This window comes from Streptomyces sp. NPDC088261 (genome assembly GCF_044740805.1).
Classification (GTDB): Bacteria; Actinomycetota; Actinomycetes; order Streptomycetales; family Streptomycetaceae; genus Streptomyces.
In genome coordinates, this window is the sequence record NZ_JBIURL010000026.1 from 1 (window position 1) to 81,441 (window position 81,441).

The 81,441-nt window shown below is 70.0% G+C and carries 92 protein-coding genes and 1 pseudogene; 57 read left to right on the forward strand and 36 right to left on the reverse strand.

Annotation, left to right across the window (positions count from 1 at the left end; genetic code table 11):
* Positions 1–1,082: 1,082 nt before the first annotated feature.
* The 4 genes from ACIODU_RS31735 (at position 1,083) to ACIODU_RS31750 (ending at position 3,477) form a co-directional block, all read left to right on the forward strand.
* Complete coding sequence (locus ACIODU_RS31735) at positions 1,083–1,841, forward strand: hypothetical protein (RefSeq protein WP_401772197.1); 759 nt, start codon at positions 1,083–1,085, stop codon at positions 1,839–1,841.
* Positions 1,838–2,311, forward strand: coding sequence for a helix-turn-helix domain-containing protein (locus ACIODU_RS31740; RefSeq protein ID WP_356430598.1), 474 nt, complete (start codon positions 1,838–1,840; stop codon positions 2,309–2,311). Before ACIODU_RS31735 ends, ACIODU_RS31740 begins: the two co-directional genes overlap by 4 nt.
* Positions 2,312–2,506: 195 nt before the next feature.
* Complete coding sequence (locus ACIODU_RS31745; RefSeq protein ID WP_401772200.1) at positions 2,507–2,656, forward strand: hypothetical protein; 150 nt, start codon at positions 2,507–2,509, stop codon at positions 2,654–2,656.
* A 335-nt stretch (positions 2,657–2,991) separates the two neighbouring features.
* Positions 2,992–3,477, forward strand: coding sequence for an ATPase (locus ACIODU_RS31750; protein WP_401772203.1), 486 nt, complete (start codon positions 2,992–2,994; stop codon positions 3,475–3,477).
* A gap of 569 nt (positions 3,478–4,046) precedes the next feature.
* Here ACIODU_RS31750 and ACIODU_RS31755 read toward each other — a convergent pair.
* The 6 genes and pseudogenes from ACIODU_RS31755 to tpg (ACIODU_RS31780) all read right to left on the reverse strand — a co-directional run bounded on the left by ACIODU_RS31755 (position 4,047) and on the right by tpg (ACIODU_RS31780) (position 7,281).
* Positions 4,047–4,304 carry a hypothetical protein gene (locus ACIODU_RS31755; protein ID WP_356430587.1) on the reverse strand — a complete coding sequence of 86 codons (258 nt, stop codon included), beginning with the start codon at positions 4,302–4,304 and terminating at the stop codon, positions 4,047–4,049.
* Positions 4,294–4,524 (reverse strand): hypothetical protein, encoded by a 231-nt coding sequence (locus ACIODU_RS31760; RefSeq protein ID WP_356430585.1) that lies wholly within the window; start codon positions 4,522–4,524, stop codon positions 4,294–4,296. The genes ACIODU_RS31755 and ACIODU_RS31760 overlap by 11 nt, the downstream gene beginning before the upstream one ends.
* Positions 4,525–4,634: 110 nt before the next feature.
* Positions 4,635–5,201, reverse strand: coding sequence for a hypothetical protein (locus ACIODU_RS31765; protein ID WP_401772207.1), 567 nt, complete (start codon positions 5,199–5,201; stop codon positions 4,635–4,637).
* A gap of 356 nt (positions 5,202–5,557) precedes the next feature.
* Positions 5,558–5,824, reverse strand: a complete 267-nt coding sequence (locus tag ACIODU_RS31770; protein ID WP_401772210.1) for a hypothetical protein — start codon at positions 5,822–5,824, stop codon at positions 5,558–5,560.
* Complete coding sequence (locus tag ACIODU_RS31775; protein ID WP_401772212.1) at positions 5,821–6,585, reverse strand: hypothetical protein; 765 nt, start codon at positions 6,583–6,585, stop codon at positions 5,821–5,823. Before ACIODU_RS31775 ends, ACIODU_RS31770 begins: the two co-directional genes overlap by 4 nt.
* Positions 6,586–6,688: 103 nt before the next feature.
* Positions 6,689–7,281, reverse strand: a pseudogene (gene tpg, locus ACIODU_RS31780) (telomere-protecting terminal protein Tpg).
* Between the two features lie 130 nt (positions 7,282–7,411).
* Between tpg (ACIODU_RS31780) and ACIODU_RS31785 the strand changes: the two are divergent.
* Entirely contained in the window at positions 7,412–8,074 is a 663-nt protein-coding gene (locus ACIODU_RS31785) for a hypothetical protein (RefSeq protein WP_401772214.1), read from the forward strand.
* A 140-nt stretch (positions 8,075–8,214) separates the two neighbouring features.
* On the opposite strand, the gene ACIODU_RS31790 is transcribed toward ACIODU_RS31785, so the two are convergent.
* The 5 genes from ACIODU_RS31790 to ACIODU_RS31810 form a co-directional block, all read right to left on the reverse strand.
* Positions 8,215–8,916, reverse strand: a complete 702-nt coding sequence (locus tag ACIODU_RS31790; protein WP_401772217.1) for a hypothetical protein — start codon at positions 8,914–8,916, stop codon at positions 8,215–8,217.
* Between the two features lie 1,194 nt (positions 8,917–10,110).
* Positions 10,111–10,668, reverse strand: coding sequence for a telomere-protecting terminal protein Tpg (tpg, locus tag ACIODU_RS31795; RefSeq protein ID WP_401772220.1), 558 nt, complete (start codon positions 10,666–10,668; stop codon positions 10,111–10,113).
* 6 nt (positions 10,669–10,674) lie between these two features.
* Positions 10,675–12,864, reverse strand: coding sequence for a telomere-associated protein Tap (gene tap, locus ACIODU_RS31800; protein WP_401772222.1), 2,190 nt, complete (start codon positions 12,862–12,864; stop codon positions 10,675–10,677).
* An 83-nt stretch (positions 12,865–12,947) separates the two neighbouring features.
* Positions 12,948–14,024 (reverse strand): hypothetical protein, encoded by a 1,077-nt coding sequence (locus ACIODU_RS31805; protein ID WP_401772224.1) that lies wholly within the window; start codon positions 14,022–14,024, stop codon positions 12,948–12,950.
* 74 nt (positions 14,025–14,098) lie between these two features.
* Complete coding sequence (locus ACIODU_RS31810) at positions 14,099–14,326, reverse strand: hypothetical protein (protein WP_401772226.1); 228 nt, start codon at positions 14,324–14,326, stop codon at positions 14,099–14,101.
* A gap of 1,007 nt (positions 14,327–15,333) precedes the next feature.
* Here ACIODU_RS31810 and ACIODU_RS31815 point away from each other — a divergent pair.
* Positions 15,334–15,681 (forward strand): hypothetical protein, encoded by a 348-nt coding sequence (locus tag ACIODU_RS31815; protein WP_401772420.1) that lies wholly within the window; start codon positions 15,334–15,336, stop codon positions 15,679–15,681.
* Positions 15,682–15,690: 9 nt separating this feature from the next.
* Here ACIODU_RS31815 and ACIODU_RS31820 read toward each other — a convergent pair whose 3' ends face one another.
* From ACIODU_RS31820 to ACIODU_RS31840, 5 genes are all read right to left on the reverse strand, one after another.
* Positions 15,691–15,975 (reverse strand): hypothetical protein, encoded by a 285-nt coding sequence (locus ACIODU_RS31820; protein WP_401772228.1) that lies wholly within the window; start codon positions 15,973–15,975, stop codon positions 15,691–15,693.
* Positions 15,972–16,250, reverse strand: a complete 279-nt coding sequence (locus ACIODU_RS31825; protein WP_401772231.1) for a hypothetical protein — start codon at positions 16,248–16,250, stop codon at positions 15,972–15,974. The genes ACIODU_RS31820 and ACIODU_RS31825 overlap by 4 nt, the downstream gene beginning before the upstream one ends.
* Positions 16,247–16,651 (reverse strand): hypothetical protein, encoded by a 405-nt coding sequence (locus ACIODU_RS31830; RefSeq protein WP_401772234.1) that lies wholly within the window; start codon positions 16,649–16,651, stop codon positions 16,247–16,249. The genes ACIODU_RS31825 and ACIODU_RS31830 overlap by 4 nt, the downstream gene beginning before the upstream one ends.
* A gap of 18 nt (positions 16,652–16,669) precedes the next feature.
* On the reverse strand, positions 16,670–17,614 hold the full coding sequence (locus ACIODU_RS31835) for a helix-turn-helix domain-containing protein (RefSeq protein WP_401772236.1): 945 nt from the start codon (positions 17,612–17,614) through the stop codon (positions 16,670–16,672).
* A 155-nt stretch (positions 17,615–17,769) separates the two neighbouring features.
* On the reverse strand, positions 17,770–17,931 hold the full coding sequence (locus ACIODU_RS31840) for a hypothetical protein (protein ID WP_401772239.1): 162 nt from the start codon (positions 17,929–17,931) through the stop codon (positions 17,770–17,772).
* Between the two features lie 1,013 nt (positions 17,932–18,944).
* Here ACIODU_RS31840 and ACIODU_RS31845 point away from each other — a divergent pair.
* Positions 18,945–19,661, forward strand: coding sequence for an HNH endonuclease family protein (locus ACIODU_RS31845; protein WP_401772421.1), 717 nt, complete (start codon positions 18,945–18,947; stop codon positions 19,659–19,661).
* Between the two features lie 26 nt (positions 19,662–19,687).
* Here ACIODU_RS31845 and ACIODU_RS31850 read toward each other — a convergent pair whose 3' ends face one another.
* The 6 genes from ACIODU_RS31850 to ACIODU_RS31875 form a co-directional block, all read right to left on the reverse strand.
* Positions 19,688–20,401, reverse strand: a complete 714-nt coding sequence (locus ACIODU_RS31850; protein ID WP_401772241.1) for a restriction endonuclease — start codon at positions 20,399–20,401, stop codon at positions 19,688–19,690.
* 22 nt (positions 20,402–20,423) lie between these two features.
* Complete coding sequence (locus ACIODU_RS31855; protein ID WP_401772243.1) at positions 20,424–20,633, reverse strand: hypothetical protein; 210 nt, start codon at positions 20,631–20,633, stop codon at positions 20,424–20,426.
* 268 nt (positions 20,634–20,901) lie between these two features.
* Positions 20,902–22,068 carry a protein kinase gene (locus tag ACIODU_RS31860; RefSeq protein ID WP_401772246.1) on the reverse strand — a complete coding sequence of 389 codons (1,167 nt, stop codon included), beginning with the start codon at positions 22,066–22,068 and terminating at the stop codon, positions 20,902–20,904.
* A 215-nt stretch (positions 22,069–22,283) separates the two neighbouring features.
* A complete protein-coding gene (locus ACIODU_RS31865; protein ID WP_401772424.1) occupies positions 22,284–22,805 on the reverse strand; it encodes a DUF721 domain-containing protein in 522 nt (173 codons plus the stop codon).
* A 190-nt stretch (positions 22,806–22,995) separates the two neighbouring features.
* Positions 22,996–25,167, reverse strand: a complete 2,172-nt coding sequence (locus tag ACIODU_RS31870) for a hypothetical protein (protein WP_401772249.1) — start codon at positions 25,165–25,167, stop codon at positions 22,996–22,998.
* A gap of 942 nt (positions 25,168–26,109) precedes the next feature.
* Positions 26,110–26,418: a helix-turn-helix transcriptional regulator gene (locus ACIODU_RS31875; protein WP_401772252.1), complete on the reverse strand. Its 309-nt coding sequence runs from the start codon at positions 26,416–26,418 to the stop codon at positions 26,110–26,112.
* 111 nt (positions 26,419–26,529) lie between these two features.
* Here ACIODU_RS31875 and ACIODU_RS31880 point away from each other — a divergent pair, with 111 nt between their 5' ends.
* Positions 26,530–27,177 carry an HAD family hydrolase gene (locus tag ACIODU_RS31880; RefSeq protein ID WP_401772255.1) on the forward strand — a complete coding sequence of 216 codons (648 nt, stop codon included), beginning with the start codon at positions 26,530–26,532 and terminating at the stop codon, positions 27,175–27,177.
* Positions 27,178–27,181: 4 nt separating this feature from the next.
* On the forward strand, positions 27,182–28,021 hold the full coding sequence (locus ACIODU_RS31885) for a DUF1932 domain-containing protein (RefSeq protein ID WP_401772257.1): 840 nt from the start codon (positions 27,182–27,184) through the stop codon (positions 28,019–28,021).
* A gap of 7 nt (positions 28,022–28,028) precedes the next feature.
* On the opposite strand, the gene ACIODU_RS31890 is transcribed toward ACIODU_RS31885, so the two are convergent.
* From ACIODU_RS31890 to ACIODU_RS31900, 3 genes are all read right to left on the reverse strand, one after another.
* Entirely contained in the window at positions 28,029–28,598 is a 570-nt protein-coding gene (locus tag ACIODU_RS31890; RefSeq protein ID WP_401772260.1) for a guanylate kinase, read from the reverse strand.
* Positions 28,595–29,632 carry an AAA family ATPase gene (locus ACIODU_RS31895; protein WP_401772263.1) on the reverse strand — a complete coding sequence of 346 codons (1,038 nt, stop codon included), beginning with the start codon at positions 29,630–29,632 and terminating at the stop codon, positions 28,595–28,597. The genes ACIODU_RS31890 and ACIODU_RS31895 overlap by 4 nt, the downstream gene beginning before the upstream one ends.
* A 206-nt stretch (positions 29,633–29,838) precedes the next feature.
* Complete coding sequence (locus ACIODU_RS31900) at positions 29,839–30,627, reverse strand: GntR family transcriptional regulator (protein WP_401772266.1); 789 nt, start codon at positions 30,625–30,627, stop codon at positions 29,839–29,841.
* Positions 30,628–31,022: 395 nt separating this feature from the next.
* Here ACIODU_RS31900 and ACIODU_RS31905 point away from each other — a divergent pair, with 395 nt between their 5' ends.
* The 34 genes from ACIODU_RS31905 to ACIODU_RS32070 all read left to right on the forward strand — a co-directional run bounded on the left by ACIODU_RS31905 (position 31,023) and on the right by ACIODU_RS32070 (position 53,661).
* Entirely contained in the window at positions 31,023–31,877 is an 855-nt protein-coding gene (locus ACIODU_RS31905) for a hypothetical protein (RefSeq protein ID WP_401772267.1), read from the forward strand.
* Between the two features lie 104 nt (positions 31,878–31,981).
* Positions 31,982–32,317 (forward strand): hypothetical protein, encoded by a 336-nt coding sequence (locus ACIODU_RS31910; RefSeq protein WP_401772270.1) that lies wholly within the window; start codon positions 31,982–31,984, stop codon positions 32,315–32,317.
* Between the two features lie 149 nt (positions 32,318–32,466).
* A complete protein-coding gene (locus tag ACIODU_RS31915; protein WP_401772272.1) occupies positions 32,467–32,823 on the forward strand; it encodes a hypothetical protein in 357 nt (118 codons plus the stop codon).
* 110 nt (positions 32,824–32,933) lie between these two features.
* Positions 32,934–33,305 (forward strand): hypothetical protein, encoded by a 372-nt coding sequence (locus ACIODU_RS31920; RefSeq protein ID WP_401772274.1) that lies wholly within the window; start codon positions 32,934–32,936, stop codon positions 33,303–33,305.
* A gap of 39 nt (positions 33,306–33,344) precedes the next feature.
* Positions 33,345–33,854 carry a hypothetical protein gene (locus ACIODU_RS31925; protein WP_401772276.1) on the forward strand — a complete coding sequence of 170 codons (510 nt, stop codon included), beginning with the start codon at positions 33,345–33,347 and terminating at the stop codon, positions 33,852–33,854.
* 136 nt (positions 33,855–33,990) lie between these two features.
* On the forward strand, positions 33,991–34,248 hold the full coding sequence (locus ACIODU_RS31930; RefSeq protein WP_401772427.1) for a WhiB family transcriptional regulator: 258 nt from the start codon (positions 33,991–33,993) through the stop codon (positions 34,246–34,248).
* Between the two features lie 216 nt (positions 34,249–34,464).
* Positions 34,465–34,653 carry a DUF5999 family protein gene (locus tag ACIODU_RS31935; RefSeq protein WP_401772430.1) on the forward strand — a complete coding sequence of 63 codons (189 nt, stop codon included), beginning with the start codon at positions 34,465–34,467 and terminating at the stop codon, positions 34,651–34,653.
* 105 nt (positions 34,654–34,758) lie between these two features.
* Positions 34,759–35,130 carry a hypothetical protein gene (locus ACIODU_RS31940; protein ID WP_401772278.1) on the forward strand — a complete coding sequence of 124 codons (372 nt, stop codon included), beginning with the start codon at positions 34,759–34,761 and terminating at the stop codon, positions 35,128–35,130.
* A gap of 90 nt (positions 35,131–35,220) precedes the next feature.
* Entirely contained in the window at positions 35,221–37,263 is a 2,043-nt protein-coding gene (locus ACIODU_RS31945; protein ID WP_401772281.1) for a hypothetical protein, read from the forward strand.
* 201 nt (positions 37,264–37,464) lie between these two features.
* Positions 37,465–37,935, forward strand: coding sequence for a hypothetical protein (locus tag ACIODU_RS31950; RefSeq protein ID WP_401772284.1), 471 nt, complete (start codon positions 37,465–37,467; stop codon positions 37,933–37,935).
* The gene (locus ACIODU_RS31955) at positions 37,935–38,138 is read left to right on the forward strand and encodes a hypothetical protein (protein WP_401772287.1); all 204 of its coding nucleotides are present in this window, start codon (positions 37,935–37,937) and stop codon (positions 38,136–38,138) included. Before ACIODU_RS31950 ends, ACIODU_RS31955 begins: the two co-directional genes overlap by 1 nt.
* Positions 38,139–38,259: 121 nt before the next feature.
* Complete coding sequence (locus ACIODU_RS31960; protein ID WP_401772290.1) at positions 38,260–40,203, forward strand: hypothetical protein; 1,944 nt, start codon at positions 38,260–38,262, stop codon at positions 40,201–40,203.
* Between the two features lie 2 nt (positions 40,204–40,205).
* Positions 40,206–40,799 carry a hypothetical protein gene (locus tag ACIODU_RS31965; protein WP_401772293.1) on the forward strand — a complete coding sequence of 198 codons (594 nt, stop codon included), beginning with the start codon at positions 40,206–40,208 and terminating at the stop codon, positions 40,797–40,799.
* A gap of 75 nt (positions 40,800–40,874) precedes the next feature.
* Positions 40,875–41,741 (forward strand): hypothetical protein, encoded by an 867-nt coding sequence (locus ACIODU_RS31970; protein WP_401772296.1) that lies wholly within the window; start codon positions 40,875–40,877, stop codon positions 41,739–41,741.
* Positions 41,738–43,171 (forward strand): DNA/RNA helicase domain-containing protein, encoded by a 1,434-nt coding sequence (locus ACIODU_RS31975; protein ID WP_401772299.1) that lies wholly within the window; start codon positions 41,738–41,740, stop codon positions 43,169–43,171. The genes ACIODU_RS31970 and ACIODU_RS31975 overlap by 4 nt, the downstream gene beginning before the upstream one ends.
* A gap of 134 nt (positions 43,172–43,305) precedes the next feature.
* Positions 43,306–43,497 (forward strand): hypothetical protein, encoded by a 192-nt coding sequence (locus ACIODU_RS31980; protein WP_401772301.1) that lies wholly within the window; start codon positions 43,306–43,308, stop codon positions 43,495–43,497.
* A gap of 69 nt (positions 43,498–43,566) precedes the next feature.
* The gene (locus tag ACIODU_RS31985; protein WP_401772304.1) at positions 43,567–44,076 is read left to right on the forward strand and encodes a hypothetical protein; all 510 of its coding nucleotides are present in this window, start codon (positions 43,567–43,569) and stop codon (positions 44,074–44,076) included.
* Positions 44,077–44,208: 132 nt separating this feature from the next.
* Positions 44,209–44,979, forward strand: coding sequence for a hypothetical protein (locus ACIODU_RS31990; RefSeq protein ID WP_401772307.1), 771 nt, complete (start codon positions 44,209–44,211; stop codon positions 44,977–44,979).
* A gap of 261 nt (positions 44,980–45,240) precedes the next feature.
* Complete coding sequence (locus ACIODU_RS31995; protein WP_401772310.1) at positions 45,241–45,702, forward strand: RRQRL motif-containing zinc-binding protein; 462 nt, start codon at positions 45,241–45,243, stop codon at positions 45,700–45,702.
* A gap of 28 nt (positions 45,703–45,730) precedes the next feature.
* Positions 45,731–46,255 carry a hypothetical protein gene (locus ACIODU_RS32000; RefSeq protein ID WP_401772312.1) on the forward strand — a complete coding sequence of 175 codons (525 nt, stop codon included), beginning with the start codon at positions 45,731–45,733 and terminating at the stop codon, positions 46,253–46,255.
* Between the two features lie 332 nt (positions 46,256–46,587).
* On the forward strand, positions 46,588–47,049 hold the full coding sequence (locus tag ACIODU_RS32005) for a Pycsar system effector family protein (protein ID WP_401772315.1): 462 nt from the start codon (positions 46,588–46,590) through the stop codon (positions 47,047–47,049).
* The gene (locus ACIODU_RS32010) at positions 47,046–47,408 is read left to right on the forward strand and encodes a hypothetical protein (protein ID WP_401772318.1); all 363 of its coding nucleotides are present in this window, start codon (positions 47,046–47,048) and stop codon (positions 47,406–47,408) included. The genes ACIODU_RS32005 and ACIODU_RS32010 overlap by 4 nt, the downstream gene beginning before the upstream one ends.
* Positions 47,408–48,358 carry an AAA family ATPase gene (locus ACIODU_RS32015; RefSeq protein ID WP_401772433.1) on the forward strand — a complete coding sequence of 317 codons (951 nt, stop codon included), beginning with the start codon at positions 47,408–47,410 and terminating at the stop codon, positions 48,356–48,358. The genes ACIODU_RS32010 and ACIODU_RS32015 overlap by 1 nt, the downstream gene beginning before the upstream one ends.
* Positions 48,355–48,621, forward strand: coding sequence for a hypothetical protein (locus ACIODU_RS32020; RefSeq protein WP_401772320.1), 267 nt, complete (start codon positions 48,355–48,357; stop codon positions 48,619–48,621). Before ACIODU_RS32015 ends, ACIODU_RS32020 begins: the two co-directional genes overlap by 4 nt.
* The gene (locus ACIODU_RS32025) at positions 48,618–49,151 is read left to right on the forward strand and encodes a hypothetical protein (RefSeq protein WP_401772323.1); all 534 of its coding nucleotides are present in this window, start codon (positions 48,618–48,620) and stop codon (positions 49,149–49,151) included. The genes ACIODU_RS32020 and ACIODU_RS32025 overlap by 4 nt, the downstream gene beginning before the upstream one ends.
* Positions 49,152–49,251: 100 nt before the next feature.
* Positions 49,252–49,554, forward strand: coding sequence for a hypothetical protein (locus tag ACIODU_RS32030; protein WP_401772326.1), 303 nt, complete (start codon positions 49,252–49,254; stop codon positions 49,552–49,554).
* A gap of 87 nt (positions 49,555–49,641) precedes the next feature.
* On the forward strand, positions 49,642–50,319 hold the full coding sequence (locus ACIODU_RS32035; RefSeq protein ID WP_401772329.1) for a GGDEF domain-containing protein: 678 nt from the start codon (positions 49,642–49,644) through the stop codon (positions 50,317–50,319).
* Complete coding sequence (locus tag ACIODU_RS32040) at positions 50,316–50,756, forward strand: hypothetical protein (RefSeq protein ID WP_401772332.1); 441 nt, start codon at positions 50,316–50,318, stop codon at positions 50,754–50,756. The genes ACIODU_RS32035 and ACIODU_RS32040 overlap by 4 nt, the downstream gene beginning before the upstream one ends.
* Positions 50,757–50,855: 99 nt before the next feature.
* On the forward strand, positions 50,856–51,062 hold the full coding sequence (locus tag ACIODU_RS32045; protein WP_401772335.1) for a hypothetical protein: 207 nt from the start codon (positions 50,856–50,858) through the stop codon (positions 51,060–51,062).
* Positions 51,062–51,544 (forward strand): hypothetical protein, encoded by a 483-nt coding sequence (locus tag ACIODU_RS32050; protein WP_401772338.1) that lies wholly within the window; start codon positions 51,062–51,064, stop codon positions 51,542–51,544. The genes ACIODU_RS32045 and ACIODU_RS32050 overlap by 1 nt, the downstream gene beginning before the upstream one ends.
* Positions 51,544–51,726 carry a hypothetical protein gene (locus tag ACIODU_RS32055; RefSeq protein ID WP_401772341.1) on the forward strand — a complete coding sequence of 61 codons (183 nt, stop codon included), beginning with the start codon at positions 51,544–51,546 and terminating at the stop codon, positions 51,724–51,726. The genes ACIODU_RS32050 and ACIODU_RS32055 overlap by 1 nt, the downstream gene beginning before the upstream one ends.
* Before the next feature lie 89 nt (positions 51,727–51,815).
* Positions 51,816–52,598 (forward strand): HIT domain-containing protein, encoded by a 783-nt coding sequence (locus ACIODU_RS32060; protein ID WP_401772343.1) that lies wholly within the window; start codon positions 51,816–51,818, stop codon positions 52,596–52,598.
* The gene (locus tag ACIODU_RS32065; protein ID WP_401772346.1) at positions 52,595–53,284 is read left to right on the forward strand and encodes a hypothetical protein; all 690 of its coding nucleotides are present in this window, start codon (positions 52,595–52,597) and stop codon (positions 53,282–53,284) included. Before ACIODU_RS32060 ends, ACIODU_RS32065 begins: the two co-directional genes overlap by 4 nt.
* Entirely contained in the window at positions 53,281–53,661 is a 381-nt protein-coding gene (locus ACIODU_RS32070) for a hypothetical protein (protein ID WP_401772349.1), read from the forward strand. Before ACIODU_RS32065 ends, ACIODU_RS32070 begins: the two co-directional genes overlap by 4 nt.
* A gap of 702 nt (positions 53,662–54,363) precedes the next feature.
* Here the strand turns inward: ACIODU_RS32070 and ACIODU_RS32075 are convergent.
* A complete protein-coding gene (locus tag ACIODU_RS32075; RefSeq protein ID WP_401772352.1) occupies positions 54,364–55,383 on the reverse strand; it encodes a ParB/RepB/Spo0J family partition protein in 1,020 nt (339 codons plus the stop codon).
* Positions 55,380–56,528 (reverse strand): ParA family protein, encoded by a 1,149-nt coding sequence (locus ACIODU_RS32080; protein WP_401772355.1) that lies wholly within the window; start codon positions 56,526–56,528, stop codon positions 55,380–55,382. Before ACIODU_RS32080 ends, ACIODU_RS32075 begins: the two co-directional genes overlap by 4 nt.
* A 279-nt stretch (positions 56,529–56,807) precedes the next feature.
* Here ACIODU_RS32080 and ACIODU_RS32085 point away from each other — a divergent pair, with 279 nt between their 5' ends.
* The 5 genes from ACIODU_RS32085 (at position 56,808) to ACIODU_RS32105 (ending at position 58,560) form a co-directional block, all read left to right on the forward strand.
* Positions 56,808–57,068 carry a hypothetical protein gene (locus tag ACIODU_RS32085; protein WP_401772358.1) on the forward strand — a complete coding sequence of 87 codons (261 nt, stop codon included), beginning with the start codon at positions 56,808–56,810 and terminating at the stop codon, positions 57,066–57,068.
* Positions 57,061–57,243, forward strand: coding sequence for a hypothetical protein (locus ACIODU_RS32090; RefSeq protein ID WP_401772360.1), 183 nt, complete (start codon positions 57,061–57,063; stop codon positions 57,241–57,243). The genes ACIODU_RS32085 and ACIODU_RS32090 overlap by 8 nt, the downstream gene beginning before the upstream one ends.
* 144 nt (positions 57,244–57,387) lie before the next feature.
* A complete protein-coding gene (locus ACIODU_RS32095; protein ID WP_401772363.1) occupies positions 57,388–57,585 on the forward strand; it encodes a hypothetical protein in 198 nt (65 codons plus the stop codon).
* Positions 57,582–57,794, forward strand: coding sequence for a winged helix DNA-binding protein (locus tag ACIODU_RS32100; RefSeq protein ID WP_401772366.1), 213 nt, complete (start codon positions 57,582–57,584; stop codon positions 57,792–57,794). The genes ACIODU_RS32095 and ACIODU_RS32100 overlap by 4 nt, the downstream gene beginning before the upstream one ends.
* Positions 57,795–57,855: 61 nt before the next feature.
* Positions 57,856–58,560, forward strand: coding sequence for a hypothetical protein (locus ACIODU_RS32105; protein WP_401772369.1), 705 nt, complete (start codon positions 57,856–57,858; stop codon positions 58,558–58,560).
* Between the two features lie 140 nt (positions 58,561–58,700).
* Here the strand turns inward: ACIODU_RS32105 and ACIODU_RS32110 are convergent, their stop codons facing one another.
* From ACIODU_RS32110 to ACIODU_RS32120, 3 genes are all read right to left on the reverse strand, one after another.
* On the reverse strand, positions 58,701–59,645 hold the full coding sequence (locus ACIODU_RS32110; protein ID WP_401772372.1) for a S8 family serine peptidase: 945 nt from the start codon (positions 59,643–59,645) through the stop codon (positions 58,701–58,703).
* 240 nt (positions 59,646–59,885) lie between these two features.
* Complete coding sequence (locus ACIODU_RS32115; protein ID WP_401772374.1) at positions 59,886–60,275, reverse strand: hypothetical protein; 390 nt, start codon at positions 60,273–60,275, stop codon at positions 59,886–59,888.
* A gap of 390 nt (positions 60,276–60,665) precedes the next feature.
* A complete protein-coding gene (locus ACIODU_RS32120) occupies positions 60,666–60,977 on the reverse strand; it encodes a hypothetical protein (protein ID WP_401772377.1) in 312 nt (103 codons plus the stop codon).
* Between the two features lie 284 nt (positions 60,978–61,261).
* Between ACIODU_RS32120 and mobF the strand changes: the two genes are divergently transcribed.
* On the forward strand, positions 61,262–63,283 hold the full coding sequence (gene mobF / locus ACIODU_RS32125) for a MobF family relaxase (protein ID WP_401772380.1): 2,022 nt from the start codon (positions 61,262–61,264) through the stop codon (positions 63,281–63,283).
* 98 nt (positions 63,284–63,381) lie between these two features.
* Here the strand turns inward: mobF and ACIODU_RS32130 are convergent, their stop codons facing one another.
* The gene (locus tag ACIODU_RS32130; RefSeq protein ID WP_401772383.1) at positions 63,382–63,813 is read right to left on the reverse strand and encodes a hypothetical protein; all 432 of its coding nucleotides are present in this window, start codon (positions 63,811–63,813) and stop codon (positions 63,382–63,384) included.
* A 302-nt stretch (positions 63,814–64,115) separates the two neighbouring features.
* A complete protein-coding gene (locus ACIODU_RS32135; protein WP_401772385.1) occupies positions 64,116–64,538 on the reverse strand; it encodes a hypothetical protein in 423 nt (140 codons plus the stop codon).
* A gap of 147 nt (positions 64,539–64,685) precedes the next feature.
* Here ACIODU_RS32135 and ACIODU_RS32140 point away from each other — a divergent pair, with 147 nt between their 5' ends.
* Positions 64,686–66,161, forward strand: coding sequence for an NF041680 family putative transposase (locus tag ACIODU_RS32140; RefSeq protein WP_401772388.1), 1,476 nt, complete (start codon positions 64,686–64,688; stop codon positions 66,159–66,161).
* Positions 66,162–66,295: 134 nt separating this feature from the next.
* Here the strand turns inward: ACIODU_RS32140 and ACIODU_RS32145 are convergent, their stop codons facing one another.
* Positions 66,296–67,063, reverse strand: a complete 768-nt coding sequence (locus ACIODU_RS32145) for a hypothetical protein (protein ID WP_401772390.1) — start codon at positions 67,061–67,063, stop codon at positions 66,296–66,298.
* Positions 67,064–67,623: 560 nt separating this feature from the next.
* On the opposite strand from ACIODU_RS32145, the gene ACIODU_RS32150 reads away from it, so the two are divergent.
* From ACIODU_RS32150 to ACIODU_RS32180, 7 genes are all read left to right on the forward strand, one after another.
* A complete protein-coding gene (locus tag ACIODU_RS32150) occupies positions 67,624–69,195 on the forward strand; it encodes a replication-relaxation family protein (protein ID WP_401772393.1) in 1,572 nt (523 codons plus the stop codon).
* Between the two features lie 108 nt (positions 69,196–69,303).
* Complete coding sequence (locus ACIODU_RS32155) at positions 69,304–69,981, forward strand: DUF402 domain-containing protein (protein WP_401772396.1); 678 nt, start codon at positions 69,304–69,306, stop codon at positions 69,979–69,981.
* A 297-nt stretch (positions 69,982–70,278) separates the two neighbouring features.
* On the forward strand, positions 70,279–70,563 hold the full coding sequence (locus ACIODU_RS32160) for a hypothetical protein (protein WP_401772399.1): 285 nt from the start codon (positions 70,279–70,281) through the stop codon (positions 70,561–70,563).
* A 52-nt stretch (positions 70,564–70,615) separates the two neighbouring features.
* On the forward strand, positions 70,616–70,750 hold the full coding sequence (locus tag ACIODU_RS32165) for a hypothetical protein (RefSeq protein WP_401772401.1): 135 nt from the start codon (positions 70,616–70,618) through the stop codon (positions 70,748–70,750).
* A gap of 673 nt (positions 70,751–71,423) precedes the next feature.
* Complete coding sequence (locus ACIODU_RS32170; RefSeq protein ID WP_401772404.1) at positions 71,424–71,705, forward strand: hypothetical protein; 282 nt, start codon at positions 71,424–71,426, stop codon at positions 71,703–71,705.
* Between the two features lie 4 nt (positions 71,706–71,709).
* Positions 71,710–72,579, forward strand: a complete 870-nt coding sequence (locus tag ACIODU_RS32175; RefSeq protein ID WP_401772407.1) for a multiprotein-bridging factor 1 family protein — start codon at positions 71,710–71,712, stop codon at positions 72,577–72,579.
* A gap of 1,249 nt (positions 72,580–73,828) precedes the next feature.
* Positions 73,829–75,172 carry a helix-turn-helix domain-containing protein gene (locus ACIODU_RS32180; protein WP_401772410.1) on the forward strand — a complete coding sequence of 448 codons (1,344 nt, stop codon included), beginning with the start codon at positions 73,829–73,831 and terminating at the stop codon, positions 75,170–75,172.
* 170 nt (positions 75,173–75,342) lie between these two features.
* Here the strand turns inward: ACIODU_RS32180 and ACIODU_RS32185 are convergent, their stop codons facing one another.
* The 3 genes from ACIODU_RS32185 to ACIODU_RS32195 form a co-directional block, all read right to left on the reverse strand.
* Complete coding sequence (locus ACIODU_RS32185; protein WP_401772413.1) at positions 75,343–75,537, reverse strand: hypothetical protein; 195 nt, start codon at positions 75,535–75,537, stop codon at positions 75,343–75,345.
* Between the two features lie 222 nt (positions 75,538–75,759).
* On the reverse strand, positions 75,760–75,978 hold the full coding sequence (locus tag ACIODU_RS32190; protein ID WP_401772415.1) for a hypothetical protein: 219 nt from the start codon (positions 75,976–75,978) through the stop codon (positions 75,760–75,762).
* A 2,250-nt stretch (positions 75,979–78,228) separates the two neighbouring features.
* Positions 78,229–80,742 (reverse strand): Helicase associated domain protein, encoded by a 2,514-nt coding sequence (locus tag ACIODU_RS32195; RefSeq protein ID WP_401772418.1) that lies wholly within the window; start codon positions 80,740–80,742, stop codon positions 78,229–78,231.
* Between the last annotated feature and the right edge of the window lie 699 nt (positions 80,743–81,441).

Genomic DNA, 81,441 nt, shown 5'->3' on the forward strand with positions numbered 1-81,441 from the left:
CTCCCGCGGAGCGGGTCCCTCCGGGCTGCGCCCGTCACAGCGAGCCGGGTCGCTGCGCTCCCCGGCCGCTCCCGCTCCGCGTGAGCGGATGCGGCTCGCTTCGCTCACCGCCAGGCGGCACGCGCTCCGCGCCCACCGCCAACCGCAGGGCGCCCAGCCCGCGTTGCGGGCCGGGGCCGGCCTCCGGCCGCCCCGTGGCCTCCGCTGCGCTCCAGCCACACCAGGCGTACCCCCACTCCCCGTGCGGGCCAGGCGTGCCACGCTCCGCGCGGCCCACCCACGGGCCTGCGGCCCGAGCAGCAGCAAGAGGTGGGGTGCTGGCGGGTAGTCGGGCGGGCGACAGGTCGAACAGAGTTCAGAGGGGGGAGATTCGGAGAACCGAGGTCATGCTTCAAAGATAGGCCGCAGATTGAAACTGGAATGATGATGTGCCACATCGGGGTGTTCCTACACACATTCCAGATCAACCCTAAAGAAACGATAGAGGAGCCCTTTCTGGATAGCTCAATAAACGGAGCTGAGCATGGTTCGAGCCAAATCAAGCGACCATGGATGTGGTGTGGATTCAAGAAAGAAGTCACATCGATAGCGGCTGAAATGAAAAGTTGCGTCGCCTTGTCCTTCACGGACGGTCAGCGTCGGAGGCCAGGAGTCGCCTTACGAGTAGGTGTTCGTCGGCACGTGCGGCTCGGTGTTGGGTGGGTGGCTGTCGACAGGGAGGGCCAGCACCTTCAGTGACGGGAGGAGAAACTGCGCGTGTGCGCCGCCGGAGCTGCGGTTCACGTGGACCTCAGCCCACCTATATGGGAGATGTACGAAGAACGCGCTGGTCAGAAGCCTGGACTCTTCACGATCTGTCAGCTCAGTTGCTACATATCGTCGCCGGTATGTAGCAACTGGCCAGACACATCGACGCCGAGATGTCAGCCCGGCCGACAGGGTGAGGCTCGAAACGTCAGCGAGACCGACATTGTGCGGGCGTTCCGTCGAGCGGTCCGTCCAGGTGCTCGGGGGAGGAGATCTGTCCCCCCTGGGGGGACACAACACGCCGGAACGTCAGCGCGACCGACATATTTGTCGGCGTGGCTGACATACTGCTGGCGTCCATGATCAGCGAAGTGGAGAGCAGCCTCGTGTCATCCGAGCCACAGCGCCGCCGTTCCGCACCGAAGCGCGCGCCGCGCCGCCCGGAGCTGCCTCTCGATGATGAGATCCGAGCGTGGTCCAAGCCGGTTGAGCCGGTTGAGGATCTGGACTCCTTGGCCCGTCGCTACCCGCGGCGGACGGTCTCGCTCAGCGGCGAGCGCAAGTCGCTGGAGTTCTACGACACCAAGGAGCGCCCCAAGGCGTTCTCGATGGACTCCCTTGAGTTCTTCTTTCTGATCGCGCAGTACTTCCGCGAGGCCCTGCCGCTCCGGCTCATCCTGCTGATGATCGCCTGCCAGAAGGCCGGCGGGCAGATCCGGCTGACACAGGACGAGATGGCGACGGTCCTGGACGTGCACCGCGGGACGATCAACGAGGCGCTCCAGGAGATCATGGGCCATGGCATCGTCTTCAAGGTGCGCCGCGGGGTCTACCAGTTCAACCCGCCCTACTCGTACCGTGTAGCCGAGTTCATCCCGGGCACGGAGCTGGTCGAAGCCGAGTACGTGCAGGTCGACCAGGACAAGATGATCTCGAAGATCCGCAAGGATGAGAGCCTGCCGGATCTCGTGCGGTTCCCGTCGCTGGAGCACATGCGCGAGGCCATCGAGGAACTGCGGAAGACGCGGGCCGAAGAACGCGCTGCACGCCGACTTGCCCGTGCGCAGCGCCAGAAGGAGGGATCAGCCCAGTGAGCACCTTGAAGTGGGCGGCGACCAACGCCGACAGCCTGCTCGCGGACCTGGACCTGCCGCCCGCCGCGTATCGGGCGCTGCTCAAGCTGCGCGGGCGCAGCGAGGCCGGCGGACGCATCAGCATCGACCAGGCCACCCTCGGGAAGTTGCTCGGGCTCAGCCGCCCCAGTGTGAACGCGGCGCTGCGGGAGCTGGAGTTGGCCAAGCTCGTCAAGAAGGTCCGCAACGGCGTCTACCAGATCAACCCCATGCTGGCCGGCTACACCTCCCCCGAGGATGCTGAAGACGCCGTAAGGGCGATGCCCGCGGCGGACCGCCTGGACAGCAAGAACTACGTGGCGAGCTACCACAAGGCCGTCGCCGCCTACCAGGACCAGCTCGCCGAACAGCGAAAGAAGCGGGCCGCCCTCGCCGCCGCGAAGAAGGCGGCAGCGGGCAAGCGCCGCGGGGCGCTCCACGCCGTCGGCTGACCTGACACCTCGTACGGACATCGGCGCTGCACCTTCGGGTGCGGCGCCGATCGCGTGCCCGGTGTCGGCACCGACACCAGAGATCCCCGCCAAGGTGGACGAAGATCCACCCACGCGGGACCAACCGGCCCGTCACCGACCTCATTCGGCGTCGCACTCCCTCGGTAAGGGGTGCGACGCCGCTTTCGTGTGTGAGTGGGGTGTGTCAGATCCGTACGCACGGTTCCCGCTGACGGGAAACGCACAGGTCGCGTCGAGGAGCTCACCGCCGCGCGAGAGGCCGCGATGGTCGCCCACGACCAGTTCGTCGACACCGCCGCCCGCTACCTCTCCGAGGGCGCCTGACCCGCACCGGCGGGCCGCCGCGCGCAGTGTCATCGCTCTCCGGCGGCCCGACCACCACAGCCGGCCTTCCACCCCCGCCCCGATCGGAGTTCCCATGGAGCAGCAGTCGACGTCTCTCGCCCGGATCGGCACCGTCGAGACGTCGGCCCAGCGGACGCGTGGCACCGCCGGCGTCGAGGACCTGGCGGTGAGCGCCCCGACCGCGGCCGGGGCGCTCAACCTCCTCGCTGACGCCGTACGGCGCGGCGGCGCCGACCACGACGACATCGTCCAGGCGCTCGAGGCCGCCGGCGTGGACGAGGCGTTCGCCGGTGTCTTCGACGCTGCCTCCGAGCGTGTCATTGGGGCCGCGGGCGACGTCCGGCCGGGGCCGCGGGCGACGTCCGGCGCGCCTTATCACCTCGTTCGGTTACCTGCACGGCCCGCAGCCGCCCGCCCGGGCCTGCTTCGACCTGCGCCACCAGTTCAGGGACCCGCACCTGCGCCCCGAACTGCGCTACCTCACGGCCCGGGACGACGCGGTGCGCGAGGCGGTGATGAGTACCGACGGCATCATCCCGCTCGTGCACGCCATCGCCGCCACCGTCGACGCCTACCTCGCCGGGCCCTGCCAGGACGAGCCGCTGACCGTGGCCCTCGGGTGCGCTGGCGGCCGCCACCGTGCCGCGACCGTGGCGGCCGCGCTCGCCGCCGCCCTCGACGGCGACACCGCGGCCGCCGCCCCGTACCTGGTCGCCGACCTGGCCCAGCGGTACGAGGGGTGCGGCCTGGACATCGACCTCCACCACCGCGATCTCGACAAGGACGTCGTCGACCGCTGACCATCACCCCGTTCTGTCCGCCCCGCACACCACCAGGAGGAGCCCGGTGACCACCGAGCCCGAGCACACTGACCCCGTCCCCGTTCCCGACCTCACGATCCCGCTCGCCGACGCTGACGCCAGGGCGCTGGGCGACGACGTCGGACAGCTCGGAGGCCGCTGTACGCCAGCACGCCGCCCAGGGCGGCTCGTACGGCGCGCTGGCCCACTCCCTGGGCGTCGTACGGGCAACCGCGCAGTCCCGCCGCGACACCCTGCTGAAGAAGGACCCGAGCGAGATGGAGCGGTGGGCCACCGGCAGCACCAGCTGACCCGTACGGCGGCGCCGTGCAGCAGGCCGAACGACTGGTCGCGCTGCACGGCGCCGCTTCGTCACGGTACGAGGCGTGCTGCACGAGCAGCACGCCTGCGTCGCCTGGGCGTTGGCGTCGCGGCGTCAACCGCCCGGTTCCGCCGTGGCCACCCCCGGGCAGCACCGCCCTATGCCCTCCGCTGCCCGTGCAGCGGGAAGCACCAGCGCCCCGGACCGTCTGGTGGTCCGGGGCGCTGCACAGGTGCTCGGGAGGCCGCTACGCCTCCACGTACGCGACGATCGTGATCGTCCTCAGGGCGGTTACGTAGTAGATGACCCGGATCTCGTCGACCTCGTCCGTGTAGTCGCGCAGCAGGGTGCCGGTCACCTCGGTGCCGAGTTCCGGGTTGACGCTGATGGCGACGATCGCGCGATCCAGGCGGTGCGTCTCGCGCGCGCTGAGCTTCGCCAGCTGGCTGAGCGCGGGCTCCACCAGGACGACTTGGGAGCGGCGCGAGGCGTGCTCAGGCGACACGGGGCTCCTCACCGGCCAGGCGGTCCAGGTGGGCGTCGCGGGCTTCCTCCCACAGCACGCCCGTCTCCGCAGCCGGGTAGCCGTGTGCAGCAATGTCCTCCAGGACCGAAGCGAGGACGTCGACCCGGGCGCGCTGGTCGGCCGCGTAGGCGAGGACGGACGCGGCGGCGTGGTCGTCGAGGGGCTGGCGGGCGGGCGCGGGGGCCGGCTGCTGGCTCATCCGGGGCTCCTGGGCTTCTGTCTGGGGTGTGCCCCCACGGTATCGCCGGGGCGGCCCGGCGGACCCCCGTACGGACGAACCGAGGGCCCGGCGAGCAGCCCGGCCCGTGCTCAGGGCTTGATGCCCGCGGCGTGCCACGCGGTGGTCAGCTGTCCGTACGCGACGTCGAAGTCGAAGCACGGTGAGCGGTCGAGGGCGAACGCCATGGCCATGTCCCGTACGGCCGGGATGTCGAGCGCCAGGACGGCCAGCACCGTCTCCAGGTCGGCGGTATAGGTCGCGGGAGTCCGGGAGGGCGGTGAGCTTCCGTCGAAGCTGATCAGGTTCAGGACCTCCAGGAGCTCCGCAGCGTCCGGGTCGCCGTCCCGCGCGCTGCGCAGGGCCTCCAGGACTGCCCAGAGGGCATCCAGCTCGAAGGCCGGCACCACGACCAGGACGACGGCGGTCTTCCCGGCGTCCGGGTCCAGGACGTCGTCCTTGATGCGGCTGATGACGCGCTGCGCGATGCTGAAGGTGAGCGCGGGCAGGACGTACCGGTCGGCCTCTCCCTCGTCTTCGGCGACTTCGGCGGCCCTGCCGAGCAGCGCGAACACCTGCTCCAGATGGGCGGTGTCTTGGAGCCAGGACGGATCACCCGGCAGAACGCACACACGATCGGGATTCTGCTGCTGCGTCATGGCGCCAGCATGCCCACCCGAGCCCGCGCCCATCAGGAAACCCCGCACGCTGTCCGCATCGGTCAACTGTCATCGAACAGTGCGTGGTTCATGACGTGGAACGGTCAACCTCGAAGCGTTATGACCGAGAGTGAATCCGGTTGGGGGTTGTCACGCTGTCACGCTCGGGACGGGAAGGCGGGTCAGGCCCCTTCCGGCGCCAGAGAATCAACTCAAAACGGACGTTGGGGGATTGCTGTCGCGTGGCTTCACCGACGGGCGTGACAAGGAGCGTGACACCCCTGAGGTAACGCTCCGCGATCCCGTCGGCCCCGTTCGCCCGCCGGCTCGTCGAGGGAACGGGGACCCCTGGGCGGTCAGTCGCGGAGCGGCGGCCAGACGTGCGGGCTGGCGCAGTGCCCGCATACGGCGCAGCCGGCACACGCCATGCAGAACTGCCTCGGGAGGCGCGGGCACTCGCAGATCGGGTTGGAGTCCAGGTCGTCGTCACCGGGGTGCAGCGGCTCCCCTGCGGGCGGTTCGACCCAGACGCTGACCCGGCCGTCGGCGAGCAGGTGCTCGCTGATGGTGGCCGACCGCGAGTGCTCGGTCCAGACAGTCACCACCTCGTCCGGCGCGCTCACGCCCGGCCGCCCTTTACCGCGGCCGCGCTCTCGAGCCACGCCGCGAGCGCGACCGTGGCGTCCGGGTCGGCCTGCGCGAGGCGTCCGACGAAGGCGAGGTCCCCGTCGGCCGTCTCGCCGGTACGGGCGAGGGCGGTGAGCAGCGCGGCCTGGGCGCGGACTGGTACGGGCAGCACGTCGTCGGCGGCCGTACGGGCGGCCGGGTCGGCGTAGTGGCCGGAGTGGCCGGCGAGGGCCTGTGCCAGCCAGTCGTCGACCACGGGGTGGTAGTCCCCGTGGTGGACCAGGAGCTCGCGGACGGCCTCGTCCCCCGGCCGGGTCTCCACCGTCCGATCGAGTCGGCCGGCGTAGACGAGCGCGGACAGCTCGTCGGCGCGATCAGCGAGCTGCCGCTGCTCCTGGAGGCGCTGCCGTTCGGCTTCCTCGGCTCGCCGGTCGGCGGCGAGCTCCTCCTGGACGACGATGTCGCCGTCCGGGTCGTACGGGCCGCCGGCGGTGGCGAGCAGCTGCGTGACGCGCTCCCACTCCGCGACTTCGGCCGGCCCGCGCTCGTCACCGAACAGATCCTCACGGTCGCGGTCCATGTGCTGCTGGAGCTGTGCGTCCTCGAGGGCGGCCGCGGCCTCGGTGACGGTCATGCCGGTGGCGCGGCGGCGAACCGAGGAGCGGCCGGCCTTTGCCCGGTCGACCGGCGTCCGGGGAGCGCCGGCGTAACCGCGGGCCTCGGGGAGACGGCGACGCCACCTGTCGGAGGTGCTCATCAGGAACTCGCTTTCAGCTCGGAAACGCAGACACCGACCCGTCCGGCAATGCAGTCCAGCGGGCGGGCTATTCAGGTTTACAGGAGACGCGAATTGCGTGCTGCTAAAAGGCGAAGTCCAGCCGCTCCACGTCCGTGAATTTCACTCCAGGCCTGCACGGCCGCCACCGCCTTGACGGAAATAGGCGTCCGCGATGGCCTCCGCGACCAGCGAGTGCAGCTCGCTGTCCGTCGCTCCAGTCTCCTGGGCGGCGAGGATGGCGGCCGCATGGAAGGGAGCGACGGCGACGCTGACGTCCCGGACCCGGCCCGCGTCCGACGTGCCGTCGGGGCCCAGCCCGAAGTACGCCCGGCACGAGATCACGAGCCCCGCGGAAGAGGCCGCGCGCTGCCGCGCCTGTGCCCTGACCTGCGGCTGCCACTGTGATTCGGTCTCCTCCACCAGAGCGGCCTCAAGGCGCTTCCGCGGCTTCGTCGCGGCCCCGGAGCGGTAGCGCTCCACCGTGCGCCGCGAGACGCCCAGACGCTCCGCCACGGCCCGGGTGGACCCCTTGGCGCGCGTGAGAAGGAATTTCATCTGGGCCCGCGCGGATTTCGGTGCGGGGCGGGTGACCACGGCACGCTCCGCGCGCGCCAGGCCCTCCAGGATCCGTCCGGAGCGCTTCGGCTCCCCCTGCTGGATGTCGTGATCAGTCATGGGACAAGCCCACCGGGACCGTCCTGTGGACAAAGACCGGCGCCGACGGACGTCCGTACGGCCGATCTCCACCCCTACGGGTGACGGCGCCCTGGTGGGCGTCGACGAACGGCCGCTACGTTCCCGGGACTTGACGACCGATGGGGAGGACCAGGAGATGAGCGAGCGCGCCGCGTTACGGGGCTTGCGGGTCTTGATGTGGGTGGTGATCGCGGTGGAGGTGCCGGTGTACCTGGTGTGGCTGACCCGGGTGAGCTACCTCGCCGGGCAGCAGCTGCCGCCCGGCGACGTCGTACGGTGGGCGCCGCCCGTGCTCCTGCCGTCGGCCGCCGTGCTGTTCTGCGTAGGGGCGGGCTGGGTGTGGTGGGGCACGGTCGTGGCGCAGGACCGCCCGCCGCTCCGGGAGCGCTGGTTCCTCACGACCCTCGGGTTCGTCGCTGTCACCTCGGTGTACTGCGGGGTGACCGCGGTCGTCGACCCGTCCTTCTCCCTGGGCCTGCTGAGCACCGCCGTGACCGGACTCGGCATGATCGGGCTGTTCTTCATCCCGGCCGCCTCCTCCCGCCAGCTGCCCGACGTCATCCGCCGGCGCTCCCGTACGGCCTCTGGTAACACGGACTCGCAGTACGTCGCCTGGCCGGGGAAGTCTGGCGCGAGTCGGGAGTCGGCGCGCCCACCGATGTCGAAGCACTCCAGCGCACCACCATCCACCTTGAACGGCAAGCCGTCCACCTGGCCTCGGACCTCACCGACCGTACCGCCGAACTCGACGCCTCCGGGCGGCCAACCGTGAACTGACAAGGGCCATCAATCAGCGAGGGTGAACAGTCGGCAAGCCAGCGTCCCCTGTCGACCCGCGCCCCTCGCCAGGCGCGGGCCGGATCGGTGCAGTGACGCACATGGGACCAGGCGCGCGAGAGAAGGTACCCCGTACTACCTGTCGCCCAGGAGGACCGCGGGGAACCTCACTACCCCATCACTGTTGCGGGTGATCAGGCCGCTGGTGTCGTCGCCGGACAGATCCGGCAGTCCGCTGTTGGGCTTGTTGTGAGCGGTCACCCAGCTGTCAGGCCGTCCGTCGTTGCCCGCGTACCCCGTGGACGTGGTGTGCCAGCGCACCCCGGGAGTCACAAAGGTCTTCTGGAGGATGACGTCGGACTCGATGCTGGTGGTCATGCCCCGGCGAGTGAGCCAGCCGTACGAATTCGGCGGGACCGGCACCTTGATCTGGTCGGAGAAGGTGGATGACTTGGACAGATCCAGGCTCAGGGTCATGGTCACGGACGCCTTGACCAGGTCGAAGAAGCTGCCACCGGCCGTGATCGAGAGTGACGCACCGATCTTGAAGCCGATCGTGTCGCTCCACTGGATGGTGTGATCAACGGTCTGGTCGGTCTTGTTGATGACTCCGGCTCCGACGGGGTGCTCCGGACCGAAGTACATCGTCACCTTGCTCGGCCGGTAGATCAGGTAGGGCCTGATCCTCTCGTCGACCAGGAAGGCGCTCAACTGGGACTCGCTGCCTGTGGAGTAACTGGCCCAGTCGGAGGCCCCGACCTCCTTCAGCTTGGCGTCGATCTGAGTGTTGTCGGGGTGCAGATCTGTGATCTTGTCCAGGTCCACGTCGTTGGCCACGGCTCGTCGTCCTCCCGTGCACGGCCCGGTGCCGCCGATCGGCACTCACCACCGGAAGCCATTGGCTTCCCGCCCATACTCAGCCGCGCGCGCCACCCCGTAGCGCGGATCAACATCAATACACCCGTTTGCCGACGTACGGGCCGGAACCATCATCATGACGAAACCTCACAGCGGACTTTCATTCGAATCCTGAGCTTGTTCGCAACGTCCAGGTGGGGCACTCTCAGGGTGATCCGAGAGGGCCCAGCAGTGCGGCCTGGTGGGCTATGGGCGCGCGGCTGAACTGCTGAGCCGGGAAACAGATTGCCGCCAAGCAAACCGCGGCCGGTGTACCCGGTGTACGGGAGCCGTTCACCCGGGTCGCGACTGCGGTCGGTCCGCTCCTGCGCCGCTCCGACCCGGCTGTCGTCACCGCCACCGAGCGGCTGCTGAACACGCTGGCCGATGTAGAGGACACCGTGCGGCCGGGCCGTCAACGCGGCCACCGCCCGGCGGCGGCTGTTCTGGTGGGCGCGGCGGCGTGCCGTACGTGCAGGGTGATGTGGTGGCCGTCTACTCGAAGAGGAGGGCCCGCAGCCTGGCTGCGGGCCCCGAGGGATCAGCGGCGCGCTTCCCACCACACGATCAGTACGGTTACGGCGCCGCTGCCCAGCTTGTAGGCGACGCCCTGAAGGAAGTGGTGTTGGACACTCTGTTCACCGCTTCCGCGCCATTTCCGCAGGTGGCTGTGGATGGCGGCCACCCATCTGTTCAACGGGCGTGGATGTGTGTTTCGTGAATTCACGCTAGTCTCCGTAGTGGTGAAGTTGCATCTTTCTGCGTTACGGCACCACGCAAGGAGCCCTCCCAACTCAGTGGCCGTCAAACCCGTTGGGAAGCAGGGCTCCTTTCGCGTTCTCGGAGTCTATCGACGGATGTTCCGGGCGTTGTAACTCGCAGCTCTAGCACAGCGTTTGACGGGGCTTTGGATCTACGTTCCGACTACACCGTGGGTACGTTGTGGGGCGTAAAACCGCAGGTCAGAATCTACATGGTGTGATGCGCATCACTCTTTCCCGGGAGCACACCGCATGGCGCGGGAAACGTGCGCAAGACGGAAATACCTTGCGCAGCGGTACGCGCAGAAATACGGAACGCCTCACTCCCCCGCAGCTTCAATGCGAGGGAGTGAGGCGTTCGAACTGGTCGCGCCTACAGGTCGATGTCGATCCGTTCCACGTCGGTAAATTCCACGCCCAGCCCGTGGGCCCGCCGGTTGTTGTCGCGGAAGTACATCTGTGCGAGGCCGTCGGCCGTGATCTGCTGGAGCTGCTGTTCGTTGGCGCCCTGCTCCCGCGCGGTGAACAGCTGGTCCGCGAAGGCGGGCGGCAGGGCCTGGGTGATGTCGCGGATCCGGGCGTCGTCGGTCGTGCCGGCGGCGGCGGTGAACCCGAAGCGCGCGCGGGTGGAGACGACCAGGCCGTCCGTCGACGCCGCCTTCTTCCTCGCCTTCGCACGGATCTGCGGCTGCCACCGCTTCCTGACCTCACGCTCCAGGCGGCCGCGCAGCTCCTGGCGGGGCCTCTTGAGCTTGCCCGAGACGTACCGCTCCACGGTGCGCTGGGAGATCCCGAGGGCCTGGGCGGCTGCCTTGGTGCCCTTGAGCTGCTTGACGAGGTACTTCATCTGCGCCTGGGCGCTTTGCGGGATGCGGCGGGTGAACGCCCCCTCCAACGCGCGGTCCAGGCTGTCCCCGAGCGAGTCGGCCATCGTCAGCTACTCCCCTTCTCCAGCGCTCTGGTCGGTCTTGATGAGGTTGGAGATGTTGAAGACGCCGCCGCGTTCCTCGAACTGGGCTTCCGCCCACAGGACGGTCTGGGTGCCCTGGTGCTTGACCATCCCGGGCGAGACCCCGAGCCGGAAGCCGCCCGGTACCGGCTTGCCCTCGGGCGTGAGCGGCAGGACGTCCAGCGGCGACGGACCGGGCGAGGGGTAGACGATCGCGTCGGTACCGATCGCGACCGGGTACAGATCGGCGGCGGCCGCCGTCTTCATCAACTTGCGGTGCAGGCCGACCCTCTGGTTCGCCAGCACGGCGGCCCGGATGTCGGGGCGCCACGTCTCCCGCTTCAACGCCGGGTACTCCTCGTAGTACGGCACCTGGCCCCGGGAGCGCTGGCGGAGCTTGCCGATGCCGCCCTTCGCCGTCGCCTTGATCGCGGTCTCCAGCAGCGCCATCGTCGGGTCGGCCTGCTTGCGCCGCGCCATCGCCTCGAGGAACTCGCTCCCGGTGAGGTCGGTGGTGACGCCCATGTCGGCCATCGTCTGTACGTACGCGTCGCGCAGCCGCTTGTACCAGGAGTCCAGGTACCGGCCGCTCTGCGTACGGACGTACGCCTCGAGCGGCGAGACTGCGAAGCCGAGCTCCACCGCGTACGCGACGGTCGGCGTGGCGTACCACGCCGGCCCCGTCGGGCGGTCGCCCTTGGGGGTGAACGGGCTCGGGAGCAGCTCGCCGTTGACCGTACGGCCGGCGACGTCCACGCGGGACAGGTCGACGTGGCTCAGGTCGACCAGCCACGATCCGGGCAGGCCCGCGTCGAAGACCGGGTTCGTCAGGTGGGTCGGCCCGTTCAGCCCGACCGTGAGCCCGTTCGCGGCGGCGGCGAACGACATGTTGAGGTCGATCGTGACCAGGTACCGGTTGGCGTAATCCTCGTCGGTCAGCGGCCGACACCAGTCGTACGGCTCCTCCATCAGCATTTCTGCCGGGGTCCGCAGATGGTGGCGGGCGAACTTCCCCTTGAGGATCGGGTGTTCGTCGACTACCTCGCACTCCACCACGGGGTAGAGCTGGGTGAGTGCGTCGTCGTTGAGGGCCCGCTTGAATTCGCCGGTGACCGGGTCCTTCTCCGCGCGGGTGGGCGGGCGCAGCGCGACCATCAGCTCGAGGCCGGTCGTCGCGGTGGTGCCGCGTGGCGTCATCACCCGGGCCGCGTACAGACCGAGGTAGCGGGCGAGGTCGGCCGGATGCATCGTCAGCAGCAGCTGCGGGTCGTCCTTCCGGCCCCACTCCCGGGTGTCCAGCGCGTTCCAGGGCAGTACGCACAGCTGGACGCAGCGGCGCCGGGAGCCCTCCGGGTCGCGGTAGAGGCGGGCCCACGGCCCGAGGCCGCGCTGGGTGAGTTGAAGGCCGGCCTTCCCGATCTGCTTGAGCACCTTGTGGCTGTCCGCGAGCCGCCCCGTACGCCGCTCCTCCTCCGACAGGCCGGCGGGCAGCCCGTAGCGCTCCAGCGCGGACGCGGTCAGGATCAGGATCGGGTCGGCGTCGCGGCCGTTGCGGTGCAGCCGGCCCTGCCCGAGCCGGGCTTCGGCCAGCGTCCAGTCGACCAGCGCCGGGATCGTCTTGGCTGGCACGTCGAGGACGAGGCCGCCGACGCAGTACGCCGACACCTGCCCGTCCTCGTCGGCGTCGACGACCGCCAGCGGACCGTTCTCGAAACGCGGGTCTACGGCCGCCGGGGTGACCGGCCGCGCCGCCTTCTTCGCACCCGGGCGCCGCGACGACGCCGACGGCCTGGCGGTGCCGCTCGACTCCGCCGTACGGGACGGCTGCGCGGCGGCCGCCGCCGGGACCGGCTCCAGGGCGGGGCCGGTGAACGCCTCCGGGACCACCCGCACCGGGGCAGCAGCCGGCTCTTCCGGGACCGGGGCGGGGAAGCGGGCGGCGAGCCCCTCCAGCAGCCGGGCGTACGCGGCACGCTTCGGCGGCCGCGGCTCGGTCCGCCCCGCCTCCCAACTCCCCACCGCCTCCCGGCGCGCACCCAGCGCCGCCGCGATCTGCGCCTGACTCAGCCCCGACGCCTCCCGCAGACGCTTCCGCTCCGCAGGAGCAGGTAGGTCTTCGTGCGCGACCTGCCCCAGCAGCGCATCGACCGCGCCGAACAGCTCGTTCTCAGTGGACACAGAGGTCACCTCCACTAAGAATCATACCCCAATCGCGCTTCAATCGCTCACCATTCGCTCATGAGGAACGCATGAATCGCGCACTACGAGGCGGTCGGCGTGGTGCGCTGGAGGTGCAGAGGCGGCGTCAGCGGAAGCCGGAGCCCTGCCACCTCCCGAATGTTCAGCTCGCCGGCTTCTGCCCGGCGCAGTAGCTCGCCCGCGTTCTTCAGCGCCATGACGACCCGGGTGCGCAGGCGGGGGTGGAAGGGCATAGCGAGCGGCACGAGGGCCGTGATGGCGGCCAGGTTCGGGATCGATTTGTTGCGTAGCTCGTCGACGACCCGGTTGAGGGCGTAGCCGAGCTTGGGCGGCAGCTGGATGCGGGAGCGCTGGAGCGAGGACAGCAGGAGCGCGAGCATGTCCTCGTACGCGGTTCGCAGGGCCCTGATGCCGTCGTACGACACGATGTCGGCGGAGAACAGACCGCGGCCGCGTTCCAGGCGTTCGAGGATGGCCTTGAGCATCTTGAGGTCGAGGTCGCCGGCGTAACGCAGGGGCTGGTCCACCCGGGCCAGCAGTTTGCCGCCTTCGACGCCTTCCCTCCAGGAGAAGCTGCTCAGGAGGTGAAACCATGCTTCCTGGCTTCGCAGTGAGTAGACGCCGCAGCCGATGAGGATCTGGTAGAGGATCTTCGCCTTGAGCGGGCGCGCGCCGCGCAGGACGGCCCCGTACGTCACGTGGGAATAGCCGGGCGCTTGCCGGGCGAGGGTGCGATGGCTGAGTCCGTTGAAGTCCAGTAGCGCCTTCAGGAGTTCGCGCAGTTCTTCCTCGTCGACAGTGTGCGGCGGGGTGAGGTTGCCGGTGGCCTCCCAGCGGTTCATGGCCTGACGGCACAGGTCACCGGAGAACCCGGCGGCGGCCAGGCGCAGGCTTTCCCAGCGCGCACTCCAGCTCTCGGGGTTGCCGCCACAGGCCAGGATGTAGCCGTTGACGGTTGCCCAGGTGGGCAGTTTCTTGCCCGCGTGGGCGTTCGACAGCGTCGCGGTGGACAGCCCGCTGTGTTGGGCCATCAGCGCCAGCGGCGGGTCGCCGGCCCCCTTGCGCAGCGCCTGGAGGTCGCGGGCGAAGGCCACCAGTGGGTCGTTGGTGCTGGGCAGTTGCTTCATGGGACGGGCCACGGCGTCCATCTCCTTTCCGAGCCCGGAACAGGACCGGGGCCCATCGGTGAGACGGGCCCCGGCAGGGCATCGGGTCAGAGCAGACGCTGACGCAGTTCGGCGGCGAGCAGACCGCCGGCCCCCAGGATGGCGAGGGCCTCTTCCAGTTTCATCCCGCGGGCGAGCAGGACGAACAGCGCGGCCAGGAGTATGACCAGCAGGAGTAAGGAGACCAGCGGCGAGGACTTGGCAGTGCTCGCCGGGGAATCGGCGCACGGCCCGTTCTGCGCAGCAGAAACGGGCTCAGGAAGAAAGAAAGACAAGGAAGTTGACTCCCAACAGGAGGCGGATGGTCAGCTATCGGTCCGGAACTTGGTGCTCAAGTGCCTTGCAGGGCACAGGACTTCACGCCAGTGGTTGCAGCCACAGGCGCCAGCGAAGCCCACGCTACCCACGTTTACGCATGACAATGCCGATTCAGTTCCCATTGGAGGCAAGGTGTAAATAAAGAGCCGCCCTGTTATTTAGGAGCTGGAACGGAATTATTCACAGGATGGTTCACCGTCGGGTTGAATAACCTCTCGATCCGGCATCCTTGTTGCTATAAGTGCAGGTCGGATGGCAGAGGCAGACTTAGTTAGCATTTAGTTGGCATCTAATTGCCTACATCTCCTTGCCGGGACTCACTATCCCCCCCCATTCTTGAACTCGTTCACACGTGCGCGTGCACACGTGCGGCCCGCGGGTCGCGCACGTACGCGTACAAGAGAGGCGCAGGTCCAACGGTCCGGACACGCACCGCAGAACGCAGGAGGCCCCGTTGCAGCGGGGCACCTCCGCAAGGTGGCACGGCCAACAGGTCAGCCACTGGACTTCCTTCCACCCGACGATGACGACTCTCGCGGGCCGAAGGACGTACGACAAGATGCAGGGCCCGGCGGATCTCCGCTGGGCCCTGCTGCCATTTCACGCCTTGCAACGGCCGACCAGGCGAGCCGCACCCGTCATCACAGCGTCGGCTCATGCCACTTCGCCTTCAGCCTGCTGTGCGGGTGACAGGTCGGGAACGGTCTGTCAGCTCTCTCGGCGCGGGCCCGGCGCAGCGCGGGCGGCCTCGTTCACGGCGGCCTGGCGGCGGTGCAGGGCGGGGGCCTGCCCGATCGGGACAACGGCCGCCTACCCGACATCGTCCCGTGGTTGACCGGTATCGGTCTTGAAGGTCATGCATGTGCGCCAGAGAATTCGGAATGCGCCCACGAACTCCGGAAACGCCTTTGATGTGAAAGGGATCATCGTGAAGGTAATAGGACGTGTTCTGAGCAGCGTGGCAATGACGGTGGCGTTGGCTGGCGGTATGTCTGTCGCTGCCCAGACAACGGCGGTGGCTTCCAGTGAGCCCGTCACCACGCAGGCGGCGGACACCTGTGCCTACCCATATGTGTGTTTCTTCAAGAACGGCGTGAAGATCGGCCAGTTCCAGGATGTCACCACTACCTGGCAGGACCTGCCGTCCCGCCCGTCCGGGCCCGGGCTGGTGGTTCAGAACACCCGCAACGACGATGTCGCCTACATCCGCTGGTCCGGCGGTGCCACGGCATGCATTCCCCCGAAGAGTAGCTTCACCGTTTCCGGTGGAACACTGACAGGGGTACGGATCTCCAGCGCTGCCACCTGCTGACAGGTGCAGCTACGACGATGGGCCCGCCCCCGGGTAAATTCCAGGGGCCCATCGTCGTTGTGGTGAGCCCAATGCCGCCGCCCACTCCAGCCCGAGGCCGGCGAGCGCGAGCTTGTCCGCAGCGGCCGGGAGCTCCCAGGCCTGCTCGGTGACCAGCGCGCCGAGGCGCACCGTACGGACCGGCCGCGGCTTCTGCTTCGCCCTTTGGCTGCCGCCGTTCTTCCGGGGCGCCTCCATCGCGGCCCGCAGCGCCACCCGGGCCAGGTCGACGCCGGACGCCTCGCCGCCGCTCATGCCTGCACCCAGGTGGTGTAGCCCAGGTCCAGGTGCCCGAGTCGGTCAGGCGCTGCACCTGGGCGACGAACGCCCGGGGTGAACAGGCGCCGGGCCGAGGGCTCGCCGTACCGGTCGATGTGGTCGACCACCACCTGGTGGTCGGCGGCGGCACGGGTGCGCCAGTCCAGGACCTGCTCCCGGGTGAGCTCCTCGAGGACGAGCTCCTGGTCGTCACCGACATCGACGAACTCCGGCTCCGGAGCGGGGTCGATGATGCGGCTCGTGCCGTTCACGAGCTGTGGGTGGGGCGCTTCCTCCGTGCGGTGAGCGGTGTCCGTGCCGCGATCATGGCGGTGACTTTTCCGGTGTCCGTGCCGGTGAGGGTGGCGATCTTGTCGATGGTGAAGTCGAGGTTGTCGTACATGAATCCGGCGTCTTCCGTACGGCTGGGGTGTTCGCCGGCGCGCAGGGCGACGAAGGCGGTGAGCCGTTCCCATGCGTACGCGGCGGGGCTCGGCCGCCTCATGGTGGCCGCCCATTCGGTGGCGATGAGGCCGAGGACGTGGGTGACGGCTATCTCGGCTTCGGCGGTGGGCAGGCGTGCTTCGGCGTAGGCGAGGTACCCGGGCCGGTGGAGGTCGCAGAAGGCGCTGAACGCGGTGGACAGGGTGGCCAGGTGGTGGGGGCGTCTCATGGGTCCTTCCTGCGACGGTCAGCCGAACGCTTCGGCGCGGACGGTGGAGGCATGGGTGCGGGGGGCGGCGCGGGCCGCGTCCCACAGCGGTTTGATGTCCTCGGGGTGGCTGGTGAGCGCGGCGGCCAGCCTGCGGGTGACCGTCCATTCCGGCAGGGCCGGCCCGTGGAAGGCCGCGCGCAGATCGGTGTCGTGCATCGCGCCTCTGACGAGCGCCAGGAGCGCCTGGTCGTCGGGGTTCCCGCTCGCCAGGCGCAGTGCTTCGAGGTAGTGGCGGAAGTTGGTGGCGGCGTTCCCGGGGTTCAGGAGGGAGGGGTTCAGGCTTCCCATGGCCGTCTGGTAGAGCGGTTGGAGGGTGTCGGCGGTGATGCCGCTGTGGTCGCAGATCGCTTTGACGTGGTTCCAGGAGACGGGGCGCTGGCCGCGCAGGAGGCGTGAGACGTAGGAGGGGTCCACGCTCAGGGCCTTGGCCAGTGCCGCTTGTGTGTGGCCGCTGGTGGTGTGGAGGTGGGAGAGCGCGGCGATCAGGCGCCGGGGCGCGGAGCGCGGGTCGTCAGCGCCTGAGGCGGTTGGGTTCTTCCCCGCGGTGGCGCTGCGGGCGATGGCGTCGCAGGCCGGGGCGTGGTCGGCGAGACGGCGGTCGACCTCGGCGGTGGAGTACTTCTTGCGCAGGCGCTCCGGGCTGAGGTTCAGGTGGGAGTACAGGTATCCGTTCCTCGTGCCGATGGCGCGGCCGTAGCCGACGGCGGAGGCCGCCAGGTCCTCCCCCAGGTTCGCCAACTGCTGGCTGATGGTCAGGATTTCACCGGGGTCGAAGGTCGGTTGGGCGGCCAGCGCGGTGAGCCGGTCGCTGAAGTCGCTGATGTGGTCGGCGGCGTCCTGTACGGCGTGGTGGTAGCGGGCCGCGGCGTTCCGCGGCGGTCGAGGTGGCACAGGCGGTCCGATACGTACGGGTGTGTTCATGGATGCCTCTTTCGGGGGACGCGGGCCCGTGGGGGGTGGTCACATATGACCGAAGTCGCCGCGCACGGCCCGGCCGGGCGGGGAGCGGGGCCCGGTGGGGCGGCGCTCGCGCCCGGGCCGGAGCCGGACAGGCGGGGTGGGGCGGTGACCGGCGGTCAGTTCTTGCCGATGCGCCGGTAGACGGCATATGTGCCGCGTCCGGCCGCGGCGAGAGCGGCGGCGGTCGCGGCGGACCACTGGGTCGCGCCACCGGTGAGCAGGATGAAAGGCGCCGCGGCGGCGGCGATCACGAAGGTGCCGTGCACGGTCACCGTCATGGCATTGCGCCGCGCGGGAGTTTCATCCTCCCGAAGGGGCGGGATGATACTTTCGCAGTCCGGGTGGCCAGCCCGGCACCGCGGTCGGCGATGTAGTGGCATAGGGGTCTCCCTAGCTGGTCGCTGATGAGTGATCGAAGTGATCGACAGGCCCTGGCGGATCGGTTGGTAGCCCTATCGCCAGGGTCTCTGTCTTCCCGGCTCTCGCCGGTCAGCGGACATTAACCGTTTTACGCATCGTGGCGCCATCGGTGCACAGCGTGATGGTCAAGGACGACCGATCCCGCCGCCGCCTCCGTCACGATCACCGTTGCACGCCGCTCTGTCACGTACGGCCAAAACCTGTCGGAAACGTGGTCTTGTCGACCGTATTCAGGCTTCTGCATGCCGAGCGCCAGGAAACGCCACCCCGCGCACGGCTCGTCGGCCTTCCTCCACCCCCCACGCGCCCCTCCGGCGATGTGGTCCAACGAGCCCGGACCTTGTCACCGACAACCCGACAAAACGCCTATGCGCACACGATGTGACGGGGCGTCGGCAAGCGGTTCCGCGCGTCGGGGCCCTCGAGGAACGAACCTGCCCCCTCTCTGACCCGGAGGTACCAGGAGAGCGGCATCAACAGCCGGATTCCATCGCCAACCTGATGGGCCGCCTGCTCGTACCCCGCCCACGCCACGCCCCCCCGTTCCAAGGCGGTCGGCGAACTCGCTGATGCCGTCGAGCACCAGGTGGCCGAGAGGCAAGACCACTTCCGTCCTGTGGAGTATCGAACGGGAGCGGTCGTACGGGAGAAGCGGTGCCGGCCGGGTGCACTCGGGAGGAGCCGGGACGGGGCCGGGACGGGGCCGGGACGGCCGCCGTACAGCAGCTTCGAGGTGCAGCACCCTCTCGCGGTCGAAGCGGCTGATCGTTTCTCCGGTGAACCCCGCCACCCACACGGACGAACCCACCCCCGCGCCCCACCTGATTGATGCCGCGCGGGAGGTATCAACAGGGGCGTGATCAGCACCCTGATGCGGCGCGGCCTGCCCGCGCTCGCCCTCGCCACCCTGACCGCCCTCCCGGTCCTCGCCGCCGCGCCCGTCGGACACGCGGCCCCCACGCCAACAGCCGTATCCCAGACGCCCGGCGCCCCCGGCGTGCCCGCGCGCCGCGTCCAGCTGCGGCTGGACGCGGCGATCGAGCAGCTCCCGGTCGCCGTCGAGCACCGGGCCGGCTACAAGCGGAACCTGTACAAGCACTGGAACAAGGGTCTGAACGCGAGCGACGGCTGCGACACCCGCAAGGAGGTCATCCTGGCGGAGGCCGTCGTCGCCCCGCAGGTCGCGGCCGGCTGCAAGCTGACGGGCGGCTCCTGGCACAGCGCCTACGACGACCTCGTCGTCACCGACGCCGGTCGCCTCGATGTCGACCACTTCGTTCCGCTTGCCGAGGTCTACGACTCCGAACCCACCCCCTGGAGTGCGGCCCGGCGCGAGGCCTACGCCAACGACCAAGGCTCCCCGGACACGCTGATCGCGGTCTCCGCTGCCTCCAACCGGTCCAAGAGCGACAAGGACCCCGCGGACTGGCTGCCCTCGGACCGCTCGTACCACTGCACCTACGCCGCGACCTGGGTCGGCACCAAGCTGCGCTGGGACCTGGCCCTCGACGACGCCGAACGCCAAGCGCTTCTCGGCGTCGCGCAGGACTGCCCCGCCACCACCGTGTTCTACGAGAAGGCGCCGTAGGCGAACGGTTCGATGCGGCCGGTGGGTTACCGGCCTTTGCGGGGTGGCGGAATTTTCGGGAGGAGTTCCCACAGCGGGCGCCCGCCGCCGGCCCAGGTGGCGAGGGTGCGCCGGTCGACGAGGTGCATGTGCAGTTGCTGGGCCAGGGGCGCGCAGCGGGTGGAGAAGCGACCGTTGGTGACGATCAGGACGACGTCGGCGCCATAGAGCTGGCGGGCGGTGCCGTTGACCCGCTGGAGGTCGGGGGTGCCGACTGCGGAGCCCCGGTCGCCTGCGGCGCGGTGCTTGCACTGGATCACCCAGGTGCGGCCCACGGGGTCGGTGGCCAGGACGTCGGCGCCGTTGTCGCCGGCGCCGCCGATCTGCCGGGCATCGGTGCAGCCGTCGCGGCGCATCAGGTCGCGGACCGCGTACTCAAAGTCGCGGTGGTGCAGGGCGTCCAGCTGCGGGAGCCCGTACCGCAGCGCCTGCTGACGGACCTGGTCCCATGCCTGCTGCTCGCGGTACCGGTGAACCCATACCGTCCCGCCGACGGCCGCGAGGGCCCCGAGCACGATCAGGGCCCACCAGTTCACCAGCAGCCAGGAAATCACCGCCCAGACCAGAGCGAGGCCCGCGACGGCACCGAATCCGAGCAGGAGCACGGGGATGTCGCGGCGCTGCTGTCGGCGCGAGCGGCGGCGCGGCAGCGCGCTCCGACGTGCAGGCGAGCGGCGGGGTGGTGGGCGGCGGTTGGCCATCAGGGATTGCTCCGGGAGGGGTTCAGCGGGAGGCGCCGGTGATGCCGGAGGCGAGCTGGCCCAGAAGGTCGAAGATGCCCTCGCCGACCGGTGTCGGGGCGATCAGCACGCCCAGGGCGAGGACGATGACCACGGTGAACCGCTCGTCGCTCCGGCTCCGGGCCTCCGTACGCCGGCGGAGCCGGACGAGGACGATGACAGCGAGCAGGAACGCCACGTTGATCGTCAGCACCCGTCGTACCCCCGTCAGGCATCACCAGGTCCCCGCCCAGCTGGGCGGGGAATTCAACCCCCTGTGTAGCCCGAACCGGTTTGCCGTACCTGTGAGTTGCCGAAGTATGACGTGAAGTGACCATGTGGCTGGATCTTCAACCGTTCCCGGATGCCGACGACGGGGTGGCCCATGCGTTGTCGTTCCCCGGCGTGGGGTGCCGCGATCAGAGAGCGAGCCGAGCGGCCGGGAGCCGGGCGAGCCGACACGCGCCCCTGTGCGGTGACGATCAGTCGCCGACGTGCACAGTGACGTACAGGTCTCCAGGCGCGCCGCCGTGTGTCCCCTGAGCGCCGAGTTCCCTGATCCGGATCTTCTGTCCGGCCTTGACGCCGGCGGGGATGCGGACCTTGTAGGTGTGCTGCTTCGAGACGATCCTGCCCTCCCCGTTACAGGTGGTGCAGGCCAATACCCTCGTCTCGTCCCCCGTGGTGGCGCAGGCAGGGCAGTTCTCGCGGGCGGTCAAGCGCAAGGGGATGATCGCACCGTCGGTGGCCTCGCTCGGGGAGAGCCAGACCTCGGAAGTGATGTCGGCCCCGCGGCTGGGCGGCGGAGCGTCACCGAGGAAGCGGTCGTTGATCTCTTGGATGAGGTCGTACACCTCATCGGCAGTGTCCGGCCGATCGGCGGGGTCCTTGGCCAGGAGCCGGGCGACCAGCCGCTCCAGTTCCACAGGAGCCTTTGGGCGCAGGGTGCGCAGTGGGGCGGGCTGCTCGTTGAGGTGCTGGTTGATCAGGTGCCAGGACGTGCCGGTGAAGGGCCGGCGGCCGGTGACCATTTCGAAGAGTACGCAGCCGAGCGAGTATAGGTCGGAGCGGTGGTCGAAGGTGCCGGACAGTGCTTCGGGCGCCATGTAGGCCGGGGTGCCGATCAGGACGCCGGTTGTGGTGATGTCGTGGCCCGCGTCGCTTCCCTTGGTGATGCCGAAGTCGACGACCGTCGCCTCGCCGTAGTCCTCGACCATGATGTTGGACGGTTTGATGTCCCGGTGGGTGAGGCCCGCCTCGTGGGCGGCGTCCAGGGCGTCGGCAACGCAGGCTGCCGTGTACAGGGCCTTCCACAGGGGCAGTCGGCCAGCCTCGAGGACTGCGTTGAGGGACCTGCCGGGGAGCAGTTGCATCACCAGGTAGGCGTACGGCCGCCCGTGGTGGGTCGCGGAGCCGAAGTCGTGCACGGTGACGATGCGTGGATGGGAGAGGCCGCCGGCGACTGCGGCCTCGCGGGCGAAGCGGGCCACCTGCCGATCGTGGTCCGCGCTGCCGTCACCGGTGAGGACCTTGACCGCAACCAGCCGGTCGACCCTTGGGTCGTGTGCTTTCCAGACCTGTCCGAACCCGCCCGCACCGACTGGCTCGATCAGCCGATAGCGGCCATCCAGCACAGTCCCTGCCTGCACGACTCCCCCTTGAACGCGGCGCACGATCTGCCAGACGTGTATCCCGTCACGCTACGCCGGGACAACCACCAGTAACAGGGGGTGCTGATCAATGAGTTGGCTCAGGCTGTGGCCCGCCGTGCAGCCGACTCAGGGACGGCAGCCGCCGTCCCCGACGCCTGGGCGGCGCGTTCTTGTCGAGCCCGGCGCAGCGCGACGGCCTCAGTCACTGCGGCCTAACGACGGTGCTCGAAGCGGGCCTGCCCGATCGAGGCTGGCGCGTCGTCGAGGACGACGTCGGTGTCGGGGATCGCGCGGCGGCTGAGTTCGCGCATCGCCCTGGTCTGCCGTTCTACCGTTGTCGCAATCCCGGGGTCCGTCCGATGGACGGACGCGGCGGCCTGGTGGGCGGTGAGCGCTTGGTGGAAGCCGGGCGACGCCTTTTCGCGGGTCTTTACCGGACCGCTGGGCGCGGCCGGGGCCGGGTTGGGCGGGGTGATGTCGGCCGGGCTGGGCGAAGGTACGGTGCCGGGCGGCAGGATCCGCAGGGTGCGTACGACGGTGCGGCCCGCCGCCTTGTTCGCGGCCTCGATGACGTGGGCCTGTTCCAGGCGGGTCTTCGTCGCCCAGGCCGTCGACTCCGGGCACACGGTGAGCCAGCCGGAGTCGGGGTCGTACGCCACGGCGGCGACGTGCCCGGCGAGCTCGGGGGCGATGGCCGCCCACCGCTCCCGCAGCGTGGCGCCGGCGGCCGGGATCTCCCACGCCCGCTGACCAGCGCGCTGATCGCCGCGCCCAGGCCCAACGGCTCACGCCCGTCGCGCCGCACCGCCGCGTGGGCCCGCGGCTTCTTCTTCGCCTTCTGGCCGGCGCCGTTCTTCCGGGCCTGCTCCATCGCGGCCCGCAGCGCGACCCGGGCCAGGTCGACCCCGGACACCTCGCTCTCGCTCATGCCTGCCCCCAGGTCGCGTAACCGAGGTCCAGGTGCCTGAGCCGGGAATGGTGCTGCGCCTGGTTGACTACCTGGTTGCTGAACAGACGCCGGGCCGACGGTTCGCCGTACTGGTCGATGTGGTCGAGGACGACGCTGTGGTCCTTCAACCCCCGCACCCGCCAGTCGAGGACCTGCTCACGGGTCAGGTCCTCGAGGACGAGCTCCTGCTCCTGGTCGACGACGTCGACCAGGTCGGGCGCGGCGAGCGGACGCGGCGCGGGCAGGACGACCATCGGCACGGCCGGGATGTCGTCGGCCGGCTGCGCGGCCGCGGCTTCGGCACGGGCCTGAGCTACGGCGGCCTGCTGCTCGCGGACCTGTGCCCACCGGTGCTCGCGGATCCACGCCTGGGCGGTGACGTCCTGGTGCAGCTGCTGCGCGGTCGCCGCGCGGCGCTCGGTCTCGGAGGCGTGCGGCATCACGGCGTCGACGGCGGCCGCGACCGCACGGCGCTGGTCGCGGCGGTCGGCCTGCTTCTCCTCGCAGCGCGGGCAGTCCGTGCCGGAGTCGAGCAGCACCCGGTCGTCGCACCGCACGTCGCCGCACCGCTGCCGCTGGGGCAGGGCCAGGCCGATCAGCCAGCCCACCGGGTCCTTGATCGGCCCGGCCAGCCGCATCTGGTCCTCCAGGCGCCGGGCGACCCGGTCGGCCAGGATCTGCGGCGCGTCCGTACGGCCGACGAACCCGACCACCCGGGCCAGCTCGCCACGGGCTGCGGCCTCCACCAGCTTCCGGGCGGCCGGATGCTCCAGGCGCGCCCACACCAGGTCGACCGGAGCCAGGACGGCCCGCAGATCCTCCGGCGGCAGAGGCACCCTCCCCCGCTGCTGCCTGCCCTGGCCCGCACCGTCCACGACCCGCACCGGAGCTCCGGCCACCGGCCCGGTGCCGCCCTTCACGCCTTCGACGACCGGGGACTTCTCCTGCTGTTCCCCGCGGAGCGGGCCGCCGTCCTCGCGCACGCACGCGCGGTCCGGCAGACCGTGGTTCCCACCACGGCCTTCGCCGGAAAAACCACAAGAGAGCGAGAGAGACCCACCGGGAGTAACCACAGAAGCGTGAGAGGCGTGAAGGTGTGCAGCATCGGCGAGGTCTGCCGAACTGGCCCCCAGGCCCTCCCCAGCGTCCTGAACCTCAGTAACCACAGGGGGCACAGCCTCCACCAGGGTCTCAAGATCACCGGATGCAGTAACGGCGAGGTCTGAAGACACCGCGTCGGCGACCTCCCGGGCCTCCTCCCGGACGGCGATCCCGTGCGCCTTGGCGACCGGCAGCAGCCGGACCCGGCTGCGCGCGTTCAGCCCCGACCCTGTCTCCCGCCGGTCCACCGACAGCACGTCCTGCTCCTGGAGCCGGGACAGCACCTTCGCCCCGCCCGCCGGCGAACAGCCCAGCAACCGCGCAACGGTTGCCGCCGGACGGCCCCGCTCGCTGTCCACGCTGCCCGAGCACAGCTGCAGCCAGCCCTTCGCGTTCGAGGACAGCACCATCAGCAGCAGCCCGAGCCGGTCCGTCGCCGCCCCGCGCCCCGTACGGTTCGCGAGCATCCCGGCCGGGGTCACCCGCCCGTCCTTGTGATACCAGCCCGGCGCGAACAGCGCTTCGATCAGCGCCAGGAGCACGACCAGCTCCACCCGCGACAGGGCCAGGGCGTGCCGACGGTCCCCGCCGTGCTGCGCCCGGTACATCGGGATCACCCAGCACTTCAGGCCCGTCACCCGCCCGGCCGCGCTGACCGTCTCGTTCGAGCCGAGCACGTCACGGTCGCGCAGCTGCGGAAGGACGTGGTGCGCGATCCGGGACGGCTTCAGCCCGACCCACCGGCCGAGGTCCGTCGCGGTGATCTTCGCGCGGTAGTTCTTCGCCACCTTGGCCTTCGCCATCAGCACGACGGCCGCCAGGCGCACCGGGTCGTCCGCGTCCTTCAGGCCGGGGTCCGTCAGCAGCGCGCGTACCGCGGCGAGCAGCCGGGCGCGCATCGTCTCCGTCAGCTGGAGAGGGTTGCCCACCTCCAGCTTCGCGACCGGCCCGGCCTGGGCCGGGACCGACTGCAGCCGACGGCGCGTAGCCCCGCCAGCGAACGTACGGGGGCGCGAGGGCGCGGCCGGTGCCGTCACGGCGCTCATCGGCCCACCGGCCCGGCGAGAGCGGAACCCGTACGGGACGTGATCTTCTGCATCTGCGTGGGGCCGGTGTACACGCCAAAGCGGACACCCCCCTGAGCAGCCGAAACGCTCGTCTCGTCATCCACCTGCCGAGCCTGTACGAGGCGGCCTGTGGACAGAGGACGGCGAGCACCGATTGCCCCCGTCGCTCCCGCACGGCGGGCAACGATCTCGGATCGCGTCCCGCCACACGGGAAGCCGCCCCCGAGGACGGTCCCGTCGACGGAGTTGCGGACGACGTCCGCGAGCGGGTGCACGAGCCGGGCGGACGACGTCGCGCCCGGGGCCGACGAGACCGCCTCGAAGGCCCCGCGCTTGTAGCTTCCTACCGGAATGCCCTCTTCCTGTACGAACCGGAAAAGGAGGGATGAACCGTACGACGATCCCGTCACACGAGACGACCGCCGCGCCTGAACCGGGGTGAAACGGACAAGGTCAAGCTGACAGGGGGACACCACTTCGGGCACTATGAGAACGACCTACCTTCCATATAGCTGGACGGACCAAAGCCCCTCGGGGCTGGACGACCGACCTTCCTTGGATGTGTCAGGGACCGCCCCCTTCGTGAGAAGCGGGCGGGCCCGGATCAGGCGGGGGGAGACTTCTCCTCTCCTCTGGATTCCGGTGAACCGCAAGGCCCCTGTCAGGGCCCCGCGGTCAGTGGGCGCCGACCGTTGTCCGCGGTCGGGGTACTGCTGGTGGCCCTTGTCGAAGGGGCCGACCCGCTTGTCTAAGGCGGGGTTTTGCTGAGTGGAACTGGCTCGATGAGCCGAAGCTCAGGACCGGCGTCAACCGGGACTGAGCAGCCGAACTGAGGTGTCACGCCCAGTCGGTGCGAAGGGCCGCGCTGGCCGAAGCGGATTGTCCGTCCGCAAGGTGGCCGCGCGGCCGGTGGCGGCTACGTCACCCCGACCCCCTTGAATCCGAGGCTGGCGTCGGCGTGTCCTCATCCGCTTCCGCGGCCTCGGGGAAGCGCTCAGCGAGGCCCTTGAGGAGGCGCAGGTAGTTCTCGCGGTGCGGGCGCCGCGGACTGGTCTGACCCAGCTCCCAGCGCGTGACCGCGACCCTCTTCACGCCCACGGCGTCCGCGACGTCCTGCTGAGTGAGGCCGGCCGCCAGGCGCAGCTGCGCGCGCACATGCGGAGACGGTAGAGCCTCGGGTAGGCCGTTCAGCAGAGCGTCCACCCGTTGCGAGCGGTCCGAGTCGGACATAGCCACGCCTTCCATGATCGTTGTAACTGCGAAAGATACACGATCTGATCTCCGCGCGGGGTAAGCGATCAGTACGAACTGCCTCTTCGGCACCCGATAGGGTCCGTGCCCGTGTCCCGCTTCGTGTTTTTCGATCTGGACGGCACGCTGGCCGACCGGCAGTCGGCGCTCAGCGATGCCGTGTCCGGCCTGTCCCGCTCCCGTGCGCTTCCTTTCGATGCCGAGCGGTGGCTGCGTATCAAGCTGGCCGACCGCGCGACCGCCGATGACTTCACCCGGCTGCGGGACGCCTTCGGCCTGAAGGTGTCGGCCGCGGACCTGTGGCGGGAGTACGTCGACCTCATGTCGAACGCCGTCACCTGCCGCCCCGAGGTCCTTGAGGGCCTGGCTCGCCTGCGCGAGGCGGGCTGGACGATCGGCGTCATCACCAACGGGGCTGGCGACATCCAGCGCGCCAAACTCGCTGAGACCGGCCTCGCTCGCCTGGTCGACGGCGTCGCCGTCTCGGGCGACTTGGAGATCCGCAAGCCGGACCTGAAGCTCTTTCAGCTCGCGGCCTCCCGGTGCGGGGTAAGCCTCGCGGACGGCGGCTGGATGGTCGGCGACAACCCGGCCGGAGACATCGGCGGCGGTTACCAGGCCGGCCTGCGCACCATCTGGCTGCGCGGCCGACCCTGGCCCGACGGACTTCCCGCCGCGTACCACGTCGTCGACGACGTCACCGACGCCATTACCATCCTGCTCAACGAGACGGAGTAGCACCGTGGACCAACCGACCGTTGGCATCCTCCATCCCGGCAGCATGGGCGCCGCCGTCGCGGCCTGCGCCGCGACCAACGCGGCCGCGGTCCTGTGGTGCGGGGCCGGGCGCAGCGCCGCGTCCGTGGAGCGCGCCGCCGAGGCTGGGTTGACGTCCGTGGACACGCTGGTCGAGCTGCTGGACCGCAGCGACATCGTCATCAGCCTCTGTCCGTCGGCCGCGGCCGAGGACCTGGCCCGTGAAGTAGTCGGGCACCGCTTTGCCGGGGTGTTCGTGGAGGCGAACGCGATCAACCCGGAGCGCGTCCAGCGGATCGCCGGGCTGTTCGCACCGGACGTGACCGTTGTGGACGGGGGCGTTGTCGGCTCGCCTCCGGTGCGCAACAAGACACCGACCCTGTACCTGTCGGGACCGGTCGCCGGGACCGCCCGCATCGAGGCGTTGTTCGCGGGCACCGCCGTCCAGACGGCGGTGCTGGGCACGGAGGTCGGGAAGGCGTCCGCGCTGAAACTCGCGTACGCCAGCTTCCAGAAGACCTCGCGGGTCCTGACGGCGCTTGCGGTCGGCATGGCGCGCGAGCACGGCGTCGACCAGGAGCTCATCGAGGTCGCCTCCCGGCGCACCGACTCGTACCTGTCCGAGCCGCAGTACGTCGCCAAGACCGCGTCCCGCGCCTGGCGCTGGGGCCCCGAGTTGGAAGAAGCCGCCGACGCGCTCGCGGCCGCCGGCCTTCCGCCGGAGATGCTGCGCGCGGCCGCGTCCACGTTGGCACGGTGGGACGACGTCAAGGACGACGGCGAGCTCACGCTCACCGACGCCTTGGACCGACTCGCCCAGCCGTAGCCGCCGTTCATGCCGTCGCCGCTCCCGCCCGCTGCGCCAGCAGCTCGTCGATGAGCCGCGCCGCGTCCTGCGGGGACGCCTCCGTGGTGTCGATGGTCAGGTCCCAGGCCATGCCCGGGTGCGCGTCCAGGTCCTCGCGGGTCGCGTCCCACGCCGCCAGGCGCGCCGCGGTGTCGCTGTCGCCGCGCCCCGCCGAACGCTCCTCGGTCACCTCGCGCGGGCACCACAGCAGCACCACCGACCAGCCGGCCGCGTAGCCGTCGACCAGCGCGCGGACGCCGTCGACCTGCCCGAGGTGCATCACCGGCACCCCGGCCGCGAACGCCGCGTCGACGCCGGGCCGGTCGATCGCGTAGGTGTTGCCGTACCTGGTGTTCGCGTAGACGACGTCGCCCGCGGCCTCCAGTTCGTGCAGCTGCTCTGCGGTGCCCATCCGGTAGCCGGACGACTTGCCCGCCCCGACCTTGAGCCGGGCGAACTGCGCGTACTTCGCGTGCAGCCCGGTGAGCGCGGCGGTGACGGTGTCCTTGCCCGCCGCCGGGGGGCCGTAGAGGATCACCCCCTGCTTCGGCGTCACGCGTACATCGCCCCCATCGCCTGCCGAGCCTGGTCCGCAAGGCTCACCGCCGTACCCAGCCGGTTGTCGACGACCAGATGCGGCACCGCCGGGCGCAGCTCCAGGTCGATCGTGGCCAGGTACTCCTCCCACCGCGCCAGCTTCCACGCGTCCCGTGCCGCAGAGCGGAAACCGATGTACTCGCGCATCGACTCCTCGTCGCAACTCACCCAGACCGGGAAGACGTCGACCCCCATCGAGCCGGCTCGGTTGGCCAGGCGTTGCATCCAGGCCGGGTCGGTCATCTCCGCGATGAACGGGGCGGTCAGCACTGTCGAGATGCCGCACTTGATGTTGGCCATGGCCGACTGCATCAGGCAGTCGTACTCCACCGGCCGTACCTTCTCCCGGTAGAGGTCGGTATGCCTGTCGTTCGCGTCGCCGCCCAGCGCGATCAGAAGTCGCTCCACGAGCGGTCGGGTCAGCGGATCCTTGTCGAGTAGCGGCCAGCCGGTGAGCTGGACGAGGAAGCGCGCGAGCTCGGTCTTCCCGCTGCCGGCGAACCCGCCGACGAGGATCAGCACAGGGCGATGCGGATCGCCGCCCGTGTGCCGGCGCTTCCACGCGTCGATGATGCGCTGCTGCAGGTCGAAGTGATCCGCTTCGCCCGAGCCCGGGGCGATACGGTGAACCGCCCGCTCAACGGCCAGAACATGCGCACCGTTGAGTCGGTCATCCAGCGGCGTGAGCTTGAAGGACGACTCCTCCCCCGGCAAGGCCGTACGGAATCCGAGGTCCGGCTCGGTGGCCCGGTAGAGCAGACAGTAGGCACGCCGGTAGTGCGGGCCCGGGAATACCTCGCCCTGCTCGTGCTGCCACAGGGTCTGAGGATTCGCGGCCGGGATCCCCTTCAACTTGGCCTGCTCTGCGACCTCCCGCAGCCGCTCACCTGCCTTCTCCAGAGTCAGACCGTGAGCCTCCCGCTGCTCGCGCAACCGGTCCGGCCGCCACCCCACTCGCTGCTTCCCCACCCCATGCCCCTCCGTCGTCGTCATGGCCGCGAGCCTAGGGCTCAGGCCCCAAATCCCATGTGTATGGAGATGTTGAAAACCCGTGAATGCGGGTGTGTACGAGCTTCGACACAAGCCTGTGATGGTTCGCCTCGACCGGCCCGAGTGTGATGGCCCTCACGAGACGAACAGTCAGGAGGTGCTTCATGGCAGCGGATTGGCTCCGGGAGAAACCGGGACGTGAGGTGCCGTCAGTGGTCGTCGACGATTCCGTCGTCGTCAGGGAGGCGAGCACTTGTGTGGCGTCTGATGGAGTAACTGATCTCGAACTCCTCGGCGCTCATCCTGGTGTCGTTGAGCTCAACGACACCGCCATCAGGCGCGGTGGTGACTCGTACGACGCGCAGGAGCGGAACACCGACGTCCGCGGGAAGGCTCAGTGCCTCCGCCTCTTCGGGCGAGGGCATGCGAGCCGAAACGCCTTCACTCCAGCGGAGCGGGCGGTGGCCCATTTCCTCCAGGCGGTCGTAGATCCCTCCTGGCCCAGTGTCCGGTTCAGCAAGTCGAGTTCCTCGAGCGAGGTCTGCCGGCAGATAGCTGGTAGCCAGCTGCTTCGGTTTCCTGGTCTCAGGGTCACCCATCACGCGATCGCGAACGAAGACCTCGGAGCCCGTCGTGAGGCCCATAAGAGCGGCAAGGTCGACCGGCACGACCCCCCATCGCAGGGTGGGGGGTTCCAGAGCCACCCAGGGCTGGGCGGTGGGGTCGAAGTAGTAACCGATCTCGTCGCGGAAGACTTGGCGGGACCTCGTGATGCGTCTCTTCTCCGGACGTTCGCGCACGATGGTCCCTCTACGCCGCACCGCGACGACGAGTCCCTCCTGTTCCAGGAGAGCGATGGCGCTACGCACGGTCTGGTAACCAGCACCGTACTGCGTCTGGAGCTGAGTCAGCATCGGGAGCTTGTCGCCCGGCATGTATCGCCCCTCGCTGATCTGCTGTCGCAGGTCAGCGGCGATGTCGCGATACGAGACGGGCATCGATGCCACCTTTCAGAGTGCAACGGGGGTCCGATTCTAGGGCTAGCTCTATCAGGCCGCAGCGCCGAAGCACAACCGATCGACACGAATAGAGCTATCGCTATTGACTTGAGGCTCCGACGTGGTCTCTACTAGGCGATAGCGATAGCCCTAACGCTCCGTTGAGCAGGGGTTACGCCCGCCGAGCGCGAAACACGCAGGATCCCGCCTCTTCGGAGGCGGCGGCAGTGGGGTGAGCCGAGCTCCCCCGGCCGGCCTGTACCGAATATCGAGCACCAAAGATCCACCTCGAACAGCGCTGCTGCGCTGTCTGTCCGCCAGGACCACCTGCCGAAAGGCAGGCCTGGCGCGGCGGAGAAGGCAGCACCCGCTTCCCCACCGTTCAGGAGGTTTTGATGCCCCGCATCCGTCCCGGCCGCGTCCGGACCAAGCACACCAACCGCCGGCCACCGCTCAAGCTCAGCACCATGGCCCCGGAGGACTACAACGTCCGTCCCGGCGAGACGAAGTCCATCGCCTGCCCCGACTGCCGCACCTGGCGCCGCATCATGGGCGACACCGTCCTCAAGATCCGCGAGCACTGCATCTCCGACAAGTGCGTCGAGGGCGAGGAGCACATTCTCTGCCCCGGCAGCGATCAGCTCGTCGACGTCGACATCGACGTCCGGCGCTGGCAGGCCCGGCAGACCCGCCTGATGCGCGACGCGATGCCGCAGGACAACCGGCGTACGGCCCAGCAGTTCTACAAGCCGATCCCGGCCCCGGCCGCTCCGGTCTCCCGGATCACGGCGGAGATCACGGTGGACAAGGCCCGTCAGGCCTACTTCGAGCACCGTGAGACCTGCATCCGGTGCGTCGGGGGCACGTACCGCACGGAGGGCGACGCCCTCCAGTACGTCAAGGGCCAGCACTGCACGGACGGCGACGTCCTGGCCCGCCGATACGTTCTTGCCCTTCAGCAGGAGCCCGCCCGCCGCGAGGCCCGCGAGGAGCAGGAGCGCCAGGAGCGGCGTATCGCTCGGAAGCGGACCGCCCCGGCCGTTCGCAAGGCCCAGTGGGCCAAGCACGGCGGCGAGGAAGTCGAGACGGCGAACAACCGCTATGCCGAGCGGCTCCCCGGATCGCTCTCTGAGTTCCGCGGCCCGCAGCTTCCTCTGGCGCCGCAGGATGCGAGGGCGCACGACCGGCGGCAGGCCGACCTTGGCAAGCAGTACGCCGGCTGGAAGGCCCCGACCGCGGTCGGACCCTGATCACCGAGACGAACGACCACGGCCCCGGCCGCCCCCTGCACGAGGGGCGGCCGGGGCCGTGGCTGTCCGTACGGCAGCTCACCCACCTCTGAAAGGACCCACCCGTGCCGAACACGCTCGCTACTCTCTACACCCGCTACGCCGCCCGCCTCGCCGCCCACGTTGCCGATGTCCTCGACGCGGCCGGAGCTGATGCGCTCTCGGAGACCGACGACGTCACCCAGGACGTCTGGCTGCACGTCATGCAGCTGGACATCCCGCCTTCCGCCGACCAGGCGTGGCCGGTCCTCACGGACCTGGCCGCCAAGGTGGTCGACCGACACCAGGGCGCCGGGCACCGGACGCGGGAGGAGCCGGTCGGCGTACGGTTGCCCGCCAGGCCGGTCGTGGCCCCCAGGCCGATGCCTCGCACGGTCCAGATGCTGCCCGCTGCGGCCTGACGGTCCTGCTCACCCCCGTGGTCGCCGACCCCGCCCCGCATAGACGGGGCGGGGCCGGCGGTTGCGGGGGCCAGCAAGCCCACACAGGCGCGGCGCCCGGGGTACGAGGCCCGGGCGCCGCTTTTACAGGAACCCAATGGGAGGAACCTGTGAACGGAATCTTGGCACGGCCCGGGGCATCGCCGCAGGCCGGGATCATCGACGACATCAAGCGCGAGGACGACCAGAAGGGCCTGGAGCCCGACGACGACTTCACCGCGTTCCACCGCCTCGTGCGGCACCTGGTCGCCGACGGTGACCGGCGCGCGGCCCGCGCCGGTCACCGGGCCCGGCGCACGCTGGACGAGATGACCCCGGGCGCGGTGCTGCCGCCCCTGCTGGTCCTCCACCAGCCGCGCATGAACGACGCCTGCGCCATCTGCGGCGCCTGGTCCTGCACCGGGAACTGCTGGCAGAACGCGCCGACCCCGATTGGCGCGGACGCCCGGCGGGAGGCGCTGCGGTGAGCGGCTGCGGACACCCCCCGAAGCTGGTCAGGGTGGTGCACACCGGCGCGGACGGCGAGACGTACAAGAGTGTGCGGCACGAGCCGTGTCAGTGCGGCGGCAAGAAGTAGGTGCCGCTCTCGCCGATACGGGCCGCCCGCGCCGTACAGATCCTCGCGGCGCGGGCGGCCCTCACCTGCGGCCTGGCCCACCCTGCCACTCGCACGCTCCTGGCGGTCGCCGCGTCGGTGGCCGCCAGGGCGTGGGAGGCCGGCCACCGCGTTCACGACGTTCACCCCGCCCCACAGCTCGTACAGAAGGACGCCCTCGTGGCTGATGACCTCTACACCCGCTACATGAAGGCCTTCCAGGCCCTCAACGCCCACCGCGCCGCCTGCGGGACCTGCACGGATGCCGTGACCTGCGAGGCGGGAGCGCCGCTCGACGAGCGCTTCACCCGCTTACAGGACGCGTACCGCGCCCGGCAGTCCAAGCAGCGCTGACTCGACTCCCTCCCCCTTCACACAGCAGGAAGGCAATCCATGACCGAGGACCGCCAGGCACGCGACTTCGTCCGTGACGTCGAGGTCTACGTCTCCGCCCTCGCCCCCACCACCCCGCTCCCGAACACCAACGGGCTGATCGGCCGGGCCTACGCCCTGGCCGGGGAGCGGGAGCCCGAGGGCTGGCTCCGCTGGGGAAACAGCGGGCTGCCCATGTCCGGGGCGGACATCGCCGCGCACGCCGAGACTGCGGGCACGGTGCTGCGCCGGATCGGCTGGAACCCGTCGGACACCGCGTGCCTCAGCATCCGCGACGCGCTGATCCTCTCCGTCCGTGAGGACGAGACGGGCCGCCTGAGCGAGGACACCCGCTACGTCCTGGTGGACGTCCTCAACTACCTGATCCGGGCGATGACCGGTGCTCCGCACGCGAACTTCGAGCTGTGGGACATGCACCCGCGCCGCACCGTCGACGAGGTCTTCGGACTGCTCGCCGCCGCCTCGGTGTTCGCCCGCGCGTACGGGAGGACCGAGGCGGCCACCGCCTGACACGTTCCTGGGCGCCCGCCGCCCGCAGCCATCACACACCACAGCCCCGGGGGACCGGCATCCCCCGGGGCTGCTTCGTACGACGGACCCTCTGGAGGCCCTGATGAACCATCTCATCGTACGTGTCCGCTCCACCATGTCCTTCGAACCGGCCCGCACCGCCGCTCAGCCGATCCCGGCCTGCGCCGGGATGGACCCCGAGATTTTCTTCCCCCACGCCCTGGCGACCGGGGACCTGGCCCTCGCGAAGAACGCTTGCGACGGCTGCCCGGTGAAAGTGGCCTGCCTCCAGGGCGCCCTGGAGCGGGGCGAGCAGCACGGCGTGTGGGGCGGCCTCTCCGAGGACGAGCGCCGCACGTTGAAGCGCCGCGCCGCCCGCGAGCGCGCCGCCTGACTCCCGCCGCACGGGAGCCGTCGGCAGTTTCCTGCCCGCCTCGTAGCACCGCCGTACAACGGCTGTCCGCACGGCGGGCCGTCGGCCTTTCCGCACGTCTCCGGCCCGGGACAATCCCGGGATCGCCTTTCTCCCCCGCAGGAGAGCCTCATGGAACCCAGCCCCCAGTTCGACACGGCGACGACCTCGACCGGGGTCTCCCGGATGCCGGACTCGCTGTGCACGCACACCCCGAAGTGCCCGACGGCCGCCAGCTCCGACCGTGAGGCCGCGCAGGTCGTGGCCGCTCACCCGGAGCAGGGCTGGAGCCTGCTGTGCAACGCCGTCCTGCTCTTCGAGGACACCGGCGAGCTCCTCCCCGACGGCCAGGTCGTTCCCCCGCACCGGCCCCTCGCCACGGTCTGACGGCTGCCTGATCCGCCCGCTCTGACCGCCCACCACGTGGCGGCCGGGGCGGGCGGTGACGGGGAGCCGGACAGTCCGGACCGCGTGATCCGTGAGGAGCTACGGATGACCCTTTCCACCCCGGCCGCCACCGCGGCGGCCACCGCGTTCAAGGTCGACGACTTCGTGCTGTACCGCGACCCCGAGATGTTCTGGGCGGGCAAGCCGGGCCACACGGTCGTCTGCCGCGTCTCCTACGCCGAGCGGTACACCAGCGGCGCGATCCGCTACACGCTTACGCCGGTGACGGGCGGCCTGATTCGTAACGCGCAGGGCGACTACATGCGGCTGCTGCCGCCGCTCGACGCGATGCGCGACATCGACACCGCCCCGCTGAACGCCGCCGACGCCGCCGACGGCATGACCGCGGCCGCGATGGCCTGGCTTATCCAGCAGGCCGCCACCGCCAACCGGCGCCCGGAGCTGCCGCCCCACTGACCCCACCCGCCTCAAGCCCTGCCGGGCCGCCGTCTCTCGCCCCCCCCGAGACGGCGGTCCGGCAGGCGCACATCAGAAAGGACCCCGCCTGTGAGCACCCGACGCCAGCCCGCCCGCAAGGCTCCCGCCAAGAAGACGACGACCAGGGCCACCACGACGGCCGCTAAGACGACCGCGACGGCGGGCCCGAGTGAGGCCGCCGACACGACGGTGGCCACCGAGCCCGCCCCCGCCCCCGCCCCCGCGCCGGTCCCGGAGGTCGACACCGAGGCGATCGTGACCGCCGCCCGCGCGGAGGCCGACCAGCTGCTGGCCGCCGCGCGCACCGAGGCGGAGGACCTGATCGAGCGAGCCCGCCAGCAGAGCGCCGACGCCGACACCGCCGCGCAGAAGGCGCAGGCAGAGGCGGACAGCATCCTCGCCGTCGCCAAGGACCAGGCGATGCGGATGCGCAAGCTCACCGAGGAGCAGATCGCGTCGGCCGAGGAGACCGTGCAGCGGGCCCGCACGATCGCCGACGGGGACCTGGTGGCGGCCGAGCAGACCCTCGCCCGTCGTCGCCAGGCCGCAGAGAAGCTCCAGGCCGAAGCTGAAGCGGAGGCCGCCCGGGTTGTGGAGGCCGCCCGCGCCCGCGCGGAGCAGATCCGCACCGAGGCCGAACAGGACAAGGACCGCGTCCAGGCCGAGGCCGACGCCACCGCCGCGCACGCCGCGCACCTGGTGGAGGAGGCCAAGCAGCGGGCCGCCGACCTGGTGACCGCTGCCGAGGACGACGCCCGCGCCCGCCGTGACGCCGCGGCGGAGATGCGCCAGCAGGCGGAGAAGGACTCCGAGCAACTGCGCACCCAGGCCCGCGAGGACGTCGCCACGGCCGAAGAGGACGCGGCAAGGATCCTGGACCACGCCCGCGGCCAGGCCGCCGAAGTGCTCCGCGAGGCGGAGCAGGACGCCGACGACACGCGCGGCGAGGTGCAGCAGGTCCTCGAGGCCGCGCAGGCCCGCGCGGAAGAGGACGTCCTGAAGGTTCGCTCGATCGCGGAGGCCAAGGCGGCCGGCGCCATCTCCAGCGCGGAGGCCGCCGCGTCCGAGCGCATTACGGCGGCGGAGAAGGAAGCGGGCCGCCTGGTCGCCGACGCCAAGCGGGAAGCCGAGCAGGTCCGCAACCACGCCCGTACCGAGCAGCAGTCGGCGTGGAGGGAGCTGGAGGCGACCCGCGAGGAGGTCGCCAAGGCCCAGGCGCTCATCGCGAAGCAGGAGAAGAGGAAGAACGTCGTCAACACCTGGGGGCCGCGCGTGGCCCTGGGCGCGACGATCGTCCTCACCGCCTCCGGCGAGTTCGCCCTGGCCACGCTGAGCGGTTGGCCGTGGCAGGTGGCCTGGGCGCTGCCGCTGGCGATCGACGTCTACGTCGTGCAGGCGTTCCGCCGGCACCGCGACGTCGCGGGCGCGCTGATCCTCATGGTCGCCGCGAACGCGATCTACCACCTCGCGGACGCCGGACTGGTCGGCGTCGACAAGAAGGGCCACCCGCTGTGGTGGCTCATCGTCGGCGTCGCCGCCATCGCCCCGTGGGTGATGTGGCGCATCCACCAGATCACCAAGGAACCCGGTGAGACGGCTCACGGTGAGACCGGCACCACGGGCGGCGCCGGGCCGGATGAGACCACGCGCACCGCACCCGCCGGTGAGACCGAGCACACCCGGGCCGGTGATCTCACCGGCTTCGGTGAGACGGTTCCGCACCCGCGCACCGCCCCGGCACTCGTTGCCGAGACGGGCGAGGGTGAGACCCGCCGGGAGCTTGAGACCGGCTCCGCTGAGATGAGCGGCCCGGTGAGCCTGACTGAGACGACGTCTCACACGAATGAGACGCGCAGGTCAGACGGTGAGACGGCTTCCTCGGACAACGGCGCGACTCCGGTTCCGCTGCGCTCCGGTGAGACCGGTCGCCCCACGCTCGCCCGGGACGCTGAGATCGAGGGGCAGATCACCTCGCTGCTCAGTCTCATGTACCGGCGTCAGGGCGCGGAGACCGTCTCAGTGGACGAAGCCAAGGACGTCCTCGGTGTCTCACGCGCCACCGCCGGCCGCCGCCTTGAGATCGCACGGACCCGCTACCGCAACGTCTCGTGAGATCGCAGGGCATCAACCGGCCGCCGACGGGCCTCGCGCCCTGACGCACCGCACCGTCCGGCACACACCAGTGAGGGCCAGCCCGCGGGAATCGGGCTGGCCCTCGCTGCGACTGCCGGAAGCAGTCAACAGCCCGACCAGTACACCAGCCCCGAGCCGGTGCCGATCCCCCATCGCACAACCTAAGAAGGAGTAGCCCCCATGAGCGACGAGAAGCAGCAGCGCAGGGGAGTGTGGACGCCCGACCTGCTCGCGGAAGGCCCGGAGAAGCGCAGGGTGTTCATCGAGCAGCGCAGGCAGTACCTCGCCCCCCTCCTCGCGGAGTCGAAGGCCCTGCTCGCCGAGATCGAGGCCGATCTGAACGAGGCCGACAAGCTGCCCGGTGACCTGCCGTTTCAGGCGAAGTTCCGGGCCAAGCACACGGTGCGGCCGCTCGCGAAGGTCGTCGCGGACCTTGAGGACGTGATCGTCCAGCTCACCGCGTACAGCGCGCGGTACCGGCGCAGCTACGAGGAACTGCCCGAGAAGCGGGCCGAGAAGGAGGCCGAGCGGCAGCGCCTGAAGGAGCTGAAGGCCGGCGGCGGGCAGCGCCAGATCGACGCGCCCGAGCAGAAAGCGGAACCCGCTCAGGACACCAACCCGTTCTTCGCGCACCTCAACAAGGGCGCGTGATGCCGGGCAAGGATCCCGCGCGGTCGAAGCGCCTCACGTACGAGCTGTGGTCGCCCCGGATCAACGGGGCGGCCACCCCTCGGGACAAGGTCGTCGTCCTCGTGGACGCGGCACGGGCGCACCTCTCCGACGACGATCCGATGTGGGCGGCACTGGCCGACCAGCTCGGGAAGTACCTGAAGGAGAAGGGCTTCGGCTCGTAACTCTCCGCGTTCAAAATCAACGTTCAAATCAAGGAATCCAGCCGCATCGGCTGTCGCCACACGCGCGCGTGACGCGCGCGCGTACGCGAGGAAAGCCGTTACGTCAAGTGAGGACGAACAGATGGCCGACGACGGTCGGGGCGCGGACGTCATCACGCTCCCCATGCTCAATCTGGCACCTCCCGGCAGCGCTGACGACGACGGGGTTCCGCCCCCGCCGACCCCCGGCGATCTGGCCCCGCCGCCCGACTTCTTCCTGCCGTTCTCGACCCCTGGAGACGGCGACGATTCGAGCACCGTCGACCCGGACGACGTGGCCCCGGAGATGGTCGCCAACGCCTCAAGCGGAACCGGAACACCGGCCCGCGCGACGGCCGCGATGGCGATGGTCACGATGGCGGCGATTGCCGTCGCGGCGCTGCGCGGCACATGGTCTATGGCGAACTACCTGAAGGCGCGGCGTGAGCATCACGACGCCGTCGCCGACAAGGCGCGCGAGGCGGCCGACAAGCAGAAGGTCGCCAACGCGGCGGCCGGTGCGAAGAAGGGCGTCCAGTCCGGGCCCGAGTTCGGACGCGGCGCGACCGGCAAGGGCGGCGGCGGTCGCTCGGGCGGGTCCGGCGCCAGCGGCGGCGGTTCAGGGCGGGGCACCTTCGGGCAGCAGCAGAAGCCCTCACCGAAGAGTGGCGGTCGGGGCAGCACGGCCAACGGCTCCACCGGGGCCGGCGGCCGCGGCTCGGGCTCGGGAACGGGGCCGAAGGGACCGAAGAACGGGACTGCCGGCAGCGGCTCACGCACTTCAGGGTCGGGGTCGGGGTCGCGCACCTCGGGGCCGGGCTCATCGGGCAAGGGCTCGAAGGGCGCGGCCGGAGGCGGCACCGGGTCGTCAGGCTCGGGCTCGGGTTCGAGTAAGGGCTCACCGAGCGGTGCGAAGAAGTCCCCGGGCACGCTCGGGAAGCTCGTGACCGGGCGGCAGCAGCGGAAGAACGACGACGCGAAGGCTCAGCGCCAGGCCGCGGCCGATCAGCGCAAGGCCGACCTGGCCGACCGCGCGGCGGCCCGGAAGGAAGCGGCAGCCGAGGCCGCCGACCGGCGCAAGCGCAGGGCGGAGAAGCGGAAGGCGAAGCGCGAGCGCGAGAAGGCCGACGGCACCGGCCCGAAGGACCAGAAGGAGACCAGCAAGGGCAAGCCCGACGAGAAGGTCGACCTGACCAAAAAGCCGAAAGCCGGAGACGGCACCGGGGCGAAGGGCGACACGGAGAAGGTCGACCTGACCAAGAAGCCCAAGCCCGGCAGCTCGAAGGGCGGGGCGAAGAAGAAGCCGAAGGCGCCCCGGAAGAAGAAGCCGCGCAGCTGGCGGCGGAAGCCGAAGGGAAGCACGGGACCGAAGACGCGTCGGCGGCGCAGGACGGACCGCAGCACGAGCGGCCCCGGGGCGATGCCCGGCGGTGACGGCGAGTGGCTGCGCCCTCCGCCCGGCTGGGACGTCACCTACAAGGTCGACCTCGAGGTCATCCGGCCCGAACCGCGGCGACGCCAGCCCGCCGGAATCACCACAGGGCGCAGGGAGCTGCCCGCCGGATCATCCGGCCAGGTCACGCCCACCCGCTCCGTACCGAAAGTGAGCCCCATCGTCATGGGTACAGCCATTGCAGTCGGCGAGGTCGGCGACACCCAGTTCGTCGACGCCGACCTGACCGTGTACGACCTGATCGAGTCCGACGAAGAGATGGGCGAGCAGATCCTTCAGGGCGTCGATCACATGAACCTGGTCGCCTCGAAGTGTGAGGGCCTGAAGTCCGGGCTCGAATCGCTGTACTCGATGTGCATCGAGAAGCAGGTGCCCGGCGTCCTCGTGGAGTGGTGCATCCGCCTCATGGAGCGGGCCGGGAGCGTGCAGGACAAGGCTGAGGCGCTGCGCGACTCCCTGCCGCGCGCGTCCGAGGCGATCCTGTCGGCACGCGACACCGCCGTCGAAGCCGACAAGCTGCGCGCCGACCGGGTCAAGGAAGCCGGGCACGTCGCCCCGGCTGAGCGCGAGTACCACGACCGAAGTGGGGCCTGATCATGAGCACCGAATCCGAAAGCAGCGGCGCGATCGAGCCGACGAACGTCCAGAGCAGCGCGGAGGTCGCCGCCTCCGGTGCGGGCGCGATCGAGCCGACGAAGGTCCAGAGCAGCGCGGAGGTCGCCGCCTCCGGTGCGTCCGACCTGCCGGCCCCCGCCGACGGCATGGACGCCCCGGCCGATCTGCCTGCCGAGCGCAGCGGCCGCATCGTCGACGTCATCGCCGACGTGATCACGTTCCTGCTCGTCATCGCACGCCTGGGGATCGCGGCGGTGGCGATGCGGCTGCTCTCGCAGGCCGTGAAGGGCGCCTACTCGTACGTCGAGGACTGCGCGAAGACCGTCGACGGGCTCGCCGACGTCGCCGCGTCGCTGGCAGTCGATGACTCGGTGACTTCCGCGCACCATGACGCGGCGGCCACGATGCGCGAGGCCCTCGAACTCGCCGACGCGCTGTCCGCTGAGGCGGCGGAGATGGCGACTGAGTTCGACAACGCGGCCCGCGACCACGAGAGCGACTACGGCGACGTGAACGAGGCGATGCAGGCCGGCCCGTACGACGTCGCCGAACGCGAGTGGTACAGCAACCGCTGACCCCATCCATCCCGAAGGCGCCGGTCCCAGCACGAGGGACCGGCGCCTTCCGCACACCTGAAAGGAGTGCCGGCGATGCCGCTGCGCACGTACATCCAGACCACCCGTCGCGCCGGTTCGGTCGCCATCAGCGGCGTCGGTCGGCTCGCGACCCTCGCGGGCGGCGGCGCCATGGCGGCGGGACTGTTCACCGACGCCGGCACCCTGCCCGCGATCCTCACCACGATCGCGGCCGGGCTGGGCGGGGCCTTCCTGTCGCCCCGCCTCCAGCTCGCCCACACGATGAAGAAGCCGATCGCCTTCACGATCTACCTGGCGCCGCACACTCTGCTCGTCTCCAATCTCGTCACCGAGCTGGTGTGGGACGCGACCGAGGGCCGCCTGGTCCAGGGCGGCGTTGCCGCGCTGTGGACGGCCGGAGTGTGGTGGCTGCGTCCCGGGCAGCTCGCCAAGCGGGTCGCGAAGTGGCCCGAGCCCGTCGTGGAGAGCGACGGCACCGAGGACGACCAGGACGCCACCGGCGCTGAGGTCGAGATCGCCGTCGAACTGCCCGATGACCCGGCGGGCCGGTGGTGGGCCCTGAACGCGGCGAAGAAGGACGGTGTCGCCGAAGGCACGCGCGTGATCGCCGTGCGCCCGATCGAGGACCGCCGCCGCGTCGCCGTGGCGCTCGCCGCGATCGAGAAGGGCGAGCCCGTGCCCGACATCAAGATCAAGCGCCTGTCGGCCCTGATGAACGTGCCCGAGGAACTGCTTGAGATGCAGGCAATCCCCGGGCACGGCGCCGGAGTCGCGATGCTGCTGATCGGCCCCAAGCCCGAGGCCGAGGTCGCCCCTGCGGCTGACGAGGACGTGTGGGCGGAGATCGGCCGTTCCGCGCTGCCCGGTGTGACCCTCACCGAGATCAACGAGTACGACATGTCGAAGGAGCTCAACCCGTGACGCCGGCCGCCCTCGCGAAGAAGCACGTGGACGAGAAGAAGGAGGTGATGCGCGAGTACATGCTGCGCACCAGGCCGGGCGGGGTGAAGGGCGCCGATCACAAGGCCCTGTGTGACCTCCTGGACGTGGACGACCCCTCACGCGTGATTTTCGAGCAGGGCAGCGGCCGCGAGGCCGTCGTCCGGGTCTTTCCCGTGAACCCGCTCGCGAAGATGCGGGCGATCACCCTCCCGGACCTCCAGATGGATGAGGACGGCTGCATCCATATCGGCTCGTACTACGACGGCGAGCCGCTGCGGATGCGGATCCACGACCCCGAGACCGGCAACGCGCAGCGCATCATCATCTTCGGCACGACCGGCGCCGGTAAGAGCCGTGCCCTTCAGGCGTTCCTCGCCGCGTGCAAGCGCAACGGGATCGTCGTGCACCTCGCTGACCTCAAGGGCGGCCAGTCCGTACCTGAGGCGAAGGGCAACGTCGCCACGCACGTGCGGACGATGGAAGAGGCGATGGGCCTGCTGCGGGCCGCCGTCGTCAAGGCCGAAGAGCGGTTCAACCGGTACGCCGACATGGGCCGCTCGGGCTTCCTGATCAACAACCCGGACCCGCTCGAGTACGTCGTCATCGACGAAGCCAACCGCCTTCTGGAAAAGGGCAGCCCGTTCCGGGCGGAAGCGGCCAAGCTGATCAAGGAGATCGGCCGGACCGGGCGCAGCGTCGGTATCGGCATCGTCCTCGCGGCGCAGGCCGGCCACCTTGATGAGCTCGGTGGCAGCGACACCCTGCGAGCCATGCTGAAGGAAGGCGAAGTCATCCTGCTCAGGTGGAGCTCGCAGATGATGGCGTCGCTCGTGGGCGACGGCCTGCTGCCGACCGGCGAGAACCTCCAGCCCATCCCGAAGATCCTCGGGCGTACCCGTCGTATCCAGCGATGGGGAACGCCCGTCGACCGCAGCAAGGAGAAGCCGAACAGCCAGGGCATGTGCTACCACCTGACGTCGGCCCGGCCGACGTCGATGGCGCGCTTCTTCCTGGTCGGCTCGCTCTCGCCGCACGAGGGGTTCGACCCGGTGATCCGGCAGCTCTACGGCTCCGCGCCGCCTCCGGGTGAGCCTCTGGAGCTGATCTTCCCGCCGCCCAAGGACGGCAAGGGAGGCCAGGCGGCAGAGGACGGCTACGACATGGAGTACGGCGAGGGCGACGAAGTCGAGTCCGAGTCGCTGCCGCCGATGCCCAGGACGCTCAAGGAGCGGATCCTCTCGGCACTGGAGTCCGGTCCCCTGTCCGAGGCAGACCTTCGCGCGGCCCTCGATGAGGACGGCGGGAAGGAAGCCAAGCTCGGCTCCCTGCGCACCACGATCAGCACCCTGCGAGGCGAGGACAAGATCACCCCGAGGGACGCGTCCGGCCTGATCAGCCTCGTCACGTGATCTACCGGCGCCCCGGGGCCGACCCCGGCGCGCCCTTGCTGTCCCACCCTCTGCGCCCTCCCCGCCGCCACGGCCGGGAGGGCGCCCCCACATCGCCGGCATCTACGCCGGCCTTCCCGAAGGAGTTCTCCACCGTGGCGCTGACCATCTCCCTGGTCGTCCTCGCCGGAATCGCCGTGCTGATCCTGCTCCGCACCGGCTACCTGCGCATCTGGCCCGCACTCGCCGCCGTCCTGTTCGGCTTCACCCTCGCCTCCACCGGCATCGCCCCCGCCGTCACCAGCTTCATCAGCAGCGTCGCCGGAATGCTCAGCAGCATCGGCTGAACCGCCCCGCCCCGCCCCCTGCGCCCTCCCCGCCATCACGGCCGGGAGGGCGCCCCCGCATCTGCCCGGATGGAGAACACCGTGGACGCCGATCGCATCACCCGCCCGATGACCGACGCCGAAGCCAAGGCCGAAGCACAGCGGATCATCGAAGAGAACTTCCGCCCCGAGGTGCCCGTCGTGCGGCACATCCCGACGTCGTTCCGCGACGACAGCCCGCTGCCCGCGTACGGCGACACCCCACCCGTCGATCAGGACGACAAGCGGATCGTCCCGGCCTGGGCGGCCGGGATCGCCGTCGCCTCCGTCGGCGTGGGCGCCGGTATCACCGGGGCCGGCTGCGGGGCCTGGCTGGTCCTCCAGGGCCTGGCCTCCGTCACGCTCTACGGCGTCCTCATGGTCACCCTGCCGTTCGCGGGCATCGCCATGGTCGCCACCGCCATCGGCGGCGCGATCACCAAGGCGCGCAGCACCGTCACCAAGAACGTGTACGAGGCCCCGGTCACCCAGAACACGCAGATCAACAACACCAGCAACCAGCGCGGGATGTTCTCCCGCACCCGCAACGACGTCCGCTGAACTCCGGACGCCCTGCCTCGCATCCGACACCCGCCGCACAGCCGGGCTTCGGGTGCGGGCCAGGCCATCCGGCCCTGCCAGCCAGTCGCAGCCGATCTCATGCCCGCTCACCGACACCTTTGGAGTCGCCCCGTGCAGTCCAACGACAACACCCGCGGCCAGAACCGCCAGGAGCTCACCTACCTCCCCGTGCCTTTCCCGAAGGTGCCGCCCAAGGAGTCGCGGTTCGCCACGCTGCGCGCCTGGTGGAACACCACGTGGAAAGAGGACGGCGTCCTGCACAACATGTGGGAAGACGTGCTCAACGCCCACGACACCGGACTCCGGCACATGGCCCCCTGGATCCGAGCCGTCCTGATGACGGCCGGAGTCTCCTTCGTCGTGCTGATGGCCCAGGCCGCCGGCGAAGTCGTCCTCGATGCGCTGCACCAGCTGCTCACCGCCGTGCCCAAGGTGCAGGTCGGCGTCGACACCTCCAGCGGCGTGTTCGCCGTCGTCGACCAGCCGGTGCGCACGTACATCGCGCAGCACGCCGCCGGCCTCCCGGTCGAAGGCTCCACCGTCTACACGCTGTGGCTGCTCACCGGCATCGTCGGCCTGGTCCTCGGCTACCTCTCCCGGAACAACGGAGTCCGAGCACTGTGGGCGGCACACGGCGCGGCAACGGCCTGGATGGTCTGGACGACCACCCCGGACGCCAGCCGCCCCGTCGCGGTCGGACTCACCGTCCTCGCCTGGACGTTCCTCTCCGCGCTCGCGATGCGCGGCCTGACCCTGCGCCGCCGCATCGTCGCCGGGCGCCCGGCCAAGGTCTCCGTCCGACCTGAGATCCACGTCTACGTGCCCGCCCCGGCCGCGACCGCCGACCAGCCCTCACACAGCACCTGCCCCTTCCGGGACTGACCTCCGGTCGCTCCGCCTGGTCCTCGCCCACCCCGCTCGGGTGGGCGAGGGCCGGACAGGCCGACCGGCCGCCTCACCCCGCGCCCCGCCGACACCAGCACGACGTCGGCGCGGCGCGGGGCGTGCTGTCCACCGACATCAGGAGGACCCGCTCGTGCTCATCCCCCGCCCACGCCGCCGGATTGGCCGGCCCCGCCCGCAGCGCCCCGGCCCCCGCTACCCGCACCGCCCCCACCAGCTCCCCGGCGCCTGGAGCCGGTGATGCCCCGCCCCCGGAAGAAGCCCCGCCGCGAGATCAAACGCGTGCCGCGCAGCACCGCGACGCTGGAGGAGTTCGACCGGCGCGCTTGTCCCGAGGGCCTGGTCACCCGGCGGCAGTTACGCGAGCTGGGACTGAGCCCCGCCGGGCACGGCCCGGTCGCGGTACTGCGCTGCAAGGGCTGCGCCTACCGCCCCGACCAGTCGTGCAACCACCCCACCCGGGGCTGGCTTTACGACGTAAAGATCGCCCGGCCGAGACGCGTGCCGACGCTGGCGCAGGAAGAGGCGCTGGACAGGGCGATGGCCGCGAGGTCCACCTGCCCGGAGTGCGGCCGCCGGTACTACTACTGCCTCCCGCTGCGCACCCAGGGCTGCTGCGACCCCTGCGCCCGCGGCTACGAGCCCAGCCCCGACACCTACATGGCGTCCACGGCCCCGGTGGTCCACCGGCTCGCCACCTGATCAACGAACCCCGTCAAGGAGAGTCACCGTGCCGCTGTTCACCCGTACTGCCCCCGCGCCCGAGACCTGGACGCCGGAGGGCACGGTCGTCTCCCAGCGCTACCGGGCGCTGGAGGGCGCGACCGTCCTCGTCTACACCGCCGTCACCGACCGGGGCACCCCGCGCTACGTCGCCGCGTGCCTGGGCTGCACCCACCGCGCGGACCGCAACAGCGCGGGCAACGTAATGACGGAGGCGGAGGCCGCCGACGACGCCAACGCGCACGCCGCCACCTGCCGGTCGGTGCCGCGCGGCGTGCCCGCCCGGCCTGACGACGGCGAGGCCGCCAAGCTGATCCGCACCCGGCTGTGGGCCCGCCGCTACGGCAACACCCCGCACCAGGTGCGCCTGTCCGACTTCAACGCTCTGCGCGTCGACCTCCAGCGCCCCACCGACTGGATCAAGGCCACGCTGAGCGACATGGCGCAGGCCGACCCCGGCTTCCTCACCGCGACCCCCGCCGACTCCGGGCAGGGCTTCCGCTTCACCGTCCAGCCCTTCTCCCGGCCCTGACGGTGCGCACCCGAACCGCCGCCCTGGCCGCCGTCGCGGTCACCGCGGCCGCCGCCGTCCTCGAGGCCGGCCGCTGGCGGCTGCACGCCGACCGGCACCGCATCGAGCTCAAGCCCAAGCCCGCCGCTCCTGCCCCGACTGCCGGGGCGCGGGCGGCCGGTGGACCGGCGGCCCGTTCCCGGAGATGGAGGCGTGCGGCTGCTGGTCCGAGCGGCGCGAGCTCCGCGTCCGGCTCCTGCCCATCCCGGCCTGGCCGGACGAACCACCGTTTTGACGCACCCGGGCAGACCGCGCCACGGCCTGCCCGGCCCCGACAAGGAGAACCACAGCCCATGAGCATCACGGTCCCCGTCTCCACCACCGACAAGAACCTGGACACCGCCTGCGCCTCGGTCACCGGCGAGATCGCCCGCACGGACAGCAAGGCGTCCTTACTGCTGGCCTTCAACGGCGCCGTCCTCGCCGGCCTCGCGTCCGTCGCCGACAAGGACCTCCCGGCCGCGACCAAGGTGATCGGCGCGCTCGCCGTCCTCGCCCTGGGCGTCGCCGCCGTGCTCCTGCTCCTGGTCGTCCGGCCCCGCCTTCGCGGTGACGACCGCGCTTCCTTCCCCTACTGGGCGACGCTCGACGACGACGGCATCCGCTCCTGCATGGAGGGCGACACCCGCGCCGCCCGCATCCGGGTGCTCTCCACCCTCGCGGTCCGCAAGTTCCTCCACCTGCGTCGTGCGGTCGACCTCAGCCTCACCGCCTTGGCGCTGCTCGCGCTGGCCGCCGCCACCCTCGCGCTGTGACGGCGGCCGCGGTGCCCACGACCCGCACGCGCATCGACCGCGTCCTGGCCTCGGTGGGAATCGCGAAGCTCGCCCTCCAGCAGATCGAGGACGACCTGGGCGCCGATGACGTCGACGCCCGCGAGCTCGCCGCGATTCTGCGCGAGCTCCAGGAGGACATCGACGTCCCCGGCGGCCTCTTCCCCGCCCTCGCGCAGCTGCTCACCGTCGCCGCGCGCCGGGCGGAGCAGATTGAGCCCGACCGCGACGGTGACGCCTCCTGCCCCCTGCACGAGGCCGCCGCCCTGCTCACCGACGACGCCGGGCAGCGCCTGAACTGGGCTGCCCGCTCCCTCCACCCGCAAGGAGATCTCGCATGATGACCGAGCTGAGCTGCTACCCGCCGATGCCCGAGCACAGCCTCGTGGTCCTCATCGGTCCGGCCGGCGCCGGGAAGTCCACGATCGCGCGCACCTGGCCCGCCTCGCAGATCCTGTCCCTGGACGCGCTGCGCGAGGTCGTCAGCGACGACGAGGGCGACCAGGACGCGACCGGCGACGCGGTCGCTGCCCTGCACCTGCTCCTGGAGGCGAGGATGCGCCGCCGGCTGTTCACGGTCGTCGACGCGACCAACGTCACCAGGTCCGCCCGGGAGCCGCTGCTCGCCGCCGCCAAGCGGCACGACATGCTTCCCATCGCGGTCATGGTCACCACGCCCGGCAGCGTCTGCATCGAGCGGCAGGGCCCGAGGCCGGCCAATCGCACGGTGCCGGAGGACGTGGTCGTCAAGCAGCACCAGGCCATGGTCGCTTCGCACCGGACCCTCAAGGCCGAAGGGTTCCCCGAGGTCGTCTTCTCCGACAGCCTTTACCGGCTCCTGCCGTTCCTGGAGCGCCTGAGCGGCACGCGGCAGGCCGACCTCGGGCTGGACGGCAGCGACGGCTTCGGTGACCTTCACCTCGTACGCCGGACCTTCGGTGAGGAGATCCTGCCGCTGTGGCGGTGGAAGCCCGGCTCGGATGTTGCCGGCGGTGACCGCGTCGCGGAGATCCGCCTCGGTCAGCAGTACCTCACCCTCGCCCTGCGCACCGACGTAGACGGCGAGGGCGACGTCGGGTTCGACGTGATGGTGCCGTGCCCGTACGACGACGCGTGCACCGGCCACGCCTGGGTGCCCGCCTACAGCGTCACCTGCCTCTTCCGCGCGCTCAACGGCGACCTGGACGACGACGAGGACATCGTCTGCACCGTCCACGGCCCGAGCAACGACGACGACCCCGACGGGCGCGCCGACCTCGAAGCGCAGGCCATGGAGGCGGTCAGCGGATGACGGCCAAGACCACCGCCCGCGGCTGGGACCAGGCCGTCGTCCGGTGCGGCCGGTGCGGCGCTGAGCTCACCGCCACCACCGAGGCCGACTACCTCAAGGCCGTCGGCGTTCACAACGACGCCCACGCCGTGTGGGACCGGCTCAACCCCATCGAGCGCGACGGGATCACCTCGATCCTGCGCATCATCCTGTCCGCGCCGGACCTCGCCGCAGAGCTCCTGGCCCTCGCAGACCGGCCTCCGACGGGAGGCGAGGACCGGTGAGCCGCGCCGCCGACGGCCCGCACCCGCACCCGCTCACCCCGGCCGACCTTCCCCGGGGTGACCGGTGTTGGAACGGCTGCCCGGACTGCTCCCTGCCCATCCAGGGCGGGGGCGCCGGCCTTGCCTCGCACCGCCGCACCGTCGACAACCCCCGCCGTGACTACGGCGACCGCCGTACCCCATCACCCTCCAGCTCGACTACTGACAAGGGAAACCTCATGCCGGTCACGCTCACCAAGGTCGACACCTTCGCCGCGCTCGACGAGTGCTTCACCGCCGACCTCGCCGCCCACACCGGCGGCCGGCCCCCGCAGTATCCGCTCACCCCGACGCGGTTCATCGACCTGGTCGAGGAGGTCCGCGACCTCCTCGCCGACTCCCGACTCCCCCACTACGAGGACGCCAGCGACGACCTGGACCACGCCGCCACCTGCCTCACCGACGCGCTGACCGAGCCCGACGCCGATCAGGCCGCGCTCCTGGCCCAGGCGCGCATCCACCTGCGCGGCGCCATCGCGTCGGCCGGCTGACCTCCTGAGCTGAGCGCACTCCGTGCCGCCCCGGCCCCCGCACCTCGCGGAGACCGGGGCGGTCGCGGTGGCCCCTCAACTCAGAGAGGAGATGGACGTCATGCCGCTGCCCTACTTCGAGGTGGACGTCCCGATACGCAGCACCGAGGCACCCGGCCAGCACGGTCTGCACGTCTTCACCGGCCGGGCCGACAGCCGCAGCACCGCCGTACGGATCGCCCACGAGGTCTACGACGCGGCACGCGCCGCGACGGAGGCCGGACGGGAGATCCCCCACGGGCGGCCGGACGGCTGGAGCGCCTGCGGATACCGGCCCGGCTGGGAGCTCGACTGGCCCGCCGCGACCGCCGGCCGCTGGACGAACCCCTACCGCTGGACCAAGCCCAGCACCTTCGAGTTGTAGCTCCGCCCCGGGACAGCCGCCCTGCTTGTCCGGCTGACGACTGCCCCGGGCCACCCATCCCGTACGAGACGAGAGGGAGATCCCAGTATGGACTCCGTCCTGCGCACGACGGGCCGGTTCGGCCCACGCACCCTCCTGATCACCGCCGCAGCCGTACCGCTGACCGGCTGGGCCGTCCACGCGACCGTGCTGCTCAAGCAGATCGCCGCCAAGGAGAAGGACCCGCTGACCGGGCTGCTGCGCCGCGACGCCTACACCGCCCGCGCCCGCCGCATCCTCGCCCGCCACGGCGACGACACGGCCGTGGTGATGGTCGACGCCGACAGGTTCAAACAGATCAACGACAGCCTCGGGCACGCGGCGGGCGACACCGTCCTCGCGGCGTTCGGGGCCCGTCTCACCGCCTGGGCCGGGCCGCGCGCCGCCGCCGGGAGGCTCGGGGGCGACGAGTTCGCCGTCGTCCTGGAGCTGACCTCCGACCGTCGGGCGCACCGCCTGGAGCAGCTGGTCCGGATGCTGCACACGCCGGTCACCCTGGACGACGGCCGCACTGTCGACGTCGCCGCCTCGGTGGGCGCCGCGGCCCCGGCCTCGGTCGGCTCCCGCGACCTGACCATCTTGCAAAGGGCCGCCGACTCCGCCCTGTACGACGGCAAGCACTCCGGCCGGGCAGTCCTCGCGACGGCGCAGCACCGCCCGGTGGCATCCATCAACGGACGCCGGGCCGGGCGTCCGGGCACGGCTGTGTGGGGGCGGGCCGCGTGAGCGCTGTGACGTTGCCCGAGGGTGACTGGATCCGCGGCATCAGCATCCGGCAGCCGTACGCGGCCTGCATCCTCGCCGGGGACAAGACGGTGGAGAACCGGCCCGCCCGGTGGCGGACCGGCTGGGTACTGCTGCACACGAGCCAGACCGTCGACCGGCCCGCCCTGCGCCTCCCGCTGATCGGCCGCACGATCCGCGACCGTCAGCTGGTCACCGGCGCGGTCGTCGGCGTCGCCCGGATCACCGACTGCCACCAGGACCTCGAGGGAGCGCCGCTCTGCTCCGAGTGGGCACACCCCGGAACCTGGCACCTCGTGCTCGACGACGTTCAGGAGCTCCCCCTGCCCGTCCCCGCGCGCGGACAGGTCGTGCCCTGGAAGCCGACGCCGGACCTGCTGGAGCGCGTCTTCCAGCAGCTGCCCGGCTTCCGGCCGTGACCAGCGCCCGAGCCAAGAAGAAGCCGCCGTTCGAGCCGGGCCTGGTCCCGGCTCCCGGCGCGCTACCCACGCCTGAACCCTTCCCCCTCGGAGGTCCCCATGAGCAGCACCGACCGCGACGTCGACCACGCTCTCGCCTACCCCGAGCCGCCGGCCTCTCCGGTCTGGCACCGCCACGGCGGCGTACAGGCCCGCCCGCTCACGCCTGCTGAGCAGAAGCGCAACTACGAGCTCCTGGACATCGCGCAGCGCACCCTCCGACCCCGCTCCCCTCGCCCCACCCAGACCCTGGCGGAGGCCAGCTGATGGACACCACGAACTGCGCCGTCGACGGCTGGGTCGACGCGATCCCCGCCCCCGGTCCGCACGGCACCGCGAGGTTCGACCTGACCGTCCGGCCCGCCGACGCGGACACCCTCCCGGAGGACGCTCCCGACACGGTCGTCTCCTGCACCAGCGCGGCCGCCGGGATCGTCCACGAGCTGCTCACCCGCATACAGCCCGGCGACCTGCTGCGCGTCACCGGCACGATGCTCCAGCCGACGACGCCCGGCGAGCCTGCCCGGCTCACCGTGGAAGTCCTGGAGGTCCTCGACACCGCGCTCATCCCGGTCCTGGGGGACATGGTCCTCGACCGGTACGGCGACTACTGCGTCATCTTCGACGCCGACCGCGACCAGGTCCCCGTCTTCACCGCGCTCGGGCAGTGGGTGGGCCTGGCAGACAACCCCGACGCCATCACCACCCTCATCGACCTCCACGAGCGCGTGAACGGCGGCGACGCCTGATGGCCACCACCAGCACGCAGGTCCGCACCGTCCTGGAGCGGTTCCCCGCCGGAGGCCCCCGCGGCTCCTGGCCGGCCGAAGAGTACGCCGCCGCCCAGCGCGCCCAGGGCACCCACGCTCAGGTCGTGATGGACCTGCCCACCGACCAGTTCCTCGTCATCACCGACACCACCACCCAGTAGCCCGTCCGACCAAGCCGGTGTGCCGCCCCGACCCTCCCGGCCGGGACGGCACACCGGCGCCCTCACCCGACTCCGAGCCTGGAGGCTCCATGCAGCCCGACGTGTTCATCGACTCCTTCGGCGCCCGCTGGCAGGACGCTCCCCCGCCCCGCTACCGCGCCGCCGTCCTCGGCATCAACCTGACCAACGCCCTGCTGAACCCGCCGGACGACCCGGCCCTCGCCGACGTCGTCGCCCAGCAGACCGGACGGGACGCGGGCGTACGCGACTACGTCCTGAACACCCCCGGCGCGGCCCGCATCATCACCGACGCCGTCCATGAACTGACCGCACTGCGCACCGCCGCGAACGACCGACCGGTCCAGCTCCTGGTGAACTGCTGGTACGGCCGCCACCGCGCACCCGCCATCGCCGACGCCATCGGGCGCCGGATGCAAGAAGCCGGCGCCCGCGTCCAGGTCACCCATCACCACATCAACCGGCCGCCGGTCCCCCGCAAGCACCCGCGCCCCGACTGCCCGTTCTGCCGGATCATCCACGACGGAGCCCCGGCCGCGATCGTCCACGAATGGAGCGACGCCCTCGCGATCGTGCCCCGCAGCGGCGGCTGCACCGACGGCCACCTCCTGGTCCTGCCCCGCGGCCACGTCGCCGACTTCACGACCGACCCCGTCGTCTCCGCCACCGTCCAGATGCGCGCCGCCGAACTTGCCGCGCAGATCGGCGGCCAGTGGAACTACCTCACCTCCTGCGGCCCGGACGCGACGCAGACCGTGTTCCACCTCCACGGCCACCTCGTACCCCGCACCGCCGACGACGGCCTCGCCCTCCCCTGGACCCACCCCGCCCGCGAACAGGAGCCCTCCCGATGAAGCGCCGCTTCTTCCGCCGCTGCGGACATGCCCCCGGCGCCCTCTTCCCCGAGGACCAGGCCGTCGTCGACCAGTTCCACGCGATGCTCACCGCCCTGCGCAACCCCGAGCCCTGGGCCCCCGGCAGCGCCCGGGACATCGCTTTGCGCGTCGGACCGTTCGTGGAACGCGCGCACACCCGGCCCGGCGACGACTACGGCCCCGACCTCATCGCCGTCGCCCTGGTCCACCCCAACACCCCGTACGCCGCGGCCTACCTCCACAGCCGCCAGCTCGGCTACACCGAGCGCGGCTGGCTGCGCTGCGAGACGAGCGCGATCCTCGGCTTCTGGCAGCCCGGATACGCGATGCTCACCCACGCCGCCGCGAACCTCCCCCTGCCCGATGACGTCGGCATGGAGCTCGCGCACTACGCCCTCTACATCGAGGCCCGCAAACGCGACGACAGCCTCGACGGCTACACCCTGCTGCGCCTCGGCTCGTACACCCAGACCCGGCACGCCCAGCAGGACTACGACCGGCTCACCGCCACGCTGGAGGGCAGGGAGACCACCGTGGTGCCCGGCTTCCGCGTCTCCGCGCGGTACGCGCCGTTCGACGTCAGCGACCACCAGCTGTTCACCGACCCGTACGAAGCCGACGCCGTGGCGCTACTGAACGCCGCCATCGCAGGGGTGAGCGCATGACCACCCCGGCCCTGTACGAGATCGAGACCAGCGAGGGCGACGACGGCACCATGCACCCCGGAGACCAGCAGACGATCGCGGAGTTCACCGCCATGCTCTCCGCCCTCAAGAAGGCGGCCCCCTGGACCGGCCAGGGCGACATCGCGGTACGGATCGGCGAGTACGGCCTGGAGCGCGGACGACCACTGCCTGAGCAGCAGCCCGACGCCGACCCCGTCGCCCTGGCCCTCATCCACCCCGATACCGGGACCGCCCTCACCGCCACCCTCCACTGCGCCCAGTCCCGAATCCACGGAGCCTGGACAACGCCGTACCGACTCCTCACCCACGCCCTCGCCGGACGCGACCTCCCGGCCGACATCGACCTGAGCACCTGAGCACACGAAGCGGCCCCCGCCGTCCGGACCAAGGTCCGGACGGCGGGGGCCGCTTTTTGCGTTCTGGGGGGTATCGCTACGGAGCATCGTCTCCCAGGCCGACCGGGACGGCGCGCAGCGTACGGGCAGTTCGGTCACATGCCCTCGCGAGAGCCTCGCGGGCGAAATCGGGGATCTCTCCGGCGGCAGCCGCGCTCCGCAGATGCGCAAGGGCCTGAGCCCACTCGAGCGAGTCCGACGGCAGGGTGTACGGCTCGCCACTCAACCGCACCCGCGGCACCCTCTTAACCTCCTGCCGCACGACGGTACGAGTCACCGTCTCGACGCGCTCCACCACCTCCCGCACCGGCTGGCCCGTACGCCCGCCCTCCTCCGTCGGCCGGTCAGCACGAGCCTGCGCCCGTCGGAGTTCGGACGCCCGCTTGCGGTGCGAGGGGCGGCAGTACAGGGGAGGCCTGCCTACCCCCGTGTACTCGATCGGAGCGTGGCACCAACCGCAAGTGCGCTGCACAAGGCGCTCGCGGACAGCGACCGTCTCGCTCACCACGACACCATCAGCCGCCCGCTCGACACCGTCGGGAGCAGGGTCCGATGCCACGTCTTTCGTCACGGACGAAACTCCCTCTCGTGCTCTGTTCGGGAATCAGAAGGGTGGATTTGATCTGGTCCCCGCGTCGCTCGGGACTTACTCGAACCGAAGCCTCACGCCGTGGCAGTGGGGACGCGTGTCGTCGCGCCCAGTTTGTCCAGGAGAAGCTCAGCTACTGCCTCGATGGTCTGGGCAGGGAGCTGCTCCACCAGAGCTTCCACGACGGCTTGGGGCGAGCTGGTCGGGATGAGGATCTGCTTCGCCTCGGCCGGATCAGGCCCCGGACTATTAACGGCGTTAACGGTTTGGGTGGGAGAGTCGGGGCTGTCGCGGGTCTCCTCCGAGGTATTAACGCCGTTAACTCTGCCCGCCTCGGGACTCAGGACCTGGCGCGGTGACCGCTGGCGAAGCGTGCTGGTAGCGGCAAGGCTCTCGTCAGCCGCGCTCTTCTGCTTTTCCTTGGGCATGCGTCCGATGCGGCGGGCAGGCTCAACCTTCAGCTCCCCCGTCTCCACCTTCTTCTGAAGCTCTGGTGTGAGCTGGAGAAGAGCGATCCGTTGTGAGACCCAGGCCGGCGTCTTGCCCAACCGCTTTGCGACCTTCCCCTGGGAGCCATGCACGCTCACGAGTTCCTGGATTGCCTTCGCCTGGTCCAGGGGAGGGACGTCTACACGGTGCACGTTCGCGATCAGCGCCGCTTCGAGCATGTCCACAGCGCTCGCGGCCAGGTCGTCATTGACGTCGATGCGCAGCTCCCGCAGACCCGCAACGGTAGCGGCGGCGAGACGTCGATTGCCGTCGATCACGACGTACTCGGCTTCGCCGATCTCCTCTTCCTGGTCGGGGTGGACAGCGAGGAAGGTTGCCTTCCGGACGACGGCGACGGGCTGGAGCTGACCGCGCTCCTTGAGGGATTCCGCAGTCTCGGCTACGTCGGTCAGCTCTTCGCGTGGGTTGAACGGGTTGTGCGCCAACTGCTTGAGCTCAACGGACGCAGGGGGGCGCTTGCCTTCACCCTTCATGATCTGATCCCGCGTCCGGACACGGCGCGTCGGCGACTTCACCCCCTGGGTGTCATCCTCACCGTCGCCGACGCTGAACCCGCGGGTGATTCGCTTGGTGGGGGGAGTCATACGGCGAGCTCCTTCGCAAGGTCGCGCATTACCTGCGCGTGTTCACTGTCGGGTGCGTACTCGAGGAGCGGGATCTCACCGTCGGCGGCTTCCCGCCCCTCCTTCAGGTCACCGATGATGGCCAGGACGGAGGGGCTGCTGCTCTTCTCCCACTCGTCCTTGTTCTCTGTCACGAGCTTGCCGCGCCGACTGTCGTACGCGTTGATGATCAGCCCGAGATAGTCGACGGTGATGCGCCCCTTATGGCAGAGGTCGTCTTTCTGGCGCTTCAGCAGACGTACAGCTCGGTGGGATGCCCGGTTCGCCCAGACGGGAGAGATCACGCCGGACCGATCCGCGAGCTCTCCCTCACGACGGCGTACGTAGTACAGGGCGGTGTCCATGTTGAGGCCGAGGCTCGGGGGCCCGTCGATGACAATGACGTCGTAGTCCTCTTCCAACGGCTCCAGCGCTCGTTCCAGAGCGGCTTCGCTGAACGACACCTTCGACAAGGCGACATCGCGCAGGAACGCGTCATCGGAAGCCGGCAGCAGGTGCAGGCGCTCGCCGAAGCGCTCCTGGTCCAGCGCCACCAGCAGGTCATGGATGTCGCCCTTGGCGGTGCCGTCCATGTGCATCATCAGCGTCTCGACGTCGTCCTCGTACATGAGGTCTTCGAAGCCCAGTTCGGCGGTGAGGTGCCCCTGCGGGTCGTAGTCGATCAGCAGAACCCGCTTGCCCGCCTCGGCGAGCGCCTGGGCGACACCGGACGCGATGAACGTCTTGCCCACCCCACCCTTCTGGTTGGCGACTATCACCCGCGTCACGGGCTGCGCCACCAAGGGGGAAGTGGGGGAGGGATGTGCCTCGAGCCACAGGGTCAGCGCCTGTGCCAGACCCTGTACGTACGTCACCCCCCGGTCCGCACACACCGCTTTGAAGCGGTCGGGTTCACCAGGAGTCAGGAAAGTCCCCCAAGTCTTGGCTCCCTTGGTGTCGACCTCTGGTGGGTCCTCAGCCGCGTACCAGGACTTGATGGCGTGCTCGGCCGCGTCCTGGATGTCCATACCGTGCTCGAAGGCCCGGATCTTGAAGTGCCTGCGCAACTGGGGTGAGAGCGAAGTGATTAGCTTCTCTCGCTGCTCTCCTTGGCTCAGAATGCTCATGGGGCCGAACATTACTAGGCGATGGTTGCGTAAAAGGGGTTCATGCCGCCCAAGCCGTCAGATGGTTACGTGTGCGTCGGCGATACCACCCGACCTGCTCCCGCCCGCTCCACCTCCCCGATCGCGGAGGCACTACGAGACCCCAGGCTCTGGTGGACTCCGAAGGCTGGACTGCGGCCCAGAAACGAGGGCGAACCAGGCCGCAGCCTGGTTCAACGATCAGCAGCCAGCGGCCTGGCTCACCCTGTTGCGTTCGAGAGCGGCCGTAGGGTCTGGGCTGTGGCGATCGAAATCACGGGTGACCTGGTGAAAGCGCGACGGCGGGCGTTTGAGGAGGAGGCGAAGGCGCGGTCGGTGCCGTACTCGGTGTCGGCTTGGGCGCCCTGGCTCCTGGCCGCTCAGGAGGTGGATGCGGCGATCACCGAGTACGCGAAGGAGACGGACCAGAACCGGCTGGAGGTGGCCATGGCCGTACGCCGGGCGGCTGCGGAGGCCATTGGCCGGCAGGGCGCCGACGGTGACGGTGGAAGTGGTGGATGAGATGGACGAGCCGGACCGGCCCCGGCCGTGGCGGCCTGAGGACGGCCGCCCGCCCGTACGGTGGCCGTGGCCGGACGATCAGCTCCCGGTCCTGCGCGTACGTATCGACGGCCGGTGGCTCCATTCCCAGGTGCTCGCCCGCCTGGCGTACCCGGCCGGGCCGCGTTCCGGGTGAATGTGGTCCCGCCGCGCGGGGGCGGCGGGCGCGAGCGGACGTGCTACTGGCCTCAGGCGGGAAAGCTGCGCCTGCCCTAGCCCAGGCCGACCTTTACAGCGGGCCCCCATGAACTGAAAATCGAATGTGCGTTCTAATAGGGTCATGGACTCCATCACCGTTCCCGAGGATCTGGCGCAGGCCCAGCGCACCTGGAGGGCTACGTACCAGGCGCTCGCCGCGACCTGCCGTCCAGCTGACAACACCCGGCTGCGTCGGCGGTTGCTCCGCTTGTCGACCCGGATCGTGCGGCTGCGCCAGCAGGCCGGCTCTTCCGGCCGGGCCGGGGTGAGGGCGGCGTGACGGGCGGCCCGACCGAGCGCCAGGAGCAGATCCTGCGCGTGGTCCGAACGTGGATCGCGGAGCGCGGGGAGGGGCCTACGATCCGTGAGATCGGCCTGGAGGTCGGCCTGTCGAGTACGAGCTCTGTGGCGTACCAGCTGCGCCGGATGGAGGAGCGCGGGCTGATCAGCCGTACCGGCCACAAATGGCGCACGGTCCACCTTGGCTGACCGGCAGCCGGTGATCCGAAAAGGACCCGGCGGGTGGGTGTCGCGCGGCATAGTGCGGGGGGTGAGCGCACCCTTGAGCCGCCTGGACCTGCCCGCCCGCCGACGCCGCCACGCGCGGTTGATCGCCGCGTTGACCTCGCTGATCGGCGCCTGCGCCGAAGCAGCTGGCGCGGTCTACAACCCCGTTGCCGCCGCCCCGCCCGGTCAGGAGGGTGTCGAGGTCACGCTTCTGCCCTGCCTCCAGGTCAGCGGCGCAGCCGCGCTCCTGCTGGACCGGGCCCGCGCCGAGGACGCCGCCCGGTGGCCGGCTGCCGCGTCGTGGGAGCGGGAGGAGTCCGGGCGGACCTACGCCGCGCGGTGCGCCGTGGCGCACGCCCAGGAGATCGCGGAGCCGAGCGGCCCGCTGGGCGAGCACGAGGTGCCGCTGCCGACGGTGGAGCAGTTCGCCGCGATGGGCCCGATGAGCGCGGGTGACGACGTCGCCGCGCGGTGGCGGGACGATCCGCAGGAGGCGGTCGCCCTGGTGCGCGAGCTGGTGGCGGGCGGCGAGCTGGCGGTGGAGGAGGTCCTCGACGAGGCGGTCGACTCCTCGACCTCGGTGTGCTCTTTGGTGATGTCCGGGTCTTCGTCGGCCGTCACCGACGTGGGCGGCGCCGGCTCGGCTGCCTGGGCGGCGGTCATGCCGCCGCCCAGGGCGCCGACGACGGTCGTGGCCAGAACTGCGGCGGCTGACAACGCCGCCCTGCGTGCACGCATGATTTCCTGAGGACCGGTTCCCGCCGCAACCACCTGCGGCGGACAGCTGAGCAACCGGATCACAGGGATCGAGTTACGGGGTGTCCCCCGTTCGCACAGGCGGGAACACCTGACGGAGTCCCTGCTCACCGGTCCGCTCCTCCCGGGGGACTATTTGTCGCCGCCGTTGTAGAGGAGGCGGTTGGGGGTTCCGGCGGGGACGCCGGTGAGGGCGTTCTTGGTGGCCAGGTCGATGACGGTCTGCTTGGCCTTGGCGGCGTCGTGGAGGGGTGCCTTGCCGAGGTACATCAGGTAGGCGGCGACGCCGGCGGCGTGGGCCGCGGCCTCGCCGGTCCCGGAGGTGGTGTTGAGCGACGTGTCGCTGGTCGCCGAGTCGGAGAGGATGTTCACGCCGGGGCCGTAGACGTCGATGCACTTGCCGTGGTTGGAGAAGTCGGCGGCCTCGTCCTTGACGGTGCTGGCCGCGACGTTGAGGGCGGAGTTGGGGAAGGCGCAGTCCTCGGTGCTGTCGTCGCCCGCCGCGGTGACCACGAGGTATCCGGCCTTCATCGTGGCGTCGATGGCCCGGCTCAGCTCCGCGCTTCGCTTGGCGCCGGGGCCGATGAGCACGACCGCACCGTACTTGTCCTCGGTCCTGCGGCTGGGGTCCCGGATCTGCTCCAGTGACTCGATGATGAGATCGGTGTGCTGGTCTCCGTTGCTGCCGGCGGTCATCACGCCGACCGGGCGCACCTTCTTCGCGACGCCGTACTTGGCGCCGGCGACCGTCCCCGCCATGTGCGTTCCGCGCCCGCTGCCGTCGCCTTCCAGTCCCCAGAACTGGCTCGTCCACTCCGAGGCGCGGCCCTCGAAGTCCTGGTGGGTGGTCCGGATGCCGGTGTCCAGGACGTACACGTTGAGGAACGAGCCGCCTTCGTCCTTGTGCAGGTACTTGTTGTAGGTGCGGAAGCTCAGGGTCTCGGTGTGGGAGATACGGGCCAGCCCCCACGGGGCACCCGACTGGGTGTCGGCTCCCGCCGTCTGCGCGCACACCCCCGCGGTCACCACCAGCACCGCGCCCGCCACGCTCGTCCTCTTCCAGCCCGCACGTGCCACGACTGCCGCCTTCCCTCACCCAGAGATGCCCGGGGACCCGGGTACGAGCTGAACAACGACAAGATCCACAAGCCGTCACCCGGTTCGCCGGGAAAAGGACATCTCGGTGAGAGCCAGGCCCGGTTCGGGCTGGCGGCGGCTCTGCGGCTCCCACCGCGCGGCCTCTGCCGACAGGACCGGTCGGCAGGGGCCGCAGGGGCTTTGCCCGGTCGCTCCCGGCAGGGGTGCTTCGGTTGTCGGTTACAGGACGGCGACGGTGAAGGGGACGTCGGCCGGGTCGTTGTGGTAGTTGCTCGTGACGACGGTGATGGTGCGGGTCTTGCCGTTGCAGTTGCTGTTGGGGATGACGGTGATCATGGATCGGTTGTTGTTGACGGTGGCGAGGACGGCCGCGTTGCGCAGGTCGACGGTGGGGTCGGAGACCGCCACGCAGTAGTAGCCCGCGGGCCGTCCTTCCAGGCGCTCCGAGGAGGCGACGTTCTTGGTGGCCAGGAGTGTTCCGTTCGCGCTGACCTTTGCGGCGGCGCGGGCGTAGGGGGCGTTCAGGTCCGCCGGCGCCGCCGAAGCGGACCCGGCGAGGAGCGGTACGGACGCAACAGCGGCGGCGAGAGCGAGGAATCGGGTGCGCATGATGGGGTGCCCTTCTTGGCCACGTCGTCGAGGAACGTGGCAGGTTCGGATGAAGGCGTGGCCGCCCGGACAGCGGTGACCACGACGGCACTTCAAAGCCGCCGCCACGCCGATGATCACGCTAGGGCCGCCAACCCCGCACAACCCAACTGACCAGCGGTAACACCCTCGTACGAGTGAGAGCGGCACCCCGGCACACGGCGCCCGACCGCCAAGGCGGCCCAGAGGCTGAACCCGGGGACACGGGCCTGCCCGCGTTCCCTGTCCTCAGCGCCATCCGTCGCCAGGCGCGAGAAGGCTGGTCAGCTACGCGATCGCCTCGGGAGACGGCTTGAAGTAGCGGCGGACGTTCTCCGGCTTCCGGTGCGTCGGCGTCGGCGTACGCGAGGGTCAGGGGCCGGTGAGGATGTGGTGGGTGCCGATGCGACGCCAGATCACGTGGGGATTGCCGGGGTGGATTTCTGCTCCGTATTGCCAGGTGGCGCGTCCTGCGGGGCCGGTGCCCATCGACCAGGTGAGCTCGTAGATCCCTGCTCCTGCTGTTCGTTGGACGCGTTTGACGCGGAGGCCGGCACGGAAGCTTCCTCCGGCGCGCAGGTCCTCGACGAAGGCGGCCACCGTCTGACGGAACCGGTGACGTTGTTCCGGGGTGAGTCGGCGAAGGTCGGTGGTGAAGCGGGGGAGGGTCTCGAAGGTGGGCACGCTGGTCTCCTCCGGGCTGCACGACGAAGCCCCCGGCGGTTGCCGGGGGCTGGGTGTGGGCGGGGCTCTTCGGTAGTAGGCGTCCCGTGACGCTCGTGAGTGTTTTTGGATGCTTGTGGGTGTTGTCGGGGTGGTGCCGGAGAGTGATGACATTCGCGTCCGGCGCGGCGCCGCTTCCCGCCCGGCGGGCACCGGCGAAGAAAGTTCGGCCCCTGCTCCCGCCTGGCGGGAGGTGCGACCTTCCGGTCTTTTCTTCCAGGTCAGAGCCGTGTGGCGTGGTCTGCATGACAGTCGACATCAGGGTGATCCGGGCCGGTCAGATGTACCGCTACTACCTGCGCGAGACCGTGGTCGGTGACGGCCGCCGCCCGGCGCGTACGTCGCTGCGCGCCGCCCAGGAGCAGGCCGGTGTCCCGGCCGGGCGATGGATGGGCCGAGGGCTCGCCGTGCTGGGACTCGCGCTGGGTGAGGAGGTCACCGAGGCGCAGTTGCGGAACCTGTTCGGCGAGCGGGGCCGACATCCGTACGCGGACCGGATCGAGGCCGACCTGCTCGCTGCGGGCGACTCTCCGAAGGAGGCGTTCAAGGCCGGTGCCCTCGGACGCCGGGTGACGGTGACCGGGGTCGACTTCGTGTTCCGGCCGCAGCCGACGATCTACCTCCTGTGGGCGCTGGGGGACGAGGAGACCCGCCGGGTGATCGAGGCCGCGCACGAGCGGGCGATCGTACGGGTGCTGGAGTGGATCGAGGACGAGGTCGCGGTCATCCGGTACGGCAAGGACGGCGTCTACCGGGTGCGGCCGCCCGGCGGTCTGGTCGCCGCCCGCTTCCGCCACTACGAGGCACGCTCCGGCATGCCCCTGCTCCACGACCATGTGCTGCTGTCCGTGAAGGGGCAGCGCCTGGACGGGACGTGGGGCTCGGTGCACTCCACGGCCCTGTACGAGAGCACGGTGGCGGCCTCCTCGCTCTACAACGAGCTGGTGATGGCCGAGGTCTGCGAGGTGCTGGGGCTGGCGTCCGAGCCGCGTACGGTCACCGAGGGGCGCCGGCCGGTGATGGAGATCGCCGGGGTGCCGCACGAGCTGATCCGCTGGACCTCCCGGCGCGCCGACCAGATCGCCGCCTGCCTGGAGGAGCTGGAGCATGAGTACGTCACCGCCGTCGACGACGACGGCGAGCTGCGGTTCCTGCCCGTGGTCTCCGAGCGGGCCCGCGCCAAGCTGAACGCCATAGCCGCCCGTAGGACCCGCCCGCCCAAGCAGAGGACCCGGCCGCTCGCACAGTTGCGCGCGTGGTGGAGGACGAGCGCGATCCTCACCTCCGGTGTCGCCGCCGACGTCATCACCTCCCTCCTCGAGTACGCCCGCGCCGCGGCGGCGGCGATCCGGGCGCGGGTCGCCGCCGTGGTCGACGTCGCCCTGGCGGCCGTCGACGTCACGGCGACGGTGTTCGTGATGAACAACGGTGGCCGCTTCCACCGCCGGCACCTGCTCGCCGAAGCCCGCCGCCACCTCGCCCTGGTCCTGCGCGGCCGCCGCCGCGACCCGGGCCTGGATGACCGCATCGTGGCCGCCGCCATCTCCACCCACTGCCTGGACATCAGCGAGCCGAAGACCGTACGCGGCCGGGAGGCCGGCTACCGCCTCTACACCGCCCGCTGGTCACTGGCCGACCTCACCACCCGGCGCCCACCGACCACAGCCTCCGGCCCGCACTGGCCTCCGCCGGCCGACTCCGGCGCACCCGCAGACCCGGGCGCCCCCACACACCGGCCGCCGGACGCAGAACCGGCGGCGAGGCAGCGGGAGATACCCCGCGTGCCGTTGCAGTACGAGCGGGCCGTCCTCGCCGGCGCGGTCGTACGGGAGAAGCTGCGCACCACCACCGCGCGCGGCCGGGCGTACGACGTCGTCGCGCACCAGCAGGTTGCGATGCCCGAGCAGCTGCTTGCGCCCACTGCCGATCCTGAGCGCGACGACGACCAGGAGCCGGAGGCCGAACGGCGGGAAGCGGTCGATCTGACGGCGCTGCGGGCCTTGAGGAGTTCCCGCACCGACACCGGCGTGGAAGCCCTCGACCTCACGGCGGAGCGGCTGCGCCTCCTTCAGGACACGTTCACCAGAGCGGCCGACGACTCCCGCGCCCGTACGGACCGCTACGCCGAACAGGACGATGCCCAGAGGTCGGACCCCGAGAGGCCGGACCCGGTGGGCGAGGACGACCAACGTACGAACCGTCCCGAGCAGCCGGGCCCGCACCGCGGGCGGGAGACCGGCCGCTGGTCGCCGCCCGCACGGCGGTGAGGACGGCTGGAGTGGGGCGGGGTGGCGGCCCCGTGAACGGAGGCGGGGCCGGACCGGTCACCGTACGGGCGGTCCGGCCCAGCGTCGCCGTGCCCCTTCTACGGGTGCGTGCCGTGGATGGCCGCCGCGATCTGGAGGTGTTCGTCGCGCATCGTTTCCAGGGTGTCGGCGGGGTCGGGGTGGTCGGGGTCGGGGATGACGTGGGTGGTGAAGCGGATGATGGTGCGGGCGATTCCCAGTACCGCGGTGGTGGGTGAGTCGCGTGCCCAGTCGCGGAACGCGGACAGCAGCACCCCGCCGACCTCGTCGAGGGCGAAGGAGTCGGAGTTCAGCTCGTCGTCGTCCGAGAGGGTGGTGACCGGGGTGATGATGTCTTCGGCGAGCCGCAGCAGTACGAAGGGCAGCTCCGGGTCGTCCGTACGGTCGGCGACGTTGCTCCCGCCGCCCAGTTGTAGGCCCAGGAGGAAGCTGAAGCCCTTCTGGACCTGTTCCGTAGTCAGGGGTGCACGGGAAGGCACTAGATAGAACACGGGGGACTCCTCAACTCTCGGTCGCCGTCCGGATCGCGGCGACGTCCCCGCAGGGTCGGCCCGCTGGCCTGTGGACAGAGAACGAAGATTCCTTCCGGCTTCTCAGGGTGGGGCGATTCGGGCCGCCAGGGCCAAACCGGACCCCTTGTCCACTGTGTCGCCCCGGCTGCGCGCCCCACCGCGCCCCCTTGACCAGGTCGGCCGTCGCCCCGTGTACCGCCGCGTTTCTCCTTGACCAGTCTCGCTGCTGTCGGTCTTCAGCTTGTTTTTTAACCTCCTCGGCGCTCAGGAGTTGGCCTCGGTCAGAGCTTCAACGGCCCGTAGGTGCCGTTCTGGAAGGTGAAGACGGTCGGCTCCGAGTCGTACTCCTCGCGGAAGTATCCGCCGTAACCGGGCTCTTCGACGTAGGGGGCGAGCAGGTCAAGGATCGTGACCAGTTCGCCCATCTCGTCGTCCTTCCAGTAGTTGCGGCTGAACAGTCCCCATGCGTAGAGCTCTTGGCCGGCTGCGAAGCCTCGGGACTGACGCCGGAGAGACGCGAAGTCTCCGCCGGGCAGGCGGCCGTCCGGGTCCGGTGCCAGCACTGGGTACGTGTGCTCGTCCGCGTCGAGCCCGCTCGGGCGCTCGGAGACCATGTCGAGGTGCCAACGCAGGGCTTCCAGCACTGTGTCGGGGGTGTTGTCGCGGAGGAAGCACGTGAAGACGACTTCAAAGTGGAGGCTCACGAGGCCGCATTCTGCCCGGCGTGACAGACAGCCAGAGGACCGCGGTGCTGCGTTCTGGCATCAAGGCCGGTTCGGAGCAGAGCAGTGCGGCCTTGATGTGATCATGTGCGTTGTCGAGACGCTGTTGATCATGCCAAGGCCGCGAGGGTGAGTCTGCTGCACGACGCTGTCCGCGCCGAGTCCCTGACCGTGTTGTCCCGGTTCCGGACCGACTTCTACGACTGCCTGACCGCCCGCGCCGACGCGCTGTTCGAGCTGACCGACGCCGTACTGTGCACCGACGGACCGGTGCGGTCCCTGGTCGACCTCGCGCTGGCACCCGAGCACCGCCGGGGTCACGGCACCCTCTACGCCGGCCTCAACCGCGGACAAGTGGATGTCGCCCGGCTCCGGCGGGTCCTGGCCGGAGTGCCGCTGCCCCGGGCCGCGGACGGCCGGCTGGTCCTGGCCGTCGACGTCTCGCCGTGGCTTCGCCCGGACGCCGGGACCGTGCCGGACCGCTCGTTCTGCCACACCTACGGCCGCGGCAACGCCAAGCACCAGATGATGCCCGGCTGGCCGTACTCGGTCGTCGTCGCGCTGGAGAGCGGCCGCACCTCCTGGTCCGCATTCCTGGACGCGGTCCGCCCGGCCCCCGGAGCGGACCTGGCGGCGGTCACCGCCCACCAGGTCCGCGAGGTGGTCGAACGGCTCGTCGCCTCAGGCCAGTGGTCCGCCGGTGATCCGGACGTGCTGGTCGTGCTCGATGCAGGCTACGACGCCCCGCGCATCGCCCACCTGCTGTCCGGCCTGCCGGTCGAGGTCCTGGGCCGGACGCGGTCAGACCGGGTGATGCGCCGCCCGGCACCCTCGCGGGAGGAGTTCCTCTTGACCCACCCGAAGGGCGGCCGGCCGCCCAAGCACGGTGGAGAGTTCGTCTTCGGCGACCCCGCCACCTGGGGCGCCGAGCAGGCCGTCACGGTCACCGACACCCGCCTCTACGGCAAGGCCACCGCTCAGGCGTGGGACCGGCTGCACCCCCGGCTGACCCAGCGGGCCGCCTGGCTCGGCCACGACGGCCCGCTGCCGGTCATCGAGGGCACCGTCATCCGCCTGGCCGTCGAACACCTGCCGTCCGGCGGGGTGAACAAACCGGTCTGGCTGTGGTGGTCGCGCACCGGCGCCGCCCCCGCCGACATCGACCGGTGCTGGCAGGCGTTCCTGCGAAGGTTCGACATCGAGCACACCTTCCGGTTGCTCAAGCAGACCCTGGGCTGGACCGGACCCCGCTTACGCGACTCCGCAGCCGCCGACCGCTGGACCTGGCTGATCATCGCCGCCCACACCCAACTCCGCCTCGCCCGGCCCTTGGCCACCGACCTTCGCAGGCCCTGGGAGAAGCCGGCGCCGCCGCACAAACTCACCCCCGCCCGCGTCCGGCGCGGGTTCCGGAACCTCCGCACGACGACGGGCTCACCGGCCGGTGCACCCAAACCCACCACACCCGGCCCTGGCCGACCGCCCGGCTCGAAGAACCGGCGACCCGCAGCCCGCCACGACGTGGGACTGGTCCTCACGGGCAGCGAGCCGTACCAGCGACCGGCCCACCACAAGGTCGGCACCAAACCCCGACGAACTGGTTAAACAACAAGTTCAGTGCCTGTTTCTGAACCCTAAATCAGCAGGTCAGGGGTCGAGCATCCGAAATAGCCGATTTGCGCAAGCGTTCGGGGAACGGTCACGGTGACCGTTCCCCGAACGGAAGCTGCTGGGGATCGCTAGGACGCGGCGGCGGTGCTGCGAGCCAGGGTGATGTCCACCCCGCTGGCGAGCTGCGCCGCGAAGCTGTCCTCGGTGCCGCCGCTGACGGAGAGGAACTGGAACCCCGCGTCGCCCAGACAGTTCAGGACGTCGACCGCGTTATTGTGGGCGAAAGCGAAGTCGGCTAGCTGGCCCTGGGGGTGGCAGCGCAGGATGACGGCGTTGCCCAAGAGCAGCAGGCTGAACCCGTCGGGCAGCGACTGCCAGATGGGACGCAGCGCCCGCTGGGCGGCTGTGTAGGTCTCGCCCACCGCCAGCGCCTTGAACACCCCGGCCCGCGAGACGCCCCGCTCGGCCGCGCGCACCAGCCGCTCGCGGTGGCCACGCGGGAGGGCGCCCTCCTCGTCGCGCGCCGCCTGGTCGGCGGCGGCCAGGGCGTCACGCAGTTCGTCATCCAGCGCCGGAAGCAGGTGTCCCCGGACGCTGGCGACGTCCTCGGCGACCGCGCGCACGCGGTCGACCGGGTCCTCCGGCCGCTGGGCGCGGACGTGCCCGAGCGCCTTGCCCGCGTAGTACCGCATGATCTCGCCCGGCTCCCCGGCGGCGCCCGGCGGCAGGGGCCAGCCGGTCCGCGTGCACAGCTCGACCAGCGTCATCCGCCCCCGGTCCCACTTCTCGGCCCACTCGTCCACCGCGCGGACCTGGGCCTCGGTCACCTCGATTCCTGCCTCGGCCAGTCGCCTGCGGTAGGCGCTGATGCAGATGTCCGGGATGTCGTACGACATGGCGCTCCTCGGGTCACGGTCGACCCCCACGGCCGATCCGTATAGAACCATACGGTATAGCTCTATATGGAAGTGGAATTTCCGAGAAGGTGGCATATGCCAGCACCCCGCGCTGCGGGGGTGTGGGTGGGCGCGCTGATCCGGCCGAGGAGGACCGGGCGGAGGGGTGAGGACTGCCAGCCTCCGGCGTGCGCGCGCTAAGGCCGCGCCCATCAGCAGGGTCATCCAGGGCACACGGGCAACTCAGCCGTCTCTTCCCCGCTGCCCTGCTCCTGCCGGACCAGCTCCACGTAGTCAGCGGCCCGCCTGATCTGTTCCGGGCCGAGCGGGGGGACCTTCGGCGACATCGTCTCCATGACGACTTCGTTCCTGTACGGGCCGAGTGCCTGCTGCGCCCGGCCTGTCGATCATTCGGAGCGCGGGCCTGTGGGCGGAGGACGCGCACGCGGGACCGAGTGGTCGCCTGTGACGTCGGTCATGGACAAACCTGTACGACAGCGGGCTAGTCAAGGAGGAATCGGACACCTGTCGGCGGGGAGCGTCAGACAGCGGACAAGGGGGTGCTTCCGACGGTGGTTCCGGCCCGCGCGTATCTCCGCGTGCGGGTCGGACGCTCACTGGCCGGCCAGCAGGCCGGAGAAACCGAGGACATCGTGCCCGCCGATCTCACCCCCGACTTCGTTTCCGACCCGTACGAGCCGGCCGACCGCCGGCCCGCCGCCGACGTCGACCAGGTCCCGCCGGCCCCCTCCATGGCCCCCTCCGTCTCCCCCTCCACGACCTCTGCGGCCGATGCCTGCGTCGGTACAGGTCAGACCCGGAAATCAGGGGCCCCCGGCACGTTCGACAACCCTTCTGAGTCCAAACAGACATGGAAGCCGACCCACACCAGGAAGAAAGAAGTGCTGAGGGCTCTGGGGATCTTCCAGCGGGCTACCGCTGAACATCTGTGGCGGATGCTGCGGCCCGGCGACCGGCACGACCGGTGCACGAGGGACGCCCTCAACGCCCTCAAGCGCGAGGGGAAGGCCCGGGTGGAGACCCGCCTGGAGTCGGGACACCAACTGTGGGTGCTCACCGACCGAGGACACAAAGAGTCCAAGCAACTCCTTCCGAAGAGCGCGCGGATGTCCGCGCTGCGCAAGCCCCAGTACGACGACGGAGAGCCGGTCGACGCTGACGGCTACGACGAACACGCCGCCGCCGTGACGATGACCGCCTCGGTCCTCACCGGGGCCGGGTTCGGCACCCTGCTGTCCTGGCAGACGGAGATCGCCCACCGCCTTCCGTACGGGTACACCCAGTACGCCGACCTGACGCTGCGCGCCCCGGACGCCGGAGTGCCCGCCATGCTCCTGGAGGTCGACCGCGTCACCGAGCCCGTCGACGACCTGACGGCGAAGCTGCGCCGCTACACCGACTGGTTCGAGCTCCTGGCGCCAAAGGCCGACAAGGACCGCGAGCGGGCAGCACGCCGACAGGGTGCGGCGGTGCACGACTTCCGGCTGTGGTCGCGGATCTACCCGGCGACCGGCCGGGAGGGCTACGCGCCGGTGGCGTTCGTGTTCACGGGCAAGACCGCCGCGCAGCGCGAGAGCCGGATGCGGCGCCTGGAGCAAGCCGCGCGCCGCTACTTCGCCGGCACCCCGTACCCGTGGGCCGGGTTCACGGCTGTCGACTACCACCAGGCGCTGCCCGTGGTCGTCACCGAGCTGGAGCGGATCACCGCCGACCCGGCCGGGGCCGCAGGCAGGGTGTGGCGCAGGCTCGGGCGCGAGGAGTGGCAGACACTGAGCGAGGCCCTGGACAACCCGGACGGCGAGCGGCTGTACGCGGTCCAGCTCCGCGAGGTCCGCCGGCGCCGGGCGGAGCGGGAGGCGGCGGAGCGGGAGGCGCGGCGTCCGGTGTGCACATGCTGCGGGACCAAGTTCAGCGACGAACGCTGGCAGGAGACCAAGGGGTCCTCGTGGCCCGGTGAGCGGGAGGGGCTGTGCGGGCGGTGTGCGAAGGGGGCCGCCGACCGTGCGCAGGCTGAGCGCGCCGCAGGCCGCCAGGTGGAAGAGGCCGCGCTACGGAAGGCGGTCGACGCGGACGCGAGGAAGGGGCGTGGCCTGTTCGGGCGCCGCCGGTAGGCGCGGGCAAGCCCTCCTCGGATGGGGGCTTGCCCACCCCGGCCGGGGTGGGGTGAGGTGGGCAAGCCGGGCCGGATATCACGGCCTTGGACCGGAGAAGGGGACGCGGTGCGCGGTTTCGAGACGGGCCAGACGGTCGTACGGCGCGATGTCCACCGCTCCGGCCGGGTGTGGAGCGAGCTTGCCCTGCGGGTCGTCGCCGACGCCGGCGAGGCGCTGGTGACCGCCTGCGTGCCCGGAGCGGAGGCCCGGTGGCCGGCCCTGTATGCGCGGGCCCGCGCTGAGGGGGACCGTACGGTGCGCACGGAGGCGTTCGACGCGATGGCGAGTGGCCGTTGGGAGCTCGCGGGCACGGTGTGGCAGGAGACCGACCTGCTGCTGTGGAAGCCGCCCACGTCCTGGTTCAGCATCAACGCCTTCTTCGTCCCCGAAGGTGACGGGCGCAGGCTGCGGAACTGGTACGTCAACTTCGAGCACCCCACCCGCCGCACCGATACCGGGTTCGACACCCTCGACCTCACCGTCGACCTGGTCGTCGCGCCCGACCTCGCCCGCTGGGAGTGGAAGGACGAAGACGAGTACGCCCACGTGCGACGCCTCGGCATCGTCTCCGACACCGAGCACCGGGCCGTCGACGCCGCCCGCGGCGAGGTCCTGGCGATGCTCACCGAACGCTCCGGCGTCTTCGCACAGGCGGAACAATGGGCGGCCTGGCGGTGGGAGCCGGCCTGGCCCACGCCACGCCTCCCCCAGACCGCGCAGCGGATGGGACCGGAGGGCGGCTGAACCGTTGCCTGGACGGTTGCTCACGGCGGGGCACCGAAGGTGTGACCGCAGGTGTGCACCCCGAGATCCCACGACCGCCCGTTTACCCAGGTCAGACCCGGTGGGCAAGCCCTCTCGGGAGAACGACACCTCTTTCCCACGCGGTAGCCGTGGGGGAGAGGTGTCTCTTCACTGCCCGGGCCGGCGGTCACGACGCGACGCTAACGAACTCGGTGCCCTACGTTCCCGCTCGCTCGGCCCCGCTACCGCGTCTCCACCCGGGAGACCACGCGCGGCCGGGCGGAGAGGACCGTCACCATGACCTTCATCGAGCCCGGCCTGTACGTACACAATGGCTTCGCCGAGGGACCGCTCGCCGACGCCGCACTGTCCCGCGCAGCCCGCGCAGGGCAGCTTCTCCACGAACTGCAAGAGCAGGCGCCCACGCTGACCGACGACCAACTGCGCGACGGCGTGTACCAGGCGCTGCGCCGTTTTGCCCAGGACCAGCGGACCATGTGCCAGGTCGACAGCATCACCGCCCTGATCCGCCGGGGGGTGCGCATCGACTGGCCCGTCACCGACCGTCTGGCCTGTGCCTGACACCCCACGTACGTGAAAGCCTCCGTCCGGCCCTCATGTTGTCCTCCCACTTGTGCGACGACTGCAACCAGAAGCCCTCGCCGCCGAAGGCCAAGCTGTTGGCCGGCCGGACCAGCAGCACCGGAACCGGGACCAGGCCGTGTCCGAGCAGAAGGCCGGCGGCTGGTTCTCGCGCTACCGCACCTGAGTCGGCAAGCCCCCCGGCCCGGGGCGGGGGGCTTGCCCAAGACGACCTTGGGCAAGCCGGTGCGGGTCCGCTGCGGACGTGGCACATGCCCGGCCTCACACAGGTGAGTCGGTGAGTCCGACGGACGCACCGACTCACTTTGTCGCACGCCGGTGAGCCAAACACCAGCGTCAAGTCCCTGCTCAGCTGCGGTTGGAGCCGGCCTGCGGCACAGAGATTCCCGGATAGTCCCAAGCGCTGAAGGGTTGACGCAAATGAAAGTGAGCCAAAACTGCACGATTACCGTATGACGCTATGAACGGAATCTGATGATCCGGAACGGACCTCTCGAAATCCGCAGGTGGTAAGCGCGGAAGTGACGGAATGCTTTCCCTATGGCCTGAGCTTGACGCAATTCCCGGCATGAGGCCGGCGCCCGAGGCTGACGAGGGCCCCAATGCAGCCGCGCTTTGCCACTGGCATGGCACGTAGGCCAACCTTCACTCCCTGGGACAGGTGTGAACTAACGCTGCCCGAACCGGCCGACCGTGGCTTCGCGCAATGGCACCATGCACTCACACGGAGTGGCGAGCCAAACGCCCCTGCGGAGAAGCCGGTTGGAGCCGGAAGCCCTCAGCTACCTCGAGGGCCCCATCGTTAGCCGCCCCTGGGCGGTAGGCACAGAAAGCGAATCATGTCCCACAGAACCCCCAGCCGACAGCGCCTCGGCACTGCCGAGGCGCTCGTCATCATCACGATCGTGGTGACCCCGGGCATCCTGATCGGGATGTCACCGGACGGCCCCTCCCTGTCTCCCAACCACACCCTCGTGCTGATCGTGACCGCTGCCTTCGCCGGTGTTATCGCGGTCCGCCTCGCGAGGGTCGGCTTGATCGGGCAGGTGCGGGCCGTGGCTGCCCGCACCCTCGCACTCGCGCCCCCGCCCGCACAGGGCTCAGCGGAGGCTGAGGAGTGACGCTGTGTCGACCAGGAAAGGGCGGCCGGCCCTGGCGGTGGTCAACGCCGCCAACCCCATCGGGCAGCTTGCCGAGCATCTGCGAAAGGGCCGCCAGAGCAAGGGGCTGACCCGAGATCAGCTCGCGGCCAAGCTCCAGCGTTCCGTATCTGCCGTCCAACGTGCCGAGCATGGAGGAAAACCTCCTCCACGGCACACCGTCGACGACTACATCAAGAACTGCGACCTGGACCGGGTGAAGACGGAGGCCTTGTGGAAGAAGGCGGTGAACTACCGCCGTGGCATCACCCGGCCCAACTTCACGGAGGCGCCTCGCATCACTCTTGTACGTACCGAAGCCGAGTTCGGTGCCGCGCTCAGGCGAGCCTGGGAGACACACGGCCGCCCGTCCACCCGTGAGATGGAGAAACGAACGGACCGCCACTACCAGGAGACACGTAACTACGGCTTCCTCTCACATAGTTCGGCGTGCCGGTTCTCCTCACGCCAAGGCATTCCGGGCTCAGAGCGGATGCTCCAGGCATACCTGGTCGCCCTCCAGATACCGGAAAGGGCATTCCCTGCGTGGGTTCACGCGTGGAGGCGTGTTCAGGAGCAGCGCCTGGCCCAGCGGAAGGCTGACCGTAGCCAGGTCAAGATGACGAAGCAGACGGAAGCATCGGTGGCCAAGGCCCGAATGTATGAGGCCGGCCTCGTTCCGCGCGAGAAATTTCCCGGAGCGGTCGCACCCTGGTCGGCCGTTCACACCGCGTGTAATCAGGTCAGCCGGTATCGGCTGCGCTCGATTCTCCAAGGCGCCGCAGAGTGCCCCGTCTGCGGGGAAGTGCTGACTGCCGGGATGGCACCAGATGCAGGGAGCCGCCGGGGAGCGTGAACCTACGGGGCCAGACAGGAACAACCTGTCTGGCCCTAGGCGCACGCGACCCTGCGCCTACGACCCGCCTCCGCCGACGCCCGGGTGCAGTCCCTATGCGTTCTCGGGTAGCAGGGCGAGGAGGTCTCGTTGCGCCTGGCGCGCTGTCGAGGTGGCTTCGCGGGCTTCCTGGCGGGCTTCGAGTGCGGTGGCCGCTGCCCGGCGGGCTACCGCGCGTTGGACAGTTACCGCACATGGCTCCGAGAGCACCCGGTGCCATCGGGCGTCCCGCCAGGCACGGAATCGGGCGGTCCCGTTTGCCTCTTCCAGCCGGGCGCGGTACGAACGGGGCCGCGGCGCGGTCGGGAGCGGGTCGCGCACGGCGCGGCGCGCGGCAGCGGTCAGGGCGGGCAGCGGTTTCAGGGCGGCGGCCAGCGGGCCGCCATGCTGCGCCGCCGCCGCGACTAGGACGTCGACCACGTGCAGCGCGTCACTCACGCTGGTGGGTGACCAGCCCTCTCGGGCCCCGGCGTCCAACACGTCGATCGCAGCGTCCGTCAGGGTGTCGAGCAGCTCGGACAGACTGGGCGGAGGGCCGGGCGGGAGTTCACTCACGTCCGTACAACGACCCTGTGGTCCGGCGGACACCGACCCCGCTTAGCGGCGAAACTGGCAGGATGACTGACACCGCACCGCTGTTGTTCCCGCCGGCTGTTGAGGAATCCTCGCCCGCTTCGTGGCCGCCGCGTACAGCCCGGAGGAGGAACGATGGGAATACCTGCGCCTGTACGACCCGGTTGGTTTCGTACGACCCGTAGGAGTACCGCGCGGACCTCTCGTACCCGCTGAGCTGCTGAAGCCGTGGACTACCTGGACGCGGTCTGGTGCGGCACACAGGACGACGGCCTCGAGGACTGGCACCTCGGCCAGCTTCCGTTCGACGTCAGTGAGGCGTGAGAGCGGCAGCGGGCCAGCCGCTCGAACCCACTCGGAACGCGGCAGATCGCGGTGCCCGCCGCAAGACCTACGCGGTCGTCGCAGATGTTCTGACCCGGCCACGCGCTCCTTGCAGGTCTTCTCCGGACTCAGCCAGGCTGGGCACGCCATCGCGGCCGCCGCTGAGTCTCTCAACGGCCAGGGCTGGCGCTCGACTCCCAATCGGTGAGGGGATGCCCCGGCTGACATCGGCACCACGGGCCTCGGGGAAAACGGGTCGGTGCTATCCCACATGCTTGGTTTTCCACTGACGATAAAGGATTTCGGAACGACCGTGACCCTGAACTTCGAGACAGACGAACTAGTAGTCGGACTGAAGAGACAGAGGGCACTGATCAAAGCCGTGCTGGGTGCGAGCAGTGCCGACGAGTCATGCTGGCTGGAGTGGAAATCTCGGTTGGATGTCTCAAAAGCCGAAGGAGCTTTCTCCATTTCAAAGGCGATCTTGGGGTTCGCCAACCGGATGCCCGACGTGGCAGCGCAGTGGGCCGAAGGCCACGCCTACCTTCTTGTCGGAGTTGATGAAGAGGCGCTTCACGGAGTCCAGACGTACGACATTGAGAAGGTCGATCCCTGGCTGAGGCGCTACCTAGGCGTCTTTAATCGGTATCAAATGACCTATGTTCCTTTCGATAGCGGTGAGGGCACCCGGCACGTCATGCTCGTGGACATTTTCCCCCCGCGGTGGGGCGACCCTCTTTACACGCTCCGTAAGGAGTACCAAAGCTACAGGCCGGGCACGATTTTCCACCGCTACGCAGGTAGGACCGAGCCTGCTCACCCAGCAGAAATCGAAGCTCTTACCGAGCGGGCTCTGCGCGCGACCATGCGTGTGAATGTTGGTGTAGAGCTCACCAATGGCACCGTCGCTCTGGTGAAGCCTACCGATGGCCTACGCGCCAAAATCATCGATCATCGCCGCGAAACTCTCCTGAAGCAGCTTGACAATAGCAGCCTCGAAAAGAAATTCGGCAAACTGGGCTTGTCGACCTCACTCGAGTTGTTCCGCTCTATGCAGCCCGGTGACTACCGGTCGCCCCAAATTTTCCGCGAGCAAGTTGAGGAGTACCTGCGCGATTTTGGCATCGCAGTTCAACGAACACTGATAAATAATATTTGTGCAGCTGGGGCACCTGTGACACTAAAACTTACGAACCCAGGGGAGGATAATCTCACCCAGGTTGAAGTTGTTCTGAGCCTTCCAGGTACCGTATTGGCGCATCTCTCGGACGAAGATGAAAATATCAAGTGGCCCAAACCGCCCGAGGAATACGGGACGGCTGGCCTTCCCATTGGCAGTATTGCAATCTCAGGGACGGTCCACATGTATTCAACGGCTATTTCACGTCCGCAGTCCCGGCACTCACCGGACATTCATCAAGAAGAGGGCCGGACGATCATCCGATTCGTACCGGTGGACCTCCGGCCCCACGAGACCGTCAATCTCGATTCGATCACGCTTTACAGCATTCAAGAAAGAGTTACCGACACAATTTCCGGGGAATGGCAAGCGACAGCAACGAATCTCAGTGGCAAGGTTCAACGATCTCTGTACATAGCCACACGGCGTTTGGAACTTGACCCACCAGTTATACCCAGGCTCTACGATGACGAATAAATTGAGCAATGAATGGAGTTGCCCGGTTCCTGCCGTAGGGCCATCGCAGGGCAATACGTTCTTCGCTCCTGTTAGAACGACCCTGCTCTCGTACGGGAGACGTTCGACTTCGGCTGGCGCGGGGCCGGACAGGATTACCCTGTCCGGCCCCGCAGCTCGTTCTCGGCTGCTCACCGGCTGAGGGGGTCGTCCAGGAAGACGGCCTCCAGCCCCTCTTTGCACCGGCCGCGCAGAAGGGATGGCGCGACCTCCATCCGCTCCAGGATGACCGGGCTCCCGGCTGCCCGATCAGCGCGTACCGCGGTCAGCGCGACGTCCAGGAAGTCCTCGCCGTCCGGCCAGTGGCGCGTCCCCGGCGCGGCCACGGCCCACGGGAAGCGTTCCGCCGTCGCCAGGACGTCGTTCGCCTCCGGCGGCGGTACCGAGGCGGGGGCGGGTTCGTCCGCCTCGTCTTCCGCGGGGCGGGCGAGTGCGGCTGCTGGAGGTGGGCGAGCAGAAGGCCGGCGGCACCTGTCTCTCCCGCTTGCGCGGCTGACGTCCGGACGGAGATCTCGGCCGGGCAGGACCGTCCTGCCCGGCCGTGTCGGTTACTCCCAGGGCCGTGGTAGCGCGTACCACAGGGCTCTGAGCCAGTCGGGCGGGTTGGTGAGGAACTTGTCCATCAGCCGGGCCGTGATGGACCGGGCGGCCCCCTGGGCGGCTCCCTGAGCTATCGCGGCGGTCAGGCCGGCACCGACAGCGGGCTGCTGCGGGACGGGCGCGGGGACGGGCGGCTGTACGAGCGCGGGAACGTTGTCCCGGGTCATGATGCTGCTCCCTTGAGCAGAGGAATCGAGGACAGCGGACACCTGCTGTGGTGTCGTCCGCGTGGAGGTGGTGAGCGCCTCGCGGTCGGCGGTCCTGCGGCTCTCTGCGTGAGAGCGTCCCTGTGGGGTCGTAGCCCTGGCCCAAGGTGGCGTGTTCAGCGTAGCGGCGATCGGCGCGGGCGTTGCCCCCGTCCGGGCGGGGGAATGCTGCCCGTGCCCCGCGCTCCCACTGGCAGGAGACGTAAGCCGGGCCCTCCCTGGACAGGCCCTTCCCGCCGCTCTGTTCGTCTTCGCCCCGGCCACGCGCCGCGCAGCCCCGGACACGGGGAGGCGGCCTTCCACGACCGCGCCCGCCGCGTCCAGGGCGTGAACTACCGGATGACCGTGGCGACGACGACCCTGCACCACCTCACCCGGGAGGGGGTGGGCCGGGCGGTGTGGTGGGTCGTCGGCCACGGTGAGGACCGGCGGGCGCTGACCGCATTGCCCAAAGCTTGGTGAGGACAGCGGGCCCGGCCTCCACCCGGGCCGGGTTCGCCCTCGGCGCCCTCGCTTGGACTGGTCGGGGTCGGCGACCTTGTCACCCCCTGGAGGATGTACTTTTCTGCAACCCGTACGCGTACTGCGCCGACCTCTTCTGCCCGGTGAGCTGCCGGGGCTCGCCGACTGCCTGGCACACACGACGACTTCCGCCATGCCGGGTGCGGCTGCCCAGCCCTGGGGAGACGCGTTCTCCCAGGTGCTCTAAAGAGTCCCAGGAGCGTGGCGGCGAAGACAGCGCACCGGGCATGGCGAAGGAGGTCTCTGTCTACCTCCTCGTCACGGTGTCTGACTGCCGGCTCGAGTTCACCGTGAACTTGCGCGTCGTCATCTGCGAGGTGACGGACTTGACCGGGACCGATTGACTATCGACACGGGAAGATGCTGTCGCCCGCCAGGGCCCAGATGGCCGTGGAGTACGCGTACCGGTTCAAGGCCTAGTGCGGCCCGGTCTGGTGGAGCTTTTCCGACCACAGGTCAGCTGCACAGGGTCCGACGTGGGCGTTGCGGTGATGAGGCGCTTCGTACGGCGCCCCTGGTGCGGGCGAGGTCTGACCGCGACAGTGCGGCTGCTCCAGCTCTGCACCTTCTCCGTCCCCGAGCCGATCCCGTGGTCGGGGAGCGTAATGCGGAGGCTGCGGCGGACGACTGGGCCTGGGCGGCGACGGCCTGACGTCCAGTGACACAGGTTCGGGGAGGCGCAAAGGGTGATGCCCGCCTTCGACCATGAGCAGCACCGGGTGATGAACGCTGAGACCAGGGCGTTACGCACGACAACTTCGTGTTCTTCTACAACCTCTGACGCTGCGTACGGCGAGTTCGATGTGAGGCCGTACGTCTCTTCCCGACGTCCGTGATGCCGTGGAGGAACGGGCCAGGCGCCTGGGAATCCAAGGGAAACCGAGAAGCGGCCCGTAATGAACATCGCAGGTCCCATCTGATCGGTTACGGGTCGTCACCGCGTGACCTGCAAGGTTCGCCAATTTATGGGCTTATAAGGCTACTTGGGCAAGTGAGGCAAAGGTCTCACGGGTGAAATGCACGCCACAGGGGTCGTTGGCCTCGTGAGCAGGCAACTTCTCGTTCGAGCGTCCACTTTGCCCCATAATCAGCTCAGCTTGCACTGCGCGCCTTGGAACCCTCGAGCCGCATAAGATTGCACCACCTTCGACCGTTCGTGTCTGGCCCAGCTGGGGGCACGAACACTCCCACGGCCACGGGACCGTATCCCGTGTGGCCGGTGCTCCGACGGGAGCGCCGGGAAGGAGACGGTCTTGAAGACTCTGCTGAAGAGGATCCGAGACCGTTGGCGGAACAACTATCGTCCGAAGGTCACCTCGGGGCGGGTGTCAGCGGCAGCGGCCGTCGTGACAATCGCGATCACGGTGTACGAGAAGCTGTAGGCGTTCCACAAAACGAAAAGCCCTAGCTGAAGTCTCAGCCAGGGCCTTCGTTCCAACGGTGCGAAGAGCTCTGTCCTCGTAGTCCGGGGTTGCCGCCCTGGGAGGATGGAGCTCTTCGTGCATTCACCCATCAGGGTGAATGTTGCATCCGACGGTACCACTGTGAGCGATGCAAAGGTCCGGCTGAACACAATCCGTAATGTCGATCGCTGCAAAGCACCACCAGCCCTGACCAGTACGTTTGCACGCTCGCATCGGCCGCAGAGTATGAATGGTGATTCCACTCACGAGGGTGACCGAGGCGTTCCTATGTCCACCACATACCGATTCCTGAGAGCTGCTCCATCCGCTCCGGGGTCAGCGCGGCGGCACGGCTTCGCTGGTTGTTGACCCATGCTCCCAGGCGGTACTGGTCCTCCCGGCCGTCCTTGGAGACGACGGTCTCCACGTGCTTGCGGGGGACCTTGAGGTGGCCTTCGCGCTCGAAGTACTGCCGGGCGGCGGTGAGGTTGGCGGTCCATTTGTCGGCCTGAGTACGGGGGCGCGGCGGCTTCTCGTCCTCGCTGGCGGGCTGGATGCCGAGGATCTGTTCGCACATCCACTGCTGCACGCTGGTGAGTTGGTCCCAGCCGAGCCGTACAGACTGCACCCACCGTCCGAGGTCCTCGCCCTGGCGCACGACGTCACCCACTTCGGTGGGCAGCGCCTCGCCCGCGTCCAGGTGCATCCGTACGAGGTGGAAGCAGCGCTGCCAGGTGACCGGCCAGCTCGGGCACCAGGACGCGTCGATGTCCTCCAGCTGCTCGCGCCGCTCGTCCGACAGCGTCCCGGCCGACGACTCCACCGGCAGCCCCTCTGCGCGCCGTTGCTCGTTCTCGGCAGCCTTGCGGGCGGCGGCCCGCGCGTTCTTCAGGAAGATGCCCACCTTTGCGCCCTGGTAGGTGGCGTCCAGCGGGGCCAGGAGGTGCCCGTGTTCGGCCGCCCATCCGCGCGCGGCGGACAGGCCCTCCTGCCAGGCGACGTCGAAGTGGGACCAGATCATGCCGAGCTTCTCCAGCTGGGCGATGCGGTCCTGGTCCATGTCGCCGCGGGCGTAGAACCGGCGGGCGTCGGCGGTCCACTGCCCGAGCGGGAAGTTCGCGAGCGAGGCCGGCCACACCGCGGCTTCCGCCTCCTGGTCGTCGACGGCGGGCACCCGGTAGGTGAACGGCACCTTCAGGTCGCCGTGTTCGCGGGCGTAGATGACGGCCGCTTCCACGCCGCGCCGCCAGTGTTCGTGCTCGGGGTTGAGGACGCGCAGGTTGATGAACGCCGCGAGGGCGGCCGGGTCGCGCGGCGTACTGAACTTCAGGAGGGCCTTGGCGGGGGCGCTGACGCCCCCTGCGCCCCCGCCGCCTGTCTTCCCCGCGCCGTCCTTGCCGACGGGCTTGTAGCGGCTGGGGGCCTGCTGCTCCGCGAGGGTTTCCACGATCCGGGCGTCGTGCGCCCGCAGCGCCTCCAAGAGCTTGGCGAGCCCGCCGAAGGCCCGGGAGGTGAGCATGTTGTCCGCCGTCTCGCCCGGTCCGAGCAGTACGGGCACCACGAGCGAGGCCACCTTGCCCTCGCCGGGCTGCATCCGCAGCGCGCGGCCGACGGCCTGGACGAGGTCGGGCATGGAGCCGCGTACGTCCGCCCAGTAGACGGAGTCGCAGTTTTTGGTGTCGACGCCCTCGCCCAGGACCTTCACCGAGCACAGGAAGCACTTCTCCACCACCGTGCCGTCCGTGGCGATCCCCGCCGCGAACTCGCCCAGGAGACGCCGCCGGTGGAGCGGTTTGTGGTCGCCGCACAGCCAGTCCGCCCAGATCGTCTTCGGGTACAGCTCCGGGTCGCTGGCGTGCAGCTGCGCGGCGACGTCGGGGAGGCCGGCCGCGAACGCCTCGGCTTCCTTGACGACGTGGTGGAAGACGAGCGTGCGCCGGAAGTTCTCCTCCGCCGACGCCTTCACCAGGGCGGTCTGGAGGGCGGCGAGCCGGGCCCCGCGGACCTCTGCCGAGCGGCTTTCGGCGCCCAGGAGCTGCGCGGCTTGGAGGGCGGTGTCGGTGACGTCGACGCATACGACCTGGTAGGGGGCGCAGATTCCCCGGTCGATGGCGTCCGAGAGGGTCAGGGTGAAGCAGCGGCTGCCGAAGGGGCCCTCGGGGTCGTCGTCCATGCTCGCGACCAGCTCGCCGGGTGCGCCGGTCTCGTCCTCGTCTCCGAGCTGCCATAGCCGGGGCGTGGCCGTCATGTAGAGGCGGCGCAGGGAGGGGATCTTCTGGTTGTCGTGGACGACCGCCCACGGCTTCCCGATCCGGCCCGAAACCCTGTGGGCTTCATCCACGACGATCAGGTCCCAAGCCGAAAGGCCGGCGGCGTGCGCCCGCTCCAGCGTGCCCAGCCCGAGGCTGGCGTACGTGGCGTACACGGTCACCTTGTCCAGGCCCCGCGTCCACTCCACCAGCTCGTCCACGTCCGTGGTGTTGGGGAAGGACACCTCCTCACCCCGCAGCGAGGACACCCCGATCATCGGCCCCCGGCGGCCTCCCTCGCGCCACGCGGACTCGGTCTGGGCGAGCAGGTCCAGCGAGGGCACGAGCACCAGCACGCGGCCCGCGTGGAGCTCCTCCGCGCTGCGGACAGCCACCCGGGTCTTCCCGGACCCGGTCGCCATGATCACCTGCGTTCGAAGCCCCCGTTCGGGCACAAGTGATCTTGCAGGCAATTCGAGGGCGCGCACGACCGCGTCAATGGCTTCTCGCTGGGCCGCCTCGCGCTGGTCAACGCGGTCTGTGCTCGACATGTTCGCCTACCTTCTCCTGGAGTGCCACCCGGTCGATTCGAGCGGCGGGAAACGGGAAACCTGCACGTAGAGGAGCTGTAAAGGCTACGGTTGGACGGATGCGATCGACTCGGTGCTCTGCCTCACCAGAGCACCGGCAAGGCCGGTGGATGGATCTCGATATTGCTCCGGAGGGGTCCGGGGCGGTGTGCTCTGAGTCCATAGCTTATCTTGACCCAAAAAATGAAGCACACCGAATCGTGAGATTCCCTCTAACGTGGCCGAAAGCTGCTAGTCTCGCCTTATCGCAAGCCAATCCAGCGCCTTGACGCCCCCTCAGTTCGTTCCCTCTCTACGGGTGGCTGGCCCCCGCGTTCCGTCACTCGCCCGACTGCCCGTCACCACCGCCCCCCTTGCTGCCGCTCGGGCCGTGAGGCCCGTGGGTGGGCCTCGCGGAGCGTGGCACGCCTGGCCCGCACGGGGGATCCGGGTGCGCCTGGTGTTGCTGGGGCGCAGCGGAGGCCACGGGGCGGCCGGAGGCCGGCCCCGGCCCGCAACGCGGGCCGCCTGCGCTACGGTTGGCGGTGAGGCGCGGAGCGCGTGCCGCCCGGCGGTGAGCGGAGCGAGCCGCATCCGCTCACGCGGAGCGGGAGCGGCCGGGGAGCGCAGCGACCCGGCTTCGCTGCGACGGGCGCAGCCCGGAGGGACCCGCTCCGCGGG

What these genes read in the sequence shown, in the direction of transcription:
- ACIODU_RS31760 (WP_356430585.1), bottom strand. Translation starts at nt 4,524, where the DNA reads ATGAGCCAGCAGCCGGCCCCCGCGCCCGCCCGCCAGCCCCTCGACGAC.
- ACIODU_RS31955 (WP_401772287.1), top strand. Translation starts at nt 37,935, where the DNA reads ATGCCGGGCAAGGATCCCGCGCGGTCGAAGCGCCTCACGTACGAGCTG.
- ACIODU_RS32160 (WP_401772399.1), top strand. Translation starts at nt 70,279, where the DNA reads ATGACCTTCATCGAGCCCGGCCTGTACGTACACAATGGCTTCGCCGAG.
- ACIODU_RS31960 (WP_401772290.1), top strand. Translation starts at nt 38,260, where the DNA reads ATGGCCGACGACGGTCGGGGCGCGGACGTCATCACGCTCCCCATGCTC.
- ACIODU_RS32035 (WP_401772329.1), top strand. Translation starts at nt 49,642, where the DNA reads ATGGACTCCGTCCTGCGCACGACGGGCCGGTTCGGCCCACGCACCCTC.
- ACIODU_RS32170 (WP_401772404.1), top strand. Translation starts at nt 71,424, where the DNA reads ATGTCCCACAGAACCCCCAGCCGACAGCGCCTCGGCACTGCCGAGGCG.
- ACIODU_RS31965 (WP_401772293.1), top strand. Translation starts at nt 40,206, where the DNA reads ATGAGCACCGAATCCGAAAGCAGCGGCGCGATCGAGCCGACGAACGTC.
- ACIODU_RS31995 (WP_401772310.1), top strand. Translation starts at nt 45,241, where the DNA reads ATGCCCCGCCCCCGGAAGAAGCCCCGCCGCGAGATCAAACGCGTGCCG.
- ACIODU_RS31765 (WP_401772207.1), bottom strand. Translation starts at nt 5,201, where the DNA reads ATGACGCAGCAGCAGAATCCCGATCGTGTGTGCGTTCTGCCGGGTGAT.
- ACIODU_RS32030 (WP_401772326.1), top strand. Translation starts at nt 49,252, where the DNA reads ATGCCGCTGCCCTACTTCGAGGTGGACGTCCCGATACGCAGCACCGAG.
- ACIODU_RS31900 (WP_401772266.1), bottom strand. Translation starts at nt 30,627, where the DNA reads ATGCCCGTCTCGTATCGCGACATCGCCGCTGACCTGCGACAGCAGATC.
- ACIODU_RS31905 (WP_401772267.1), top strand. Translation starts at nt 31,023, where the DNA reads ATGCCCCGCATCCGTCCCGGCCGCGTCCGGACCAAGCACACCAACCGC.
- ACIODU_RS32015 (WP_401772433.1), top strand. Translation starts at nt 47,408, where the DNA reads ATGACCGAGCTGAGCTGCTACCCGCCGATGCCCGAGCACAGCCTCGTG.
- ACIODU_RS31835 (WP_401772236.1), bottom strand. Translation starts at nt 17,614, where the DNA reads ATGAACACACCCGTACGTATCGGACCGCCTGTGCCACCTCGACCGCCG.
- ACIODU_RS32045 (WP_401772335.1), top strand. Translation starts at nt 50,856, where the DNA reads ATGAGCAGCACCGACCGCGACGTCGACCACGCTCTCGCCTACCCCGAG.
- ACIODU_RS31925 (WP_401772276.1), top strand. Translation starts at nt 33,345, where the DNA reads ATGACCGAGGACCGCCAGGCACGCGACTTCGTCCGTGACGTCGAGGTC.
- ACIODU_RS32060 (WP_401772343.1), top strand. Translation starts at nt 51,816, where the DNA reads ATGCAGCCCGACGTGTTCATCGACTCCTTCGGCGCCCGCTGGCAGGAC.
- ACIODU_RS31950 (WP_401772284.1), top strand. Translation starts at nt 37,465, where the DNA reads ATGAGCGACGAGAAGCAGCAGCGCAGGGGAGTGTGGACGCCCGACCTG.
- mobF (WP_401772380.1), top strand. Translation starts at nt 61,262, where the DNA reads ATGACAGTCGACATCAGGGTGATCCGGGCCGGTCAGATGTACCGCTAC.
- ACIODU_RS31815 (WP_401772420.1), top strand. Translation starts at nt 15,334, where the DNA reads ATGACGGTGGCGTTGGCTGGCGGTATGTCTGTCGCTGCCCAGACAACG.
- ACIODU_RS31970 (WP_401772296.1), top strand. Translation starts at nt 40,875, where the DNA reads ATGCCGCTGCGCACGTACATCCAGACCACCCGTCGCGCCGGTTCGGTC.
- ACIODU_RS32050 (WP_401772338.1), top strand. Translation starts at nt 51,062, where the DNA reads ATGGACACCACGAACTGCGCCGTCGACGGCTGGGTCGACGCGATCCCC.
- ACIODU_RS32145 (WP_401772390.1), bottom strand. Translation starts at nt 67,063, where the DNA reads ATGTCGTACGACATCCCGGACATCTGCATCAGCGCCTACCGCAGGCGA.
- tpg (WP_401772220.1), bottom strand. Translation starts at nt 10,668, where the DNA reads ATGGCCGACTCGCTCGGGGACAGCCTGGACCGCGCGTTGGAGGGGGCG.
- ACIODU_RS32115 (WP_401772374.1), bottom strand. Translation starts at nt 60,275, where the DNA reads ATGCGCACCCGATTCCTCGCTCTCGCCGCCGCTGTTGCGTCCGTACCG.
- ACIODU_RS31870 (WP_401772249.1), bottom strand. Translation starts at nt 25,167, where the DNA reads ATGAGCGCCGTGACGGCACCGGCCGCGCCCTCGCGCCCCCGTACGTTC.
- ACIODU_RS32075 (WP_401772352.1), bottom strand. Translation starts at nt 55,383, where the DNA reads ATGACTCCCCCCACCAAGCGAATCACCCGCGGGTTCAGCGTCGGCGAC.
- ACIODU_RS31845 (WP_401772421.1), top strand. Translation starts at nt 18,945, where the DNA reads ATGCGGCGCGGCCTGCCCGCGCTCGCCCTCGCCACCCTGACCGCCCTC.
- ACIODU_RS31830 (WP_401772234.1), bottom strand. Translation starts at nt 16,651, where the DNA reads ATGAGACGCCCCCACCACCTGGCCACCCTGTCCACCGCGTTCAGCGCC.
- ACIODU_RS31940 (WP_401772278.1), top strand. Translation starts at nt 34,759, where the DNA reads ATGACCCTTTCCACCCCGGCCGCCACCGCGGCGGCCACCGCGTTCAAG.
- ACIODU_RS32195 (WP_401772418.1), bottom strand. Translation starts at nt 80,742, where the DNA reads ATGTCGAGCACAGACCGCGTTGACCAGCGCGAGGCGGCCCAGCGAGAA.
- ACIODU_RS31820 (WP_401772228.1), bottom strand. Translation starts at nt 15,975, where the DNA reads ATGAGCGGCGGCGAGGCGTCCGGCGTCGACCTGGCCCGGGTGGCGCTG.
- ACIODU_RS31875 (WP_401772252.1), bottom strand. Translation starts at nt 26,418, where the DNA reads ATGTCCGACTCGGACCGCTCGCAACGGGTGGACGCTCTGCTGAACGGC.
- ACIODU_RS32080 (WP_401772355.1), bottom strand. Translation starts at nt 56,528, where the DNA reads ATGAGCATTCTGAGCCAAGGAGAGCAGCGAGAGAAGCTAATCACTTCG.
- ACIODU_RS31895 (WP_401772263.1), bottom strand. Translation starts at nt 29,632, where the DNA reads ATGACGACGACGGAGGGGCATGGGGTGGGGAAGCAGCGAGTGGGGTGG.
- ACIODU_RS31775 (WP_401772212.1), bottom strand. Translation starts at nt 6,585, where the DNA reads ATGAGCACCTCCGACAGGTGGCGTCGCCGTCTCCCCGAGGCCCGCGGT.
- ACIODU_RS32190 (WP_401772415.1), bottom strand. Translation starts at nt 75,978, where the DNA reads ATGACCCGGGACAACGTTCCCGCGCTCGTACAGCCGCCCGTCCCCGCG.
- ACIODU_RS31930 (WP_401772427.1), top strand. Translation starts at nt 33,991, where the DNA reads ATGTCCTTCGAACCGGCCCGCACCGCCGCTCAGCCGATCCCGGCCTGC.
- ACIODU_RS32070 (WP_401772349.1), top strand. Translation starts at nt 53,281, where the DNA reads ATGACCACCCCGGCCCTGTACGAGATCGAGACCAGCGAGGGCGACGAC.
- ACIODU_RS31850 (WP_401772241.1), bottom strand. Translation starts at nt 20,401, where the DNA reads ATGGCCAACCGCCGCCCACCACCCCGCCGCTCGCCTGCACGTCGGAGC.
- ACIODU_RS32005 (WP_401772315.1), top strand. Translation starts at nt 46,588, where the DNA reads ATGAGCATCACGGTCCCCGTCTCCACCACCGACAAGAACCTGGACACC.
- ACIODU_RS32095 (WP_401772363.1), top strand. Translation starts at nt 57,388, where the DNA reads ATGGACTCCATCACCGTTCCCGAGGATCTGGCGCAGGCCCAGCGCACC.
- ACIODU_RS32055 (WP_401772341.1), top strand. Translation starts at nt 51,544, where the DNA reads ATGGCCACCACCAGCACGCAGGTCCGCACCGTCCTGGAGCGGTTCCCC.
- ACIODU_RS32065 (WP_401772346.1), top strand. Translation starts at nt 52,595, where the DNA reads ATGAAGCGCCGCTTCTTCCGCCGCTGCGGACATGCCCCCGGCGCCCTC.
- ACIODU_RS32020 (WP_401772320.1), top strand. Translation starts at nt 48,355, where the DNA reads ATGACGGCCAAGACCACCGCCCGCGGCTGGGACCAGGCCGTCGTCCGG.
- ACIODU_RS31840 (WP_401772239.1), bottom strand. Translation starts at nt 17,931, where the DNA reads ATGACGGTGACCGTGCACGGCACCTTCGTGATCGCCGCCGCCGCGGCG.
- ACIODU_RS31985 (WP_401772304.1), top strand. Translation starts at nt 43,567, where the DNA reads ATGGAGAACACCGTGGACGCCGATCGCATCACCCGCCCGATGACCGAC.